The 114,147-nt window shown below is 69.5% G+C and carries 112 protein-coding genes and 5 pseudogenes (2 of these 117 cut by a window edge); 58 read left to right on the forward strand and 59 right to left on the reverse strand.

Going from position 1 to position 114,147, the window contains the following annotated elements:
- The 7 genes in view from RYH79_RS08170 to hypF are tightly spaced (at most 47 nt apart) and all read left to right on the forward strand, a layout consistent with a single transcriptional unit that may run on beyond the window.
- Positions 1 to 187, forward strand: partial view of a hydrogenase maturation protease gene (locus RYH79_RS08170; RefSeq protein WP_370897998.1) — the 3' portion only. It extends 509 nt beyond the left edge of the window; 187 of the gene's 696 nt are visible here — the last part of the coding sequence; its start codon lies beyond the left edge, outside the window; its stop codon occupies positions 185 to 187.
- Entirely contained in the window at positions 187 to 423 is a 237-nt protein-coding gene (locus RYH79_RS08175; RefSeq protein WP_370898000.1) for a HypC/HybG/HupF family hydrogenase formation chaperone, read from the forward strand. Before RYH79_RS08170 ends, RYH79_RS08175 begins: the two co-directional genes overlap by 1 nt.
- Positions 420 to 1,505: a hydrogenase formation protein HypD gene (gene hypD, locus RYH79_RS08180; RefSeq protein WP_370898002.1), complete on the forward strand. Its 1,086-nt coding sequence runs from the start codon at positions 420 to 422 to the stop codon at positions 1,503 to 1,505. The genes RYH79_RS08175 and hypD overlap by 4 nt, the downstream gene beginning before the upstream one ends.
- Positions 1,502 to 2,590, forward strand: coding sequence for a hydrogenase expression/formation protein HypE (gene hypE / locus RYH79_RS08185; RefSeq protein WP_370898004.1), 1,089 nt, complete (start codon positions 1,502 to 1,504; stop codon positions 2,588 to 2,590). The genes hypD and hypE overlap by 4 nt, the downstream gene beginning before the upstream one ends.
- Positions 2,590 to 2,973: a hydrogenase maturation nickel metallochaperone HypA/HybF gene (locus RYH79_RS08190; protein ID WP_370898006.1), complete on the forward strand. Its 384-nt coding sequence runs from the start codon at positions 2,590 to 2,592 to the stop codon at positions 2,971 to 2,973. The genes hypE and RYH79_RS08190 overlap by 1 nt, the downstream gene beginning before the upstream one ends.
- A gap of 47 nt (positions 2,974 to 3,020) precedes the next feature.
- Positions 3,021 to 4,082: a hydrogenase nickel incorporation protein HypB gene (gene hypB, locus RYH79_RS08195; protein ID WP_370898008.1), complete on the forward strand. Its 1,062-nt coding sequence runs from the start codon at positions 3,021 to 3,023 to the stop codon at positions 4,080 to 4,082.
- A complete protein-coding gene (gene hypF, locus RYH79_RS08200; protein WP_370898010.1) occupies positions 4,083 to 6,365 on the forward strand; it encodes a carbamoyltransferase HypF in 2,283 nt (760 codons plus the stop codon).
- Positions 6,366 to 6,406: 41 nt separating this feature from the next.
- On the opposite strand, the gene RYH79_RS08205 is transcribed toward hypF, so the two are convergent.
- Positions 6,407 to 6,841, reverse strand: a complete 435-nt coding sequence (locus tag RYH79_RS08205) for a protein-tyrosine phosphatase family protein (RefSeq protein WP_370898012.1) — start codon at positions 6,839 to 6,841, stop codon at positions 6,407 to 6,409.
- 130 nt (positions 6,842 to 6,971) lie between these two features.
- Here RYH79_RS08205 and RYH79_RS08210 point away from each other — a divergent pair, with 130 nt between their 5' ends.
- Complete coding sequence (locus RYH79_RS08210; protein WP_370898014.1) at positions 6,972 to 7,850, forward strand: universal stress protein; 879 nt, start codon at positions 6,972 to 6,974, stop codon at positions 7,848 to 7,850.
- Between the two features lie 141 nt (positions 7,851 to 7,991).
- Here the strand turns inward: RYH79_RS08210 and RYH79_RS08215 are convergent, their stop codons facing one another.
- A complete protein-coding gene (locus RYH79_RS08215) occupies positions 7,992 to 8,255 on the reverse strand; it encodes a winged helix-turn-helix transcriptional regulator (RefSeq protein WP_370898016.1) in 264 nt (87 codons plus the stop codon).
- A 128-nt stretch (positions 8,256 to 8,383) separates the two neighbouring features.
- Between RYH79_RS08215 and pan1 the strand changes: the two genes are divergently transcribed.
- The 3 genes and pseudogenes from pan1 to hepT all read left to right on the forward strand — a co-directional run bounded on the left by pan1 (position 8,384) and on the right by hepT (position 10,516).
- A complete protein-coding gene (pan1, locus tag RYH79_RS08220; RefSeq protein WP_370898018.1) occupies positions 8,384 to 9,604 on the forward strand; it encodes a proteasome-activating nucleotidase Pan1 in 1,221 nt (406 codons plus the stop codon).
- Between the two features lie 61 nt (positions 9,605 to 9,665).
- Positions 9,666 to 10,097: a nucleotidyltransferase domain-containing protein gene (locus RYH79_RS08225; RefSeq protein WP_370898020.1), complete on the forward strand. Its 432-nt coding sequence runs from the start codon at positions 9,666 to 9,668 to the stop codon at positions 10,095 to 10,097.
- A 31-nt stretch (positions 10,098 to 10,128) separates the two neighbouring features.
- Positions 10,129 to 10,516, forward strand: a pseudogene (gene hepT, locus RYH79_RS08230) (type VII toxin-antitoxin system HepT family RNase toxin).
- Positions 10,517 to 10,546: 30 nt separating this feature from the next.
- Here the strand turns inward: hepT and RYH79_RS08235 are convergent.
- From RYH79_RS08235 to RYH79_RS08255, 5 genes and pseudogenes are all read right to left on the reverse strand, one after another.
- Positions 10,547 to 10,675 carry a hypothetical protein gene (locus tag RYH79_RS08235; RefSeq protein ID WP_370898022.1) on the reverse strand — a complete coding sequence of 43 codons (129 nt, stop codon included), beginning with the start codon at positions 10,673 to 10,675 and terminating at the stop codon, positions 10,547 to 10,549.
- 39 nt (positions 10,676 to 10,714) lie between these two features.
- Positions 10,715 to 11,692 (reverse strand): PLP-dependent cysteine synthase family protein, encoded by a 978-nt coding sequence (locus RYH79_RS08240; RefSeq protein WP_370898024.1) that lies wholly within the window; start codon positions 11,690 to 11,692, stop codon positions 10,715 to 10,717.
- An 81-nt stretch (positions 11,693 to 11,773) separates the two neighbouring features.
- On the reverse strand, positions 11,774 to 14,014 hold the full coding sequence (locus tag RYH79_RS08245) for an amino acid permease (protein WP_370898026.1): 2,241 nt from the start codon (positions 14,012 to 14,014) through the stop codon (positions 11,774 to 11,776).
- Between the two features lie 83 nt (positions 14,015 to 14,097).
- Positions 14,098 to 14,532: pseudogene (locus tag RYH79_RS08250) on the reverse strand (universal stress protein); the annotation flags it as partial.
- 90 nt (positions 14,533 to 14,622) lie between these two features.
- Positions 14,623 to 14,871, reverse strand: a complete 249-nt coding sequence (locus RYH79_RS08255; RefSeq protein WP_370898028.1) for a DUF7120 family protein — start codon at positions 14,869 to 14,871, stop codon at positions 14,623 to 14,625.
- Between the two features lie 226 nt (positions 14,872 to 15,097).
- On the opposite strand from RYH79_RS08255, the gene RYH79_RS08260 reads away from it, so the two are divergent.
- The gene (locus RYH79_RS08260; RefSeq protein ID WP_370900819.1) at positions 15,098 to 15,475 is read left to right on the forward strand and encodes a thioredoxin family protein; all 378 of its coding nucleotides are present in this window, start codon (positions 15,098 to 15,100) and stop codon (positions 15,473 to 15,475) included.
- A gap of 55 nt (positions 15,476 to 15,530) precedes the next feature.
- On the opposite strand, the gene RYH79_RS08265 is transcribed toward RYH79_RS08260, so the two are convergent.
- The 5 genes from RYH79_RS08265 to RYH79_RS08285 all read right to left on the reverse strand — a co-directional run bounded on the left by RYH79_RS08265 (position 15,531) and on the right by RYH79_RS08285 (position 21,920).
- The gene (locus tag RYH79_RS08265; RefSeq protein WP_370898030.1) at positions 15,531 to 16,730 is read right to left on the reverse strand and encodes a methionine adenosyltransferase; all 1,200 of its coding nucleotides are present in this window, start codon (positions 16,728 to 16,730) and stop codon (positions 15,531 to 15,533) included.
- A gap of 61 nt (positions 16,731 to 16,791) precedes the next feature.
- A complete protein-coding gene (gene cyaB, locus RYH79_RS08270; RefSeq protein ID WP_370898032.1) occupies positions 16,792 to 17,376 on the reverse strand; it encodes a class IV adenylate cyclase in 585 nt (194 codons plus the stop codon).
- Between the two features lie 136 nt (positions 17,377 to 17,512).
- The gene (gene hflX, locus RYH79_RS08275) at positions 17,513 to 18,802 is read right to left on the reverse strand and encodes a GTPase HflX (protein ID WP_370898034.1); all 1,290 of its coding nucleotides are present in this window, start codon (positions 18,800 to 18,802) and stop codon (positions 17,513 to 17,515) included.
- Between the two features lie 268 nt (positions 18,803 to 19,070).
- On the reverse strand, positions 19,071 to 21,419 hold the full coding sequence (locus RYH79_RS08280) for a DEAD/DEAH box helicase (RefSeq protein WP_370898036.1): 2,349 nt from the start codon (positions 21,417 to 21,419) through the stop codon (positions 19,071 to 19,073).
- Between the two features lie 24 nt (positions 21,420 to 21,443).
- The gene (locus RYH79_RS08285; RefSeq protein ID WP_370898038.1) at positions 21,444 to 21,920 is read right to left on the reverse strand and encodes an SRPBCC family protein; all 477 of its coding nucleotides are present in this window, start codon (positions 21,918 to 21,920) and stop codon (positions 21,444 to 21,446) included.
- A 217-nt stretch (positions 21,921 to 22,137) separates the two neighbouring features.
- Between RYH79_RS08285 and RYH79_RS08290 the strand changes: the two genes are divergently transcribed.
- The 3 genes from RYH79_RS08290 to RYH79_RS08300 all read left to right on the forward strand — a co-directional run bounded on the left by RYH79_RS08290 (position 22,138) and on the right by RYH79_RS08300 (position 24,658).
- Positions 22,138 to 22,674 carry a hypothetical protein gene (locus RYH79_RS08290; protein ID WP_370898040.1) on the forward strand — a complete coding sequence of 179 codons (537 nt, stop codon included), beginning with the start codon at positions 22,138 to 22,140 and terminating at the stop codon, positions 22,672 to 22,674.
- A 148-nt stretch (positions 22,675 to 22,822) separates the two neighbouring features.
- The gene (locus tag RYH79_RS08295) at positions 22,823 to 23,617 is read left to right on the forward strand and encodes a hypothetical protein (RefSeq protein WP_370898042.1); all 795 of its coding nucleotides are present in this window, start codon (positions 22,823 to 22,825) and stop codon (positions 23,615 to 23,617) included.
- Between the two features lie 219 nt (positions 23,618 to 23,836).
- Positions 23,837 to 24,658 (forward strand): hypothetical protein, encoded by an 822-nt coding sequence (locus RYH79_RS08300; protein WP_370898044.1) that lies wholly within the window; start codon positions 23,837 to 23,839, stop codon positions 24,656 to 24,658.
- Positions 24,659 to 25,400: 742 nt separating this feature from the next.
- Here the strand turns inward: RYH79_RS08300 and RYH79_RS08305 are convergent.
- Together RYH79_RS08305 and RYH79_RS08310 are read right to left on the reverse strand one after the other, a co-directional pair.
- Positions 25,401 to 25,820, reverse strand: a complete 420-nt coding sequence (locus RYH79_RS08305) for a pentapeptide repeat-containing protein (protein ID WP_370900821.1) — start codon at positions 25,818 to 25,820, stop codon at positions 25,401 to 25,403.
- A 1,169-nt stretch (positions 25,821 to 26,989) separates the two neighbouring features.
- On the reverse strand, positions 26,990 to 27,763 hold the full coding sequence (locus RYH79_RS08310; RefSeq protein ID WP_370898046.1) for a carbon-nitrogen hydrolase family protein: 774 nt from the start codon (positions 27,761 to 27,763) through the stop codon (positions 26,990 to 26,992).
- Between the two features lie 142 nt (positions 27,764 to 27,905).
- Here RYH79_RS08310 and RYH79_RS08315 point away from each other — a divergent pair, with 142 nt between their 5' ends.
- The 6 genes from RYH79_RS08315 (at position 27,906) to RYH79_RS08340 (ending at position 32,329) form a co-directional block, all read left to right on the forward strand.
- Positions 27,906 to 29,012, forward strand: coding sequence for an SDR family oxidoreductase (locus RYH79_RS08315; RefSeq protein ID WP_370898048.1), 1,107 nt, complete (start codon positions 27,906 to 27,908; stop codon positions 29,010 to 29,012).
- 94 nt (positions 29,013 to 29,106) lie between these two features.
- A complete protein-coding gene (locus RYH79_RS08320; protein WP_370898050.1) occupies positions 29,107 to 29,571 on the forward strand; it encodes a hypothetical protein in 465 nt (154 codons plus the stop codon).
- 142 nt (positions 29,572 to 29,713) lie between these two features.
- Complete coding sequence (locus tag RYH79_RS08325) at positions 29,714 to 29,962, forward strand: hypothetical protein (RefSeq protein WP_370898052.1); 249 nt, start codon at positions 29,714 to 29,716, stop codon at positions 29,960 to 29,962.
- 50 nt (positions 29,963 to 30,012) lie between these two features.
- Entirely contained in the window at positions 30,013 to 30,771 is a 759-nt protein-coding gene (locus RYH79_RS08330) for a hypothetical protein (RefSeq protein WP_370898054.1), read from the forward strand.
- Positions 30,768 to 31,895: an outer membrane protein assembly factor BamB family protein gene (locus RYH79_RS08335; protein WP_370898056.1), complete on the forward strand. Its 1,128-nt coding sequence runs from the start codon at positions 30,768 to 30,770 to the stop codon at positions 31,893 to 31,895. The genes RYH79_RS08330 and RYH79_RS08335 overlap by 4 nt, the downstream gene beginning before the upstream one ends.
- A complete protein-coding gene (locus tag RYH79_RS08340) occupies positions 31,892 to 32,329 on the forward strand; it encodes a hypothetical protein (RefSeq protein WP_370898058.1) in 438 nt (145 codons plus the stop codon). The genes RYH79_RS08335 and RYH79_RS08340 overlap by 4 nt, the downstream gene beginning before the upstream one ends.
- 31 nt (positions 32,330 to 32,360) lie before the next feature.
- Here the strand turns inward: RYH79_RS08340 and gfcR are convergent, their stop codons facing one another.
- From gfcR to RYH79_RS08385, 9 genes and pseudogenes are all read right to left on the reverse strand, one after another.
- Entirely contained in the window at positions 32,361 to 32,999 is a 639-nt protein-coding gene (gene gfcR / locus RYH79_RS08345; protein ID WP_370898060.1) for a transcriptional regulator GfcR, read from the reverse strand.
- Positions 32,996 to 34,057, reverse strand: a complete 1,062-nt coding sequence (locus tag RYH79_RS08350; protein WP_370898062.1) for a glucose 1-dehydrogenase — start codon at positions 34,055 to 34,057, stop codon at positions 32,996 to 32,998. Before RYH79_RS08350 ends, gfcR begins: the two co-directional genes overlap by 4 nt.
- Before the next feature lie 220 nt (positions 34,058 to 34,277).
- Complete coding sequence (psmA, locus tag RYH79_RS08355) at positions 34,278 to 35,045, reverse strand: archaeal proteasome endopeptidase complex subunit alpha (RefSeq protein WP_370898064.1); 768 nt, start codon at positions 35,043 to 35,045, stop codon at positions 34,278 to 34,280.
- Between the two features lie 6 nt (positions 35,046 to 35,051).
- The gene (locus RYH79_RS08360; protein WP_370898066.1) at positions 35,052 to 35,552 is read right to left on the reverse strand and encodes an Rpp14/Pop5 family protein; all 501 of its coding nucleotides are present in this window, start codon (positions 35,550 to 35,552) and stop codon (positions 35,052 to 35,054) included.
- 1 nt (position 35,553) lies between these two features.
- Entirely contained in the window at positions 35,554 to 36,213 is a 660-nt protein-coding gene (locus RYH79_RS08365) for a class I SAM-dependent methyltransferase (protein WP_370898068.1), read from the reverse strand.
- On the reverse strand, positions 36,194 to 36,922 hold the full coding sequence (locus RYH79_RS08370) for an RNase P subunit p30 family protein (RefSeq protein WP_370898070.1): 729 nt from the start codon (positions 36,920 to 36,922) through the stop codon (positions 36,194 to 36,196). The genes RYH79_RS08365 and RYH79_RS08370 overlap by 20 nt, the downstream gene beginning before the upstream one ends.
- The gene (folP, locus tag RYH79_RS08375) at positions 36,919 to 39,585 is read right to left on the reverse strand and encodes a dihydropteroate synthase (RefSeq protein ID WP_370898072.1); all 2,667 of its coding nucleotides are present in this window, start codon (positions 39,583 to 39,585) and stop codon (positions 36,919 to 36,921) included. The genes RYH79_RS08370 and folP overlap by 4 nt, the downstream gene beginning before the upstream one ends.
- A gap of 568 nt (positions 39,586 to 40,153) precedes the next feature.
- Positions 40,154 to 41,110, reverse strand: a pseudogene (locus RYH79_RS08380) (WD40/YVTN/BNR-like repeat-containing protein); the annotation flags it as partial.
- Positions 41,111 to 41,412: 302 nt separating this feature from the next.
- Positions 41,413 to 41,937, reverse strand: a complete 525-nt coding sequence (locus RYH79_RS08385; RefSeq protein ID WP_370898074.1) for a CinA family protein — start codon at positions 41,935 to 41,937, stop codon at positions 41,413 to 41,415.
- An 83-nt stretch (positions 41,938 to 42,020) separates the two neighbouring features.
- Here RYH79_RS08385 and RYH79_RS08390 point away from each other — a divergent pair, with 83 nt between their 5' ends.
- The 5 genes from RYH79_RS08390 to RYH79_RS08410 all read left to right on the forward strand — a co-directional run bounded on the left by RYH79_RS08390 (position 42,021) and on the right by RYH79_RS08410 (position 47,491).
- The gene (locus tag RYH79_RS08390; RefSeq protein ID WP_370898076.1) at positions 42,021 to 43,118 is read left to right on the forward strand and encodes a pyridoxal phosphate-dependent aminotransferase; all 1,098 of its coding nucleotides are present in this window, start codon (positions 42,021 to 42,023) and stop codon (positions 43,116 to 43,118) included.
- Positions 43,119 to 43,309: 191 nt separating this feature from the next.
- Entirely contained in the window at positions 43,310 to 43,918 is a 609-nt protein-coding gene (locus RYH79_RS08395) for a hypothetical protein (RefSeq protein ID WP_370898078.1), read from the forward strand.
- Positions 43,919 to 43,971: 53 nt separating this feature from the next.
- A complete protein-coding gene (locus RYH79_RS08400) occupies positions 43,972 to 45,171 on the forward strand; it encodes an ArsA family ATPase (protein ID WP_370898080.1) in 1,200 nt (399 codons plus the stop codon).
- Positions 45,172 to 45,378: 207 nt separating this feature from the next.
- Positions 45,379 to 46,569, forward strand: coding sequence for a chymotrypsin family serine protease (locus tag RYH79_RS08405; RefSeq protein ID WP_370898082.1), 1,191 nt, complete (start codon positions 45,379 to 45,381; stop codon positions 46,567 to 46,569).
- A gap of 136 nt (positions 46,570 to 46,705) precedes the next feature.
- Positions 46,706 to 47,491 (forward strand): hypothetical protein, encoded by a 786-nt coding sequence (locus RYH79_RS08410; protein WP_370898084.1) that lies wholly within the window; start codon positions 46,706 to 46,708, stop codon positions 47,489 to 47,491.
- Positions 47,492 to 48,643: 1,152 nt separating this feature from the next.
- Here the strand turns inward: RYH79_RS08410 and RYH79_RS08415 are convergent.
- The gene (locus tag RYH79_RS08415) at positions 48,644 to 49,486 is read right to left on the reverse strand and encodes a nucleoside phosphorylase (protein WP_370898086.1); all 843 of its coding nucleotides are present in this window, start codon (positions 49,484 to 49,486) and stop codon (positions 48,644 to 48,646) included.
- 233 nt (positions 49,487 to 49,719) lie between these two features.
- Between RYH79_RS08415 and RYH79_RS08420 the strand changes: the two genes are divergently transcribed.
- From RYH79_RS08420 to RYH79_RS08430, 3 genes are all read left to right on the forward strand, one after another.
- Entirely contained in the window at positions 49,720 to 50,328 is a 609-nt protein-coding gene (locus RYH79_RS08420; RefSeq protein WP_370898088.1) for a hypothetical protein, read from the forward strand.
- Positions 50,223 to 51,113, forward strand: a complete 891-nt coding sequence (locus RYH79_RS08425) for a hypothetical protein (RefSeq protein ID WP_370898090.1) — start codon at positions 50,223 to 50,225, stop codon at positions 51,111 to 51,113. Before RYH79_RS08420 ends, RYH79_RS08425 begins: the two co-directional genes overlap by 106 nt.
- Before the next feature lie 671 nt (positions 51,114 to 51,784).
- Positions 51,785 to 52,132, forward strand: a complete 348-nt coding sequence (locus RYH79_RS08430; RefSeq protein WP_370898092.1) for a hypothetical protein — start codon at positions 51,785 to 51,787, stop codon at positions 52,130 to 52,132.
- A gap of 15 nt (positions 52,133 to 52,147) precedes the next feature.
- On the opposite strand, the gene RYH79_RS08435 is transcribed toward RYH79_RS08430, so the two are convergent.
- Together RYH79_RS08435 and tbsP are read right to left on the reverse strand one after the other, a co-directional pair.
- The gene (locus RYH79_RS08435; protein WP_370898094.1) at positions 52,148 to 53,833 is read right to left on the reverse strand and encodes a YcaO-like family protein; all 1,686 of its coding nucleotides are present in this window, start codon (positions 53,831 to 53,833) and stop codon (positions 52,148 to 52,150) included.
- 96 nt (positions 53,834 to 53,929) lie between these two features.
- Complete coding sequence (gene tbsP, locus RYH79_RS08440; protein WP_370898096.1) at positions 53,930 to 54,748, reverse strand: transcriptional regulator TbsP; 819 nt, start codon at positions 54,746 to 54,748, stop codon at positions 53,930 to 53,932.
- A 238-nt stretch (positions 54,749 to 54,986) separates the two neighbouring features.
- Here tbsP and glyA point away from each other — a divergent pair, with 238 nt between their 5' ends.
- Together glyA and RYH79_RS08450 are read left to right on the forward strand one after the other, a co-directional pair.
- Positions 54,987 to 56,261 (forward strand): serine hydroxymethyltransferase, encoded by a 1,275-nt coding sequence (glyA, locus tag RYH79_RS08445; protein WP_370898098.1) that lies wholly within the window; start codon positions 54,987 to 54,989, stop codon positions 56,259 to 56,261.
- Between the two features lie 118 nt (positions 56,262 to 56,379).
- Positions 56,380 to 57,267 carry a bifunctional 5,10-methylenetetrahydrofolate dehydrogenase/5,10-methenyltetrahydrofolate cyclohydrolase gene (locus tag RYH79_RS08450; protein ID WP_370898100.1) on the forward strand — a complete coding sequence of 296 codons (888 nt, stop codon included), beginning with the start codon at positions 56,380 to 56,382 and terminating at the stop codon, positions 57,265 to 57,267.
- A 43-nt stretch (positions 57,268 to 57,310) separates the two neighbouring features.
- Here the strand turns inward: RYH79_RS08450 and RYH79_RS08455 are convergent, their stop codons facing one another.
- From RYH79_RS08455 to RYH79_RS08470, 4 genes are all read right to left on the reverse strand, one after another.
- Complete coding sequence (locus RYH79_RS08455; protein ID WP_370898102.1) at positions 57,311 to 58,012, reverse strand: DUF7117 family protein; 702 nt, start codon at positions 58,010 to 58,012, stop codon at positions 57,311 to 57,313.
- 49 nt (positions 58,013 to 58,061) lie between these two features.
- Entirely contained in the window at positions 58,062 to 59,141 is a 1,080-nt protein-coding gene (locus tag RYH79_RS08460; RefSeq protein WP_370898104.1) for a hypothetical protein, read from the reverse strand.
- Positions 59,142 to 59,162: 21 nt separating this feature from the next.
- Entirely contained in the window at positions 59,163 to 60,797 is a 1,635-nt protein-coding gene (locus RYH79_RS08465) for a potassium channel family protein (protein ID WP_370898106.1), read from the reverse strand.
- A gap of 70 nt (positions 60,798 to 60,867) precedes the next feature.
- Positions 60,868 to 61,482, reverse strand: a complete 615-nt coding sequence (locus RYH79_RS08470) for a CDP-4-keto-6-deoxy-D-glucose-3-dehydrase (protein ID WP_370898108.1) — start codon at positions 61,480 to 61,482, stop codon at positions 60,868 to 60,870.
- A gap of 196 nt (positions 61,483 to 61,678) precedes the next feature.
- On the opposite strand from RYH79_RS08470, the gene RYH79_RS08475 reads away from it, so the two are divergent.
- Together RYH79_RS08475 and RYH79_RS08480 are read left to right on the forward strand one after the other, a co-directional pair.
- A complete protein-coding gene (locus RYH79_RS08475; RefSeq protein WP_370898110.1) occupies positions 61,679 to 62,968 on the forward strand; it encodes an adenosylhomocysteinase in 1,290 nt (429 codons plus the stop codon).
- 42 nt (positions 62,969 to 63,010) lie between these two features.
- Positions 63,011 to 63,214: a DUF7561 family protein gene (locus tag RYH79_RS08480; protein WP_370898114.1), complete on the forward strand. Its 204-nt coding sequence runs from the start codon at positions 63,011 to 63,013 to the stop codon at positions 63,212 to 63,214.
- Between the two features lie 60 nt (positions 63,215 to 63,274).
- On the opposite strand, the gene dnaK is transcribed toward RYH79_RS08480, so the two are convergent.
- Positions 63,275 to 65,215, reverse strand: a complete 1,941-nt coding sequence (dnaK, locus tag RYH79_RS08485; protein WP_370898116.1) for a molecular chaperone DnaK — start codon at positions 65,213 to 65,215, stop codon at positions 63,275 to 63,277.
- Positions 65,216 to 65,421: 206 nt separating this feature from the next.
- Between dnaK and RYH79_RS08490 the strand changes: the two genes are divergently transcribed.
- Together RYH79_RS08490 and RYH79_RS08495 are read left to right on the forward strand one after the other, a co-directional pair.
- Complete coding sequence (locus RYH79_RS08490) at positions 65,422 to 65,910, forward strand: JAB/MPN domain protein-containing protein (protein ID WP_370898118.1); 489 nt, start codon at positions 65,422 to 65,424, stop codon at positions 65,908 to 65,910.
- Complete coding sequence (locus RYH79_RS08495) at positions 65,907 to 66,377, forward strand: FAD synthase family protein (protein WP_370898119.1); 471 nt, start codon at positions 65,907 to 65,909, stop codon at positions 66,375 to 66,377. The genes RYH79_RS08490 and RYH79_RS08495 overlap by 4 nt, the downstream gene beginning before the upstream one ends.
- Before the next feature lie 45 nt (positions 66,378 to 66,422).
- Here RYH79_RS08495 and RYH79_RS08500 read toward each other — a convergent pair whose 3' ends face one another.
- Complete coding sequence (locus RYH79_RS08500; RefSeq protein ID WP_370898121.1) at positions 66,423 to 67,343, reverse strand: DUF1028 domain-containing protein; 921 nt, start codon at positions 67,341 to 67,343, stop codon at positions 66,423 to 66,425.
- Between the two features lie 160 nt (positions 67,344 to 67,503).
- Positions 67,504 to 68,691 (reverse strand): outer membrane protein assembly factor BamB family protein, encoded by a 1,188-nt coding sequence (locus RYH79_RS08505; RefSeq protein WP_370898123.1) that lies wholly within the window; start codon positions 68,689 to 68,691, stop codon positions 67,504 to 67,506.
- A 295-nt stretch (positions 68,692 to 68,986) separates the two neighbouring features.
- On the opposite strand from RYH79_RS08505, the gene RYH79_RS08510 reads away from it, so the two are divergent.
- On the forward strand, positions 68,987 to 69,331 hold the full coding sequence (locus tag RYH79_RS08510) for a DUF5830 family protein (protein ID WP_370900823.1): 345 nt from the start codon (positions 68,987 to 68,989) through the stop codon (positions 69,329 to 69,331).
- 1 nt (position 69,332) lies between these two features.
- Here the strand turns inward: RYH79_RS08510 and RYH79_RS08515 are convergent, their stop codons facing one another.
- From RYH79_RS08515 to RYH79_RS08535, 5 genes are all read right to left on the reverse strand, one after another.
- Positions 69,333 to 70,388 carry a DUF7115 domain-containing protein gene (locus RYH79_RS08515; protein WP_370898125.1) on the reverse strand — a complete coding sequence of 352 codons (1,056 nt, stop codon included), beginning with the start codon at positions 70,386 to 70,388 and terminating at the stop codon, positions 69,333 to 69,335.
- A gap of 60 nt (positions 70,389 to 70,448) precedes the next feature.
- Complete coding sequence (locus RYH79_RS08520; protein ID WP_370898127.1) at positions 70,449 to 71,039, reverse strand: hypothetical protein; 591 nt, start codon at positions 71,037 to 71,039, stop codon at positions 70,449 to 70,451.
- 44 nt (positions 71,040 to 71,083) lie between these two features.
- Positions 71,084 to 71,275, reverse strand: coding sequence for a hypothetical protein (locus RYH79_RS08525; RefSeq protein WP_370898129.1), 192 nt, complete (start codon positions 71,273 to 71,275; stop codon positions 71,084 to 71,086).
- A gap of 69 nt (positions 71,276 to 71,344) precedes the next feature.
- Entirely contained in the window at positions 71,345 to 72,133 is a 789-nt protein-coding gene (locus RYH79_RS08530) for a DUF6517 family protein (protein ID WP_370898131.1), read from the reverse strand.
- A 91-nt stretch (positions 72,134 to 72,224) separates the two neighbouring features.
- A complete protein-coding gene (locus RYH79_RS08535; protein ID WP_370898133.1) occupies positions 72,225 to 73,466 on the reverse strand; it encodes a DNA double-strand break repair nuclease NurA in 1,242 nt (413 codons plus the stop codon).
- A 135-nt stretch (positions 73,467 to 73,601) separates the two neighbouring features.
- Here RYH79_RS08535 and RYH79_RS08540 point away from each other — a divergent pair, with 135 nt between their 5' ends.
- A complete protein-coding gene (locus tag RYH79_RS08540) occupies positions 73,602 to 74,330 on the forward strand; it encodes a CPBP family intramembrane glutamic endopeptidase (RefSeq protein WP_370898135.1) in 729 nt (242 codons plus the stop codon).
- Between the two features lie 55 nt (positions 74,331 to 74,385).
- On the opposite strand, the gene RYH79_RS08545 is transcribed toward RYH79_RS08540, so the two are convergent.
- Positions 74,386 to 74,844 carry an NOB1 family endonuclease gene (locus RYH79_RS08545; RefSeq protein WP_370898137.1) on the reverse strand — a complete coding sequence of 153 codons (459 nt, stop codon included), beginning with the start codon at positions 74,842 to 74,844 and terminating at the stop codon, positions 74,386 to 74,388.
- Positions 74,845 to 74,849: 5 nt separating this feature from the next.
- Positions 74,850 to 75,095, reverse strand: coding sequence for a PRC-barrel domain-containing protein (locus tag RYH79_RS08550; RefSeq protein WP_370898139.1), 246 nt, complete (start codon positions 75,093 to 75,095; stop codon positions 74,850 to 74,852).
- Between the two features lie 202 nt (positions 75,096 to 75,297).
- On the opposite strand from RYH79_RS08550, the gene RYH79_RS08555 reads away from it, so the two are divergent.
- From RYH79_RS08555 to infB, 3 genes are all read left to right on the forward strand, one after another.
- Entirely contained in the window at positions 75,298 to 75,999 is a 702-nt protein-coding gene (locus tag RYH79_RS08555) for a hypothetical protein (protein ID WP_370898141.1), read from the forward strand.
- A gap of 444 nt (positions 76,000 to 76,443) precedes the next feature.
- Positions 76,444 to 77,193, forward strand: a complete 750-nt coding sequence (locus RYH79_RS08560) for a hypothetical protein (RefSeq protein WP_370898143.1) — start codon at positions 76,444 to 76,446, stop codon at positions 77,191 to 77,193.
- Between the two features lie 88 nt (positions 77,194 to 77,281).
- Entirely contained in the window at positions 77,282 to 79,108 is a 1,827-nt protein-coding gene (gene infB / locus RYH79_RS08565; RefSeq protein ID WP_370898145.1) for a translation initiation factor IF-2, read from the forward strand.
- A 112-nt stretch (positions 79,109 to 79,220) separates the two neighbouring features.
- Here infB and RYH79_RS08570 read toward each other — a convergent pair whose 3' ends face one another.
- Positions 79,221 to 79,409 (reverse strand): hypothetical protein, encoded by a 189-nt coding sequence (locus RYH79_RS08570; RefSeq protein WP_370898147.1) that lies wholly within the window; start codon positions 79,407 to 79,409, stop codon positions 79,221 to 79,223.
- Between the two features lie 197 nt (positions 79,410 to 79,606).
- Between RYH79_RS08570 and RYH79_RS08575 the strand changes: the two genes are divergently transcribed.
- The 5 genes and pseudogenes from RYH79_RS08575 to RYH79_RS18070 all read left to right on the forward strand — a co-directional run.
- Positions 79,607 to 79,843 (forward strand): DUF8015 family protein, encoded by a 237-nt coding sequence (locus tag RYH79_RS08575; RefSeq protein WP_370898149.1) that lies wholly within the window; start codon positions 79,607 to 79,609, stop codon positions 79,841 to 79,843.
- Positions 79,844 to 79,885: 42 nt separating this feature from the next.
- Complete coding sequence (locus RYH79_RS08580) at positions 79,886 to 80,353, forward strand: DUF7283 family protein (protein ID WP_370898151.1); 468 nt, start codon at positions 79,886 to 79,888, stop codon at positions 80,351 to 80,353.
- Complete coding sequence (locus RYH79_RS08585) at positions 80,322 to 80,741, forward strand: DUF7285 family protein (protein WP_370898153.1); 420 nt, start codon at positions 80,322 to 80,324, stop codon at positions 80,739 to 80,741. Before RYH79_RS08580 ends, RYH79_RS08585 begins: the two co-directional genes overlap by 32 nt.
- The gene (locus RYH79_RS08590; protein WP_370898155.1) at positions 80,738 to 81,238 is read left to right on the forward strand and encodes a DUF7284 family protein; all 501 of its coding nucleotides are present in this window, start codon (positions 80,738 to 80,740) and stop codon (positions 81,236 to 81,238) included. The genes RYH79_RS08585 and RYH79_RS08590 overlap by 4 nt, the downstream gene beginning before the upstream one ends.
- Positions 81,190 to 84,201, forward strand: a pseudogene (locus RYH79_RS18070) (DUF7286 family protein); the annotation flags it as partial. The gene RYH79_RS08590 and the pseudogene RYH79_RS18070, both read left to right, overlap by 49 nt.
- A gap of 61 nt (positions 84,202 to 84,262) precedes the next feature.
- Here the strand turns inward: RYH79_RS18070 and gpmI are convergent.
- Positions 84,263 to 85,795, reverse strand: coding sequence for a 2,3-bisphosphoglycerate-independent phosphoglycerate mutase (gpmI, locus tag RYH79_RS08595; RefSeq protein ID WP_370898157.1), 1,533 nt, complete (start codon positions 85,793 to 85,795; stop codon positions 84,263 to 84,265).
- 101 nt (positions 85,796 to 85,896) lie between these two features.
- Between gpmI and RYH79_RS08600 the strand changes: the two genes are divergently transcribed.
- Positions 85,897 to 88,152: a hypothetical protein gene (locus RYH79_RS08600; RefSeq protein ID WP_370898159.1), complete on the forward strand. Its 2,256-nt coding sequence runs from the start codon at positions 85,897 to 85,899 to the stop codon at positions 88,150 to 88,152.
- Here RYH79_RS08600 and RYH79_RS08605 read toward each other — a convergent pair.
- From RYH79_RS08605 to RYH79_RS08615, 3 genes are read right to left on the reverse strand one after another with little or no spacing between them, the layout of a single operon-like run.
- A complete protein-coding gene (locus tag RYH79_RS08605; protein WP_370898161.1) occupies positions 88,143 to 88,805 on the reverse strand; it encodes a translation initiation factor IF-6 in 663 nt (220 codons plus the stop codon). The genes RYH79_RS08600 and RYH79_RS08605 overlap by 10 nt on opposite strands.
- 7 nt (positions 88,806 to 88,812) lie before the next feature.
- Entirely contained in the window at positions 88,813 to 89,088 is a 276-nt protein-coding gene (locus RYH79_RS08610) for a 50S ribosomal protein L31e (protein WP_370898163.1), read from the reverse strand.
- A 3-nt stretch (positions 89,089 to 89,091) separates the two neighbouring features.
- Positions 89,092 to 89,244: a 50S ribosomal protein L39e gene (locus RYH79_RS08615; protein ID WP_370898165.1), complete on the reverse strand. Its 153-nt coding sequence runs from the start codon at positions 89,242 to 89,244 to the stop codon at positions 89,092 to 89,094.
- A gap of 123 nt (positions 89,245 to 89,367) precedes the next feature.
- Here RYH79_RS08615 and RYH79_RS08620 point away from each other — a divergent pair, with 123 nt between their 5' ends.
- Complete coding sequence (locus RYH79_RS08620) at positions 89,368 to 90,861, forward strand: aryl-sulfate sulfotransferase (protein ID WP_370898167.1); 1,494 nt, start codon at positions 89,368 to 89,370, stop codon at positions 90,859 to 90,861.
- A gap of 91 nt (positions 90,862 to 90,952) precedes the next feature.
- A complete protein-coding gene (locus tag RYH79_RS08625) occupies positions 90,953 to 91,114 on the forward strand; it encodes a hypothetical protein (protein ID WP_370898169.1) in 162 nt (53 codons plus the stop codon).
- 683 nt (positions 91,115 to 91,797) lie between these two features.
- Here the strand turns inward: RYH79_RS08625 and RYH79_RS08630 are convergent.
- The 8 genes from RYH79_RS08630 to mvaD form a co-directional block, all read right to left on the reverse strand.
- Positions 91,798 to 92,625 carry an MBL fold metallo-hydrolase gene (locus RYH79_RS08630; RefSeq protein ID WP_370898171.1) on the reverse strand — a complete coding sequence of 276 codons (828 nt, stop codon included), beginning with the start codon at positions 92,623 to 92,625 and terminating at the stop codon, positions 91,798 to 91,800.
- A gap of 3 nt (positions 92,626 to 92,628) precedes the next feature.
- On the reverse strand, positions 92,629 to 93,885 hold the full coding sequence (locus RYH79_RS08635; RefSeq protein WP_370898173.1) for a DHH family phosphoesterase: 1,257 nt from the start codon (positions 93,883 to 93,885) through the stop codon (positions 92,629 to 92,631).
- Between the two features lie 219 nt (positions 93,886 to 94,104).
- A complete protein-coding gene (locus RYH79_RS08640) occupies positions 94,105 to 94,254 on the reverse strand; it encodes a rubrerythrin-like domain-containing protein (RefSeq protein WP_370898175.1) in 150 nt (49 codons plus the stop codon).
- Positions 94,255 to 94,343: 89 nt separating this feature from the next.
- Positions 94,344 to 95,159, reverse strand: a complete 816-nt coding sequence (locus RYH79_RS08645) for an ABC transporter permease subunit (RefSeq protein ID WP_370898177.1) — start codon at positions 95,157 to 95,159, stop codon at positions 94,344 to 94,346.
- Entirely contained in the window at positions 95,156 to 96,052 is an 897-nt protein-coding gene (locus tag RYH79_RS08650) for an ABC transporter ATP-binding protein (RefSeq protein ID WP_370898179.1), read from the reverse strand. Before RYH79_RS08650 ends, RYH79_RS08645 begins: the two co-directional genes overlap by 4 nt.
- Positions 96,053 to 96,088: 36 nt before the next feature.
- A complete protein-coding gene (locus tag RYH79_RS08655) occupies positions 96,089 to 96,733 on the reverse strand; it encodes a hypothetical protein (protein ID WP_370898181.1) in 645 nt (214 codons plus the stop codon).
- Positions 96,734 to 96,798: 65 nt separating this feature from the next.
- Positions 96,799 to 97,932, reverse strand: a complete 1,134-nt coding sequence (locus RYH79_RS08660; protein WP_370898183.1) for an NAD(P)/FAD-dependent oxidoreductase — start codon at positions 97,930 to 97,932, stop codon at positions 96,799 to 96,801.
- Positions 97,933 to 97,981: 49 nt separating this feature from the next.
- Positions 97,982 to 98,986, reverse strand: coding sequence for a phosphomevalonate decarboxylase MvaD (mvaD, locus tag RYH79_RS08665; RefSeq protein ID WP_370898185.1), 1,005 nt, complete (start codon positions 98,984 to 98,986; stop codon positions 97,982 to 97,984).
- Positions 98,987 to 99,293: 307 nt separating this feature from the next.
- Here mvaD and RYH79_RS08670 point away from each other — a divergent pair, with 307 nt between their 5' ends.
- Positions 99,294 to 99,539 carry a glutathione S-transferase N-terminal domain-containing protein gene (locus RYH79_RS08670; protein WP_370898187.1) on the forward strand — a complete coding sequence of 82 codons (246 nt, stop codon included), beginning with the start codon at positions 99,294 to 99,296 and terminating at the stop codon, positions 99,537 to 99,539.
- Positions 99,540 to 99,565: 26 nt separating this feature from the next.
- On the opposite strand, the gene RYH79_RS08675 is transcribed toward RYH79_RS08670, so the two are convergent.
- A complete protein-coding gene (locus RYH79_RS08675) occupies positions 99,566 to 100,813 on the reverse strand; it encodes a methyl-accepting chemotaxis protein (RefSeq protein WP_370898189.1) in 1,248 nt (415 codons plus the stop codon).
- A 100-nt stretch (positions 100,814 to 100,913) separates the two neighbouring features.
- On the opposite strand from RYH79_RS08675, the gene RYH79_RS08680 reads away from it, so the two are divergent.
- Positions 100,914 to 101,294, forward strand: a complete 381-nt coding sequence (locus tag RYH79_RS08680; RefSeq protein ID WP_370898191.1) for a methylglyoxal synthase — start codon at positions 100,914 to 100,916, stop codon at positions 101,292 to 101,294.
- A 35-nt stretch (positions 101,295 to 101,329) separates the two neighbouring features.
- Here the strand turns inward: RYH79_RS08680 and cofG are convergent, their stop codons facing one another.
- A complete protein-coding gene (gene cofG / locus RYH79_RS08685) occupies positions 101,330 to 102,499 on the reverse strand; it encodes a 7,8-didemethyl-8-hydroxy-5-deazariboflavin synthase subunit CofG (RefSeq protein ID WP_370900825.1) in 1,170 nt (389 codons plus the stop codon).
- Positions 102,500 to 102,664: 165 nt separating this feature from the next.
- Between cofG and RYH79_RS08690 the strand changes: the two genes are divergently transcribed.
- The 3 genes from RYH79_RS08690 (at position 102,665) to RYH79_RS08700 (ending at position 105,369) form a co-directional block, all read left to right on the forward strand.
- Positions 102,665 to 103,438 (forward strand): creatininase family protein, encoded by a 774-nt coding sequence (locus RYH79_RS08690; RefSeq protein ID WP_370898193.1) that lies wholly within the window; start codon positions 102,665 to 102,667, stop codon positions 103,436 to 103,438.
- Positions 103,435 to 104,634, forward strand: coding sequence for an NAD(P)/FAD-dependent oxidoreductase (locus tag RYH79_RS08695; protein ID WP_370898195.1), 1,200 nt, complete (start codon positions 103,435 to 103,437; stop codon positions 104,632 to 104,634). Before RYH79_RS08690 ends, RYH79_RS08695 begins: the two co-directional genes overlap by 4 nt.
- Positions 104,635 to 104,727: 93 nt before the next feature.
- The gene (locus tag RYH79_RS08700) at positions 104,728 to 105,369 is read left to right on the forward strand and encodes a hypothetical protein (protein WP_370898197.1); all 642 of its coding nucleotides are present in this window, start codon (positions 104,728 to 104,730) and stop codon (positions 105,367 to 105,369) included.
- Between the two features lie 119 nt (positions 105,370 to 105,488).
- On the opposite strand, the gene purF is transcribed toward RYH79_RS08700, so the two are convergent.
- The gene (gene purF / locus RYH79_RS08705; protein ID WP_370898199.1) at positions 105,489 to 106,976 is read right to left on the reverse strand and encodes an amidophosphoribosyltransferase; all 1,488 of its coding nucleotides are present in this window, start codon (positions 106,974 to 106,976) and stop codon (positions 105,489 to 105,491) included.
- Positions 106,977 to 107,127: 151 nt separating this feature from the next.
- On the opposite strand from purF, the gene RYH79_RS08710 reads away from it, so the two are divergent.
- Together RYH79_RS08710 and RYH79_RS08715 are read left to right on the forward strand one after the other, a co-directional pair.
- Positions 107,128 to 107,772 (forward strand): gluconate 2-dehydrogenase subunit 3 family protein, encoded by a 645-nt coding sequence (locus tag RYH79_RS08710; RefSeq protein WP_370898201.1) that lies wholly within the window; start codon positions 107,128 to 107,130, stop codon positions 107,770 to 107,772.
- Complete coding sequence (locus tag RYH79_RS08715) at positions 107,765 to 109,348, forward strand: GMC family oxidoreductase (protein ID WP_370898203.1); 1,584 nt, start codon at positions 107,765 to 107,767, stop codon at positions 109,346 to 109,348. Before RYH79_RS08710 ends, RYH79_RS08715 begins: the two co-directional genes overlap by 8 nt.
- Positions 109,349 to 109,354: 6 nt before the next feature.
- Here the strand turns inward: RYH79_RS08715 and RYH79_RS08720 are convergent, their stop codons facing one another.
- A complete protein-coding gene (locus RYH79_RS08720) occupies positions 109,355 to 110,326 on the reverse strand; it encodes a transcription initiation factor IIB (RefSeq protein WP_370898205.1) in 972 nt (323 codons plus the stop codon).
- A 232-nt stretch (positions 110,327 to 110,558) separates the two neighbouring features.
- Between RYH79_RS08720 and RYH79_RS08725 the strand changes: the two genes are divergently transcribed.
- Together RYH79_RS08725 and RYH79_RS08730 are read left to right on the forward strand one after the other, a co-directional pair.
- Positions 110,559 to 111,116, forward strand: coding sequence for a DUF84 family protein (locus tag RYH79_RS08725; protein WP_370898207.1), 558 nt, complete (start codon positions 110,559 to 110,561; stop codon positions 111,114 to 111,116).
- Positions 111,007 to 111,417 (forward strand): annotated as a pseudogene (locus tag RYH79_RS08730) (PAC2 family protein); the annotation flags it as partial. The gene RYH79_RS08725 and the pseudogene RYH79_RS08730, both read left to right, overlap by 110 nt.
- 90 nt (positions 111,418 to 111,507) lie before the next feature.
- Here RYH79_RS08730 and RYH79_RS08735 read toward each other — a convergent pair.
- Positions 111,508 to 113,343 (reverse strand): flippase-like domain-containing protein, encoded by a 1,836-nt coding sequence (locus RYH79_RS08735; protein ID WP_370898209.1) that lies wholly within the window; start codon positions 113,341 to 113,343, stop codon positions 111,508 to 111,510.
- A gap of 269 nt (positions 113,344 to 113,612) precedes the next feature.
- On the opposite strand from RYH79_RS08735, the gene RYH79_RS08740 reads away from it, so the two are divergent.
- Positions 113,613 to 113,861 carry a DUF7123 family protein gene (locus RYH79_RS08740; protein ID WP_370898211.1) on the forward strand — a complete coding sequence of 83 codons (249 nt, stop codon included), beginning with the start codon at positions 113,613 to 113,615 and terminating at the stop codon, positions 113,859 to 113,861.
- Positions 113,862 to 113,886: 25 nt separating this feature from the next.
- Here RYH79_RS08740 and pstB read toward each other — a convergent pair whose 3' ends face one another.
- Positions 113,887 to 114,147 carry the end of a phosphate ABC transporter ATP-binding protein PstB gene (pstB, locus tag RYH79_RS08745; protein ID WP_370900827.1) on the reverse strand. Its footprint extends 678 nt past the window's final position, so the window shows 261 of its 939 coding nt (coding positions 679–939); its start codon lies off the right edge, out of view; it ends in the stop codon at positions 113,887 to 113,889.

The raw sequence follows: 114,147 nt of genomic DNA on the forward strand, positions 1-114,147 counted from the left end.
GACCGTGGACACGACCTGGTACTGTCAGGACTGTGAGGAACGGATCGACGCGGGTGCGGTGTCGAACCACGAGGAACGGGGCCACAGCGTCCGTGGGCGGGCGCGCCCGGACCGTCTCCTCTCGGACGACCCCTGGGCGCTCGGGGGCGGAGAGGAGAGCGAAGGCGGTGACGGAGGTGACGACTGATGTGTCTGGGCGTCCCGGGCGAGGTGCAGGAGGTGGACGGCCAGGAGGCGTTGCTGTCGTTCGACGGCGCCGAGAAGTGGGTTCGCGTGGACGTGGTCGGCGACGACGTAGAGGCGGGCGACTACGTCCTGGTCCACGCGGGATTCGCAATCCGGCGCATCCCGGAGGCACAGGTGGAACGCACCCGCGAGCTGTACGCGGAGGCGGCCGCGGCGGGCGCCGGTGGTGTGTCGTGACGACCCTGGAGTTCCGCGACCCGGAGCGAGCCCGCGAGCTCCGGGCGCGGCTGTCGACGCTCGTGGACCGGATCGACGGCGACACCCGGGTGATGCACGTCTGTGGCTCCCACGAGGAGGCCATCGCGGAGTTCGGGCTCCGGTCGGTGCTGCCCGACGGGCTCCGGGTGGCGATGGGACCGGGCTGTCCCGTCTGTGTCACCGACCGGCCGGAGGTGGACGAGGCGGTCGCGCTCGCGGAGGCGGGCCACACGGTCGCCACCTACGGCGACATGGTTCGGGTGCCCGGGACGGAACGGAGCCTGGCAGACGCCCGCGCGGCCGGAGCAGACGTGCGGACGGTGTACGGCGCCGACGAGGCCGTCGAGATCGCCCACGAGACGGACGCGGAGGTGGTGTTCTTCGCCACCGGGTTCGAGACCACCGCGGCGCCGACCGCGACCGTGCTCCGGGCGGACCCGCCGGAGAACTTCTCCGTCCTGTCTGCCCACAAGTACGTCCCGCCGGCCATGGACGTGGTGGCGGGCCACCCGGAGACTCGGATCGACGGGTTCCTGGCGGCCGGTCACGCCGCGACGATCACCGGAGTCGAGCCGTTCGAGGGTGTCGTGGAGCGTCACGGCCTCCCGGTCGTCGTCGCCGGGTTCGAGCCGTTGGACCTGTTGGCCGCGCTCGTGTTCCTGTTGGAGGACGTCGCCGACGGGACGCCGACCGTGACGAACGCCTACCCGCGGTGTGTCGCCGACGACGGCAACCCGGCGGCACGGGCCGCGCTGTCGGAGGCGTTCGTCCGGGTGCCCGGGGAGTGGCGCGGCGTCGCACGCGTGCCGGACGCCAGCTTCGAGATCGCGCCGGCGTACGCCGCCCACGACGCCCGCGAGCGGTTCGACCCGGAGACGCCGGCGCCGGACGGCCGGGCGAACGCCTGTCGCTGCGGAGAGATCATGGCCGGGCGGGCGAGCCCCCGGGACTGTCCGTTGTTCGGCCAGGGGTGTACCCCCGACGACCCCGTCGGGGCGTGTATGGTCGGCGAGGAGGGGCCGTGTCGCATCCAACACGAGTACGGGGGTGAGCGGCCGTGAGCGAGGAGGTCGTCACGGCCGCCCACGGCGCCGGCACGGAGGCGACGGCCGATCTCGTCGACCGACTCCTGGGCGACCGGTTCGGCGGTGGCGAGGGGGGAGACGCCGGCGACGGCGACGCTGGCGGCGCCGGCGGCGCCCTCCCTGCCGGCGCCGTCGGGCTGGCGGCCCGCGACGACGGCGCGGTCGTCCCGGACGCCACGACCGGCGACGAGACGGCGACCGCGACGGTCGTGAGCACGGACAGCCACGTCGTCCAGCCGCCGGTCTTCCCGGGCGGGGACGTGGGGCGACTCGCGGCCGCCGGCACGGTCAACGACCTCGCCGCGATGGGGGCGACGGACGGCGTGACGCTGTCGAGCGCGCTCGTGATCCCGGCCGGCACGCCCGTCGACACCGTCGAGACGGTGACGGCGTCGATGGCGGCGGTGTGTGAGACGGCCGGCTGCACGCTCCGGACGGGCGACACCAAGGTCGTCGGCGCGGACGAACTCGACGGCCTGGTCGTGACGACCACCGGCGTCGCCCGGGTGGACCCGGCGGACACGCTGCCCGCGAGCGGGCTGTCGCCGGGCGACCGGCTCGTGGTCACCGGGCCGGTCGGCGACCACGGTGTCGCCTTACTCGCCGCCCGCGAGGGGTTCGACTTCGAGACAGCCCCCGAGAGCGACGCCGCGCCGACGGCGGGACTGCTGCGGGCCGCCCGCGAGGCCGGGGAGATCACGGCCGCGACCGACCCCACCCGTGGCGGGCTGGCGAACGCCGTCAACGAACTGGCGGCCGCGAGCGACGCCGGCGTCGTGTTGGACGAAGAGACTCCGGTCGCGGACGACACCCGCGGCGCCGCGGAGGTGCTGGGGGTCGACCCGCTGACGGTCGCCTGCGAGGGGCGGCTCGTCGTCGGGGTCGACGCCGACGACGCCGAGACGGTCGTCGACCGGCTCCGCGACACCCCCGGCGGCGAGGGTGCGGCCGTGATCGGCCGGGTCGTCGACGACCACCCCGGCGACGTGGTGTTGGACACCGGAATCGGCCGACGGTACCTCTCCGTGCCGACCGGGGAGCGAGTCCCGCGGATCTGCTGATGCACGAACTCGCCGTCGCCGAACGGCTGGTCGCCCGCGCCCGCGAGGCCGCGGACGACGCCGGCGCCGACCGCGTCACCGGGCTGACGGTCGCGGTCGGCGAGGCCACCCACCTCGCGCCCACACAGCTCCGCTTCTGTCTGGAGGCGGTGACGGACGACCTGCTCGCGGACGCGACAGTGTCGTTCGAACGAGTGCGGGCCCGTGGGACGTGCGACTGCGGCTGGCGGGGCGAACTGGACCGACTCCCGGAGACGGTCGCGGCCGCGCCGGAGCGCCGGTGTCCGGCGTGTGACGGCACCGTGACCGTGACCGCCGGCCGGGAGTGTCGACTGGAGCGGATCACTGTCCCGGACGACGGCTCACCGAACGACACCGACTGACCATGTACGAGACACACACCTCGATCGGAACACCGACGCACAGGCCCGTGTACAGTTCCACGCACAGACCGACGCACAGTCCGAAACACGCCACGCCGGGGTCGCTGGCGGGGGCCGTCGCCGACCGAGCACGGCGGCTGCTCGCCCGAGTCACCGACGGGGTCGACGGCGGGGTCTCCCGGGTCGCCGAGGTGATCGACGGCAGGGTCGCCGACAGCCTCGTCGGCGCGCCCGCACCGGGACCGTCGTCGGCTCACCGGTTCGGCCACGGCGACGACACCGACGGGGAGGCGACGGACACGGAGGCGGACGTGTTGGCGGCCGTCCGGGACCGGGCCCGGGAGAACCACGAACGGCTCGCCCACGACGCGGACGTGTTCGCCGTCGAACTGCTGGGTGCGACCGGCAGCGGCAAGACGGCGCTGATCGAGTGGCTGTTGGAGCACGCCCACGACGGCGACCGCGTCGGGGTCGTCACCGGCGACGTGTCCGGCGAGGACGACGCCGAGCGACTGCGCCGCCACGGTGTCCCGGTCGTGAACGTCACCACGGGGAAGGACTGTCACCTGGACCCACGGCGCGTCGCGGACGCGTTGGACGACGAGCGCCTCGAACTGGACGCCCTGGACGCCCTGTACGTCGAGAACGTCGGCAACGTCGTCTGTCCGGCGGACTTCCCGCTCGGGACGGCCGTGCGGCTCGCCGTCGTCTCGCCCACGGAGGGGACGGACGTGGTCCGGAAACACCCCCACCTGTTCCAGGTCGCCGACGCCGTCGCCATCAACAAGACGGACCTCGCGGAGGCGGTCGGCGCCGACACGGACCGGATGGTCGCGGACGCCCGCCGAATCGCCCCGGACGCGCCGGTCGTGGAGACGAGTGTAGAGACCGAAGCCGGCCTCGGGGACCTCGTCGACAGCCTGGGAGGGTTCCGGGCCGCCGACTACGACGACGGTGGGCACGCACACACCGACGACAGTGACCACGCGCACGCCGACGGCCACACCCACCACGACGACGGTGGGGCGCCCGACCACAGTGACGAGACGCCCGACGACGGCCCGGAGGTGAGACGGGCGGACCACGCGACGGACGGGGGTGAGCGGTAGGTGGCGACCGGCGAGACGGACGCCCGGGAGGCGGTGACGGTCCGGGTGACGGGGACGGTCCAAGGTGTCGGCTTCCGGCCGTTCGTGGCTCGGACGGCGGCGGCTCACGACCTCGCGGGCGTCGTCCGCAACACGGACCGTGGCGTCCAGATCCGGTTCGAGGGCGCTCCCGGAGCCGTCGGCGACGCGGTCGAGACCGTGCGGTCGGACCCGCCGCCGTTGGCGAGCGTAGAGGCGGTGGAGACGGCGACGGCGACGGTGACCGGGGCGACCGACTTCGAGATCGTCGACTCCACCGGCGACGAGGAACGGACGACGCTCGTCCCGCCGGACACGGCAATCTGTCCTGACTGTCTGGCGGACCTCCGGGACCCCGGCTCTCAGTTCCACGACTACTGGGCGACGGGGTGTGTGAACTGCGGCCCGCGGTTCACCGTGACCGCGGGGCTGCCGTACGACCGCGACCGGACGGCGCTCGCGGCGTTCCCGCCGTGTGAGGGCTGTCGGGAGCGCTACGAGACGCGGACGGACCGGCGGTTCCACGCCCAGACGGTGGCGTGTCCGGACTGTGGCCCGCGCGTGTCGTTCGAGCCGGGTGACGACGGCGCGACGGCGACGGGGACGGCCGCGGTCGACGCCGTCGCCGACCGACTGCGCCGCGGCGCGGTCGTCGGCGTCGAAGGCGCCGGCGGCAGTCACCTCGTCTGTACCGCGACGGAGCCGACGGTGGTCGACCGGCTGCGCGAACGGACGGGACGGGCGAGGAAGCCGTTCGCGGTGATGGCGCCGACTGTCGACGCCGTCGAGTCGTTCGCGGCCGTCTCCGCGGAGGAACGGGAGACGCTGACCGACCGCCGGCGCCCCGTCGTCGTCGTCGACCGACTGGAGCGGTCCTGGCTGGAGTCGGTCGCTCCCGGGCTAGACACGGTCGGCGTGATGCTGCCGTACAGCGGGCTCCACCACCTCCTGTTCGACCGGGTGTCGGCGCCGTTGGTCGTCACGAGCGCGAACCGGCCGGGAGAGCCGACGTGTACCGAGACGGAGCGGCTCCGTGGGCTGTCGGCCCCGGACGCGCTCCTGACACACGACCGCGAGATCGTCAACCGCGCCGACGACAGCGTCGTCCGGGTCGTCGACGGCCGTCGACAGTTCCTCCGGCGCTCCCGCGGGTGGGTGCCCGACCCCATCCCTCGGCCGGGCGACGCCGGCGACACGACCGCGCTCGGGGTCGGTGCGCGGTCGGACACGACGGCCGCCGCGGCCGCCGACGACCGACTGCTGGCGAGTCAACACGTCGGGAGAGTGACGGATCCGGCGACGGAGGGGGCCCACCGCGCGGCCGCCGCGACCGTCCGGGAGCTGTTGGACGCCGAGCCGGACGTGGTCGGTCACGATCTCCACCCGGAGTTCCGGACGCGCGACCTCGCCGCGGCGTACGCCGCAGAGGCGGGCGCGGAGACGGTCGGGGTCTGGCACCACCACGCTCACGCGGCGTCGCTGCTGGCGGACCACGGCCGCGAGCGGGCGGTCGTGATCGCGGCAGACGGCGTCGGTCACGGGCCGGACGGCGTCGCCCGCGGCGGGGAGGTGTTGGACGCGACGCTCGCCGAGAGCGACCGGGTCGGCGGGCTGTCGGAGTTCCGGCTGCCGGGCGGCGACCGGGCGGCCGAACGACCCGGGCGGCTGTTGGCGTCGTTGCTGGCGGACCCCGACCGAATCGACCGGCTGCTCGTCGGCCGCGACGCCGCTCCGGACCGGGAGACGGCCGCGACCGTCCGCCGGCAGGCCGACGCCGGCGTCGCCAGCCCGGAGACGACCAGCGCCGGGCGGTTCCTGGACGCCGTCGCCGCACTCCTGGACGTGTGTACGGAGCGACGGTTCCGCGGCGAGCCGGCGATCCGGCTGGAGACGGCCGCGAGCGACGGCAGCCCCGTTCCCGTCGCGCCGCCGGTGGACTGGAGCGGCGAGCCGACGTTCGTCGCCGACGAGGCGTTGGCCCGGCTGGACGAGCTCCGGGACCAGTACCCGACGGCGGACGTGGCCGCGACGGGACAGGCGTTGTTGGCGGACGGGCTCGCCGAGGTTGCCGTCGAGACCGCCCGCGAGCGCGGCCGCGAGGCCGTCGGGCTGACCGGCGGCGTCGCACACAACGCCGCCGTCTCCCGCCGGGTGCGGCGGGCCGTCGAGGACGCCGGAGTGACCTTCCTCGGCCACGAGGCCGTCCCACCGGGTGACGGCGGACTCGCGGTCGGGCAGGCGGTCGCGGCCGCTCGGCGGGTGTGAGCCGACGGACGCCGAGTCGGCGCGTGTGAGGCCGCGGCTGTTCACGCGGCGTCGTCCGCGAGGTCGGCGACGGCTGCCCGAGCGTTCTCGACGACCGCGGGGTGTGGCTGGCTGGGACCGTGTTGCTCCCGGACGGTCGCGAGCGCGTCGTCGAACGCGACGCCGCGGACGAGCGCGAGCGCGCCGGCGGCGACGGCGACGCTACGGGAGGCGCCGGCGGAACAGTGGACGAGCGTCGTCTCGCCGGATTCGACTCGGGCCCGGAGCCGGGAGATCGCCCGGCGCGTCGCCGCGGGGTCGTTCCGTGGGCCGTCGATCAGCGGGACGGCGTCGACGGCCAGCGACTCGGGGTACGGCGTCTCCGGGGGGGAGTGGGTGAGCCGCACCACCGCCTCAACGCCGACCGCGGGCAGTGCGTCGCCGCGGGCGGCGTCGCGCGCGTCGCCGACGAACAGTCGGTCACCGATGGGTGTCACGCCGGAGGGTGGCGGGCCGACGGGGTAACTCTCACGGCGCCGTGGGCCTCGGAGACACGACTCTCCGGGTCTCTCCTCACCGACTGGAACGACGGTCAGCTTCATACGTCTCGGCCAGGGACGTACGAGCGTGTACGACGCCGTTCTGGCGGCGACGGACGGGAGCGACCACGCTCGCGTCGCCGCCGCCCACGCGGTCGTAGCCGGCCGTCGGTTCGACGCCGACGTGCCGGTCGTGAGCGTCGCCGACCGGCGCGCGACAGCGGCGCTGCCGGCGAACGGCGGCGCGGCGGTCGCCGCCGCGGCCGCCGAGACGGCCGCCAACGAGGCGTTGGCGACGGCACCCGACGACGACCGGGTGGAGACGGTGTTGGCCCGCGGCGACCCCGGACAGGTGATCGCGGCACGCGCCGACCGCCGGGGCGCGGGGCTGATCGCCGTCGGCACACACGGCCGGTCCGGCGTGTCGCGGTACCTCGTCGGGAGCGTCGCGGCGCGCGTGATTCGAGCGGGAGTAGCACCGGTGCTCGTCGCTCGCGCGAGTCACGCGGAGCCGCCACGGCGGGGGTACCGAGACGTGGTCGTGGCGACGGACGGCACCGGCCGGGTGGACACGGTGTTGCCGACGGCGTTCGAGTTGGCGTGTGAACACGACGCGACGATCCACGCGATCAGCGTCGTCGACACGGCGACGAACCCGACGTTCACCGGCCTGGCGGGCAGTCGCTCCGTCGACTACCGGGAGCAGTCCGCCGAGGCGGCGACGGAACGGGTGACGACCCGGGCGCGCAAGCGCGACTTCGACGCCCGGACGGTCGTCGAGACCGGCGAGCCGGCGGCGGTCGTGACGGACTACGCCGCGCGGGTGGACGCGGACCTGTTGGCGGTCGCCACGGCCGGCCGGAGCGGGCTCTCCCGGTTGCTCGTCGGTAGCACGACGGAACGGCTGCTCGGATCGGCGCCGGCGCCGGTGCTCGTCGCCCGCGCCGGACCGGTCGGTCCCGACTGACGGCGTGGGCTGTCGGTCTCGCCCGAGCGCGACTCTCTGCCGAGACACCACTGTCCAGCCGCCCGGACGGCGTCGACAACCTAGTAGTAACTCTCCGTGACGTTCACAGGGGGCCGACGCCGGGGCTCGACGTGTCCTCCGTCAGATAGAGAGGGTGTACAGGCGCTTTCGCGCGTCCGAGAAGGAGAATCGAGAGTCGACGACCTCCACCTCCTCCAGCCGCGAGAGGGCGTACCGCACCGTCCGCGGCGGCAGCATCGTCTCTTCGGCGATCTCCGTCTGTGACAGCGTCTCCTCGTACTCCAACACCTTGGCGACGAGCTTCGCACTCGGCGGCAGGTCCGCTACCGCGTCCCAGCCGTCCTCGACCGGCTCCTCTGTCACCGCAGACTCTGAGGCACTCATCCTGTTCGAACGGTGGGTATGCCGAGTGATAATAGTTACTATCCCATTTCATTACCATAGCGTATCACGCGAGGGTGGTGGGGTACGTTACCCGAAACCTCTTGTCCGTCAGTGCCCTACTGATGACAATGACAGACACGGCGGAGGGAGTCGACTTCCCGTACGACGAGGAGAACACCTCGCGTCAGGAGAAGATCGAGGCGCTCCGTGAGCGGCTCGAGGTGCTGGAGTCACAGAACGAGGAGATGCGCGACCGTCTCCTGGACGCCAACGCCGAGAACAACAAGTACCAACAGAAGCTGGAGCGGCTGACTCACGAGAACAAGAAGCTGAAGCAGTCGCCGTTGTTCGTCGCCACGGTGCAGGAGCTGACGGACGACGGAATCGTGATCAAGCAACACGGCAACAACCAGGAGGCGTTGACCGAGGTGACGACGGAGATGCGGGAGGGGCTGGAGCCGGACGACCGCGTGGCCGTCAACAACTCGCTGTCGGTGGTCAAGCGGCTGGACAACGAGACGGACGTTCGGGCTCGGGTGATGCAGGTCGACCACTCCCCGGACGTGACCTACGAGGACATCGGTGGGTTGGACGACCAGATGACCGAGGTGCGCGAGACGGTGGAGATGCCGTTGGAGAGCCCGGACATGTTCGAGGAGATCGGCATCCAGCCGCCCAGCGGCGTGTTGCTCCACGGGCCGCCGGGAACCGGGAAGACGATGCTGGCGAAGGCGGTCGCCAACCAGACGGACGCCACCTTCATCAAGATGGCCGGCTCCGAACTCGTCCACAAGTTCATCGGCGAGGGGGCCAAGCTCGTGCGTGACCTGTTCGAGGTGGCTCGGGAGAACGAGCCGGCGGTGTTGTTCATCGACGAGATCGACGCCATCGCCTCCAAGCGGACGGACTCGAAGACCTCCGGTGACGCCGAGGTCCAACGGACGATGATGCAGCTGCTCTCCGAGATGGACGGGTTCGACGAACGTGGCGAGGTGCGGATCATCGCCGCCACCAACCGGTTCGACATGCTCGACTCCGCCATCCTCCGGCCGGGCCGGTTCGACCGGCTCATCGAGGTGCCCAAGCCGGACGAGACGGGTCGGGAGCTGATCTTCCAGATCCACACCCGCGACATGAAGACCGCAGACGACGTGGACTTCGCCGAACTCGCCGGGATGGCGACGGAGGCGTCCGGCGCGGACATCAAGGCCATCTGCACGGAGGCCGGGATGTTCGCGATCCGGGACGACCGGACGGAGATCCGGATGACCGACTTCCGGGAGGCGTGGGAGAAGATCCAGAGCGGCGACACGGACGCCGAGGCCGGCGACGCCGTCGCGTTCGCCTGAACGGCGGCGGGTCGGCTGCGGGTAGCGTCGGAACTCGTTCTCGAACGGTCGTACTCCGAGTGTGGCCGAATCCGACGGGGAATCGGAGCCAATCGCCGGCTTAGAGCGGTCGATCAGTGCGGACGAGACGGTTCTGTTCGCGGTGGCGTTCGGCTCACAGGTCGACGGCGATCCGACAGAGGGCTCTGATCTCGACCTCGCGGTGAAGTTCGTCGACGAGCTCTCGGCGAGCGAGCGGTTCAGACAGCACTGCCGTCTCTCGGGTGAACTCCAGCGAGACGGTTGGCCGTTCGTCGATGTCGTGGACGTGGAGTCGTTGCCGCTCGACGTGACTCACGACGCGGTCGGCGGTCGTCTCCTCTGTGGAGACAGCGGAGCCTTCGAGTCGTTCGAGCGGTCGGTAGAGACGGAGTTTGCCGAGCGACGCGAGGAGATCCGGACGCGCCGGCGGCGCGTGATCGACCGGATCGCTGAGGAGAGACTGCGCGGCTGACGAGCGCGTCGTCTCGGTCGAACTAGAACAGATCGAGCAGTACCACGGGGAGCTAGCCGAGAGACGGGATACGCTGTCGCACGCGGCGTTCAGTCAGAGCACGACAGAGCAACGGGCCGTCGAACGGGTGTTCGAGAACGTGATTCGGGCGTGTTCTGACCTCGGTCGACGCATCGCTTCGGAAGACCTCGGGTACGACGGGAACTCTTCGAAGGAGGCCGTTCGAACTCTGGGGGACAGGGGGGTTCGGCGAGGAGACGACGGAGACGCTCGTCGCTGCCGTCGGGTTCAGAAACGTTCTGGCCCACGAGGACGGGCACGTCGACACCGACGAGGTCTACGAGACACTCCAGACAGGACTAGCGGTGTACGACGACTACAGCCGGCAGATTGCTCAGTGGGTCCAGTCGCAGCCGTGACTGACTAGCGAGGTAAGGCCCGCCACCGAGCTACAACGACGACACGATCAGGAACGGCACGCCAAACAGCAGCACGGTCATGACGGCGAGGATCAGGCCGTAGCCGCCGACGGTCGCCAGCGCGGTCCGCAGCGACTCGTGGTCCAGCTGCGAGAGCACACCCACAGACGAGCACCCCACTCACTTAGCTCTGTCTCGTCAGCCGTCGTTGGCGTCGAACAGTCCGGTCGACATGTAGCGTTCGCCGGAGTCCCAGTACACCGTGAGCACGAGCGGGTCCGGGCCGGCCGTGCCGGCGTCGGGCCGCGGCTCCCAGCCGTCGACGGCGACCGGACGGTAGCCCGGCGGCTCCCCGTCGACGAACGCCCGGGCGACGCGGCGGGCCGCGAGGTTCGACGCGCCCGACGACTGGCCGACGAGGATCCCCTCCTCACGGGCCAGCCGGCGACACTCCGTCTCGGCGTCCGCCAGGTCGACGCGCAAGACCCCGTCCAACAGGTCCGTGTCCAGATTGGGGCTGACGAACCCCGGCCCCATCCCCTGGAAGGCGTCCTCGCCGGGGTCGTCGCCCGAGAGCACCGCGTTGGCCTCCGGCTCGACGGCGACGACGTCCACGTCCGGGAACGTCTCGCGGAGCCGGCGGCCGACCCCGGTGATCGTCCCGCCGGTGCCGACGCCACAGACGAGCGCGTCCGGCGTCCGGCCGTCCAACTGGTCGAGAATCTCCGGTCCCGTGGTCTCGTAGTGGGCGCCCGGGTTCGCGGGGTTGTCGAACTGGCTGAGCTGGACCATCCCCTGGGCGACCAGCTCGTCGGCGCGTTCGCGGGCCGCGGTGATGTCGCCGTCGACGAGCTCGACGGTGGCGCCGTACGCCCGCAGGAGGCGTCGTCGCTCCGGGCTCTTCGACGCCGGCATCACGATGGTCGCGTCGTACCCCTTCGCCGCCGCGGCGACGGCGATTCCGACGCCGGTGTTGCCGGAGGAGGGCTCGACGAGTTCGTCGCCCGGCTCCAGTTCGCCGGCGTCCTCGGCGGCTGCCACCATCGCGCTGGCCGGGCGGTCCTTCGCCGACCCCCCCGGGTTGCGCGACTCCAGTTTCGCGGCGACGGTCCCCCCGTCCGGCCCGCTCACCCTGACGAGCGGCGAGCCGATCGTCTCCAGCACGGAGTCGTCCATACCGAGGGTATGGCGGGCGGAGGTTTGAACCCGTCCCGACTCCGGCAACGGCTCTGGTGTCGCGGTCGCACGGCCGCAGTGTCAGCCGAACAACCGGTCGCGCAGCGAGCGGTCCGTCGGCCGCTCGGCGAGGACGACAGAGCAGTCCAGTTTCGACGCCACGTCGACGGTGGAGTCGCCGACGAGCCGGGAGACGAGCCCCCGCTCGGTCGCGCCCAGGATCACCATCGAGCAGTTGGCGGCCGCCCGTTGGATGGCCGCCTCCGTGTCGCCCGTCTCCACCCGGAGGTTCACGTCCGTCAGGCCGTGTTCTCGCGCCCAGTCGTCCAAGAACTCGACGCCTCTGTCCTCGTCGTCCGTGACGTGGAGGAGCGTGATCTCGGCGTCGTACTCCGACCGGAGGATCGACGCGAGCTCCGCAGACAGGTCCGACTCCGGTCCCCCGGCGGTCGGGAGGAGCACGTGTTCGGGGTCGAACCCGCGGTCACGCAGGGCGAGGAAGTCACAGGGCAGCCCCGAGCCGAGCTCGGAGACGCGCGACTCCAGGCGTCCGCTGTCGCGGACCGTCGGGTCCCACCCCATCACGACGAGGTCCGCCTCGTGGGTGTTGGCGGCGTCGAAGATCTCCTCGTACCCGCGGTGGGAGACGACGGTGTGAGTGTCGATCCCCACGCCGAACGTCTCGGCGTCTGCGTGCGCCTGGTCCAACACCTCGTGGTAGTCCTCCTCGAACTCCTCCAAGTGGTCTTTGGCGTACTGGAGTGAGGTCTGGTCCGGGACGGTGATGACGTGGACGGCGTCGACGGTGCCGCCACCCTGGCGGGCGGCCGCCGCCGCGAACGTGACGAGGTCCGTCTCCGTCTCCGGGTTCGACAACGGCACCATCACGCGGTACTGGCCGCCGTCCGGCTGGACGGTCGTCGCCGCGGACACGACGGGGTCCGGGAGGTCGTCTTCGCGTTCCAGGATGTACTCCGACAACACCCCCTCGGCGGTGGTGCGCGACCGGGCGTACAGGACGTACCACAGCACCGCCGCGACGACGAGCCCGCCCCCGAGCAGCCGGATAGTCGGGGAGATGTACGCGATCAGCGCGAACGACAGCAGTGTCCCGAGCACCGGCACCGCGGGGTACAACGGGACGGTGTACTCCGGCTCGTACTCCGGCACCTCCGCCTCCCGCATCACGATCAGGGCGACGTTGAGCAGCCCGTAGATCACCAGGTGGAGGAAGCTCCCCAGCGAGGCGAGCTGGTTCACCTCACCGAGGAGGATGAACAGGAGGATCAGCGCCCCCGTGATCCCGATGGCGCGGTACGGCGTCCCGAACCGGGGGTGGACGCGGTTGATCTCCGGCGAGAGGATCTCGTCGCGCCCCATGGCGAAGTTGATCCGCGAGGACGCCAGGATCGAGGCGTTCGCGGAGGAGGCGGTCGCCAACAGCCCGCCGGCCAACATTGCGACGGCGCCGACTGGGCCGAGCAGCCGGCGAGCTACCTCCACGACGGTGATGTTGCCCGCCATCTCCTGTTGTGCGATGAACCCCTGTTCGACCGCGGCAGCCATCGTGACGAGCACGAGCGCGTAGATCGACGTGACGATCACGACACTGCCGATGATCGCCCGCGGGAGGTTGCGGCCAGGCTCCTTGATCTCCTCGGCCACGCTCGTGATCTGGACGAACCCCAGGTAGGAGACGAAGATGATCCCCGTCGTCGTCAGCGTCGGACCGAACCCGGCCGCCGGCGGGAGGTTCGCGGGGTCGGCGCGGAGTGCCCCCACCACCGTGAACACGGCTAGGATCGCGACGAGGATCAGCACGATGACGTTCTGGAGCTTGCCCGTCTCCTTGGCGCCGACGTAGTTGACGAACACGAAGAAGGCGCCGCCGGCGAGCGCCACCGCCTGCACGCTCAGTGGGAACGAGAGTGTCACGCCGAGGCCGGCCAGCGTGACCTGCTCGCCGACGATGGCGACGATGTACTCTCCGAACCCGACCATGTAGAAGGCGGACGCGAACGCGAGCCCGAGCCAGTTGGCCCAGCCGGCGATCGAGCCGAACAACGGTCCGAGCGCCCGGTTGACGTAGAAGTACGCCCCGCCGGAGCGGGGCATCGCCGTCCCCAGCTCCGAGGCGGAGAAGGCTGTCAGCAGCGCGATGCTACCCCCGAGCACGAACGAGGCGATGGCCATCACGCCCGCCTCCCGGATCGCCGTCCCCGGCAGGACGAAGATCCCGGCCCCGATCATCGTCCCGATTCCGATGGTCAGGGCCGCCAGCGGCCCGAGGTCCTTCGCCAGCTCCTCGTCGCCGCTGCTCATCCGTCACCTCCGCCGTCCGTGTCGGACGCAGCCGTCTCGCTGTCGTCGTCCGCTGGGTCGTCACCGCCGTCCCCGTCCGTCGAGTCGTCGTCGGGGGTCCGCGGGAGCGCGACGACGGGGACGGTCCCCTCGGTCACGAGCCGGAGCGACTGGTCGCCGGTGAGGAACTGTAGGATTCGGTTGCCTCCGCGCGACCGGTAGGCGACGGCGGACGCGTCCACCTCGGCGGCGGTGTCGAAGATCGCGTCTACCACGTCCGTCGCGTAGGTGACGTGGTCGTCGGCGTCCGGAAACACCCGACGAACGGCCGCGAACGCCTCCTCGGCCAGTTGTTCGGACTGTTCGACGGGGGTCTTGTCCGGCACGCCGCCGGCCTTCTCCACGACGTGGAGCGTCGTCACCCGTCCTGGGGCGTACGGGGCGAGGGCAGCCGCCGTCGCCGTGGCGTCGTCGGCGTCGGCCACGGGGACGAGGACGTGCTCCAGGAGGTCGGCGTTCGTCTCGCTCGGCGAGACCATGGGTGTAGTCACTCTCGTCGCGGGTTTAATACTCCCGCAACGGCACGCTCGGTGCCCCTCTCGGAGCGACGTCGTCTCGACTGCCGGAGACTAGAACGTGTAGTCGTCGTCGGTGCCCTCGTCCTGGAGAGCGGGGTCCTGTTGTTCGTCGGTCATCTGGTCGAACATGCTCTCGTCCATCTCCGTCGCCGCGTCCTCCTCCGTCGTCTGGTAGGCGGACAGTCCCCGCGAGAGCAGCTTCTCGACCGCCTGGTCCCTGTTGATGAACTCCCCCTGTTCGACGAGCCGTTGCATCTCGCTCTCCGTCTGGTCCGACAGCGAGACTTCGATCTGAGTCACGGGCCCCACTTAGCTCCGTTCCACAAATAATCCTCGGTTCGACCCACCCACGAGAGGTGTCACGCAGCCCCACGCCCCGGGCTGTCGCGGACGACGACGGGTCCACGAGCCGTCGGGAACGGCCGGTCGAGGCTGCAGGCGTGCCCGCGAGCGCAGGGTTGTCGTGTGCGCGCCGCGTAGTCCGGCCGTGAGCGACGCGACACCCACCACGCTGGCGGCGACGGACATGGAGACGCTGCAGCCGACCCCGGAGTTCGACCCGACGGCCCACGCCGACACGGTACAGGCGTTGGGCGCAGACGGGCTCCAGTTTCACGTCTGGACGGCAGACTGGTGTCCGGACTGTCGAGGGCAGGTGCCGGCGTTCGCGGCCGTGCTGGAGGCCGCGGGCGTCGACGACGACGCCGTGACCGTCTACCCCGTCGAACGCGGTGACGACGGCAAGGTCGGCCCGGGAGTGGCCGAGTACGACGTAGACCTGATCCCGACGGTCGTCGTCTGCCGTGACGGCGAGGAGCTCACTCGTTTCGAGGAGTCGGGCCCGTTGTCCATCGCGGCGACGCTCGCGCGTGACATCGGCGAGAACGGAGACGGCGAGGCGTGAGGTGGGGACGGACGGGGATGAGACGGCCGGAGCGCTGGAGCCGCGCGACCGGCGACTAGAACGTCGTCAGTTCGCCGTGGACGGCCCGCTCGGTCACGTCCGTCACCTCGGCCAGCTTCCGGTCGGCGATGGCCGCGACCTCCTCGCGCACGTCGTCGACGGCGACGCCCTCGTCCGTGACGACCCGGGCGTCGGCGACGTGGGGCTCGTCGATGGGACGGCCGATCTGGCTGAGGATCCGAACTTGGAGGTCGCGGATGCCGTCCACCTCGGCGACGACCGCCTCGGCCACCTCCGTCGACAGCAGGTTGTAGATCTTCCCGATGTGGTTGACTGGGTTCTTGCCGGAGGTGGCCTCCATGCTCATCGGCCGGTTGGGCGTGATGAGCCCGTTGGCACGGTTGCCGCGACCGACGGAGCCGTCGTCTCCCTGTTCTGCCGACAGCCCGGTCGTCGTGAGGTAGATCGACCCCTCCTCGACGTCGTCTGCGGTGTTGACCTCGACGGAGACGGACCGGTCGGTGTGGGTCTCGGCGACCGCCCGGGTGCGCTCGCGGACGCCCGCGACAGCGTCGAGGTAGTCGTCGAGGTCGTCGACGTGTCGGTCGACGATCGCCGCCGCGACGGTCACGTCCAGGTGGTCGCCCTCGCGTTTCCCCATGATCTTCACGTCCGGCCCGAGCGCCGGGTTGTCGTCGGCGTACGAGCCGTTCAGCTCCCGTTCGGCCTCCAGGACGACCCGTTCGGTCTCCGTCAGCGGGGCGTGACCGACGCCGTAGGAGGTGTCGTTGGCCATCGGCACCTGGACGCCGTCCTCGGAGAAGACGCTCTGGAGGTCGCCCGACCCCTCGCCCAGCTTCACGTCGATCACGACATCCGTGCCCAAGTCGAGCTCCGGGGCCGTCTCTCGCAGGTACTCCCGAGCCGCATCCAACGCCGTCGACTCGACGGGGAACTGCCGGCCGTCGTACTGTTTCGTCGCCCGGCCGACAATCAGGAGGTAGATCGGCTCCAACACCTCGCCGCCGCCGAACGCCGGCGCCGCCCGCCCGGCGACCAACTGCGTCTCGTCGGTGTTGTAGTGGAGCACCTCACCCACCCGGTCGAGGTACAGCTGCGACAGCGCCCGCGACACTGCCTCCGCGACCCCGTCACAGATGGAGTCCGGGTGACCGATCCCCTTCCGCTCGACGATCTCCACGTCCTGGTCCTCGACCGCACCACGATCCAGCTCGGAGACGCGCACGTTCCTCATTACTCACAGGGTGAGCCGGCCCGGTTGCTATAACTTGCGAAAAGTAACGCCGCTCTTCGTATTACTCTGAAGAATTACCGGTGAGCAGGAGCCCGAGGTAGGAGGTGCGAATCTGTTCCGTCGGGTCGAGTCCGAGGTTCGACAGGAGGCCGCGGGCGCCGTCGCGGACGCGTTCGACGCCGGTCTCGTTCGTCTCGGCTTCCACCTCGACGAACTCGCCCAGGTCCGTCACGCGGTCTAAGGTGACAGTGTAGCCGTCGAGGTCGAAGCGGTCGCGGCGCTTCTCGACGGTCGCGGCCGGCTCGTACCCCAGCCCCGCCAGGATCCCCGTCAATTCACCGTCGTCGTCGACGACCGTCTCGTGTTCCACGCGGGTCTTCGAGCCGGCGTCGACGAGCGGACCCTTGTACGTCAGTTTCGTCCGAGTGGTCGCGTCCCCGTCGGGGTCGACCGTCTCCCGGCGGATCCGCAGCGCCTCGTCCGTCTCCGCGAAGTCGCGGTCCGGGGCGTCGTAGTACGTGTCCGTCTGCTCGACGGTCCCCAGCGCCGACGCCCCGCGGTCGGCCAGCGCCTCGCGGACCGTCTCGTGTGTGGCCCGCACCTTCACTTCGACCTCGTAGCGCCCGTGTGTCTCGTCGTCTGGCACGCCTGTCTGTCGCACAGGAGGTGTGAAAACGGTTGTCTCTCCCGCGTCCGCGCCGGCAACGCCGCGGATGGCGCCACGGGCGACGCAACCGACGACATCACAGGCGACGCGACCGACGACGCCACGGGCGACCCCGTCAGTCGTCGGTCGTCTCTTCGGCCCGCCGTCTGGCCTCGCGGACCACGTCCGGCCGGCCCACGAACGTCACCGCGACTCGGTCGCCGTCGTAGTCGACGTCGGCCGTCCCGTGGTCGTGGAGCCACGACAGAACCGCCTGTGTCTCGCCCGTGTTCGGGAGCTCGAGCCGCGTCGTCTCCGTCGGCAACAACGCCCGGAGCCGGTCGCGCAGTTGCGCGAGTCCGTCCCCCTCCGTGGCGCTGACGGCGACCGGTTGCTCGGCGTCGGGCGCCAGCCGCGCGAGCGTCTCCGCCCGTCGAGCGACGGTCGCGTCGTCGACCAAGTCGGCCTTGTTGACCACCGGGAGCACCCGGTCGGCCTCGCTCGCGAGCACGTCCAGCGTGGTCTCGGCCCGGCGCCGGAACGCCTCGTCGTCGACGGCGGCGTCCACCACCGCAACCACGGCGTCGCTGTCGCCAATCTCTCCCAGCGTCGCCGAGAACGACTCCACGAGGTCGTGCGGGAGGTCGTCGATCAGCCCGACCGTGTCCGTGACGAGCAGCCGCCGACCGTCCACCGTCGCACGCCGGGTCGTCGTCTCCAGCGTCTCGAACAGTCGATCCTCCGTGTTCGCCGTCACCGTCTCGTCGCCGTGGTTCTCCGCCAACGCCGACAGCGACAGGTCGTCGGCCAGCCGGTGGAGCAGCGTCGACTTCCCGGCGTTCGTGTAGCCCGCGAGCGCGACCAGGTCGAACCCCTGTTCGCGCCGCTCGGCCCGGCGTTCCGCCGCCGACGCCGACAGCGACTGGATCTCCGTCCGCAGCCGGTCGATCCGGTCGTCCACGTCGTAGACGATCGACCCCTTCTCCGTCCGGGAGCTCATCGACTGTACCTCCGTCGTCTGTCTGAGCCGGGGGTACTCGTACTCCAGGGTGGCCAACTCCACCTGTTTCTTCGCCCGTTCGTCGCCCGCGCCGTCCGCGAAGATCTCCAAGACGAGTCGGTAGCGGTCGATCAGCTCCGTCCCGTCCGGCAACAGACCCCGGAGGTCACCGTGCTGGCCGGGAGTGAGCTGTCCGTCGAAGATCACTGCGTCCGCATCCGTCTCGGCGACCCGTTCCGCCAGCGTCTCCGCTCGGCCGCGCCCGAGGTTGTACGTTCGGTCTTCGCGGCGCCGCTGAGTCACTGTCGTCACTGTCTCGAACCCCGCCGCCGCGGCGAGGCGTTCGATCTCGTCCGTGTCCGGTCGTTCGTCCGCGTCGCGGGCCGCGATCACCGCGCGCCCGCCGTCGAGTCTCTCTCGTTGCATTCGTGTCGTCGCCGCCGCGCCGACCCGGCCCGTCACGGTCGGGGTGACGACCCGGGCGACGGACGACGCGTCGCTCGTCGAACAGTTCGTCCCACGGACGGATACGCCACTCGGCGCGAGAAGAGCCGTCCGTGCCGTCCCGACGAGCGCGTCCCCGTCGACGCGCTCACCGGCGCGTCGCGTGTACGGTCTGCATCTGTCTCCGAACGAGTGTTCCTGTCACAAGAGTGTTGCTGCTCCGTGTGGCTCTTTCACACGGGAGCGAGGGTCAGATTCCGCCGTCCACCTCGACCCCGGCCAACTCGGCCGCGAGCGTCGTCGCCTCCGGCTTCGACAGCGGGTCGTTGGCGTTGCCGCAGTGTGGCGACTGGACACACGCCGGACACCCCTCCTCGCAGTCACAGGCGGCGATGGTACGGGCGGTCTGTGCGAGCAGTTCCTCCACGTCGTCGAAGGCGGTGCGGGTGATCCCGACGCCGCCGGGGTGGCCGTCGTAGACGAACACGGTCGGCGCCTCCAGCTCTGGGTGGTACGGGGTCGACAGCCCGCCCACGTCGGCGCGGTCACACAACAGCCACAGCGGGAGCAACGAGATACTGCCGTGCTCGGCGGCGTGGATGCCGCCGTTGAAGCCGTACTCGCCGCCGTGTTCCCGCATCCGTACCTCCAGGTCCTCGGGGACGGTGTAGTAGAACGCCCGCGTTTCGAGGGAGGTCTCCGGGAGGTCCAACGGCTCGCGCCCCAGCGTCTCTCCGGTGGTGCCGTCCTTCCGTTCGAACCCGGTGATCTGCTCGCGGACGGTGACGGTGCCGAACCGGACGGTCACGTCCGGCCGGGCAGACAGCGTCTTCCGCCGGTGTTCCTCGCCGACGGTCACGTCCTTGTCCGTGAGGACGGACGTGTAGTAGTCGGCCCAGGTGGGCTGGAGCTCGGCGGTGTCGCGGTCCAGATCCAGCTCCGTCACCTCGTAGTCCGTCCCCTGGTGGTGGTAGATCGCGCCCGGGTGGGCGTCGCGCAAGGCGTCGCCGAACGACAGCGAGGCGATCCGTTCGTTCGAGCGGGCGCCACGGAGCGTGATCTCTCTGTCCTCGACGGTCCGGAGGTTCATCGAGTAGTGAGGACTCTCCTCGCCGGCGTGGGTCCACCGAGTGCCGCGGCCGGTCTCGCGGCGCTCCAGGGCCCCGTCGGTCTCCAAGTCGGCGACGACGTCCGGGAACGTCTCCCCGAAGTGGCGGTCGTCGTCCGGGGACAGCCAGTTCTCGGCGGCGGCGGCGGCGACGTGGTCCGGCAGGAGGGTGTCGTTGTCCGGGTCGGAGACGGCGTCTTCCGGTTCGCCGTCGAAGAAGTCGTCCGGATTCGACAGCAGGTACTGGTCCAGTTGGTCCTCCCCGCCCACCATCACGACGAGCGCTGGGTCGTCGCCGCGACCGGCGCGCCCCGCCTGTTGGAACGCCGACATCCGGGTGCCGGGGTAGCCGTCCAACAGGACGGCGTCCAGCCCGCCCACGTCGACGCCGAGCTCGAGCGCGTTCGTCGACCAGACGCCGCGTACGTCGCCGGCGTGGAGCCCGTCTTCGATCTCCCGGCGGCGGTCGTGTGTGAGCGCCGCCTGGTACGCCTCCACGCTGCCCGCGAGGTCGTTCCGGCCCCGTTCACGGAGTTCGTCGGCGCTGTCGGTGGCGTACCGCTCTGCGGTCTGGCGGGCGCGGGTGAACGCCAACGTCTGGTGGCCCTGAGACAACAGGTCGACGAACAGCTGTTTCGCCTCCGTGTGACTCGACTTCCGGCGGCCGCTCTGGCGCTCCTGCTGGCGGTCGGTGTACTCCGGAGGGTTCCACAGCACCCAGTGGCGCGGACCGCGCCCGGAGGTGTCCTCGTCGACGAGCGTGAACGACGACTCCGGGGCGCCGACCGTCCGGGCGGCGTGGTCCACCGGGTTGCCGATCGTGGCGGAACAACAGACGAACTGCGGGTCGGCGTCGTACCGCTCGCAGAGCCGGCGGAGCCGGCGGAGCGTCAGCGCCACCTGGCTGCCGAACACGCCGCGGTAGCTGTGAACCTCGTCGATCACGACCAGTTCCAGCGACGAGAAGAACCACTCCCACAGGCGGTAGGCGTGTGGCAACAGCGCGTAGTGGACCATGTCCGGGTTCGACAGGACGACCGTCGGCTGGCGGTCCCGCACGTCGCGTTTCTCGCCGTCGCTCATCCGGCCGGTGTACTGGTCGACGGACACACGAGAGCCGAACCCCAGGTCGTGGGCTAGTTCCGACAGGGTCTCCTCCTGGTCTTCGATCAGAGCGTTCTGCGGGCCGAGGTACAGCGTCCGACCGCCGTGGTCCATCGCCCGTTCGAACGCCGGGACGGTGTACGCGAGGCTCTTGCCGCTCGCGGTTCGGGTGGCCAACACGACGTTGTCGCCGTCGCGGACGGCGTCGATCGCGTCCGCTTGGTGGTCGTACAGCGCGTCGATTCCGCGGTCCGCGAGGGCGTCGGCCAGCCGCGACTCCAGCTCGACGTCGGTGAACGACGGCTCACGACCCGGGAGTACGCGGCTGTCCGCGATCTGCCCCCGGTAGTACGGTCGGTTCCGGAGCCAGTCGACGATGTCTTCCACAGCAACTGGAGGGCCGCGGCGCGCTTACCGGTTGTGGTCGGCGTGGTCCGGCACCCCGTCGGCGTACGCCCCCGACTCGACGCGGCGGGTCAGCGCCTCGTTCATCTCGTCGAAGCCGTCGGCGAGGAAGCCGACGAGCGACGACGGCACCGCCGCGCCGACCGGACCGTCGAGCCGCTCGAGTTGGGTGAACTCCGTCCGGTCGCCCCCCGCCAGCGGCCGCAGTTGGAAGGCGTGACTCACCCGCACGAGCCCGCCGCCGGGGACCGCCGCCTCCCAGGCGAGTTCTCGCTCCGGGTCGACGCGGGTGATCTCCGCCCGGATCGGCACCGGAGGGAATCGTGGCTGAGCGATCACGGCCCGCACCGACTCTCCCTCGACTGGCTCCCCCTCGACACGCGGGAGCAACGGGTTCCAGGCGCCGTACCGCTCGAAGGCGGTCAGGGCCTCCCACACCGCCGCCGGCGGGGCGTCGATCTCGACTGCCGCGGTGACACTCACTACGGTGTCGTAACGGCGCGGCGCGTATCAACGACGCGGTCGGAGTGGTGGCCAGGTTCGGACGCCGACCCAGAGCCGAAGTCGGAGTCACGTTCGAACTTCGACTCGGACCCCGAGCCGGGTTCCGACCCGGAGTCGTGGAGATCGGCACGCTCGTCGCGTTTGGCTCGCTAGCTCGTAGGAAGATACTAATACAGTTAGTTCGAACAATAGTCGTATGCCAGCGTACGACCCCGACTCCGAGGGTGACGGCCGGTACGTCGCCTCGTTCGTGGCGGCGGCGGCAGACGTGTCACCAGTGTTCGAGCGCCGAGTGGAGACGGTGTTCGACGAGGTGCTGGGCGGCGCCGACGCCGACGAGTGGTACCGGACCGGCGACATCGTCGCCGCGTTCGACCGACTGGAGGCGGAGGCCGGCGAGAAGACGATGGAGAAGGGTGGTCGCGCCGCCTCGAAGGCCGTCCCGTGGCCCGACGGGGTCGAGGGTGTCGAGGAACGACTCGCGTTCCTGGACGACGCCCACCGAGACGCGTACAGAGACAGCGAGATGGACGCGCCCGGCGGGGGGTACACGTTCGAGTCCACCGGGGACCGTAGCGCTCGCGTCGGTCTCACCGACGCGTACCCGTACCCGGACTCGTTCGGCCGCGGTGCGTTCAAAGGGGTCGTCGACACCACCGTCGGGACGATGCCGGTGTTGGAGCAGGTGCCCTCGCGTGACGGGGAACGGACGGCCTGGGAGATGGAGTGGTGAGTCCGGGCGGTTCGTGTCTGCTCGCGGCCGTCGCTCCTCGTCTTGTCCCGGCTTGTCGAAACAATCATCTCTGACGGCCAGGTACGTCCGTGCGCCAACAGAAATGGACGCCGGGCAGACTGATTTTGGAGTACTCGCGGTCCCAGTAGTGCTCGTCGTAGTCACGTATCTCGTGTTCGATCTCACGACCACCGTGGTCGGGATCTGGATCTTCGTCGAACTCGTGACAGTGTGGCTGTTGTACGGTGGTCTGGCGATGGTCACACGACCGGAGACAGACATCCGAGAGCGTGGGGCTCTCTTCTTTCCGGGGCCGGTCGACTGGATCGACGAGCGGTTCGACGCCGACAGACAGGTGTCGCTCCCGGGTGTCCCGCCGGTCTACCCGAAGAACCTCCGGTTCGCCGTCCCGACAGCGCTCCTCATGGCGATCGGTGTGCTCGGTGTCGGGGCCGGACTCGCCACCGACGGCGGGATCGGGTGGAGAAGCGGCGGGAGTACCTCGGAGCTGATCGCCGCCTTCACCATGTTCGATCGACCGGTCGTCGCCGCCGTCGGTGCGATTGTCGTCGTCGCACAGATCGTTCGGTTCTACCGGTGTCACGTCGCCACCGGCCGGTACGAACGACTGACGGCGTACATGGTGCTCGATATGCAGGCAACCTACATGTTGATCTACATCTTCGGGCTGTTCCCGTCGGCCGTCTACCTGCTCGTGACGTTGGTCACGAGCGAATTTCTCTTCTCCCCGGTTCTCGGCGAGTCGACGGCACAAACTGTGTGGCCCGTTGTCGCTGCTGGCGGTCTCGGGGCCGGCAAGCTCCTGCTCGAACGGTACCGTACCCGCGGGGAACGACGGTCGGGACTCGATGGTGACGACTCCACGACGAGACTCACACCGACCCCCCGCCGGGATCTGACTCAACACGCGCCGACGAGCTGACGGGACGACCCGGCCGTTCGGACGGCAAGTGAGCAGCATGGCGCTCCCCACTCACCCCGTAGTAGATACGACGATATCGTTGCTAGCTTTTCTTGTCCTAAATGTATCTATTTCTTATCTATCAGACGGTATACTATTTTGCAATAGATACTGCCTGTTGCGATGCAAGATAACGGTGGAAGGGAACCACAAGAGCGTAGAGATACGACCAGACGGGAAGTGCTCGCGGCGTCGGGCGGGTTCGGCGGTGCGGTGATCGGTCTGGGTGGCATCACCGGACAGGCTGCGGCCGAAGACGGCCGGCTGACCGAAGACGAACTGGTGAACTCGGTGCGCGAGTCGCGTCACGTCGGCCGCCGCCGCAAGTACAACGACCGTCGAGCGGAACTGCTCGGTGGAGCCGACTCGCTCCGCGAGGTCGACGAGTCCGTGACGATGGGTGAAGACCACCCGGACACCTACTTCGGCGAGTTCGAGAACGCGCGACCGCCGTCGGGCGAGTACGACGCGATCACCGAGCCCGGTGCACACCGCGAGCGGGACGCCCCCATCACCGTCGACCGAGAGTTCCAGAGCCAGTACCTCGACACCTTCACCGTCGGCGGAGACCTCGGTTGCGCCACTATCGAGGGAGTCGAACTGTGTTCTTCTGTCAGCGCCGGGTTCAAGATCACCGGGACGAGTGTTGTCGAAGTCAGCGGTTCGTCGTTCGTGGACGTGGTTCTCTCGGGTGGAAACACCGAGATCACGCTGAGGCTGGCGGGGCCGAGCTTCGGTATCGGACCCGGGAAGTACGACGGCTTCTGCATCGATGCCGGGACGAAACTCCCCGGGAAGCTCCCCGCTGGTTCCGTCGAGATCTGTGGGGAGGTCGGCTTCGAGACGAGGAACGGCGGCGAAGAGGCCCGAATTTCACTCGGAATCGGCGGGGGCGACGTCTGCGTCAACGTCTGTTCACCGATCGACCGTTCCGTCTGTGCCACCATCGTCAAGATCGGTGCCACGTACGAGACGGACTGGTTCGACAACCCGCTCCAGTGACGTGAACCGCCGGAACGGCCAGAGTCGGCGTCACGAGAGGCCCGTACCCGGCGTCTGTTCCCGTCTCCAGTTTTCGTTCGGTCGGGCACAGATAGCGTGGTCGTTCTCGGTGGGTGTCGGAGTATCTTTCTACGTCACGCTCGTTCATCCGTCTCGACGGAGGGAGAAGTGCTAGACTGCGGCCGATAAATGCGAAGATCTAACCCTGTGTGATTTCTTACCACAGACCGTGTGCGTCTCGTATCGACACGCCGACCACGCAGCGGGCAACGAGTCGTTACGACGGCACCGGCCGGCGACTCCCGCCGTGGGTGGACGGCAGCTACGCCGTCGGTGGGAGCCGGACGCCCGCAGTCGCCGTGGCCGACACGACCGACGTCGCCCCCCCCCCCCGCCCGAAACTGGACGGGAGGGGGAGACGGAGCCGACGGCGAGGGGATTCGACGCCGGGCGACTCGTCGACCCGTTACACCACCGGCAGAGACGCACGACCGACACCGCGTCGCCGACCGTCGACCGGGAGACGGCGAGTGACGCCGGAACCACCGGAGACGACGCCAGGCGGCGAGTAGTGGCAGCGCGCCGGCGACGAACGACACACAGGAGACAATGTCAGACAACGAGGACACGACCGACGGGGACCCGGGTCGACCGGCGCCGGATGGCCCGATCAGGACCACTGGCGCGACGGACGACATCGAGCCGGACCCCCAGGCGCAGGCGCTGCTCGACGAGGTCGGACTCACGCCGGAGGAGGCGGCGGAGTTGGCGGCCGAACAGCGCGCTGCCGTCGCCGAAGGCTCGACCGACTCGGGGAGCGAGACCAACGAAGCCGAGAGCAGCGAAGCCGAGACCAACGAAGCCGAGAGCAGCGAAGCCGAGACCAACGAAGCCGAGAGCAGCGAAGCCGAGACCAACGAAGCCGAGAGCAGCGAAGCCGAGACCAACGAAGCCGAGAGCAGCGAAGCCGAGACCAACGAAGCCGAGAGCAGCGAAGCCGAGACCAACGAAGCCGAGAGCAGCGAAGCCGAGACCAACGAAGCCGAGAGCAGCGAAGCCGAGACCAACGGAGCCGAGAGCAGCGAAGCCGAGAGTAGCGAAGCCGAGACCAACGAAGCCGAGACCAACGGAGCCGAGAGCAGCGAAGACGGGGCGGATCCAACGGACGACCCGCCCGGACTGGACGAGACTGACGACACCGCGGGGGCGGGCACGGCGTCTGTCGAGACGGCGAGCGGCGACGACGCGCTCACGGGACCGTCGGACAACGACGGCGAGGCGCCAGACGGCGCAGACACTCCTTCCACAGACGGTGAGACCGCGGGCGGCAACGAACGGGCGGGCGGTGAGCCGAAGAGTGACTTCGGCGACGCCGTCGAGACGGGCGACGAGCCCGGAGCCGGAGCGGCCGATAGTGACGACGAGACGATCGACGACGACGAGACGGGCGACAACGACAACAAGACGACCGACGACGAGACGGGCGACAACGACAACAAGACAACCGACGACGAGACGGGCGACAACGACAACAAGACGACCGAAGACGACGAGACGATCGACAACGACAACAAGACGACCGAAAACGACGAGACGACCAGAGCGAACGGGTCGGGCGACGGAGCCGTCGGCGACGCCGCAGTAGCCGACAACAGCGACACCACGGCAGTCGATCCGACCGACAGCGACGACAGTCTGACCGACAGCGACGACGAGACGGCCGACAACGACACACCGACCGCCGAAACGGCCCCCGACGACGAGACGACTGGAACGACCGACGCCGGGGCCGGAGAGGTTGACGACGCGACCGGGCCGACGGTGAGTCCGTTGGCGCTGGTGTTGGCGCCGCAAGCGACCGGGGAGTCGGAGCCGGAGGCCGCGGTGACGACGGCGGTGGACGACTACTTGGTCGCGCTGCTGTCGGGGGAGGCGACGGGCGACGAGCGGGAGGCGCTGTCGGTCGACCTCCAGACCCACCCGGCGGTGGAGACGGCGCTGTCGTCGGCCACGGCGGCGAACGACAGCTACGAGACGGATCGAGCGCTCGTCCGCGCCGGGCTCGCGGCGGCACTCGCGTCGGAGGAGTCGGCGACGGCGGACGCGCCGGGCGCGACAGGTGCGACGGACGGCCGGCTCCCGGCGAGGCGGTCCGTGCCGGCGTTGTCGCGACACGTCGACGAGCTCCGGGCGGTCGTCGACAACGAGGCGTACGCCTTCGAGACGGCGACAGCCGTCGTCGACGCCGCGGTGGCGTGGGCGCTGGCCGACGGGGACGCGGAGTGAGCCGGCGGGGCCAGCGCGATCACGGGACGGGCCCGCCGACAGCGGTCACTCCTCGTCGAACACGCCGACGAGCGAACGCTGATCCGCCAACAACGCCGGGTCCAGTTCGGTGACGAGGTCGCGTTCGCCGCGGTCGAGCTCTCGGTGGACGCCGCCGTCCGGGCGGGCGACGAGCGACCGGCCGGCGTACTGCGCCGGGTCGGCGTCGGCCAGCCGTCGGCGCCCTGTGCGGCCGGCACCGACGACCCACCGGACGCCGTCCAGTGCCCGTGCTCGGAGGAGGAGTCGCCAGTTCTCGCTGTGGGCGGCCGGCCAGGCGCCGCCGACGAGCAGGAGTTCGACCGCCGGGCGGGCCAACTCCGCGCTCCGATCGACGAAGTTGAGGTCGTAACACGTCACCAGCCCGGCCCGGCCGGCGGGAGTGTCGACGACGACCGACTCCGTTCCGGGCGTCAGCCACTCGCTCTCGGCCGCCCAGAGGTGTCGCTTCCGGTACACCGCGGTCTCCCCGTCGGCCCCGACGTAGACGGTCGCGTTGTGGTAGCCCTCTGGGCCGTCCTCGACGAGACCGACGGTGACGGCGACGCCCGCCTCGCGAGCCCGCTCGCCGATGGCCGTCACCGCCGGGCCGTCGCGGGCGACGGCGGCGTCGTAGACTCGGTCGTCGGCGACGAACCCCGTGAGAGCGTACTCCGGGAACACCGCGAGGTCGACACGGTCCGGGAGCCCGGCGATCCGGTCGGCGATCACGCGACGATTTTGGGCAGGGTCGAGGTCCGCGACGGCCATCTGGCAGGCTGCGACTGTGGGCACACCCACGTTCGGACGGCACCGCTGATGAAGCCCGTGGAGGGCGCGCGAACGGCACCGACTCGGGTCGCGGCGGGCGGCGCCAGGGGGTCGGGGCCGGGGCGCCGCCGGGGTCGTAAGCTTCAGGCCGCCGGCCACGGTGGTCGAGACGATGACAGCCACAGACGCCGACGTGTTGGTGACCGGGTTCCCGGGGTTCCTGGGTTCGGCGCTGATCCCGCGGCTGCTGGCCCGCGGCGAGGGGCCCACCGTCTGTCTTGTTCAGTCACACCACCGCGAGGCTGCCGAGGCGCGCGTGCCGGAGCTCCTCGCGGCGGCGGCCCGACGCGGCGGCAGCGACGACCCCGACCAGCTCCGACTCGTCGAGGGGGACATCACGGAGCCGGATCTCGGGCTCGGTGACGAACGAGAGCGGCTCCAGTCCGTCTCGACCGTCTACCACTTCGCGGCCGTCTACGACCTGGCGGTGAGCCGCGAGCTCGGGGAGGCTGTCAACGTCGACGGTACTCGTCACGTCGTCGACTTCGCCGAAGACGCCGGCGTCTCCCGGCTCCACTACGCCAGCACCTGTTACGTCAGCGGGCGCTACGACGGCGTGTTCACCGAGGATCACCTCCGGGAGGGGCAGTCGTTCAACAACCACTACGAGGCGACGAAGTACCGCGCGGAGGTGCTCGTCCGGGAGGCGATGGAGGCGGGACTGCCAGCCACGGTGTACCGTCCGGCGATCGTCGTCGGTGACAGCGACACGGGCGCGACCGAGAAGTTCGACGGACCGTACTACTTCCTCCGACTGTTGGACGCTCAGCCGTCGGCGCTGTCCGTGCTGCCGGCGCTGCCGGGCGCCGCTCGGACGGAACTGAACGTCGTCCCGCGGGACTTCGTCGTGGACGCGATCACGGAGCTGTCCGGACGGGCGGACACGGTCGGCGAGACGTTCCAGCTGTGTGACCCGGCGCCGCCGACCGTCTCGCAGTTCGTCCAGACACTCGCAGGGGCGCTCGGCCACCGTGCCGTCACCCTCCCGGCGCCGAAGTCGGCGGTCGTCCGTGGCGTGCGGGCGCTGGCAGACCGTGGCGTCACCGCCGAGCCGGCGACGGTGGACTACTTCGACCACCCGACGCGGTACGCCAACCCCGCGACACAACGCGCGCTGGCGGACACGGGTGTCACCTGTCCCCGGTTCGAGTCGTACGTGGACGCCCTCGTCGAGTTCTACCGGGCGAACCCGGACGTGCGGGTGGAGGCGATGACGTAGTCTGGGTCGCCGCCAGGCGTTTCTAGTCTGGGCCGCCGTCGGGCGCCTCCCCCGGCGACGGGCTCTTTCCCGTTCGCCACGGAGTGTCGGACGGATGTCAGCCGGGCCCCTCCGCCGTCTCGCCGCCGCCGTCGTCTTCCCGCACGAACTCGCACACGCGCTGCCGGCGGTCGCTGCCGGGCTGTCGATCACCGTCACGCCGCTGCCGGAGTGGGACGGCCCCGTCTCCCCGCTGTGGCAGTTCGACGCGGAACTCGACGGGGAGAGCCCGCTGTGGCTGATCCGGCTCGTCGCGGTCGCGCCGCTCGTCGTGTTCTTGGGCGTCGCCGCCGGACTACGGGCCGTCGACGCCGTCTCCGGTACCGCGGCGCTGCCGGTCGCCGGGACGTGTGCGCTGTGGGGATCACTGTCGGCCGGCGACCTCGGCGTGGCGCTGTCGCCGGACGAGGCGCGGGAGGCCGGTCAGTTCCTGGCGACCGTCGACCGTCGGGTACAGCTGGCCGCGGACCTGTTGGCGGTCGTGACGACAGTCGCCGTCGCGGCGTTGCTGCTGGCCTGAGACGGCGTCGACCCCGTCTCCTGTCGATCCGACCGTCTCCTGTCGATCTGACCCCGATCACCGCGAGACGGTCGAGACACGTCGTTTCCCGACCGACGCCCGAACGCCGGAGTTTTGTCCCGCGACGCCGGAACACGGTGTCGTGAGACTCCGCGACACGCTGTTGTACACGAGCGTCCTCTGTGTCGGCTCCGGGCTCGTCCACCTCTTCGCTCCCGGGCAGCTGTTGGCGACGGCCGCGTGGGCGTACGACCGGCTGTTGGCGGTCGACTTCCAGCCGCGGCCGGCTGCTCGCACCCGCGTCCGACTCGTCGGCGTGGCCGTCCTGTTGGTCGGTCTCCTCGCCGACCGCGCTCGCCGCGGGATCGACCGGGTGCGCGACCGAGCGTGAGCGTGAAACTCGTGGCGGGATTTTTGGACGCGGACACTACAGTAGCCACCGTGACCGACAGGCAGCACCCGCACTGGGTGGTTGGAACGACCGCCGGACTCCTCGCCGCCGTCGCCGGCTGGACCGCCGCGACCGTCGGTGGAGACGCCGTGTTCGTCGCCGTGGGCGTCGCCCTGGCGGCCGGTGGCCTCCTGGCTACCCTCCCGAGACTGTCCGACCGGCTCGTCGACCGTCGCGGCCACCTCGTCGTCGGTGGGGGCGCCGTCGCCGTCGTGGCCGCGGCGACGTGGTGGGCGGCGCAGACGCCCGCGAGTCTCCCCGGCGAGTTGTACGCTCTCGTCACGGCGTTGTTCGGTGTCCTCCTCTGTACCGCCGGCGAGGGGGCGCTCGCCGACCGACGGGTGCGCGACGGGACGGTCCTCGCGCGGGCGGACACGACGGTGCCGCGGTACCGCCGGGCCGCCGTCCAGGTTCCGTTGTCGGCGGGCGCGATCTGGCTCGTCGGCGTCGTGCTGGGCTCTCCCCCCGGTCCGGCGGTCGTCGCCGCGGGCGTGATCCCGACGGTGTTGTTGAGTGACGGTGACGGCGAGTTGGTCGTCGTCGAGGAGGGTGTCGTGCTCGGCCGCTCGGACGACTTCGGCGGCTACCTCCTGCCGTGGTGGGCACTGTCCGGAGTCGACCACGACGACGACGCGACCGTCTCCGTCACACAGTCGTTGCCGGTGCCGCTCCCCCGGCGACGCGTGACCGACGACGCGGCGACGGCCCGGAGTGTCGCCGACGCCGCTCGCCGTGCCCGACGGCGGTGACGACCGACCGCCGCGCCGCCCGTCGTGGACTACTCACCGCCGTCGGTGCCGCGGCCGTCGGACTGTGGCTCCCGGCCGACCGGTTCCGAGCGCCGGCGTCGTGGACGCCAGCGAACACGAACTGGCCGCTCCCGCGGCGTGATCCCGCACGGACCGCGGCCACCCCGACGCCCGGCCCGACGGCGAGTCTCGACCTCGTCTGGGAGACTCGGGTCGCCGACCGGCAGCTCGTCGGGTCGTTGCTCGTCGGTGACCGCGGGGTCGTCGCCGCCACGCACGATGGGGTCACCGTTCTCGCGCGCGACGGCGACCTCCGTCGGCGCGTCCGGTCGCTGGGCCCGTTCGAGGCACCGTTGTGGGTGAACGCACTCCTGGGTGTCGACGACGGGCCGCTCGTCCGGGTAGACGGAGGGGTGTACGCGCTCGACCGACGGGGCGGGGTTCGCTGGCGGCTGTCGCCGTCGAGCGCGGTCGACGGGTCGGTGTTCGTCGGCAACACGCTCCTCGCGGGCGTCGGCGACAGTGTGGTCGCGGTCGACACGGACACCGGGCTGGAACGGTGGCGTGCCCCCGGTCCGTTGCCGGCCGCGTGGGCCGACGGCCGGCTCGTCGGCCCGGACCCGGACGGCGCGGGGCTGGTCGCGCTCGACACGACCACCCGTCGCCGCGACTGGCACACCCGGGAGGCCGACCCCGTCGGGGGCGTGATCGCCGCCGACCGGTTCGTCGCCGTCGGCGAGACGCTCGCGGCCTACGGGCTCGCCGACGGACGGCGACACTGGCGTCGGGACACCGAACTGACGGGTCCCCCCGCGACCGACGGGGACCGGTTGTTCTGTGTCGTCGACGACCGACTCCTCGCGGTGTCGGTCGCGGACGGGACGACGGCGTGGACCTGTCGGGTACCCGGGCTGGCTCTCGCGGGACCGGTCGTCGCCGACGACACGGTGTACGCACAGACGGACCGGGGTGTGGTCGCGGTCGACCGAGAGACCGGCACCGTCCTGACACGGTTCGTCGTTCGGTCGTCGTCCGGGAGCCCGGCAGCCGGGCCGGTCGTCGCCGACGGCCGACTGTACCTGGCGTTCGACGAGACAGTGTACGCCGTCGGAGGGGAGTCGTGAGCGACCGCACCGCCGGACTCCGTCGAGCGGTCGGAGCCCTGTTCGCGGCCGGCGGACTGAACCTCGGGCTCGTCGGCGTCCACCGGACGGCGACCGCCGCGTTCGCGTGGCCGGCCGCCGAGGTCGGCAGAGCGGCCGCGTACGCGATCGCGATCTTCGCCGCCGACCGGCTCCGCGCCCGCGGGGTGAGTACCGCCCAACTGTGGGCGTTCGGCTTCGTCACAGCCGCGACGTTCCTCCCCTCGTCCGCGCTGGCCGGCGACGGGGTGACGGCCGGCAGTCTCTACCCGACGCTCCGGACGGCCGCGTTCACGGTCGCGTCGCTGGCGACCGGGTACACCTACCTCGCCGTCGGCGGCGTTCGCGGGCTCGTGTGGTCGGTCGCCGGAGCGAACGACAGCGTCGACGAGAGGGACGGACGGACGGAGCGATGAGAGCCGCAGCGGGTCGTCTGTCGCCGAGCGGTCACTCCGGACCGACGCCGAGGACGGTCACGAGCGAGTAGACCGGGACGCCGTCCACGTCGTCTAACCCCTGTTTGTCCACGATGACGACACACGCGACGGGGTTTCCCCCCTCCTCGCGGATCGCCTGGACGGTCTCGCGCATCGTCGTTCCGGAGGTGATCGTGTCGTCGACGACGTAGCAGTCGCGGCCCCGGATCGTGGCGAAGTTGCGGGAGAAGCCGCCGCCACGGTCGTCGATGTCACCCTCGTTCCACTGGTGTTTCGCCGGGGCGTAGGCGGCCATGTCCGTACCGAGGCCGTTGGCGATGGTGGTCGCCAACGGGGTGCCGGCCTTCTCGATGCCGACGGTGAGGTCGACCGCTTCGCCCTGTTTCTCCAACAGGTCGGCCATCGCCGTCCCGACGTGTGCGAGTCGGTCGCTGTCGCGGCCGATGGTGGACCAGTCGACGTGAATGTCCTGTGGCCCGCCCGCCGAGTCGTCCGGCTCGGCCGTCTCGCCGGCCGCCGCGCCGGAGCGCTCGACGAGCCAGGAGGCGGTCTCGCGGGAGACGTTCAGTTCGTCTGCGATCTCCCCTCTCGACAGCCCTCGGTCGGCGAGCGTCTCCGCGTCCCCGATCAGGTCGTCGACGTTCTTCATCGAGTCGAGAGTTCGACCGCCGTCTTGATAGTGCTGTCGTCGTCTTCGAACGCGCGCTCGAACTCGGAGAGGTCGTACACCCCGGTGACGAGGTCGTCGGTGAACCACTCCGGCAGTGCCGACAGCGAGTCGATCGCTCGCCGGAAGTGTCGGACGTTGCCGTTGACGGAGCCGACGAGCGCACGATTTCCGAGCACGAGCTGTTCGTGGAAGGCGCCGCCGTCGATCTCGAAGTTCCACGACCGCGGGACGCCCAGCAGTGCGGCCACGCCGTTGTGTGCGAGCGCGTGGACGCTCCCGACGCCGTGTTTCGCGTAGCCCGTCGCCTCGTACACCAGGTCCATCCCCTCGTGGACGGACGTGATCTCCGCCACCGGCGTCTCCCGGCTGTCGACGTACGTCGCCCCCAGCCGCTCGATGATGTCGACGGTCGGGTCCGGCCGGTCGCGCCGGCCCAGACAGTAGATCCGGTCGATCTCGTCGTCTAGCATCGCCAGCGTCGTCAGCCCCAGACTGCCGTTGCCCAACACGAGCGCCGACGACGGCGACCACTCGAACGACGACCGCGAGGTTCGCGCCAACTCCAACGCCTTCTCGGTGATGGAGATTGGCTCCACGAGGTAGCCCAGCTCCGCCAGCTCCGACGGGATCTCTACGAGGAACTCCGCCGCCGACGTGAAGTACTCCGCCGCGAACCCGTGGGCGCCGTCGATCCCCCGCTCGTGGTACGCCGACGGCGGCGCCATGTCCGGCTCACCCCGCCGGAAGTAGTCGTTGTCGCCGTTCGGCGGCCGCCGCACCGTCGGCACGACCACGTCCCCCTCCGACAGCGACGTTCCGTTCGACTCCGCCACGACGCCGACCGCCTCGTGACCGATCACGAGGTGGTCGTCCCCCTCCGGAAAGCCGCCGTGTTCCCCGGCGACGATCTCGTGGTCCGTCCCGTCGATCCCGACCCGGAGCGTCCGGACGAGCGCCTCCCCCTCCGACGGCACTGGCCGTGGCTTCTCCAGTACGGTCGCCGTCTCCACCCCCCGGCGGAGTGCGAGTGTTCGCATACCTCGCCCGTCTGCGCCGGGCGGTCAAAAGGTTTATTCTACCGCGAGTAAAAGACTGAATCGCGGAGACCCCCCGGTGGCACGGCGGACGACGGACCCCTCGTCGGACAGGTTTCCGTCGTCGCTGCCACACTGTCCACCCCGCCCCGGGCGGGTCACGCCGGACCAGTCGCTGTCGACGACTCTGGCGAGCCGCGCACACGAGAAGGCGAGAAGGCGACTACTCCTCGGGCTCGTCTTCGTCCGACTCCTCGGCCGCGAGGTAGTCGAACTCCGACAGGTAGCCCTCGATCGTCTCCGCGTCGTGGTCCGTGTACGTCGGGTCCTCCGTCGGGACCGTCGCCAGACCGACGCCCTCGGGAGAGAGCCCTTCGTCGTCGTCGTTCATCGCGTCGAGCGCGCCGAAGGCGAGGTCGATCCCCTCCTCCAGCGTCAGCTCCTCGGTGAACCGTTCTTCGAGGTAGTCGCGGATCTCCGAGCGGTCCTCGCCGACCGACAGCGCCATCCACTCGTACGGCGTGCCGGACGGGTCCGTCTCGAACAGTCGCGGCTCGCCGTCCTCCACCCCGGCGACGATCAGGGCGACGCCGAACGGCCGCGCACCGCCGACCTGGGTGTACTGTTGGATGTGGTCGGTCACCCGCTTCGTTAGCGTCTCGACGCCGATTGCCTCGCCGTAGCGGAGCCGTTCGACCTGGGCCTGCTGGCGCGCGAAGTCGATCAGCTTCCGGGCGTCCGCGACGTGGCCGGCGCTGGCGATGCCGAGGTGGTCGTCCACCTTGTGGAGCTTCTCCACCGACGACGGCTCCATCAGCTCCGACCGAGAGCGCTTGTCCGCCGCGAGCACGACGCCTTCCGTCGTCCGGACGCCGACACTCGCCGTTCCTCGCTTGACCGCCTCGCGTGCGTACTCCACCTGGTAGAGGCGGCCGTCCGGCGAGAAGATCGTAATCCCGCGGTCGTACGCCTGCTGTTGTTGTCCTTGCATAGTTTGTCAGTCCGTGGTCGACTCGGAGACCAGATCCGAGACCTCGGTCTCGGTGGCCCCGACGTAGCCGCCGTCCGCCTCCACGTCCACCGGGCGGCGAGAGCGTGGCGACGAACCGTCGGGCGGCAGGGTCTCCCGTTCACCTGTGACTCCGCCGTCTGCGTGTAAATAGCTTTCTTCACACGCCCGGATCGTCCCCGATACCCCCCGGACGACCACCCCGACCGGCGTCCCGCCGACGGCGTCGACACAGGCCAGCGCCGCTCGCCCGGCCGAGGTCGCCTCCCGACGCACCCGGACGACCGCCTCCCCGACACCGTCGGCGAACCGGAACCGGACGACCGAGAGGTCCGCGTCCGCGCTGCCGGGGTCGCCCAGCAGATTCTGGGCCGCGTACCACAGCGCTCGTTGGAAGCCGTCTCGGTCGACGGCTCCGTCCGGCCACGTCCGGAGCTCGGCGGCGAGGTAGCGCCACCGCGGCCGGGCGTGTTTCGGGAGGTGTCGCACGCTACGACTCCCGGCCGCCCGTGACGACCCGCTCTGCCGTGAGCACGCCCACCTGGTCGTGGACCCGGTCGGCCTGTGTCACCGCGTAGCCGGCGTCCGTGAGCGCGTCTACGAGCGTCCCGACCGTCGCCGGGTCGTCGACGGAGGGGTCGTAGAACGGCTCGTCGGGGTTCGGCTCGCCGAAGAACATCACGTCGCCGATCACGATCCGACGGGGCCCGACCGTGTCCGTCCGCGACGGGGTGCCGCCGCCGTCCAGGTCCGCGATCGTCCGGATCGCCGCCCGTTTCTCCGCGTCGCTCAGGTGGTGGAGCGCGAAGTTCGTCGTCACGACCTGTGTCTCGCCGTCGTACTCGGGGTCCCGGAACTCCCCGTAGCCGAACGCGACGTCGTCGACCCCGCGGTCGGCCGCCTTCTCGCGGGCCTGCGCCAGCATCCCGTCGCTGATGTCTCGACCGACGACGCGGTCGGCGTCGTCCGCGAGCGCGAGCGCGATGGCGCCCGTTCCCGTGCCCAGGTCCAACACCGTGTCCGAGGCCGCCGGCGCGGCACGCTGGATCACGAGCCCAGCGCACGCCTCGTACTCCTCGCTGTTTCGGTCGTCGTACGACTCGGCCGTCTGCGAGAACCGCTCTGCGTGTTCACTGATCGTCTTCTTCACACTCCACTCTCTGGACCCCCGGGGAGATGAACGAATCGGAGCGTCGCCGCCGACTCTCCGCCGCGATCACCCCCCACTCCGCCAGCCCCGCCCGGACCGTCGCCGGCTCGAACCCGACCGTCTCGCCGACCGCGACGAGTTCGCGAGGCGCCCGGAGCTGGAGGTGACTCGCCGGTCGAGCGGACACGACCACCGGCGCGTCGTAGTAGTCGACCAGCTCCCGGAGTTTCCGGAGGCGTTGGAGCCGGCGGACGCGCTCGCCGCCGGCCGTCCGGAGCACCGGCCCGAGGTTCACCTCGATCCGGGTGTCGTGGTCGCGGGCCGCTCGCACGAGGACGTGGTTGAGGTCGCCGTCGGCCCGCATCGGCGCCGCCAACACGTCCACGCGGTCGCTCTCGACGGCGAAGCGGTTGCGATCGGGGCTCCCGCCCAACACCGTGACGACATCGAACTGCTCGCGCGCCCGGCCGACGAGCCCGCTCGCCTCCTCCGGGTCGGCGTCGATCTCGACACCCGTCGCCACGTCGATCTCAAGGTCGTCCGCGAGCGCGTCCGCCTCGTCCGACGCCGCCCGGGTGCGGACCACCACCCCGTCGAAGCCGTAGTCGGCCGCGACGGCGGCGTACCGCGCGGCCGTCGTCTGTCCGTCCGGGTGGGCGGCGACCGCCTCGTACGGCGCCTCAGGGGCGCCGTCGCGGTCGGCGGTCACTGTCCCGGGTCGAACCGCTCGGCGAACCCTGCCGGGTCGGCCGCCGCGGCCGCCACCCGTACGGCCTGGACGTTCTCGCGGGCGTCGTGAACTCGAACCAGGTCCGCACCCGCTCTGGCGGCCAGCGCCGTCGCCGCCACCGTCTCCGACAGTGCGTCGCCCGTCTCCCCGTCGACGAACTCGAACATCGACTTGTGGGAGTGCCCGACCAACACCGGACAGCCCAGCGCCGCGAACTCGTCCAGTCGGCCCAACAGCTCGAAGCTCTCTGCGGCCGTCTTCCCGAAGCCGAGCCCGGGGTCGACGATCACCCGTTCGCGGTCGACGCCCGCCTCCTCGGCCAGCAACACCTTCTCGCGCAGTTCCGCGATTACGTCGTCGACCACGTCGTCGTACGGCACCTCCTTGTCCGGGACGACCGGGGCGTCGATGCTGTGCATCACGATCACCGGTACGTCTCGTTCGGCTGCCAGCGCCCGCATCTCCGGATCCTCCAGCCCGGTCACGTCGTTGAGCACGTCCGCGCCGGCGTCCAGCGCCGCCGCCGCCACCGCCGGCTTCCGGGTGTCGACGGAGACGAGCGCGTCCGGTTCGGCGTCCGTCACCGCCTCGATCACCGGGACGATCCGGTCGATCTCCTCGTCTGCCGGCACCGGCTCTGCCCCCGGACGGGTACTCTCGCCGCCCACGTCGATCACGTCGACACCCGCCGCGACCAGTTCCTCCGCCCCCGCGACCGCGTCCGTGAGATCGTAGTGTTCACCCCCGTCGTGGAAGGAGTCGGGCGTGACGTTCAACACGCCCATCACCGCCGTTCCCGTCTCCCAGGGGTACGCGTCCGTCGCGTCGGTCGCGCCGGTCGTGTCCATCTCGTCGGTCGCGCCGGTCGCGCCAGTCGTGTCCATCTCGTCCGTCCCGTCGGTCGCGCCGGTCGTGTCCATCTCGTCCGTCGCGTCGGTCGCGCTGGCCGTGCCCATCTCGTCCGTCCCGTCGGTCGTCGACGGTGCAGTCCCGTCGTCGTCCGGCAGCGCCGCCGCCAAGTCGTCGGCGACGCCGTAGAACGCCCGCCCACGCTCCCGGAGCCCGTCGATCAGTCGGCGGAAGTCACCCACAGATCCGGAGAGGAGCACCTGTCGGTGGCGGCCACGGTCGTCGAACCCGCTCTCGGCGGTCGTCACGCCCGCGGTCGCGGCCGCCTGTCGGACCGTCGTCGCGCGATCACCCGGGAGTGTCGTCTCCAGGGTGCGGTGGACCGTCTCGGCCGCGGTCCGAGCCGTCTCCGCCGGTGGGACGTGTGCCGCCCGGAGCGTCGCCGTTGCGTCGGCGACGCTCTCGGGACGCCGCGGCGTCACCGTCCGTGTCCACTCCGTTCGGGCGGCCGCAACGCAGTACAACGACCCCGTCAACAGGACCAGATCCTCCGGCTCGGCGGCCGCTCGGGCTGCCGACAGCGCCGCGACGACACCGTCGTCCGGACGGTCGCTCGGACCGTCGCCGACCGTGACGGTCGCGCCCGTCTCCGACTCGAACGTTCGGGCCAGCGCCGCCGGGTCGGCGGCTCGGTCGGAGTCGGGCGCACACGTCCGGACGGTGGCTGCCGACGGCAGCGCCCGTACCATCTCGCGGTGGTCCTTGTCCGTCATCGCACCGAACACGAGGTGGAGTCGGTCGTGGTCGAAGGCGTCGACCGTCTCCCGCAGCGCCCGACACGCTGCCGGGTTGTGCGCGCCGTCTAACACGACCGCCGGCTCCGTCTCGACCACCTCGAATCGACCGGGCCAGGTCGCCGCCCTGAGCCCCCGTCGGATCGCCGTCTCGTCGTCGACACCCAACTGTCGGACGAGCGCGACCGCGACGCCGGCGTTCGTCGCCTGGTAGGCCCCGACGAGCGGGAGCGTCGCGGACAGCGTCCGACCGTCGACGGTCAGCCGGATCGCCGACTCCTGGCCGCCGGTCGCGCCGTCGTACGCCGCCGTCACGACCGGGTCCGTCGGCTCGTCGGCCGTCGTCGGACCGGCGACGGCCGCGAGTTCGCCCGCCGCCGCGGCCAGTGTCTCGCGCGCGTCCCCGTCGGCAGCGGTGACGAGCGGCCGATCCGTCGGCGCAACCGGCGCGAACGTCTCCGCGATCTCCGTCCGGGTCTCGCCCAGCACGGAGGTGTGTTCTAAGGCGACGTTCGTCACCGCCGCCGCCGCCGGCTCGACCACGCTCGTCGCGTCCAGTTCACCGCCCATGCCGGCCTCTAAGACGGCCACGTCCACGTCCGCCTCGCCGAACCGCCACAGCGCCAGCGCCGTCACCACCTCGAAGAAGGTCAGTGGCTCGCCGACGGCCGCGCGGTCGACGAGCCACGGTCTGACCGTCTCCACGAACTCCGTCACCGCCGACTCCGGCACCTTCCGACCGTCGACGCGCACCCGTTCGCGGAGGTCCTCGAAGTGAGGGGAGGTGCACGCCCCGACCGTCCGGTCCGTCTGGCGCAACACGCTCGCGGCCATCCGCGTGACACTCCCCTTGCCGTTCGAGCCGGCCACCTGGACGAACGTCACGTCCTCGTGTGGGTCGCCGAGGTGTGACAGCAACGCCCGGACGGCGTCCGTCCCGGGGTCCACCTGGAAGCGACGGAGGTCGAAGAGGAAGTTCGTCGCCTCGTCGTAGTTCATGCCGACCGCTTCGGCGGGCGCCGGTAAAAAGTGACCCGTCGGCGACCGTGGTGGGTGCCGTTCGCTCACCCCGCGTTCCGTCACTCCGTCACGAGTTGACGTTCGTGACCTCCCAGTAGAAGCTCTCCGTCGTGCCGTCGGCGTACTCGAAGGTGGCGGAGAGGTAGTCGCCACTCGGGCGATCCGTGGCCTCCTGAAGCGTCAGAGCGACGTTACCGGCGTCGTACTGGCCGAGGTCGAACGACACCTGCTCGCCGGCCGCGACGGTCGGGGAGGTGTCGAACGAGCGGAGCGTGGCGTCGACCGGGTAGCCGTCCTCCGAGTCGGCGACGGCGGTGCCGTCGGCGGTGACCTCCGCACCCGACCGTCGGATCGACTCCACCTGGACGGTCGTCTCCAACGCCCACCGGTCGACGGTCACGTCCCGACTGCCGACGTTCTCGACGGTGAACACGAGCGTCTTCGAGCCGCTGGTCTGGCTGCTCACACGGCCGATCTGGCCGGCGTCGCCGGACTCCCCACCGCCGCCGCTGCCGGGGTCTGCCTCGGCGTCCGGATCGGTTGCGACGATCGTGCCAGAGGCACCGACCGCGATGTCGTTCGTCTGGTCGACGACCGCCTTCAGCCCCTGTCCGTTGGGGGTGGTGTCTCTCGACCACGAGCCGTTCGCGCGGTCGAACACGGCGCCTGCGTTGCCGACGGCGTAGCCGTCGCCGTCGTCCACCTCGATGTCGCGCAGCCCGGCCTCGCCCACCTTCGTGGAGAACCACTTCGGCGTCCCCTCGGCGTCCGGGGTGTAGTGGTGCACCGTCCCGCTGCCGGCCGCGACCCACACGTCGTCTGCGGCGTTGGAGTCGACGCCGTACAGCGACACGTCCGCGTCCGCGACGCCGATTCTGTTCCAGGTCGTCCCGTCGCCCGTGCCGAACACGTTGGCGTTGCCGTTGACGAGGTGACCCGACTTGACATCGTGGAAGTCGATCGCGCTGATCCCGGCGCCCTGGCCGACGGTGACGTAGTTCCAGGTGCCCGAAGCGCCGTTCTCGAAGGAGTAGTAGACGCTCCCGGAGTCGCCGGCGACGTAGACGTTCGCCTCGCCGGCGTCGCCGGTCACGGCCACGTCGTTGAAGTTGTTCGTCACGTCGTCGGGTGCGGAGTGGTCGACGAGAGTGCCCGTCTCCACGTCGTACTCCCCGATCGCGCCAGAGGCACCGACGAACCACAGCCGCTCGCCGTCGTCCGTCACGTCGGCACCGTACAGCCCACTCCCGTTGCCAGTCGGACCGCCGTCGACGACCTTCGTCCAGCCCTCGGTCGTCCGCTCGGCCACGATGCCTCCGCCGCCGACCGCGAAGTCGTTGCGCCCCGTCGTCTCCACGTCGTGTAGCGTCACGTCGACCGGGCTCGACACCGACTCCCAGGTCGTCGACTCGGCAGCGCCGACACCCCCCAGAAGTGTCGCGCCGACTGCGGCTCCAGTCAGCCTCAGTACGTCCCGCCGTGTCGTCGAGTCACGTCCCTGCATGCACTCGTCCGTTCTGGCGCCAACGGCGTATGCCCCAGAGCTAACATGTTAGTCTCGGTGAGGTCCTCGGACACCTCACAGTTTAGACCGACGGACGTGTGTAATCCACACTATCCTAGGTGAACCGCCTCGGGGTCAAGTGGTTCGAGACGCTCCGCGTCTCGTCATCACGGAAATCTCCGATTTCCGTACGACCCCGAGGCACTCGCCTTGGTTCTCTGTAGAACGCCGACGGCACAGAGCCAGCGGTTCGTCGGTCGTCGGTGTGTGAGGCGTCCGCGAGCCGAGTTCTCGCGCCGGAGTCACGACTCGTCGCGGTCTGCCACCGCGCGACGGAGGTCACGGAGGGCGCGGCGAGCGATCCGTTCGCGCACCTGGCCGCGGTCGCCGTCGAACTCGTAGCGAGCGACGCGAGCGCCGGAGTCGCCGGTGCCCCAGTCGCCTCGCCGGGCGACGCCGACGTACACCGTCCCGACGGGTGTCTCCGCGGAGCCGCCGCCCGGGCCGGCGACCCCCGTGGTCGACACTCCCCAGTTCGTGCCGGCGACGTCCCTGACGCCGCGAGCCATCGCCCGCGCGACCGGCTCCGACACCGCGCCGTGGTCGTCCAACAGCTCCCGCGGGACGGCCAGCGTCTCCAGCTTCGAGTCGTACGAGTACGTCACCACGCCACGGTCGAAGTAGTCACTGGAACCGGGGACGGCCGTCAGCAGCGTCCCGACGAGACCACCCGTACACGACTCCGCGACCGCGACCGTCTCCTCGGCCGCGCGCAGCGTCTCGCCGACTCGTCGTTCCTCGGGCGGATCGTCCGCGAACTCCTCCATGCCCGGAGGGTGGGCGGCGCCGGAGAAGTGACTGACGGCCGGCGAACGCCGGAGTGAAGCCCCGGCGGCGCCACGGTGACCGCATGGAGTACGAACGGCCGCAGTTCGCCCGGCTGAGTCGCTACGCGGACGAGGCCGACCGGGACGTGATCGACACCGTCTCCGGCAACCCGGACTGGGAGCCGCCGGCGGCGCTGCGTGACGGGCTCCGAGCGTCTGCCGACGGTGATCCGGAGTCGTTCCAGTACCCACCCAGTGAGGGGTTGGACGCGCTCCGGGCGGAGATCGCCACCCGGCGGAACGTCCCCCGCGAGCGCGTGATCGTGACGAACGGCGCCGGCGAGGCCAACCACCTCGCGCTCGCGGCCGCACTGACCGAAGCCGACGGCGACGAGGTGTTGCTCACGGACCCGGTGTACCCCTACTACCCCGCGAAGACGGAGCTGTTGGGCGGGACGCCGCGGCTGCTCCCGACGGAACCGGACGGGAGTCTCGACCTGTCTCGGTTCCGTGCGGCCGCCGGCGACGACACCACCGCGATCCTGCTCAACAGCCCCAACAACCCCACGGGAGCGGTGTACCCGCCGGAGACGATCAAGGCGACCGCGGAGCTGGCCGACGACGTCGGCGCCACACTGATCGTCGACGAGGTGTACGACCACTTCGACTACACGGGTCGGTTCGAGAGCGCACTGACGTTGGATCGGGACGACGTCGTCGTCACGACGGCGTTCTCGAAGTCGATGGCGATCACCGGGCTCCGGGTGGGGTACGCCGTGTTGCCGGAGCCGTTGCTGTCGCACGCCCGTACCCGACACATGCTCGTCAACGTCACCACGTCGCGGCCGGCACAGGCTGCGGTGCTCCGGGCACTCCGGGAGACGGAGCCGGGCTACTACGCCCACAACCGCGAGTTGCTGCGCGACCGGATCGGCGCGTTCGCGGACGCCTTGGACGACGCCGGCGCCGAGTACACCACCCCAGAGGGTGCGTTCTACGTCCTCGCGCGCTTCGACGACTTCCCCGGGACGACGGAGAACGCAGAGCGGCTGATCGACGAGGCGGGCGTCGCCGCGATGCCGGGCGCGACGTTCGGCGACGCGCGCGCCGACTGGTTCCGGTTCGCGCTCGTCACCCCGCGGGCGACGGAGGCGGCCGAACGGCTGGCGGCGTTCTTCTAGCTCGGCCTCTCGGCGTAGCCGGACTGTCGGTCCGCCCCGGTGACGGACCCCGAGCGTCCGGGGGCTCTGGTCCCGGCACCACACTTGAACTCTGGGCCGGGCGCCGGCGACCAGTCCGGGAGTCGTTCGTCGATTCGCTCCCGCGTTTCGGGAGCGAAACGCTTCTGACCGTAGACAGTGACCGCAACTCCGTGAGACGCGCTCGCTCGACTGCCGTCGTCGCCGTGTTAGTCACCCTCGCGGGGTGTGGCGCCGTCCCCGGGCTCGGCGGTGCACCGGACCGGACCCCCGGAGCGGGCGCTGCGAGTTCTCACTCCGGACCGGGGTGTCTGATCGACGTGGCGCAACGTAGCGCCGGGACGGTCACGGTGATCCCCGACGAGACGGACGCCGGGCTGATCGTCGAGACGACGATCGCGCACGACAGAGGCGAACGGCCGGACTTCACCCTCACGCGGACGTCCCCGGGAGTGTACACCCTGTTCGTCACGGTCGTGGGCGAGGAGACTCCACACTCCGGCGAGACGGCGACGCCGCAGCGTGTCCGCGACGGCTGTCGGATCGGGAACCGGGTCGAGAGTCGGGGTCGGATGGGCCAGAGCCTCGACAGGGTCAGAGTCGTCGTCGGCGGCGAGACAGTTCTGAACCGGACGGCACCCGAGAGCCGGACGACGTGGGAGATTCCGCGCGTGATCGACATCGACAGCGGTGAAGCAGTCGAGGTATCGACCGAGACAGACGCGACCGACGCCCCGACCGACACCTCGACCGAGCCGAACGCGACTGCGACAGTCGGGTGAACGGCGCGACCGACACCGACGAACAGACAAGCGCCGCGCGCCAAGCGGCGCACATGGACGATATCGACGTCGAGCCGGTCGACGAGATCGACGACGAGGACGACGGACCGGAGCCGGCCTCGCGCGTCGGCGCGGCGATCAAGATGTCCGGCGGCGACGACGACGACGACGGCGCACTCGAACCGGTCGACAGCGACGCGCTCGTCGCAGCGGACACCCCGGAGTACGTGCTGTACGGCGGGAAAGGCGGCGTCGGCAAGACGACGTGTTCGGCCGCGACGGGGTTGGCGAGTGCCGCCGGCGGGACGCCGACGCTCGTCGTCTCCACGGACCCCGCACACTCGCTGTCGGACACGCTGGACACGGAGATTCCGTCGGAGCCGAGCCGGATCCGCGAGGACGTGCCGCTGTACGCCGCCGAGATCGACCCCGACGAGGCCGTCTCCGAGGGGATGCTCGGCGCGGGCGTCACGGGCGACGGCGCGGGCGCGGGTGACACCGACGCGGCCGCCGACAGCCCCCTCGGCGGGCTCGGCGACTTGGGCGAGGTGGCCGGCGACGGACCGCTCGGGGGGATGCTCGGCGGCGAGATGCCCGGGGCCGACGAGGCGGCGGCGATGCGACAGCTCCTGGAGCACTTAGACGACCCGCGCTTCGACCGGGTCGTCGTCGACACGGCGCCGACGGGCCACACCCTCCGTCTGCTCCAGCTCCCCGAGCTGCTGGACTCGATGGTCGGCCGATTCCTGAAGATGCGCGAGCGTTTCTCCGGGATGGTCGACGGGCTGAAGGGCACCCTCGGGCTCGGCGAAGACGGGGAGCCGGGGCCGGAGCTGGAGGAGCTGCGCGACCGGATCGAACGCCTCCGCGCGACGCTCCAGGACCCCGAGAAGACGGACTTCCGGGTCGTGATGGTGCCCGAGGAGATGAGCGTCGTCGAGTCCGAACGCCTGATCGACCGCCTGGACGAGTTCGGTATCCCCGCGAACACGCTCGTCGTCAACCGGGTCATGGAAGACCCCGAGGACGTTGCCGGCACGGAGACGACCGACGTGGAGTTAGACGACGAGTGGGTCGTGACGCCGTCGTTGGACTCTTGTGAGTTCTGTCAGCGCCGTTGGGAGGTCCAACGGAACTCCTTGGAGCGCGCGAGTGATCTCTACCGCGGCCGCGACGTGAAGCGGGTGCCGTTACTGGCCGAGGAGGTCCGCGGCGAGACGGCGCTGGGTGTCGTGGCCGCGTGTCTGGCGTGAGACAGGGGACTGAAGTGGACAAGCGTGTCGAGCCGTCGTCTGCGCTGGAACTGCTTTCTCGACTGTGTGTCACTAGCGGTACGGTGCAACGTGCTAGCTCTGTATGTTTCAAATTTTCTAATAAAATAGTTATTTCTGTTTTACTACTAAATAGGTATAAAGACGAGAAATAAGTCTTATATACGCCGTACTAGACGAGCCTTACGCATGTTTGACCGGAACTACTCGGGGAGAGAGGTTTCACGACGGCAGACACTGGCGGCAGTGACGGGTGCGACGGTGTCCGGACTCGCAGGCGTGCCGACGACCGTCGTCGGCGACAGCGGGCGGGAGAAACGGGTCACGATCCTGGCGAGCGGCGACGAGAGTCGTGAGACCGTGACGGTCAGCAAGCGGTGGTATCGACACAAACAACAGGCGATCAAGGTGAAGGAAGCGATGAGCCGGCAGTTCCTCGGTGAGGGGAGCATCCACTCCGTCGGAATCGAGTCCAGTGACACCGTGGTGGGTGACCTCCGCGGGAAGCGTGTTCGTGTGACCGCCGATCCAGAGGGAGACGTGTCGGCGCTAGACGCGGTGCCGAGTGCTGTCGAAGGAATCCCAGTGCGGACTGTAGAGGAGGAACGGCCCAGGCAGACGGCGTGTTACAACGACCGGCGTGACGACGTGGACGGCGACGGCGAGAACGAGTTCCTCGGGGGGATGGCGTTCGAGGGCATGAAGAACATCGACGACGGTGGCGACGCGGTCGAAGCAGGAACGCTCTGCTGTCCCGTGCAGTACAACGGCGGAACGTACATGCTCACCGCTCGTCACGTTATCAGCGGTGACGTGTGTAAGACTCCAGGGATCACCGAGAGTGACTACGGCTGGGGGAGGACTGGAAACAACGAAGACAGTGTGACACCCTTCGGCTTCGTCGAGGCGGCACTCCCCGACTACGATGCTGCACTTCTCACGCTCGAGTCGTCGGATCTTCAGGACTTCAGTGGCCGCATTACCGACGAGCCAGACGCGGAGGTCGTCGGCCGGGTGACTGGCGACGGCATCGACACGCTGGCGTCGTACCCAGCCACGACAGTCTGCAAGCGAAGTCGGAAGACGTGCGCGACATCTGGGACTATCGTGAGTTCGAGATTGACCTTTAAATACGACTGTGGCCCGTTCGGCGACGAACAGAAGGAGTACGGGCAAGTCCGTACGTCGGCGACACAGGAGAAGGGTGACTCTGGGGGACCGGTGTACCTCCCGATCAACGACTCGTCTGGCACAGACGAGCTCTACCTCTTGAACGTGGCGACCAGAAACTACGGGAGTGACGACTACGCGCAGGGCTCCTCGGCAGACATCCTACACGATCAGGAGGATATCAGTTTCGGCAGTGAGAAGTACTATTAGCGAACAGATGAATATCCGTAGCATCGCCTCTCGGTTCGCTGGAACGTTCGCACTCGGGGCTGCGACACTCGCTGGACTGCTGATCGTAATCAGCGAAGTTCATCTATCCTTGAACGCGTACTACAGAGGAGGATCGATGAGTTGGGCGGAGATCTACTCTGCTTTTGTTGCTGGGGAGAGAAGTCTGAGTTTGCTCACCCTCATGGCCGACCTTCGAATTCTGGTCGCAGTAGCGTTCGTCCACGCAGTCTGGCAGAGAAGTCTCACGGTCGCCACACTCTCCGGGTTCCTCGCGGCAGCGGAGTCTGGAATAACGGCATCTCTTCCTCCAGCTTTCACACCAGTTGTGAGAGAACTCTGTCCGTCCTGTACGACCTCTAGCTTCGGTACCGAAGTCCCAGTGTGGATACTGGTCGTCGTTGCTGCGATGCTGTGCAACGCAGTTGCACTACTGGATCAGAACAGTGACACCAGTCTCGGGGGGGACGGGCATCACGGTGTAGATGAGTCAACTGACGCCTTGCTGCCCACCACGGAGCGACAATTGGGGTACCTTCTAGCTACTCTCTCCGGGTACACGCTCGTTATCACGTTCTTATCTATTGGTATTGTATCCTCGCCGTTCGTCGAGGCCTTACCAAACATCAACTGGAGGACTGCAGGTGGACTCGGCCTTTGCGCGTTGGTATTCTACGAGTTCGTCACGACGAAGGCGGGCTTCAGCCTCGCCGCACTCGCGGCCGTCGTGTGGCACACTAGCTTCGCCGCACTCCAGTACGACACAGCACTGTCTGAGTTCCTCGTTCCGACGGCTACTCTGCTCACGATCTCTGCAGTCGGCTTCATGTACTCCAAGTCGATAGAGTTCACACGGCAGAGACGACGAAGTACACACGGCTCGCAGCCGCGCGATGGAGCCTGATCCGAGGAGGCTCGCCACAGTCCACGGAGACGGACAGACCACCCCGTCCAATCGCAGTTCGAACACGACGGTTACGCCTGACGGGTCCGAACCCCAGTTGCAGAAACCGGTTACGTCGCTCGGAGACTGCGTGACCTCTCCCGAGCCGTCGCCGAACGTGAACTGACAGCCAAAGTCGAGCGGGCTAGAGATGTGGCTGCTGACGTGACCGACTACGGACGCTCGGTGCCGGACGGTTACGTCGAGCGAACTACGGACGGTTCTGACGGCGCCGAACGACGATGAGACAGAACCGACACGGAGACAGTCGGCAGGGTGATCGAATAGTTGAGTTGGACGGTGACGAGGTGATCGTAGCGGAGACGATGGACGGTGAACGGACGGTGGTACTCTCCGACGAGTTTGTCTGCCGACCCGTGGCGTGGGGAGACCGATCGAGTCACGATGTCGTTGCCGAGGGCGACGGGGTAACACGAACGGCTAGACAGGTGCACACGGCGAGAGCCACCCTCTGAGGCCAACACACATCGCCGGCGCAAACGACACCACACCAGCAACATCTCCGAGCAGTCCCCTCCTGTTCTCGGTAGTATCGTGGTAGAGAGGTGATTCGGAGGCGGGAAGACGGGATTAGTGGAAGACGACGTTACACACTCGTCGTCGACTCACGTCTGTCTGCCCTATCGAGCCGACGACTCGCTGCCACCGTTGACAACCGCCCGTCGGTGACCGATGCGACCGACCGATATGACGCAGGCAGTGGCTGGTACGGCCGCGAACACTGCCCGCTGCAGTCGTCGACGCCGGTGGTGCCGACGGGCACAGACGCTCGCAACCACCTGCCGGGGTGCCCGGGGCTGCGCGATCTCCCGACCGGCGAAGTTCAGGGTCGAGTCTCGCCGAGGTCCCGCCGGCCCACGGAAGCCCGTGTCGAGAGTACTGGCCGTCGCTGGACGCCACGCGAGCCACGCACACTCCAGGTGCGGTCGTCGTCGCGACTCGCGACGTGGTTTCTCGACAGTCGTGAAGTCGTCGCCCGAACCGGGCTGGCACGCCGGCCGGACGCCGAGCCGGTCGTCGACGACGAGCTGCGTGCGGTCGCCCGGGCGGCGCTGGTGGTGTCGGACGAGCACACCGCGACCGACGGCGGCCTCACTTCACCGTGGCTGCTACCCCCTCGATCACGGGGTCCAGGAGCTCCGGTAGTGACCGCCGTCCGGTCCCCTCCGGGCGCCACTCCTCGGACGTGAGACAGTCGTCCACGAGGTGGACCGTCGCCGTCGCCACGTCTCGGTAGCGACACACCGCCCACACGGCCGCGGTCTCCATCCCGACCGAGACCACCCCCGCCTCCGTGTATCGCTCGACCTCGGCGACCGTCTCGCGGTAGAGCGCGCTCGTAGTCCACGTCGGCCCCCGCGCGGTGTCGAACCCCGCGTCGTGGAGTGCCGACGCGACGCTGGCTACCACCGACTCCGTAGGCGTCAGCTCCGCCGTCGGCGGGAGGTAGTGGTGTGAGACTCCCTCGTCTCGGATCGCACGAGTCGGGAGGACGACCGTATCGGGGTCGAGCGACGCCTGCAGCGTCCCCGAGCCGGCGACCACCAGCACCACCTCCGCGCCCGCGGCTACGAGGTTCTCGGCCACGATGGCCGCCACCGGAGCACTGATACCGGCCTCTTGCACCGGGACGAAGCCGACGGTCTCCGACAGGCGGTACAGCGACTGTGACCGAACGATGCTGACCTCTTCCGTCGCTCGCTCCTCGACCGCCTCGTGTAACGCCTCCTGGAACCCGAGGAGGACGACAGGCGGAACGTCGGGCAGCCCGTCCCCGTGGGCCGTCACCGCGTCGGTCGGGTCGAACAGTGCCTCCGAGTGGTATTTGTCGGTGTAGTTCGGTAACGTTGGCTTCGGTCGGTCGTCGTCGTCGTCACTCCTCGCCGGGTCGTGCTGTGACGAACCGGTCTCACCCCTCTGATTGAGCGTCGACACTGCCGGTGGACTCCCCTCGTTCGTTTCGCCCGTTTCAGTCGTTTCAGTCGTTTCAGTTGTTTCAGTCGTTGCCGTCACGTGCCGCAACGGACGAAACGAGAAGAGATAAATCTCCGGCGAGTGGTGCCGACACGCTGCTCACGTGGGTGGCCTGAAGCGACGAAACCCGGCCACGATGCGCCGGTTGCTCGTCACCGACGGTAGTCTCGGTGGGTGGCTCGTGGCAGCCACGGGTGTTTCGTCGGATCGACTATCTCGACGATTCTTTCGGACCCGAGACCGCCGTCGGCGTCGGCCTGTCGGAGTTGTTCGATTCGTCCGGTCGGCACCGCGGTCGTGTCACCGCGGAGCTTCACGTACAGTCGCACGGCGTCGTCGAGCAACTGGCCAACGAGGGAGAACGGCTCCGTCGGGAGAACGAGGAGTTACGTGGGGAGTTAGAGTCGGTTCGAGATTGTGCCGGAGGTGACCGGGCAGAGCTGTTCTCTCGTGTGACGAAACTGGGTGAGTCCGACGAGGGGAACTCTGTGCGACTCGGTTCCAGCGACTCAACCCTGGGCCACTCCCACGGCCGCGACGTGAAGCGCGTCGCCCTGCTCGCCGAGGAGGTTCGCGGCGAGACGACGTTAGTCGTCTCGACTACGTGTCTGGCCCGAACGAGGAGGGTAGTGGATCGGATTGACGCGGAGAGACAGCATCAAAGTTTATTGACAGCGGCTACCACCGACACAGTCAGATGTTACTTCGCCGTTTCGGTCCCCGAGCTGTCAGGGCCCTCGCAGTCGGGAGTGCAGCAGCGGCGGGGGTCCCGGCGGTCGTCAGCCAGATTCACCTTCACCTGACCGCCCAGTACGGCAACACGGCCGGAAGCTGGGCCGACGGCTACCGTTCGTTCCTCGCTGGAACGGAGAGCCTGACACTGCTCACGCTCCTCCAGCCGGCGACCGTTCTGCTAGCGGTGACGTTCGTCCACGCCGTCTGGCAGCGGAGCCTCACCGTCGTCACGCTGTTCGGTGTCGCCGCTGCGACGGGGTCAGGGCTGACGGTTACCCTCCCACCGTCTCTGACGCCCCTTGCAACACAGCTCTGTCCCGTTTGTGTGGTCTCCACCGGTGTCGAAGTTCCGGCTGGCGCGCTGGTCGTCACTGCCGCGGTACTGTGTAATCTGAGCGAACTGCTGAGGCAGGGCGTAGACACTCGCCATGCGGGCAGACGGGGGCGTGACACCGACGAATCGCTCTACGTTTCGCTCCTGGCGACGAGACGACAGTCAGGGCGACTGTTATCGAAGCTGTCCGGGTACGCGCTCGCCGTCTCGTTCCTCGCAGTCGGTGTCGGATCACTCCCGTCAATCGAGATTCTCCAGAACATCGGCGGAGTCACCGCGGGAGGACTCGTCATCTGTGCCCTGGTGGTCTACGAACTCGTTGCGACGGGGGCGGCGTACAGTCTCGGTGTGCTCGCGGCGCTCGCGTGGCTCACGGGGATCGCCGCACTCCAGTACGACACGGCGCTGTCGGGTGTCCTCCTCCCGACGGCTGTTCTGCTCACCGTCTCCGCGACGACATCGTTCTACGCCGAGCGGATCGCACCTGCGGCGTTGAGTTCGAACCCAGCGGGTCCGTGAACGGCTACGGGACGGGTGGAGCACCCGTTTCAGTCGCGGTTCGAACACGACGGTGACCGTACTGCGGCCGCGACGTGAAGCGTGTCCCCTTGCTCGCCGAAGAGGTTCGCGGCGAGACGGCGCTGGGTGTCGTGGCGGCGTGTCTGGCCCGAGACACGTCGGAGACACACGACACGAGACGGTGGGAAACTGCTATCCGTCGGCCGTTTGGACGCCTCCAGTATGTCCGAAGAGAGACGGCTCACGCGACGCGCTGCCGGAGCCTGCGTGCTCGCCGCGGCGGGCGTCGGTGGGGCCGTCGTCTGCGGGAGCAGTCGGCCGTCGTCACTCGCGGCGGCACGCGAAGCCTTCCACGCCGGGCGCGCACTCCGGGAACGAGCGGGACGGGAGGCGATGCGCCGGCGCTGGGAGGCGGGTGGACTGGAGCCGGCCGCGAGCGGGAACGTCTCCCGGACTCTACGGCCCCCGGCGGGGCTGTCCGGTCACGCAGAGGCGACAGACTGCGACCTGGCATGCGACGTGGTTCAGGTGTACGGGTTCGATCAGCTGTTCGCGGACGCGCGAGTCGAGATGACGAAGAACCTCGACAGCCCGCTCGGCAGCGACAGCGGGGCGCCGCCGGCGGACGTGTTCTCGATGGGCTGGGAGTACACGACTACGATCGGTACACCGTGGGAGACGCCGAGCCGGGGAATCCGGAGTGGGGGGGTGCGGTGGCGGACGTTGGCCGCAACACCGCGTCCGGAATTACCTGGACCGTCACGGACGCCGGTGAGGGGGGCGTCGACGCCGGAGAAGTGGTCTGGAGTGGGACAGTATCGTGTGAACTCTGTCCCGAGGACGGCACCGACATCGACGAGCGAGGCATTCGGGCCGAGTACCTACACACCTGGGGTGGGGGGAGTGACGGCGAGCCCTCCGTGACCGTCGAGCCGACGGGGGCACTGTCCGTCGAACGGACGCCCGACGACGACTTCCACGGGTGGTCGTCACCGGTGGTAGCGTGGGCACGGGAGTGAGATCGGACTCCGTCGCTACGGGAACGGGTGGAACTCCCGTTCCAGTCGCGGCTCGAACCCCAGTTCCGCGGGCACGATCTCGGCGCGCTCGCCGAAGAACGGCTCGGCGGTGAACAACGGCTGTGCGCCGGGAGCGACGACCCGGACGGCCTCGAAGCCGAGTTCGGCCAGATCGACCGTGGTCAGTCCGGCCGCGTACGCTCCCAGGTCGGCGTCGGCCAGCCGCGCGACGAGTTCGTCGACTCGTTCGTCGGCGGGGACGGACTCCGTCACGTCGCCGGCGTCGACCGTCGCGGGGGCGTCGACGAACTCCCGGACACTCCCGGGAAACTCCGCGTAGCGACCGACGGCGGCCTCCTGGTCTGTGGCGCGTTCCGGCCCCATCGACTCCAGTTCCGTCCAGTTCTGGAGCGCTTCGGCGCAGGCGGCGGTCGCGGCCGCGCTGGCGTCGAACCCCGCGGCGGAGCCGAGCGCGAACCGGGGCCACTCACCGTCGCGGTGGACCGCGACGGCGACGACCGGCACGTCCACGTCCTGGGTGCAGAGCAACGGCGTGACGGTCAACGACTCCGCTCGGGCGCGTTTCCGGAGCGTCTGGAACGCCGGCGTGTCGACGACCAACTCCACCGGCTCGAACGTGGAGTACCACGCGAGCATCGTCGCGTCGCGTTCGATCACCTCCGCGAGCCCGGCCGCGAGCGCCTCGTCCGTGCTGTTGCCCAGCCCGAGCCCGGTGGTGATCTGCGGCGCGAACTGCCGGCCGGGGGCGGGGAAGTTGACGAACGACGCCGGGAGCGCGGCGTAGCTCTCGTCTCGGAGGTCGACCCCGTCCGTCCAAGCGACGCGGTCGTCCGAGTCGGGCGCGGCGCCGTCGGGCGTGACGAACGCGGAGACGGGGACGGCGTCGATCACGCCGGCGGTAGGGGCGTGTCGGAACGACGACTCCCGGTAGACGCCGGCGGCGTACCGTTCCAGCGCCTCGCCGACCGCCTTCGCGTAGGCGGCGTTCCAGTCGCCGGCGACGCCGGCGCCGAACTCCCCGCAGCGTGCGTCCGCGAACCCGGTCGTGTCGGCGGTCGCGGCGACGTAGTACGGCACCGGGAACGAGGACTGCTCGCCCACCTCGCGGACGGGGCCGAGCCGGTCGTCGACGACCCGTTCCATCCGGGCGACGGCGTCCGACAGCGAGACCTCGCGGTGGCCCCGCGACAGCCCGTCCGGCGACGACCGACAGCCACACCCCGGGACGGGGAGGAACTCCCGTTCTCGACCGGACACCTCGACTACTGTGCCGCCGAGCGACTCGCCGCCCAGGAGCCGGGCGAGCCGGTGACCGGCGACGGCGCCGGCGAGCCGGGCGGTGCTGTGTGGCGGCGTCGGATCGCCGTCACGCTCTGCTCCGTCCGTGCCGGCGGCCACGCGGGCACGGAGACAGTCCGGGCAGGCGCTCGTCTCGGAGAAGACGCTGACTGCGGCGTCGAGGTCGAGCCGACGGCCGCCGAGCCCGCCGAACTCGACGGTGACGAGTGTGGCGGGTGTCGCGGCGTCGAACCGGTCGGCGCCGACCGGGCCGGCGACGACGGCCGCGGAGAACCGTTCGAGCGCCGTCGGCTCCGCCGTGACCGTCGTCGCGTCCGTCTCGGAGAGGGCCGCGGCGACGGGCTCCGTCACGGTCGCCGGACCGACGAGGGCGACTTCCATACCGGACCGGGTGGGCCGCGACGGGAAAAGACACCGACTCTCCGTGGTCGACACCACACCGGTCGACTGTGCGACGACCCGTGGCGCGTCGCCGGACTACTCCACGATCGACTGGACGACCCCCGCGAGCTCCTCGCTGGAGGCCTCCTTCAGCCGGTCGTCACCGAACTTCAGGCGGAGCCGCGGGCGACCGACGTCGATGGGCACCTTCTCCGTGTCGATGATCCCGACGTCTTCGAGCCGGGTCTTCGTGCGGGAGAAGGTGGCCTTGCTGGCGATGCCGACGTCCTCGCCCCACTTCGAGATGTCGTACAACAGCGCCTCGTTCTTCGCAGCGACGAGCAACGAGATCGTCACCTCGTCTAACCCCTCCCCGTCGCCACGGGCGGTCTCCAGCGACGACAGGACGGTGTCGAAGTCCGCCCGCACCGCGTCGCCGATCTGTTCGTCCATCGTCTCTCGGATGCGCGAGAGCGGGGGGGTCCGGAGGTTGAACTCCGGCGACCGCTCCCAGAGGTCGGAGTAGGTGCCGTAGGCGTCACCGAGGAAGTCGTCCTCGTCGGCCGCGAGCGCGCCCACCGTCTCCGTCGCGGTGACGATGGCGTACATGGACTCGTCGGAGACGAGCAGCGTGTTGTCCACGTCCTCCTCCAGCTCGTGGAGGGTGAGCCGCCCGTCCGCGACGAGGTCGGCGGCGTCGGCGGCGACGAGGAAGTCGTCCATCACGTCCTTCAGCAGCCGGTTGTCGGCGACGACGTTGACGGTCGGGAAGTCCGTGTCTGGCCGTGCCCCCAGCGCGATCAACGCCTCCAACACGCCCGCAGACGGACTGATCAGATACGCCTCCCCGTCCACGTCCGCCAAGGCATCCCGGAACAGTTCCTCTGTCTGCGTCTCCAGTAAATTCGACGGCATTGAGCTAACTACGGAAACGGAAGGGCCGTATTTAATACTAACGAAAAAATAGGAATCTAACGGTTCTACCGCCACATTTCGATCAGCTCGCGCTAGTATCCGCGCCACGCACGTAGTACCGCCGCGTACCGAGCCTCAGGTCGGCTCTCGTGCCGGCGCTCGCCCGTCGCCGGTCGAGGCGATCGGCCAGAACGGCCGGTCCCGGGGGTATTTTGCCTGTCGACCCCCGACTGTCGGTATGGACTACCCGCACGTCCGGGAGACCGACCCCGCCGTCGCCGAGGCGCTGACCGACGAGGTAGACAGACAACGCGACACGCTGTCGATGATCGCCTCGGAGAACCACGTCTCGCCCGCGGTGATGGAGGCCCAGGGGAGCGCTCTCACGAACAAGTACGCGGAGGGCTACCCCGGGGCGCGTTACTACGCCGGCTGTGAGAACGCAGACGAGGTAGAGGAGTTGGCCATCTCGCGCGCGAAGAAGCTGTGGGGCGCAGACCACGTCAACGTCCAGCCTCACTCCGGCACGCAGGCGAACCAGGCGGTGTACTTCACCATCCTGGAGCCGGGCGACAAGATCCTCTCGCTGGACCTCAATCACGGCGGCCACCTGAGCCACGGCCACAAGGCCAACTTCACCGGACAGCTGTACGATGTCCAGCAGTACGAGGTCGACCCGGAGACGGGCTACCTGGACTACGACGGGCTGCGAGACCACGCCGAGTCGTTCGACCCGGACGTGATCGTCTCCGGCTACTCCGCGTACCCCCGCGAGGTGGAGTTCGGCCGGATCCAGACGGTCGCGGACGCCGTCGACGCGTACCACCTCGCCGACATGGCCCACATCACCGGGCTCGTCGCCGCCGGCGTCCACGAGTCGCCCGTGGGTGAGGCGGACTTCGTCACCGGCTCCACACACAAGACGATCCGAGCCGGCCGCGGCGGGATCGTCATGTGCGACGAGGAGCACGCCGACGACATCGACGCCGCGGTGTTCCCCGGCGGCCAGGGTGGCCCGTTGATGCACAACGTCGCCGGCAAGGCCGTCGGGTTCCGGGAGGCGCTCGAGCCGGAGTTCCGCTCGTACGCCGAGCAGGTGGTCGACAACGCCCGGACGCTGGCCGACAGCTTCGCCGACCAGGGGCTGTCCGTGGTCTCCGGCGGGACGGACACCCACCTCGTCCTCGTGGACCTCCGGGAGTCACACCCGGACGTCACCGGCGGCGACGCCGAAGACGCCCTCACGGACGCCGGAATCGTCCTCAACGCCAACACGGTGCCCGGGGAGACCCGATCACCGTTCGATCCGTCCGGCATCCGCGCCGGCACCGCCGCGCTCACCACTCGTGGGTTCGGCGAGGCGGAACTCCGCGAGGTCGGCGAGCTGATCGCCCGTGTCGTCGACGCCCACGACGACGAGAGCGTGATCGCCGACGTGCGCGACCGCGTCGACGAACTCACAGACGAGTTCCCGCTGTACGAGGACGGCGAGAACTTCCCGACGCCGGAGTGACGACGGTCACCACGCTGTCGCCGCCTCTGTTGGAAGATCGTGCCCAAACACCCGTCTCTCGTCTCTATTCTGTACACGTATCCGCAGATTTATGCGGCCCGCGAGAGGAGACACGCCCGTGACACAGATCATCGACGGCGAGGCGCTGGCGGGAGAGATCCGCGAGGGGGTCGCCGACGCGGTCGCGGCGTTCGAGTCCGAGGGGGTCACGCCGGGGCTGGCGACCGTCCTGATGGAGGCGGACCCGGCCTCCGAGACGTACGTGAACATGAAGCAACGCGACTGCGAGGAGGTGGGGATCGACGGGATCCACGTCGAGGTGGACGCGGACGCTCCCGAGGCGGCGCTGTTCGATCGGATCGACGAGCTGAACGACGACGACGGCGTCCACGGGATCCTCGTCCAGATGCCGGTGCCGGACCACGTCGACGAACGGGCGGCCCAGGCGGCCGTCGACCCGGCGAAAGACGTCGACGGGTTCAACCCGGAGAACGTCGGTCGGCTGGTGGCCGGCGAGCCACGGTTCCGGCCGTGTACGCCGTTCGGCATCCAACGGCTGCTGGCGGACGCCGGCGTCGAGACGGCCGGTGCGGACGTGGTCGTCGTCGGGCGGTCGAACATCGTCGGCCGGCCGTTGGCGAACCTGCTCACGCGGCGGGCCGACGACGGCAACGCGACCGTGACGATCTGTCACTCGAAGACGGCGGACCTGGCGGCACACACGCGACGCGCAGATGTCGTGGTCGCGGCGGCGGGGGTCCCGGAGCTGATCGGCCGCGAGGAGGTCACTCCGGAGACGACCGTCGTCGACGTGGGGATCAACCGGGTGGAGCGGGACGGGGAGTCGACGCTCGTCGGCGACGCCGACTTCGAGGCGTTGGACGGCTACGTCGACGCGATCACGCCCGTCCCGGGCGGCGTCGGCCCGATGACCCGCGCGATGCTGCTGTACAACACCGTACTCGCGGCCCGTCGCCAGACCGGCCTGGACGTGCCGCTGCCGTAGGCGACGGCCTCCGACGCGCCACCGCGCCCGCGAGACGACGGCCTCACTTCGTCGTCAACTGCTCGCGCGCTCGATCCAACGCCTCGTCGTCGTCGCCGGCGACGTGGCGCCACACCTCGCGGGCGGCCGCGACGAGCGCGTCCGCCTCCGTCGGCTCCACGTCCCCCTGGAGCGCCTCGGCTCGTTTCGCGCGGTCCCGCACCGTCGACAGCACGGCCGCCAACGCCCCCGTCGGCTCGGTCACTGTCGTCACCTCCGAGCGGTACTGGAGGACCGCCCGAGCGGCCGCGAGTCCGCGGGCCGGCCGGAGCCGCCGGGGGACCTCCGCCGCCGACGGTCGCTCGCCGGTGTCTGCGGCCCGCAGCAACGAGACGACGTACAGCCGCTCCGGGTCCGTCGGCTCCCGCAGCCGCGAGAAGATGTCCGCGGCCTGACGCAGTTCCGCCGCCACGAGGTAGGCTTCGTCCAACGCCCGTAGCTCCCCACCACGCAGGAACCCCCGGGTTGCGAGGTACGAGCGACAGCGTTCCTCCAGGTCGTCCGTCAGCTCCGACAACGGCGTCTCGTCCACCTCGACGAGCAGGTCCGTCAGCTCCAGGTCCTCGTGGCCGTCCGTGTGGTGCTCCCGGTCGCCGCTCCCGACGCTCTCCAGGCTGCCACACTCCGGACACTCGATCGACCCCGTCTCGAAGTACGACCACCGGTTGTCACACGACTTACACTCGCGTCGACCCCGGATCTCCATACGGCCCCGTTGGTGCGCCCGCCTCAAATGCACCGAGGTTCTCGGCGTCTCACCGCAGGGTCGGGTCGTACTCCGGGTCGTAGTCGGCGTCGGCGTCGTCCAGCGTCTGCACCACGTCGTCGTGGTCGAAGTCGACCGTGCCCCCGGCAGAGAACGTGTCCGTCCGGGTGGCGGTGTCCTCGCGTAGGGCGCCGCCGTACACCCCGGAGGAGAACGGGGCGACAGCGTTGCCGAACGCGTCCAGCACGTCCGCGAAGAAGTGTGCCCGTGCGGCTTCCACCTCCTCGCGGTAGTCGTCCGGGTCGTCGGCGATCGGCTCGTCTGCGTTCCCCTTCCGGACGGCCCAGAGGTGTCTGGCGTAGTCGTACCGTGCCCGGGCGGTGCGGCGGATGACCCCTCCCATCTGTCGGTCCAGGTCGTCGCCCGGCACCGCCTCGTGGCCGTAGTTGACGAACAACCCGTCGCCGGCGAGCCGTCGGAGCGGCCCGGGCGCCAACAGGTCCACCCGGATCACCCGGTCGCCGTCCGGGACGACCGCCGTCGGCTCGTCGTCGTCGCCGACGGCCACCCCTCGGCTGGGGTCTTCGGCCAGCCTGTTGGCCGCCCGGAGCGCGAGGAGGTGGAGCGACTCCATGGCACCTCCCTCTTCGAGTGGCCCAGACAACGGCGGCTCGTAGCTGTCGGCGTCGAACGTCACGACGGGGTCGGCGTCCGCCCGCGGGACGCCGTCGTCGTCGCAGTCCGTGGCGTCGTAGATCCGGAGCCTGACGGCCGCCGACAGCGCCGGCAACACGTCCACCGCCACCGGCACGGCCAGGAACGGGTGGAGCTCTCGGTTCGTGACGGCGAACAGGTGGTAGGTGGTGAACTGTCGGAACCGCTCGCCCATCTTCCCCAGCGTCGCCTCCGTCAGCGGGCCGGCCGTCTCCAGCCAGTGAGGGGTGTGGACCTCCTGTGGGAACCGGTTGCGTCGGAGGTACTTCTCGAACCGCTCGTGGAGCCGACCCACGGGGAGAAACTCCGTCGTTCGGTACACTTTGAACCGGCGGCTCCCGGTCCCCCGTGTCGTCTGCTGGAACAGCATCAGCGCTTCCGACTCCATCGCGTCTGTCTCTCGTCGGGCTGTCACGGACTAAACCGTTTCCACTGCTCACCCGAGCAGTCGATTGAACTCGTTCGTCCCCTCGTCCGTGCCGGCGATTATCAGGTCGTCGTCCGTCTCGACGCGGAACGTCGGGCCCACGTTCGTCACCACCTCGCCGGCCCGTTCGACGGCGACGACCGTACAGCCGGTCCGGGCACGCACGTCGGCGTCACCCAGCGTCCGGCCGACGAGCCCCGGCGCCTTCGTCCGGATCACGTCCACCTGCGTGTCCGGCGACAGCACGTCCTCGTCGTCGAGCACGGCCGAGGCGATCATCCGCCCCGTGACGGACGCCAGCGACAGGACGTAGTCCGCGCCGGCCCGGTACACCTTCCCCGTCGCCTCCGGCCGCTCCACCCGGGCGACCACCTCCGTCTCGTCCGTCAGGTCCCGGACGACGAGCGTCGTGAACTCCGCGGTCGTGTCCTCCGGCAGCGCCAACACGACCGAGCGGGCGTCGGCGACCCCGGCTTCCCTGATCACGTCCTGGTCCGTCGCGTCGCCGACCACGTCCACGCCCGGCCGTTCGACCACGTCGACGACCGTGTGGTCGATATCTGCCTCCGCGAGCGCGGCCGCCACTCGTTGGCCCACCTCGCCGTAGCCGAGCACCACCGTCTCTCCGGGCGTGAACTGGCGCATCTCCGACACTGCCACCTCCCGGAGCTCCCGTAGTTGGTCGCGGCGTCCAGTGACGAGCAACACGGTCGATCCGTCCAACGGGACGGACGGCGGCGGCGGACTCTTGAAGTCGCCTCTGAGCCACGCACCGACGACGTTCACGCCCGTCTGTTCCCGGATGCCGCTCTCGGCCAGCGTCTGACCGATCATCTCGCTCTCCCGCGACAAGGGGAGCTCTGCGATGTCGAAGTCCTCGCCTAACTCCACGGTGTCACCCAGGTCCGTCGTCACGCCGGTCGTCAGCTTCCGGGCGAGACTCTCACCCAACAGTCGCCGCGGGGACAGCACCTCGTCTGCGCCCGCGAGTCGGTGGTAACGGGCCCGGTCGGGCTCCTCGACGACGCTGACGATCTGGACGTCCTCCGCCAGTTCCTTGGCCGTGAGGACGATGCTCGTGTCGACCGTGTCGGACACGTCCGCGACGACCGCACGGGCCGCGTCGATCCGCGCCCCCTCCAGCCCCGCCACCGTGTTCGGCTCCGCGTGGATCACGCGGTAGCCGTCCTCGTACAGCTCCGTCGCCCGCTCGCGGTCCGGCTCCACCAGAACGTACGGCTGTTCGACCGCGTCCAACTCCGAGATCAGCGTGTCCGACCGCGGGTTGTGTGTGCAGATGACGACGTGGTCGGACACGTCCCCGTCCAGGGCCGTCGGGACGGACGTGGCGATGGCCGACTCCAACAACGGGAACACGAGCGCCGGCAGTGCCAGGAAGATCAACACGACCCCGGTGACGTTCATGCTGATCACGAGCAGTCGCATCGCGTCCGTCGTCCACGGCGCGTCCGAGCCGTAGCCGGTCGTGCTGAACGTCTCCACCACCACCCGGGCCGCGTGGAGGAACGGCACCGGCTCCCCGTCGAACGCGGACATCCCGTAGTCGTACAACAGGGTGTACCCCAGCATGACGGCCACGACGGCGGCGACGTACCACGCCGTCCGTCGCTGCCAAGAATCCATGTTCGAACCCTCGCCGCCGTCGTGTAAAACGGTTCTGTGACGACCTCGCCGCCCGCTCCGAGTCGGCGGCTCACGCGACCGACTCGACGGCCGTCGCCAGCCGCTCGTAGGCGTCGGCGACCCGGTCGCGCGCCAACACCGGCGGCTCTGCCGACGGCACCGCCGTCGCCGGCGCGTCGAACCGGGTGGCCACCGGCGACGGCACCCGCGCCGCTCGCGTCACGGCGACTGCGACCACCGGTGTCCCGACGGCCGCCGCGATCGCCGCCGACTTCTCTGCACCTCGGATCGCTGGCGCGCAGGCGGTCGTCGTCACGACCACCCCGTCCGCGACCCGGATCGGCAGGACGGCCGGCGGGCCGACACCGGAGGGCGTGTCGACGGCGGTCGGCGACGGGCGGGCGGCGAGCCGCCGCAGCACGGCTCCACGGTCGCGCTCGCCCGGCGCCGGCGGCGCCGGGACCACGACCGGCGGGGGGCCGACCGATCGGAGGTCCCGGTCGTCTGCCCGCCGCTCCGGGAGCCCGTCGTCGGGCCACGACCGTCCGACCCGGGCGAGCGCGTGCAGGTTCGGCAGCGTCCAGTCGGCGTCGGCCGCCGCCGCGTCGCTCCCCAGTGCCGCCGCTAGCCCCAGCGTCGTCACTGTCGTGCCTGTGCCACCTTTCCCGCCCGTGACTGCGAGCACGGGGCGAGTGGTCGCGTTCCCGTACTTCAAACGTCGGGTGCCACGGTCACCGTTCGGTCACACCGAGGAACCCGAGCCCGGCGAGCGCCGCGAGCACTGGGAACACGACTCCCGACACCACGGCGGCGGAGCCGGGCGCACACCGGGGTGAGGCGGGTCCGGCGTGTTCAAGTCCCTCCCGCTACGAGTACGTCTCGTGAGCACACACGCATACGCGCCCGTCGACCGACACCTCGACGACCCCGCGTCGGCCGTCGAGTCGGGCGACCAGAAGATCGAGTGGGCCCGCCAACACATGCCGATTCTCGCGGAACTACGCGAACAGTTCCGGGAGACGGAGCCGTTCGCGGGCGAGACCGTCGGCATGGCGATGCACGTCGAGGCGACGACCGCGAACCTCGTCACCCTCCTCGCGGACGGGGGCGCCGAAGTCGCGATCACCGGCTGCAACCCCCTCTCTACCCACGACGACGTGAGCGCCGCGCTGAACGCCCGCGACGCGATCACCTCCTACGCCGTCCGTGGCGTCGAAGACGACGACTACTACGCCGCCATCGAGTCGGTGATCGACCACGAGCCGACCGTCACCGTCGACGACGGGATGGACATGGTCGCGGCCATCCACGAGGACTACCCGGAGCTGATCGACACCATCGTCGGCGGCTGTGAGGAGACCACCACCGGGGTCCACCGTCTGCGCGCGATGGACGACGACGGCGAACTCGACTACCCCGTGTTCGCCGTCAACGACACGCCGATGAAGCGGTTGTTCGACAACGTCCACGGCACCGGGGAGTCCGCGCTGTCCACCATCGTCCAGACGACGAACCTCTCGCTGGCCTCGAAGAACGTCGTCGTCGCCGGCTACGGCGACTGCGGTCGCGGCGTCGCGAGCAAGGCCGCCGGCCAGAACGCGAACGTGATCGTCTGTGAGGTCGACCCCCGGAAGGCGCTGGAGGCGCACATGGAGGGGTACGACGTACTGCCGATGAGCGAGGCCGCCGAGGTCGGCGACGTGTTCGTCACGACGACCGGCAACCGCGACGTGATCACCCGCGAACACTTCGAGGCGATGGACGACGGTGTCCTCCTCGCCAACGCCGGCCACTTCGACGTGGAGGTGAACGTCGAGGAGCTCGCCGACTACGCCGTCGACAGCTACGAGATCCGCGACGGCGTCGAGGCGTTCGAGACCCCGGACGGCCGCCGGCTCAACCTCCTCGCGGAGGGACGACTCGTCAACCTCGCCGCACCGCTCGGCCAGGGCCACCCCGTCGAGGTGATGGACCAGAGCTTCGGCGTCCAGGCCGTCTGTGTCCGCGAACTCGTCGAGGCGGGCGACGACTACGCGGCCGGCGTCCACGACGTGCCAGACGAACTCGACCGCGAGGTCGCCGAGGTGAAACTCGCCGCCGAGGGTGTCGCCCACGACGAGCTCACCGACGACCAGCGCGAGTACATGGGCTCGTGGCAACACGGGACCTGACGAGCCACAACACACACGACTGCCGGGCGCGTACCGCCGAGGATGGCAAGCCAGCCCTGTGACGGCTGTGACGAACAGGTCTCCGTCGCCGGCGGAATCGCCAACCTCTGGACGTTAGAGAAGGAGACCACCGGCGGGATCGAACTGGAACTCGTCGACGGCACCGAGACGTTCCTCTGTTACGACTGTATCGAACGACTGCCCGACGACAAAGAGATCACCGCCGATCACGTCGAGCGGTTGTGAGCATCGTCGGCCGCGAACTCGCGCAGACTGTTCCGTGACGGGTCGACCGCCGCTCGGACTCTACGAGTCCTTGTCGTCGTCGTCCACGTCCTCGAAGTCGGCGTCGACGTAGTCGTCGTCGTCGTCACCCGCAGCACCGGCACCACCCATGCCGCCAGGGCCGGCTGCGCCGCCCATGCCGCCGGCGCCGCCCGGACCGGCACCGCCCGGACCAGCGCCACCCGGACCGGCACCGGCGCCGCCAGCTTCGGCCTCGGCTTGCTGCTGGTACATCTGCTTGCCGATCTCCTGGAGCGCGGTCGACAGCGTCTCCGTCGCCTCTTCCAGATCCTCCGTCTCGGCGTCCTCGTCTTCCAGGACGGCCTCGACGTTGTCGATCTCCTCGCGGATGTCGTCGGCCAGCTCCTCGTCGATCTCCTCTTCGTTCTCTTCGAGGAGCTTCTCGGCGCGCTGGACCGCACCCTCGGCCTCGTTGCGGGCCTCGATCCGTTCGCGGCGGCGCTGGTCTTCTTCCTCGTGGGCCTCGGCCTCCTCCTGCATCTGGTCGATCTCCTCGTCGGAGAGGCCGACGCCGCCTTCGATGGTGATGTCCTCGGCGTTGCCGGAGCCTTGGTCCTCGGCGGAGACGTTGACGATGCCGTTCTCGTCGATGTCGAACGACACCTCGATCTGCGGGGTGCCCGCCGGCGCCGGCGGGATGCCGGTGAGCTGGAACGCGCCCAGCATCTCGTTCTCCTCTGCGATCTCCCGTTCACCCTGGAACACCCGCACCTGGACCGAGGTCTGGTTGTCCGCCGCGGTGGTGAAGATCTTCGACTCCTCCGTCGGGATCGTCGTGTTCTTCTCGATCAGCCGCTCGAACAGCCCGCCTTTCACCTCGATCCCGAGCGACAACGGCGTCACGTCCAGCAGGACGAGGTCGTCCACGTCGCCCGAGAGGACACCGCCCTGGATCGCGGCGCCCAGGCCGACCGCCTCGTCCGGGTTGACGTTCGCCTGCGGCTCCGTCTCCAGCACCTCCTCTACCTGTTGTTTCACCTGGGGCATCCGGGTGGAGCCACCCACGAGGATCGCCTCGTCGATGTCGGACTCGTCGTAGCCGGCGTCGTCCAGCGCCTGCTTCGTCGGCCCGACGGTCCGTTCGATCAGGTCCTCCGTCAGCGCCTCGAACTTCGCACGCGTGATGGACTGCTCGAGGTTGAGCGCGCCGTCGTCCGTCGTGGCGATGAAGGGGAGATTGACCGTCGTCTCCTTCCGGCTGGACAGCTCCACCTTCGCCTCCTCGGCGGCGTCCTTCAGCCGTTGGAGCGCCTGGCGGTCCTCGCGGAGGTCGATCCCGTGTTCCGCCTCGAACTCGTCGGCGAGGTAGTCGATGATCGCCTCGTCCCAGTCGTCGCCGCCGAGGTCGTTGTCCCCGTTCGTGGCGACGACCTCGTACACGCCGCCGCCCAGGTCGAGGATGGACACGTCGAACGTCCCGCCGCCGAGGTCGTACACGAGGACAGTCTGGTCGGACTCGTCGTCCAGTCCGTACGCCATCGCCGCGGCCGTCGGCTCGTTGACGATCCGTTCGACCTCGAAGCCGGCGATCTCGCCAGCGTCTTTCGTCGCCTGGCGCTGCCGGTCGCTGAAGTACGCCGGCACCGTGATGACGGCCCGCTCCACCTCGTCACCCAGGTACTCCTCGGCGTCTCGTTTGATCTTCTGGAGGATCATCGCCGAGATCTGCTCGGGGGTGTACTCCTCACCGTCGACGGAGACGGTGTAGTCGCCGTCCCCCATGTGCCGCTTGATCGACTGGATCGTGCGGTCCGGGTTCTGGACGGCCTGGTTCTTCGCCGGCTTGCCGACGAGTCGCTCGTCGTCGTCGAACGCCACGACCGACGGCGTCGTCCGATCACCCTCGGCGTTGACGATGATCTCCGGGTCCTCACCCTCCATCACCGCGAACGCGGAGTTCGTCGTCCCGAGGTCGATCCCGAGAATCTTGTCGCTCGCCATTGTTGCCTGCCACTACCAGCCTCCGCCGGTTAAACGTTACTGGATCGACCGGAGACCCTCGCAACCCGGACCCGCTGCCGTCTTGCGATTCGGTGAGTCACCCCGGATCGACGGTGAGAACATTTATCACGAACCTCTCGGGCACTCGCGGGCCGCCGACCGGGCCCATCGACACCCTTACCAATCGGTCGCCCGGAGCCTCGGACATGGGCCTGTTCCGGTCGAGCGAGCTACTGGGTATCGCTCGGGAGACCCTGGATTTCGTGTTGGAGGCGTCCAACGACGCCCACCCGAACGAGTACATGGGGTTCTTCGCCGACACGCCCGCGAGCGACCTCGGGCTCGACCGGCGCGGCACCGTCATCACGGACGTGATCGTCGTCCCGGGGACGGAGTCGAACCCCTACTCGGCGACGGTCAAGGAGAACCAGATCCCCGCCGGCGGCAAGGCCGTCGGCTCCGTCCACTCACACCCCAACGGCGTGTTGCAACCCAGCGACGCCGATCTCGGCACGTTCCACGCCGGCAAGGTCCACGTCATCGTCGGCCACCCGTACGGTCGCCGGGACTGGCGCGCGTTCGACCGCGAGGGGGAGCCGACGACACTCGACGTGATCGACGTGGAGCTGCCGGACGACGACGCCTTCTTCGACTTCGACCAGACGGACATCGACGCGGAACTCCACGACGAATGACTGACGACACCGACACCGACGAGGCGGCGGCGACGAACCGTGTCGTCCTCGCGCAGGGGACGTTCGATCTGATCCACCCGGGACACCTCCACTACCTCTCCGAGGCGGCCGATCACGGCGACGAACTCCACGTCGTCGTCGCCCGCCGCGAGAACGTCTCTCACAAGCCCACCCCGGTGTGTCCCGACCGACAGCGCCGCGACGTGTTGGACGCGCTGGCGGTCGTCGACGAGGCACACGTCGGCGACCCGGACGACTACTTCGTCCCCGTCGAACGGATCGACCCGGACGTGATCGTCCTCGGGTTCGACCAACACCACGACGGCGACGCGATCAGCGAACAGCTCCGCGACCGTGGACTCGACTGTGAAGTCACTCGTGCCACCGGCCGCGAGCCCGACTACGACGGCGAGATTCTCTCGAGCAACGAGATCGTCGACCGGCTCGTCGAACGGGAGAGCGAGTAGGACACGAGCGGGAACGCGAGTGGGACGCGAGTCGGACGCAGGCCGTTACTTCCGATCGTACTGCGAGAGCCCGTGCCAGATGGCGTCCACCATCCGCGCTTCCCCGTCGCCGTCGGCGTCGTCCCAGCCGTCCGCGAGCGCGTCCTCGATCACCGGCAACGGGTGGTTCTCGAAGTTGTTCATCCCGCGGAACGCCTCCAGCGCCTCGCGTTCGGACTCGCCGAACGCCGTCGTCGGCTCCCCGTCGTAGAAGCCCAGATCCGCCAGCGTCTCGGCGACCGCGCGGGCCGTCTGGCCGTCCAGCTCTCGGGTCTCCTCGGGCTCTTCGCGCTCCAGCAGCGTCACGTCGTACAGCTTGAACACTCGCTCCAGCTCCGCGATCGGTTCCTCGTGGTCGTCCACCCGCACGTCCACCCAGCGGTCGTTGTTGCCGTCGTAGCCGCCCTCCGGCTTGGCGACGTACAGCGCCGCCCCCTGTTGGCCACGTTGGTCGCCGCCGGCCTCGTTGCCGGCGTGCAGCGCCGCGAGCATCGCCTCCGGCAGTCCGGCGTCGTCGGCCCGCTCCGTCTCGAACGTCTCTGCCATCGCGTCGACGGTCGCCTCGTTCTCCAGGATGTTGCCCTGAACCGTGTACGTCTCCCCCTGGCGGTCGCCGGCGTAGTCGAAACAGTCGTCGCCGGTGAACGCCGCGACGGAGCCGTCCTGGCCGACGACGCCCACCTGGCGCTGGGGGGCCTCCTCGTCTTCCTCGGTGAGTCGGTCGATCACGGTCGCGGCGTCGTGGCCCTCCCGGAGGAGGTCCAGGCCCTCCGGGCCGTACGCCACGTTGGCGAAGCTCTGTGTGGCGACGGCACCGGCGTCGGCCGCGGCGAACGGCACCACGCTGCCGACGCCGACGAACTTCGACTGGACGGCCACGCCGACCGCCTCCGTCTCCGGGTCGCGTGCGACGATGGAGAACGTCATGGACGTCCCTGCGAGCGCCCGGCTCAAGAGCGTGGCGAGTCGCTGTGAGACGAGAGGCACAGTGGGTCGCCCGGGGGTCACCGACACCCTCGCGTGAACCCGGAGTCTCGTCGGGTCCGTCGCCGCGAAGGCGACCGCCCCCGCGGCCGTCTGCGACTGACTACGCCAGGACGGTGAGGCTCCCGTCCCAGTCAGTGAGGTACAGTCTGTCGTCGACGGCCACCGGGGCCGTCGGGCCGGCGCCGTCGTGGTCGTACTGCCACGACACCTCGCCGGTCTCGGGGTCGAGCGCGAACACAGTGCCGTCGCGCCGCTGTGCGTAACACCGCCCGTCGGCGACGACCGGCGGCGTGTCGACGGTGACGCCGAGGCTCGTCCGCCACTGCTCGGTCCCGTCTGTCCCGACGCCGACTAGGTCGCCGGCGGCCGTCGGGACGACCAGGCGGTCGGCGCCGACGGCGGGCGCCGCGCGAACCGGTGCGGCCGTCGACAGCGACCAGACCACCGCCCCAGTCTCCGACGACAACGCCGTCACGCCCGCGTCTGTGGCGACGACCACCCGGCCGTCGCGGGCGACGACGGCCGGTCGAATCCGGGCGTCGAAGCCGTGCGACCACACCGGCTCCCGGGTAACGGCCGCGACACCCGCGGCCGTCCCTGCGGCGTCTGGGACGCGACTCGCGTCGACGGCGTACACCCGTCGCCCGGCGGCGACGAACAACCGGTCGTCGGCGACCGCGAACGACGACAACACCGCCTCCGGCAGCCGTAGCTCCCAGTGAGTCGTCCCGGTGGCGCAGTCGAACCCGTGGACGAGTCCGTCTGCGCCGCCGGTGTACACGAGGCCGTTGGCCAGTGTCGGCGCACAGGCACCGCCGCCGCGAGCGATGTCGCCGACACCCCACTGCCGGCTGCCGTTCGCCGCCGCGAGCGACTGCACCTCGCGGTTCTCGTTCGCCAGGAGGAGCCCGGCAGTCGACAGCGCCGGCGTCGTCACCAGCCCACCGGGGACGGACGCCCGCCAGCGAGGCGTGCCGTCGGCGGCCGACAGCGCGACGAGCCGACCGTCGACGGTGGGCTGGAACACTGTCTCTCGACCCACCGCCGGCGGGGCGAACGTCGGGTGACGGAACTGCCGGCGCCAGACGACCGACGGCTGGTCGGTCGGGCCGGTCGCCGTCGTCGTCCCGGTGTTGCCGGCGTCGTAGCGGTAGGTCGGCGACCCGGCCGCCGGCTCCGCCGGCGCCCGGCTCCGAGCGTCGCCGACCTCGGCCGTCGCGGTCCCGCCGACGCCACTCCCGACCAGTCCCGCGGCGATACCGCGGACGACCGCACGCCGACTCGGCATACCCTCTGGAAGTCGGCTGTGTCACTTCAATCTGTCCCGACACCGCCGAGGAGGTTAAGCCGCCGGGGGCGGAACGTCCGGCGTGACACCGGACCCGGACGCCACGGACGACGAGACGCCGCCGCTGTCGTCGTTCTCGTCGTCGACGGGCGACGACGCGAGCGACGAGCGGTCGGGAGCGTCCACGGACGGCGACGGTGGCGGCGAGCGGTCGGGAGCGTCCACGGACGGCGACACGGCCGTCGCCGACACCCCGTCGTTCGTCGCTCCGGCCGAGCGTCCTCGCGAGGAGACGGTGGAGCTGGGCGTCCAACTGCTGGCGGCCGCCGCCGAGGAGTCGCTGCCGCTGCCGGAGGCGGTCGACCGCGTCGAGACCGTCACGTCCGACCCGACGGTCGTCCGGGAGGTTCTCGACACCGCCGAGACCCGCGGCGTGATCGAGCGCGACGGCGCGTCCGTCCGGTCACGGGTGCGCGGCCAGACGATCGAACTGGACCGGAACGTCGTCCGGCGAGACGGCGACTACGACTGCCGGCGCTGCGGGAAGTCGTTGTCCACGGGCCACTTCGTCCAGTTCGAGACGGGGGAGGTCGGCCCGTTCGGCTCCTCGTGCGTCAGGAAGGTGACCGGGCGGGAGTGAACTACCGCCCGCGCCGGAGCTCTTCGATCAACTGTTCGATCAGGTCGCCCTGGCGCTCTAACTCCTCGCGCTGGCGTTGGACGGTCTCCCGGAGGAGGGCCACCTCCTCGGCGATGTCGTCTTCCGGCGCCGCCGGCTCGAACCCCGACTCCGCGAAGGCGTCGTCGCCCTCGACGGCCTCCGCCGCGGCGGTCGCCGACTCCACCGCCGACTGACCGCCGGTGTCGCCCGCGCCGGCGACGGCCGCCGGCCCGTCGGCACTCCCGTTCGGTGCCGACCCGTCCCCCTGGCGGGTGGCGTTGTCCGGCTCGTCGACCTCGGCCGGGTCCGTCGACAACGGGTCCGGTCCGCTGCCGAAGTTGACCCCGTCGCCGTCGCCGGCCGGAGACGCCGGCTCCGACGCCTCGGGCTCCGGCTCGGGTGCGGCCGCCTCGCGGAACTCCGACAGCGTCCGCACGTCGTAGTAGTCCAACACCGCCTGTGTCAGCGTCTCCCGCACCGCCCGAGTCTCCTCGGACGGGGTCTTGAACCGTTCCTGACGCTCGTCGACGGTGAGGACAATCGACGTCGAGACGGAGCCCTCCTCGAAGTCCACGTCCGTCACGTCGTCGTAGTGGTACTCCTCGTACTCGTCGTCCCAGGCGGCCGCACCGACGTGTTTCACCAGCCGCTCGCTCGTCACGACGAGCGTCAGCTCCGAGAACCGGAACGTCCGTTCGACCGTCTCGCCCGGCTCCGTGATCGACGCCGCCGACAACACTCCCGCCAAGACGGGGTGGAGCACTTCGTCCAGGGAGCCACGAGGGAGACTGAACGACTGTTCCCCGTCGAGGCCGTAGTCCAGTGTCACCTTGGCCTTCCGTCGTTTCTCCGTCACGGAGAGCCGTTCCGCGTCGTGGGGGTACGACTCGACGGACTCGTCGGACAACAACCCCTCCGCCCGGTAGATCAGTGTCTGGGTCGACGTGACGAACAGTTCGTCGTCACCCCCGAGCCCGACGCGCGCGACGGGGTCCTCCTCCCCCAGCTCCCGCTGGAGTACCTCCGGCAGGCTCATACTACTCCGTGGACAGCCGCAGGGTATAAACCCCCCGACCGACGGAGCCGCCTGGTCGGCTCACGACCCGTCGGCGACCCCATCTGCGGCCGCCAGCGCGTCTGCCAGCCGGGAGTCGTCCGGGACGGCCCGACGGAACGCCGTCGACGCCAGTCCCGCACCGTCGTTGACCGAGAGGAATCGGACCCCGCCGGCCGGCGCCTCCGACAGCCCGACCAGGAACGCCACCTTCCGCGCCGCGTCGACCGCCTCCACCCGTGTCTCCGGTTCGACGGCTTCGTACAGCGTCGCGTGCTCGGCGACGTGCTCGACGCACGCGACCGTCGGCGCGAACAGTAACAGGAGCCGTACACCCGGCTCCGTCCGGCCGAGTCGCCGCCGGACGCCTCGGTCGCTCCCGGGGTAGAAGTACTGTTCCGCCCGTCTGAACTGCCGCAACACCTCGTTCGCGCCGGTCGCCCGCCGCACCGCCGCGTCCGCCTTCAGCTCGATCAGGTGGTCGACGCGCGGACTGTCCCGCACCCGAACGTACACGTCCAACTGCCCTCGATTGCCGTAGTGGTCGTACGGCTCCTCCAACGCCACCGTGACGGCGTCGTGGCTCGCACGGAAGTGGGTGACGACCGGGGCGGCGAGTTCGTCCTCGCGCATCGAGTCGGGCGAGGGGGGCGCGAGAGAAGAGCCTACCGAGACGACTACTCTCTGTGGAGTTCGACGACCGCGTCGTCCACGTCCGTGTCGACGACCGTTCCGAGTGTCTCGCGCCCGTCGACTTCGATCAGGAGCCTGTCTCCCTCCGTGATTCCGTCTCTCTGCCCCTCCGAGACGACGGCGGTGTAACTGTTGATCCGTCGCGTGGATGTCGCAGGTCGGGGTGTGTGGCTCACGCCCGACGTCGTGCCCGGCGAAAGTTACAATTCCTGTCTTCGTCGACGAGACGGGGACTGCGGCCGTGGCTACCCCGACGGCGTCGCCTCGACGTGTTCCGTCGCCGACAGCAACGCCTCGACGGCGTCGTCCTGCGGCAACAGCTTCGGGTACGCGCCGACGGCGACGACGAAGTCCGCACCCGCCCGCACCGGCTCCGTGACGTGGAGGACGATCTCCAGGTCCACTCCTTCGACGAGCGTGGCGTCAGTCTCGAACAGGCCGACGGTCGTCTCCGTGCCGAGGAACTGCGTCGTCGTCTCGCCGGTCTCCGTCGGCGACTCCAACGACTCCACCCGCGAGAGCGCGCGGTCGGCGATCTCGGCGGCGGTCGCGTCGCCGACGGGGTTGAACGTCTGGCCCAGCACCGCCACCGCAGGCGTCGTGAAGGCGGTGTACAGCGCCGCTCGGTAACGCCCGAGCCCGGGCACCTCCAGCGCGCGGTCGTACTCCGCGAGCGTGTTGACTGCCTCGACGGTCCGACTCTGCCCCGCCGCCGAGAACTCCCGTTCCGTGGTGACCGTCTCCACGCGGTACTCCTCGAACCCGGTCTCCGACAACGCCGCCTCCGGAACCGTCGTGGCGCCGGCGGTGAACCGTGCCTGTTCGGAGCCGGTCAGCACCCCCAGACACCCACTCGTCGCCGCCAGCGCGGCGGTCCCCAGCCCGCCGGCGGCCGCGAGCAGTCGCCGTCGCTCGGTCGAGACGGCTCCGTCCGTTCGCTCGTCAGAGGCGGCTCCGTCCGTCCGGTCGTCAGAGACGGCTCCGTCCGTCCGGTCGTTCGTCCCTCCCAGGTCGGAGTCGTTGTCCTCGGCCATCAGTGTCCTCACACCCCAAGCGCGTATCAGCCTTCTGTCCGGCTGGGGTCGGGCGGCGTTGTGGGGCGGCGACGCGCCGCGTGTCGCCGCGTCAGGCGTCGGCCCACCGCACGTCGTCGTACGTCCGCTCGAACTCGGCGTCGAACTGTTCTTCGAACTTCCGGCGGAGCGACTCCTTCTCGGCCCGACCGATGCCGGCGAGGTCGTCCGCCTTGCCGACGGCCGCCGGCGGCCCCTCGCGGTCGGCTACCTCCGCCAACAACTGTCGAGTGATCCGGTCGCGGGTCGTCTCGTCCCGAGTGACGGCGTACGGCGCCTCGATCTTGAACAGGACGTCCGTCCGCGGATCGTACAGCAGTTGGAACGTCACCTCGTACAGCTCGGGGTCGAGTTCGCGTTCGACGCCAAGCGCGTCGCCGCCGGCCGACATCGGCTCGTCCGGGCCGCCGGTCGACCGGAACCAGTTGGTGAGGGTGAGGTGGTCGGTGAGCCGACGGCCGTCCTCGCGGCGCTCCAACAACCGGCCGAACAGGGCGGTGTCGTCCGGCCACGGCGTCTCCACGCCCGCCCGCGACAGTGTCCGGGTGACGTAGCCGGAGGTGGGGTTCTTCACGAACCCGACGAGCGGCACGTCACGCTCGATCAGTGTCTCGGTCAGTCGGACGTAGTTGCGGACCGCCTCCCGCACCTCCTCGCGGTGGGCGAGTTCCCGTCGTTCGCTGTCACGGGTCCCCCAGTTGAGCAGTCGCTTGGGGTACAACGGCCCGTCGAGCACCAGGAGCTCCTCGATCGCGTCGGCGTGTGCCAGCGCGTGTCTGGACTCCGCCAGCGACAGGGCGAGCTCGTGGACGGTCTCGTCGGCGTACCGACGCGACCGGGGCACCTGGAGCACCCGCCGCTCGCCGTGACCGTCGTCGTAGCGGTGCCAGCCGTCGCCGACGGCCGGCGCGAACGTCGCGTCCGTCGTGTGGACCGTGACGAGCACCGTCCGGTCGCGGTGGATGTCCAGGTCGGAGGGGTCGGCCGCCATCGCCGCCTGCGCCACGTCGAGGACGAGCCCGTTCTTGAACGCGGTGGGGTTCATCGTTCCCGAGTCGACGCCGTGGGTCGTCTCGAACGGCCGGTCGTCCAACACGGCGTCTTCCGTCGCAACGGCGTACAGCGCCTGCTCGCCCATCGGCTCCAACACGACACGTCCCTCCGCCCGCAACGGGTCCAGGAACTCGTCCCAGACCCGTCGGGTCACGTCCTCGTTGTCCTCGTCGTCGACGCCGGCCGCGATGGCCGACGCCAGCCGCGCGACCGTGTCGACGTGGATCCGGTCGAGTGTCACACGGGTCTCTCGGCGGCCGGCGGGATTGAGGATTGTGGTGGCGGGGGTGGCGTGTGCGACCAACAGTCGTGGTGGCGCGGGCACGGCCACCCGGAGCCGTAGCCGTTTACACCGTCGCGGCCGTACGAACCGGTGATGAGCCTGTCCGAGGCGGAGCCGGACGAGCTGTTACTCCGAGTGACACAGTCGTTGTTCGTGGTGCTGGGCGCAGTGTTCGGCGCGAGTCTGGTCGTGTCGCCGGCGGCCACGCTCGCGCGGACCGCCGGGGTGGCGGCCGACAGCGCCGAGCTCGCCGTCGTCCGGACGGTCGCGCAGTTCCTCGGGTTCGGGCTGGCGTGTGCCGTGTTCGTCTACTACGCCGACGCCCGCGACCTGATCGGCGCCCGGGTGCCCTCGCTCCGCGAGGCGGTGCTCGTCGTCGCCGGCGTCGTGACGCTGTTGGCCCTCCAGTTCGCGCTCCTGATCGGGCTGTCGCAGCTGGGGCTGGAGACGGGCCAGAACCGAGCGATCACGACCGACGGCCGCCAGCCGGTGTACTTCCTGTACATGATCGCCGTGTCGATTCTGTTCGTGGGGCCGGCCGAGGAGCTCCTCTTTCGCGGGGTCGTCCAGGGACAGGTCCGACGGGTGGCCGGCCCGGTTGCGGCCGTCGCGTTCGCGTCGCTCGTGTTCGGCGCGATCCACTTCGCCAGCGTCACCGGCGGCGTGGGCGGTCAGGCAGCGTACATTCTAGTGGCGGCGTTGTTGGGTGTCCTCCTCGGCGTCCTGTACGAGGCCACCGGGAACGTCGTCGTCCCGGCGCTGACACACGGGCTGTACAACGCCGTCCTGTTCGGACTCCAGTACACCCAGGTCGTCGGGTGAGGCGAGACGGGAGAGTCACCGTCGTCACGCGGCCGCGAGACGGTGGCGGCGTGGCTCAGTTCGGGTTCTTGCGCGTGAGGTCGCTGCCACACACCGGACAGCGGTCGCGGTCGTCGTCGAACTCCCGGCCGCAGCCGACACACTGGAACAGCCAGTCGCGTTGCTCCGTGATCCCGTCGCGGGCGATCACGACGGTGTCGATCTCCAGTCTGTCGGCGACGTTCTGGACGGCGTAGTCGTCCGTCACGAGCTGCGCGTCGAGTTCGAGCGCGGCCGCGAGCAGCCGGCGGTCCGTCTCCGACAGCTCACCGTCGTCACCCGTGCCGGCGGCGGCACGCCGGACCTGGTCGACCGCCGCGGCGTCCGGGACGTGGACCCGCATCCCGCCGCCCTCCTCGGCGTCGAACCGGAGGGCGTGTTCCCCCTCCAACTCCGCCTGGACCGCCGGAATCGAGGCAGTCTGGTCGTCCGTGTCGTAGCCGTGGATGAACGCGGATGCGTCGAGTACCTGCATCGGCGCTACGCCGGCCGTACGTCGATGTAGTCTTCCACGCGCTGGACCCGCTCGACCGGTACCTGGAGGTGGCCGTCGTCGTCCGTCTCGAACGGGAGACTCTCCGGGTCGCGCGCGTCGTGTGGCGTGACCAGCAGATCGACCAGCCGCCCCGTCTTCAGATCCATCGTGATGTTGTAGAGCACCCCGAGTTCCGTTCCCCCCATGATGATTCCCTTGCCGGAGAGGTCCTCGGCGAGGATGTCGACCATACGACGACGGTTCGCGCCGAACTGTATAAACGCCACGGCGAGCGCCGGACGGGTAGAGGACGGAAGATGTACGCGGAGGGAGATCAGCGGCGCCTGTTGTGTGCTTCGACCCCAAATTTGATAATGAAATTGATATCTGACCGTGTGTCACTTTCCAGTCTACTTAGAAAGGATTAATAAAGAAGATTCCATCCGGAGTAACGTGACACTAGCCCACGATCCAGACGGTGACGACGACGACAGTCCAACTCGCCGAGCAGTGTTGCGCGGCGGGATTACCGCAATTGGAACGACGTTAGCCGTGTCCAGCGGGGCAGCGGCGGGCTCTGAAGTTCCGCAAGGGGTTCGTGAACTGCACGAAGAGTATCGAGACGCCGAAACGGTGGAGAGCACTGTCGAGCGATTCAGTCAGTCGACCGCGGCGGTGTTCGCCGACACGGACCCCGGAGTCGCCGAGGCAGTCTCCAGCGTGGACATCGAGGCTGTCCGCCTGTCTGAGAGCCCTGGCGCCGCCGACGCGGACGAGGGGACGTATCTCACTGTAATCGAGCGAAGCGGGACACTCTCCGCGCATATCACTCGTCTGAAACGGCAGGCAGGCGTCGTCGTCAAGCACGTAGTTCAGCCGGAAGTCGGACGTAGCTACGTCCTGCTCAAGACACCGGACGACGAGTTGATCGACGTCGTCGACCAGGACACTGAACTCACCGCGTCGGTTCTCGACACGGAGTCGGTCGAGGCGTCTAGCTGCGAGTCGCAAGGGTACAGTTGCGGCCCAGATTGCTGTAATCTGTACCCGTGCGATTTCTACGTGAAATTCGAGAAGTTCTGCTGTAGGGGGGTCGCAGACGGGTGCTACGAGGAAGACACTGGGAGCTGCTGTTACCCGGTGACCTGCTGTTGATCGATGGACAGTCGCCTCGCTGGTGCGATGGCAGTCTGTCTAATCGTCGCTGTCGGGGTCGTACTGGCCGTCTCGGGACCGCAGGCTCACGACTCGTTCGGCGTCGATGCCCGGCCGAGTGACTCCGAGTTGCAGCGTGAAGACGAAGTCGTCGTCTCCGAGCGACTCGGCGACATCGAGTCGGAGCTACGTCTCGTGACACACAGGGTCGATTCGATCCGGGGCGGCGACGACGTTCGGCACCGCGTTCAGTTTCGACTCAAGACGGAGAGTCTGTCGTCGACACAGGGAACGTCACGTCTCGTCCGACTGAGAGAACGCGAACTCGAGACGGTAGGCCTCAGAGGGGACGCCGAAGCGCTTCCGGACGCAGAAGCGCTCGCGTACACCGATGCCGGCACCGAGGACGGAGCGGTCACCGTCTATCTCCCGAGACCGTCACGTGTGGCCGAGATCGACGGAATGTCGTACTCGTTCCTGGTCGCCCACGAGCTCGGAGGGGCCTCTCTGCGAGCCAGAACAGACGAACCGGGAGGGCGTGAGGCACCTTCGGAAGTGACGACGGACTACGTCCTCGCAAGACGGGGTATCAGCGAGGGAATGGCGTCGTACGTCGGGTACGAGTACGTCGAACGGTACGGCGGGACGTTCGATCCGCGCGTTCTCCGACCGGAACGGACCGACCACCCACACGACAGGGTTGCCCAGTGGATGTACTACGAGGGGTACGAGTTCGCCAAAGCGAGGAGTGGCCCCTCGAAGCACGACCCGATCGACGTCCGGTCGACTCACAGGCTCCTGTTCCCGGGTGTCGACTCCGGGCCCGAAGCGCTTCCAAACAGCTCGTTCGCCGAACAGCTCGACGGCGCGAGTGACCCGGTACTCACCGATCGGCCGGGCGCACTCGTCGTCAGAACGGCGCTAGTCTCTCGCGGTGTCGGTCTCGACCGTGCCGAGGAGACCGTCGCCGGCTGGCGCAACGGGCGGGTCGACCGTTACCTCGCCGAGGGAACGATCGTCTCCGTCTGGACGACGGTCTGGGCGAACGAGACGGCGGCGACGACGTTCGCTCGCGTCTACGAGACGAACGTCCCGGTGACGCGCGCCGACTCGTTCGACTCCGACGAGTGCCAGTCGACAGAACGCCTGTTGCTCGTCGACGACCGGCGGGTGACCGTCGTCAGGTGTTCCTGACCCCGTCGAGCCCCCGGCGGAGTCGAAGCGCTTACGACGGTACCCCGACCACACACGACAACGACCGTTCTACGGAGTGATCTCGGCTATGTCAGACGCACACGAGGAAGACGCGGCCGACGGAGCCACGGACGCGACGGCGGGTGGGCTCCGGACGCCCATCGTCGCAGTCCTGGGCCACGTCGACCACGGGAAGACCAGCCTGCTAGACAAGATTCGCGGTTCGGCAGTCAGCGAGGGTGAGTCGGGGGCGATCACACAGCACATCGGCGCGACGGCGGTGCCCCTGGACACCATCTCGGGAATCGCCGGCGAGTTGGTCGATCCGGACGACTTCGACCTCCCGGGGCTGTTGTTCATCGACACGCCCGGCCACCACTCGTTCACCACGCTGCGGTCGCGGGGCGGCGCGCTCGCGGACATCGCCGTGCTCGTGATCGACGTGAACGACGGGTTCCAGCCGCAGACGGAGGAGGCCGTCGAGATTCTCAAGCGGACGGGGACGCCGTTCGTCGTCGCCGCCAACAAGGTGGACACGGTACCGGGGTGGAACCCACAGCCGGGGACGCCGATCCAGGCGTCGATGCAGGCTCAGTCCGATCGGGCGCGGTCGGACCTGGAGTCGAACGTGTACGAGCTGATCGGCGACCTCTCGGACGCCGACTTCTCCGCGGACTTCTACTGGCGGGTCCAGAACTTCCAGCGCAACATCGGTGTCGTTCCGGTGTCGGCCGAGACCGGCGAGGGGGTCGCGGACCTGCTCACCGTGATGATGGGCCTGTCCCAGCGGTACATGAAAGAGGAGATGGAGATCGACGTGGCCGGGCCGGGCGCCGGGACGGTGTTGGAGGTGAAGGAGGAACGCGGCTTCGGCGCGACGCTGGACGTCGTGTTGTACGACGGGACCGTCCACGAGGGCGACCGGGTCGTCGTCGGCGGGGAGAACGGCGCCATCGTGACCGAGGTGCGGGCGTTGCTGCGACCCCGCCCGCTGGCGGAGATCCGGACGGAGAAGGAGTTCGAGCAGGTGTCGGAGCTGTCGGCCGCGGCGGGGATCAAGATCGCGGCGCCGGATCTGGACGAGGCGATGGCGGGCGCACCGATCCGGGTCGCCCGCGAGGGTGAACTGGAGCGGGTGATCGCCGACGTGGAACAGGAGATCGCCGAGATCGAGGTGGACACCGCAGACGAGGGGGTCGTCGTCAAAGCCGACACGCTCGGCAGTCTGGAGGCCATCGCCTCCGCGCTGAAGGAGGCGGAGGTCCCCATCCTCCGCGCCGAAGTCGGTGACGTGGCGCCCCGTGACGTGGCGATCGCCGAGACCGCCCACGAGGACACCAATCAGGTGATCCTCGGCTTCAACGTCGACGTGTTGTCCGACACCGAAGACGAACTCGACGAGGCGGACGTACGGCTGTTCTCTCACGACGTGATCTACCAGCTCGTCGAGGACTACGAGGAGTACGTCGAGGCGGTCGAACGCGAGCAACAGGAGACGGTGCTCGACCGGATCGTCCGGCCCGCACGGTTCCGTATCCTCCAGGACCACACGTTCCGGCAGAACGACCCCGCCGTCGTCGGCGTCGAGGTGGTGTCGGGGACGGTCCAGAACAACCGCAACGTCGTGAAGTTCGACGGCAGCGAGCCCGAACGGGTCGGTGAGCTGTCCGGCATCCAGGAACAGGGTGAAGACGTCGACGAGGCCCGCACCGGCAAGCGCGTGTCGGTCGCCATCGACGGGCCGACGGTCGGCCGCGGGATCGAGGAGGGTGACGAACTCTGGATCGAACTGCCGGAGAAACACGCGAAGATCTTAGAACAGGAGCTGACCGAGGAGATCACCGCCGACGAACGCGAGGCGCTGAAGGCGTATCTGGACACGCGGCGGAATCAGAACCCCTTCTGGGGGAAGTGAGGCTCCGCTGTCGCTCGTGTCGACAGTCCGACAGCCCGTCCGCGCTCGTTCTCGGACCGAGCACGAGTGGGTCTACCGTTCGAACCAGAGTAGACACGGGCGAGCCCCTCACTCACGGCAACGGCTCCACGATCAGTTCCCGGTCATCGTAGCCGAGCACCTGGTACTGGAACTCCGTCTCCCGGTAGAACCGTCGCCGTGGGCCGTCGTGCGTGAGCGTGATGCGGTACGCCGCCTCGTCGTCCTCGACGCTCGACGCCCCCTCCAGCGACCGAACGTCTTCCACGAACGCGTCCCACATCGTGCGTCACGCTCACCGCCTCGTCGTACACTCTCTTCGCCCGTCTTGCGCGACGCGGATCGATCTCCGACGGCGTCGTAAGTTACGAGTTACTTCTCGGACCGAGTCACACGGCTCACACACAACCACGAAAATTGTTTCTACGGCGTTCCAGCGAAATACGAAGGAATCTATTAGTCGTCGGGCGCGTTAGGACAGTGTGGGTGTGGAGTATGGGGACGCGAAATCCATCTAGCGACGGCACTGTACAGCAGACAGACGAGTCGCTCTCCCGGTACGACCTGATGCTGGCCGCGGTGCCGCTGCCGATGGTCGTCGGGGCCGCTGCCGGGGCGGCGGGCTCACTCCCCCCAGCCGGCGGGCTCGGTGTCGGCGCTCTGTTGTCCGCGACGGTCGTCGCCTACGGCCTGTTCTGTGATCCGCCGGCGGCGTGAGCCGCGCGAAGGTTTATCCGCGGTGCCGGGACCACCAGTCCCGTGTTCGACACACCGACGGAAGACTGGTACGTCTGGCTCGGACTCGCCGCGGTCGCGGCGGCGACGGTCGTGATCGCGGCCGGGCTCCCCGTGCGGCCGCCGCCGGACGCCGGCGGGCTCGCGGCGACCGTAGACACCGTCGCCGGCAGCGACGGCCCCGCGGCGGCGACACACGCCGTCGCCGGCGCTGCCGTCCGGCTGGGACCGCGGTCCGTCGCCATCCGGGCCGGCGGCGCGACCGGGACGGCGTCGTTCGTCTACGGGCCGGTGGTGCCGGCGGGCGCGGGGCGGCTCGGTCGGGTGGCGGCCGGCGCCCCGCCGACGGCCGTGTTCGCGGCCCCGGCGGCGTTCCGGGCGGCCGCCGCGGCCGCTCGCGAGCGGGCGCTCGGCTGGCAACGTGCGGAGACTGTCCACGTCCGGCGAGTCTCGTGGGGGGATGTCAGTGTCACAGTCGTCGCGGCCCAGTAGGGGTCAGAACTCGCCGGTGGTCGGGCTCGTCGCCGCCGTCGTGGTGACGGCGGCCGTCGGCAGCTACGCGCTCGTCGTCGCCGACGATGGCGTCTCGGATCGAGAGCGCGACCGTCGGGAGACGCTGGCGGCGACGACGCTGTCTCGGGTCCACGCCGTCGTCACGAGCGGCGGCGTCGCCGTCCCGGACAGGCTCGTCACCGCCGGAACGGAGCGACCGCCGGGCTACCGGCTCCACGCGACGCTGTCTGCGGCGGGCCGGACCTGGCGAGTCGGCTCGCCGCCGCCGGCGGACGCCGAGACGGCGACGCGCAGCCGTCGGGTCGGCGTCGCGCTCACCCCCGGGCGGATCAGACCCGGTCGTCTCCGGGTGGAGGTGTGGAAGTGACGAGCGCCGTCTTGGACGTGGCGGTGTGTCTGTTGCTCGTCGCCGCGGCGGTCGTGACCGTGACGGACGCTCGTCGGCGAGCCACGGAGCGTGTCGACCGTCCGGACGACCACGCCGCAGACGGGACGCTCGCGGTGTTGACGACCGCGACACTGACGCTGTCGCCGACCGAAGAGCCGGGGCGCCCCGAGACGACCGGTCGGACCAGACGAGGGACGGCCGCGGAACTGCTGTCGGTCGCGCTCGTCGCCGACGACCGGCGCCTCCGCCGACGGGTGGCGGCGACGGTCGGCGGTCTGTTGCCGCCACGGACGGCCGTCCGTGTCTACCGAGTCGGCGGAGAGACGGCAGACAGGTCTCGACGCTACAGAGAACGAGAACGCGGGCTCCGGGTCGGGCCGCGACCCCCGCCGGGGCCCGTCCACGCCGCGACGGCGCGCCTCCCGGCATGGGGGGCGCGTGGACGGGTCGGACTCGTCGTCCGGTGGTGGCCGTGAGCCGTGCCGACGGGGACCGCGGGCGGGTCCCGTTCGCGGTCGTCGGGGTCGTCTTACTCGTCGGGGCCGCAGTGTACGCCGGCACACTGGGCACTCGAGGGCCGACGGAGACCGACCGCGCGACCGACGAGGCGTTGGACCGCGCGACCGACGAGGCGTTGGACCGCGCGGAGGCGATCGCTCGAACGACACTCCGGGTCGCCGGCCGACGAGCGGTGCAGGCGACCGCCCGCCACCCGGTCGTCGTCCCGGCGAACACGACCGCCGGCGACGCGATCGCGGGCGACGACACACTGGAGGCGACCGTCGCGCTCCGGACTGCCGCCGAACTCCGGACGACACTAGAGGAGACGAGGACCGGCCGAGTCGCCGTCGAGACGCGGCTCGCCGGAGTCGGCGAGCGACCGACCGCCGCGACGGCCGTCGAGAGCGTCGCCGTCACGCCGACGGACGGCGGCGCCGGAGTGGCGGTCGCAGTCGAGTTCGACCACACTGCACGCCGCGACGGCCGTGTCGTCGCCGAACGGACGACCCGGGTTCGGGTCGATCTCCGCCTCCCGTTGTGGGCCGTCTCGCGGCGTGTCGAGCGGTACGAGCGACGGCTGAATCGTGGGCCGACGGCCGGACCGGGGCTGGGGCGACAGTTGGGGGCGCGGCTGACGGCGCTGGCCGAGGCCCGAGGGCTGGCACAGTACGCCGGCGCGGGCGTCCAGAACGTCGTCGCCACGCGTCACGTCGCGGTCACGACGAACGGAGCGATGCTCCGGCTCCAACGGTCGGCGTTCGGGCGAGCGGACCCGGCCGGCCGCGGGGCCGTCGCCAGAGCGGTCGCCCGGACGGCGGTGAGCGACGCGCTCGCGGCCGCCGAGAACAGTGTGCCGCCGTACTCCCGACGACGGGCCATCCTCTTCGGTGCACGGAAGACACACGGCAGCCAGCCCAGGCTGGCCGAGTGCCGGCGCGGCCCGCCGGTGACGGTCGGAAGCGTCGCCGACACCGCCTACCTCGACACCCTCGCCGCGCTCGACAGCCTGACACGACGGGCATACCGAGCGACCGCGACACGTCGCGTGACCGTCACGCGACGCGACGGGTCGCCGCCGCCGGCCCCGACGGCGCCCGGGCCGAACTGGACGGCAGTCGACACCGAACGGACGACGGAGACCGTCGTGCGAGACGAGACGCGACGGACGGGTGACGACCCGCTCCTCGTCGCCCGGCGGACGGTCGTCGTCCGGCAGACGACGGCCCGCGAGTTCCGGCGTGGCAATCAGACACGCGAGCGCCGAGAGCAGTCCAGCCTGCGGTACCGGGTCCGACTCCGACTGACCGGGAGCTACGACCCCGACCTCCCGGGACCGAGCGGTGAGACGGAGCCGGTGTTCACGCAGGGTGGGACCAGAGGCGGACAGAATCTCGCACCGGCGGCGGACGCCCGCCCGTCGCCGGCGACGGTCGACAGGCTCGCTCGGGAGGCCGTCGCCGGCGGAGACGCGACAGAACGGATTCGAGTCGCCAGGGAGCCGCCGCCCGGGCTGCGGGCGTGGCTGATTCGAGACCTGACCGCGCTCCACGACCGGGTGCGCGACTACGCCGTCCGGCCGTCACCCGGCCGGGTCGTCGCCGGCGAAGCGTCGCCGTCGGCTCGGCTCCGGACGGGACTGCGCGCGAACCGAACGCGACTGCGCGACGCCACCCCGCCGTACGGTGGAGTCGCCGCCAGGCTCCGGGCGGCGGTGCGGGCACACTACCTCGACCGGGTCGACAGTCGACTGGCCGAGCGGAGCGGCGCCGACGTGACGGCCGAGGGCGTCCGGCGAGCGTTGTTGGATCGGCTCCCGGTGAACGGGAGTCAGGTACGGGCTGCCGCCCGCGAGGCGACGACACGGCCGCCGCGGCGTGGGGTCGTCTCCGGCCCCGGCGGGGAGTTCCTCCTCGTCCCGGACGCGGAGCCGTCGTACCTCACAGTCGGCCCGGTGCCCGGGCGGGTGACGCCCGCCGTCGACAACGGCACGCAGGTGACGCCGTTGGCGACGCGTAACGTCGTCGCCGTCGCGGTGCCGTACGCGGACGCGGCGGACGTGGTGACGGGCTGGCTGGCCCCGGAGACCGACACGGTCTCGCTGGGCACGGCCGGGCGCGCGCTCGCCGCCGCGAACCAGACACTGTCGAGCCGGCGGGTCCCGTCGGCGGTGAACGAGTCGTCGCTCCGACACGACCGCGACCGGCTCCTCGACAGCCTCCAGCCGGCGGTTCGGACGGTCGGGCGCCGACTCCGACGGCTACTCGTCGACCGACTGGGAGTCTCTCGTTCGACCGCCGCCGGAGTCGTCGACGCCACGACAGACGGGCGGGCGCTGGGTGACTGGGCACGAGCGGCGGCCGACGGGAGTCTGGCTCCACGTGTCGCCGGCGTCGCCGCCGACCGGCTCGGGCTGGCGCCGGCCGCCCGCGCAGAGCTGACCGTCAGGCTCCGGGTTCGACTCCGCGAGGCGGCCGCGGGTGACGTCGCCGTCCCGGCGGACACGGTGACGACGACCGTCGACGCCCGGCGGCGGCTCCGCGACCGGGTCGTGAGCTACGTCGGGAGCCGAGGCACGGAGGCGGCAGCCGACCGGCTGCGTCGGCGGCTCCTGCCGGACGCCTTCGACGGTGTCCTCGCCGGGCTCCCGGTGGCGCCGGTGCCGGGGTCGTGGTACGCGACAATCAACCTCTGGCACGTCACCGTCCGCGGCCAACACCCACGATTCAGCGTCGCCGTCCGGCGTCCGGCGGCGGGCGGCACACGGCTACGCTACGTCCGCGAGGACGCTCCGGTCCGGCTGGACACGGACGCGGACGGCCGAGGAGAGCTGCTGGGGGACAACCGTGCGATCCGGTTCCGGACGACGACCGCCGCGGTCGCCGCCGTCCCCGCTGGAAAGAGTGGTGTCGGCGACGTGGACGGCAACGTAGACGAGCGGTCGTCGGCGTGGGCCTGCCCGGACGGTGCCGCCTGTGGAGCCGACAACCGGAGCCGCGTCGTCACTCCTCGGAGACGAGCAGCGACGAACCGGTCATCTCCGAGGGTCGATCGACGCCGAGCACGTCGAGCAGCGTCGGCGCTACGTCCGGTAGACTCCCGCCCGACCGCACGCGGAGTCCACCGTCGTCGCCGGCGGGCGTCAGAGAGACGAACGGCACCGGATTGAACGTGTGTGCGGTGTGCGGGTCGTCCGCCGTGCCCATGTCGTCGGCGTTGCCGTGATCGGCGGTGACGAGCGCGTGCCCGCCGGCGTCGGCGACGGCCGTCAGCAGCCGGTCGAGCTGTTCGTCGACCGCCTCCACGGCCGCGATTGCGGCCTCGTAGTCCCCGGTGTGACCGACCATGTCCGGGTTGGCGTAGTTCAACACGAGCACGTCCGGGTCGTCGTCGGTAATCTCCGACAGCGCCGTGTCCGTCACTGTCGGAGCGCTCATCGCCGGCGTCTCCTCGTAGGTCGGCACGTCCGGCGAGTCGACGATCCGACGGGTCTCGCCGTCGAACGCCACCTCCCGACCGCCGTTGAGGAAGTACGTGACGTGGGCGTACTTCTCCGACTCCGCGAGCCGGAGCTGTGTGAGCCCCGCGTCCGCCACCACCTCGCCCAGCGTCGCCGTCGGCTCTTCCGGCGGGAACGCGGCCGGGAGGTCGAACGTCTCGTCGTACTCCGTCATCGTCACGAACTCCACGTTCGGCGGGGCGGTGTCGATCCCTTCGTCGTGCCAGTCGCTCGGTCCGATGTCGGCCAGCATCCGGGTGAGCTGTCTCGCCCGGTCGGCCCGGAAGTTACAGAACACGACCGCGTCCCCGTCGGCGAGCCCGTCGTGGTCGCCGACGAGCGTCGGCTCGACGAACTCGTCCGTCTCTCCGCGGTCGTAGGCGGCCGTGACGGCGTCGACGGCCGTGTCGGCAGTCTGTGCCGCCGTCCGGTCGACGATGGCGTCGTAGGCGCTCGCCGTCCGCTCCCAGTTCTCGTCGCGGTCCATCGCGTGGTAGCGTCCGGCGACCGTCGCGACCGCGCCCGTGCCGGCGTCGTCGACGACGGACTCCAGGTCTGCGAGGTAGCTCCGGCCGGACTGTGGCGGCGTGTCTCGTCCGTCGGTGAAGGCGTGAGTGACGGCGTCGACACCCTGGGCGGCGGCAGTCTCGATCAGCGCGTGGAGGTGCGACTGGGCGGCGTGGACGCCGCCGTCGCTGACGAGCCCCAGGAGGTGGAGCCGGCCGTCGTCCGCGACGGCGTCCAACGCCCGTCGGATCGCCGCGACGCCGTCGAAGCCGTCGTCCGCGACGGCGTCGTCGATCCGGGTGTACGCCTGAGAGACGACGCGGCCAGCACCGATGTTCTGGTGGCCCACCTCGCTGTTGCCCATCTGTCCTTCGGGCAGTCCGACGGCCCGGCCGTGGGTCTGGAGTGTACCGAACGCTCCGACCTCGCCGATCCGGTCGAACGTCGGCGTGTCCGCCGCCCGGACCGCGTCCCGCCGCCCGTGGTCTCCCAGTGCCCACCCGTCGAGGATGACAAGCGCCGCACGCATACCCGAGGGGTCACGGCGCGGCTGTTTCGGTCTGTCGATCGGTCTGGGTGCCGTCTCCCGACCCCCAAAGACTTACCCCCCCGTGACGCCTGCCGTCGTAGATGGAAGACGAACGCCGCCCGCGGCTGACGCGACGACGGCTCGTCGGCGCCGGAGTCGGGACGGCGGCCGTCGGGATCGGCGCCGGGGCCCTCCTGACGGACGACGGCCGACCGGACACGACGGCCGTCGGGTCGGCGACGGGCGAGCGGCTCGCACGCCAGTTCGCGCCGACGCTCCACTTCGGCGCCGCAGAGCGGTGGTTCCCGACGGACCCGCGACGGTACGCGGCCGACCGCGACGGTCGGACGGTCGTCGACGGCTTCGACGCCCTCTCCGGGTACGCGGCCGACGCGGACGCCGCCGACGGTCCGCCGGCGCCGACCGTGTTCTGGCGGGTCCGCCGCTACGAAGGGACCGGCCTGCTGGCGGTACAGTACTGGCTGTACAGTGCCTTCGATCAGTTCAGCGTCAACTTCCACTGGCACGACTGGGAACTGCTCCAGGTGTTCGTCGACGCCGACACGGAGACCCCGGTGTTGTTCGCGGCCAGTGCCCACTCTCGCCGGGTCCCCAACAACGAGTACCTCGACCCCGCGGCGACGACGCCCAGTGTCGTCAGCGAGGTGGGCAGCCACTCGTCTGCGCTGGCGGTCGTCGGCCGCGCGGACACCTTCCAGCGACTGCCGGCCGCCGCTGCCGACGTGACGAACGACCTCGTGGGTGGCCTGGCGTTTCCGTTCGCGTACGGGCTCCCGCGCGACGAAGGGACACGGCTGCCGTACGTCGTCCCGGAGCTCGACGGCGTCCCGTTGTTCGATCACCCGGAGCTCCCCGACGTGGAGCGACGCCACTTCGTCCCGCCGGCACTCACCGTGCGGGAAGGCGAGCCGCCGGGGGAGCTGCCCGCCCGGGAACCGGGGCTGCGGCTCGAACCGAGCGAGCGGGCGACGGGCGAGAGCGTCGGCTACACGCTGGAGCCGATAGCTGCCGTCGAGATCGACGCCTACGAGGGCCCACGGCTCGGCTTCGAGTTCCCGGTGCCGGGGTTCGCCGAGGACGCCGTCGCCAGTCACGTCACGAGCGTCGGCACGCCGCAAGAACAGCCCCGGTTCGACGACCCGATCGCGGACGTGACAGACACGACCCACCGACGGGCGCTCGCCGACCGCTACGATGTCGGCGACCCCGGGCCGCTGGCGACGGCCGGCGCCGTGGTGACCCGACTCCGCGAGGCAGTTCCGGATCAGACGGCACCCGGCGACAACGGCGTCCAGACCCGCGAGCCCCGGACGGAGGCCCGAGCGTTGTTGGAGTCCGATCCCGTCGCCGTCCCCTCGTTCCGTGGGGTGGTCGGAGTGATCGGACCGTCGCCCGGCGACCACCGCCTCGTCGTCGACGCGCCCGACACCGCACCCTACGCCGAACGCTTCACGCACGAGCCGAGCGGAGCGGGAGCCGAACCCGACGACGAGGCGACGATCACAGAACGTAGCGAGACAGCGACGGCGACTGCCACCAGCGACGGGGCGACGGTAGACACCGACGACACGGGGACAGAGCAACGGGTGACGGCCGTCGGCGCCGACGGCGAGGCGGTGCTCGTCCCGTCGGCGGCGGCAGTGAAGCTCCGGGCGGACGCGAGCACCGACGAGACCCCGGATCTGGACCGGGTGACGGTCACGGACGACTTCGGCGGCACCGTCTACCGGAGCCGACCGGATCCGGACGGTCGGGCGGCAGTGTACGTCCACCGCGCCGGGGCGTACACGGCGGAGGTGCGCGACGCCGACGGCGGCGTCGGCGCCTACCGCGTGAACCCCGGCCGCGAGCAGACCAGCGCGACAGTCGACCGGGTCCGGACCGGGCGTCGCTCGTTGGTCGACTTCCTGGAGACGTTCCTCGTCGAGACCCGCGCGCAGGTCGCCGCGCTCCGGGACGGGGAGTCGGTCGACGACGCCGTCCCGGCGGCCGCGCGTGATCCGGCCGCCGGGAGGCCGGCCAGCGACGACAGTGGAGACGACGACAGCGACGACGACAGACGAGGAGGAGGCGACGGCCAGCCGGACGCGGTCGAGATCGTGCTCCAGCGGCTCGACCGGGCGCTCCGAGCGGCACGGCAGTCGCTGTCGGCGATCGACGACGGCGACGACGACCGTTCGGTCGGTCGACTCCGCGGGCTCGGGCGGCAGCTGACCGCTATCCAGGAGACACTCGACGCCGGGCGGTCGTTACCGGACGGGGTCGCAGCGCTCCTCTCGGCCCGACTGGACCGGTTGGACCGCCGCGTACGACAGGCGATGGCGGCTCAGATGTAGCCCAGCGTGTCCTCGATCCGGCCCAGTTCTGGGCCGGTCGTCTCCTCGCCCGCGACGTAGTCTGCGTCGTTGGCGATCAGCCCGGAGCCGACCAACGGCCCACCGTAGTTGACGGTGCCGAGGTCGGCGTACACGTCGAGGTGTTCCTCGACGGCGACGAGCTGGTCTTCGGTGGCCTGCGGGTGACAGATCACTCCCTCGTCGTTGGCGACGGCGGCGGTGCCGACCGTCTGGGAGTCGGCGAGTCGCCCGGTCTCGACCGGGACGGCCAGCGTCTCCTCGACGACGGAGACGGCCTCCGCGGACAGCTCCGGGTGGACGATCGCCCCGGTGTCGTTGGCCAAGACGACGTTGCCGGCGGCGTTCAGCCGACCGGGGATCCGGGCGACGCTGCCGTCGACGGCGTCGTCGATCCGGTCGACCTCGTCGTCGGTCGCCTGGTCGGAGACGACGACACCCGCGTCGTTGCCGACGGCCAGCGAGCCGACGGTGCCGGAGCCGCCGACGGTCGTCTCGACGAGCGACACCGACAGCTCCTCGGCCAGCGAGGCGGCGAGTTCGTCGTCGACGCTCGGATCGATCAACAACACGCCGTCGGTGGCGCGGGCGTACACGCCCACGTACGACGACCCAGTGAACGATGCGGTGAACACGTTTCGGCTACGCCGGCTCCGCCTCGACGACGACTTCACCGTCCTCGTCGAAGCGAGCGGCGCGTACGCGGATCGAACTCGGCGGCTTGCTGCGGCCGCCCTCCCAGATTGCCTCGTTGAGCGAGGGGTCCAGCCGGACCGCGTCCTCGTCGACCGAGAACTGCTTGCTCAGGTGGCCGCGGATCAGCGACATCGCGCGGTCGGCGCGCTCTCCGCTCGGTGCCTGCTTCGCGTCGCGCAGCGGGACGGTGACGACCCGCTCCTCGAAGTCCGTGGCACTCATCGTTTACTCGTCCGTGTCACTGCGCCGCCAGTGGCGTCGCTTCGGGTTCTGCGTCGTCTCCATGTCAGTCTTCATCATGACCCACGCCGGGACCCGGCTGTTCTGTCGCTCGAGCTTCCCCAGTCGCTTCTTCTTCGCCTTCGAATTGCCACTCATTGTGAACTGAGCCTTCGCCTGCGGCACATATATTCTTGTTCATCCCACGGGACTGCGACGCCGTCGTCCCGCCCCCGCCGGCAGAGAAGAAGACACTTGTCCACCCCGGGAACAGTCGTGTGCGTGCGAGAGATTCGTCGAAGCTCCGTCCGACTGACGCTCCTGGTCGTCTTGGTCGCCGTCGCGCCCGCGACGGCCGCGGTCTCGGCTGGCGCGGCGGCAACCGTCGACGCGAGCGCCGAGGCCACGACCGCCGACCCTGGCGTGTGTGTCGGCCACCAGGCCGCGCCGGCCGACGGCGTCACGGTCGTCAGCGTCCAGGGGGCGCGATTCGGCGAGAACGGGGGCAAAGAGCCCGCCAGACTCGTCGCGTTCGGGCCCCGCGGCGAGGTGTTGTGGGTCCACGACAGCAGCGACAGCCCCGGTGTCGTCTGGTCGTACGACGTGGACCCGTTGGGCAACGGCAACCTGTTCGTCACCGCGACGCGCCGTGGGACGACCCTGTTGTACGAGCTGAACACCACCACCGGCGACACTGTCTGGACCGAGGAACTACCGTACACGGACACGCACGACGCCGACCCGTTGAACGAGAGCCACGTCGTGATCGCCAACATGCGCAACTACGACGAGGCCGACGAGACCAACGAGGACCGGCTCGTCGTCTACGACCGCGTCGACGACGAAGTGACCTGGACCTGGCAGTTCGACGACCACTTCGACCGCGACGTCGGTGGGTCGTACACGGACGACTGGACCCACTTCAACGACGTCGACCGCGTCGGCGACGACTTCCTGTTGTCGCCGCGCAACTTCGACCAGGTGTTGCTCGTCGACCGCGCGACCGGGGAGATCGAACGACAGCTCGGCAGCGACGGCAACTACGACGTGCTCTACGAGCAACACAACCCGGACTACCTCCAGAGCGACGCGGGCACCGACACGTTCCTGGTCGCCGACTCCGAGAACGACCGGATCGTGGAGTACGAACACACCGACGGCGACTGGGAGCGCACCTGGCGACTGGGCACCAGCGACACGCTGTCGTGGCCCCGGGACGCCGACCGACTCCGCAACGGCCACACCCTCGTCGGCGACTCGAAGAACCACCGCGTGGTGGAGGTGACACCCCGCGGCGAGGTCGTCTGGGAGGTGTACTCCCCGTGGCTCGTGTACGACGTCGAACGGATCCCGGCCGGCGGCTTCGAGAGCGACGCGTACGCCGACCTCGGCGGTTCGCGCGGGCCGACGACCACGGACCTCGGGGCCGACGGCAGCTACGAACTGTCCGGGTCCGGCGCAACGCCCCCCTCCGAGTCCGAACTGACCGACTGCGCCGACGCGCTGGACGACCACGAGGGCGGGTTCGGGAGCGTCGACCTCGACGCGACCGCGTCGCCGACGGGTGACGGGACGGACGGCGGCGCGACAGCCGACGGGACGACCGACAGCGAGCGCACCGCGGCGACGACCGTCCCGCCCCGGACGGACGTGACGACCGTCGGCGGCAGCGGCGAGTCGACGAGCGGCGTCGTCACGCCCGGGCTAGGCGTCGTCGTCGCTGCCGTCGCGCTCGCCGTGCTCGCGGCCGTCGGGCTGGCCCGGCGGCGAGACTGAACTCGACGACAGGATAGTTCACTGTTCCTTCAGTCAGGATACGTCTCTTCTGCGATAGTTTTATGTTCCCGTGTGTCGTCTGTAGTCACGTATGCGTGTGACAGACACACTCACGAAGTTCGCGTCGAGTCCGAGAGCGACCCGCGTCCTGCTGACGTTGTTCGTCGTCGGGACACTGGCACTGGTGGCCGACCCGGCGGCCGCCACCGAGTGCGGTTACCCGCCACACGACGAACCGGCCTGTCTGTACTGAACGACAGGGCGTTCGGTTGTCCCGTGTGGTGAGAACATTATACTGTGTATATAGTATATGTCCCAGGTCCTGTCAGTGTGCAGTTTTTATCTCGGTATGACAGATTCGAAAAGTTTTCAGTAGTTTTATCTATACAGCTGATACTTCTCTAGTGTATGCGTGTAAGTAGCGCACTTGCAACGCTCGCATCGAAGCCGAGAGTAACCCGCGTGCTGCTGACCCTGGCGCTCGTCGCACTGTTCACACTTGCGACCGACCCCGCCGCAGCGAACAGGGTTATCTGCCAGGACCCACGGAAACTCCAGCCCTGCAAGGCCTGACGGTCGCCGTCAGTCGGGGGTCTGGCACACACCAGACCGACCCACCTGGGTCAAGACGACCCCCGTAGTGGGTGTGAGTGGGTTGTAAGTCGTAGGGTAGGGAGGTGTTGTCGACCGAGTTTCAGGCTGGTAGCGACTTCGGGGACGGCCCGTGTGCTGCTAGTCTGGTCGGCTGTGATACTGTTTAGGCTCGCCGCAGGTAGAGACACCCGTATTTTGGGTTAAATTATAGTAATAAAATTGACTCTGCTCGTAGTCGTCAGTCACCTCAATCGCTGTGGCTCCGAGCAGTACTCGGGCGGCGCGGAGTCACGGACCACGGAGGCGCCTCGGTGAAATCAACGAGGGTGCCCGTGGCTGCCGTCAACTCAACTCGTACGTCTCCCCGTCGACGGCCAGCGGCTCCGCGAACGCCTCGTCGGCGGGGTAGTAGTGCGCGAGGTGGACGAGCCGCGTCTCCGCGGCGTCCAACTCCGCCGCCAGATCCAGGGCCCCCTCGCGGGTCATGTGTTTCGTGCCGAACGTTCGCGGCGTCCCGTCCGGGCGGTGGTGGCTGCCGCCGACAGGGTGGTACTCACACAGGCTCGCCGGGACGATGGCGTCCGCGAGCAACAGGTCCGGCTCCGACAGCACCTCGCGCACTCGGTCGCTCACGTCGTAGCTCGTGTCGCCCGTCAGCGACAGCTTCGCGCCCGTCTCCGGGTCTTCCACCGTCAGTCCGTAACACAGCATCGGCGGGTGGTCGACGGGGACGAGCGTCACCTCCAGCCCGCAGACGGTCGTCGACGCAAACGGACTCGTCGGCTCTACGCGCACGCGGTCGAGATAGTCGTACTTCGAGCGGACGGTCTCGGCGACGGACTCGCCGGTGACCGGGTCCGTCTCGTCTGCGGCGTACACCGGAAGGTCGTCCAACAGTCGGTAGACGTTGCCCAGGCCGTCGAGGTGGTCGAAGTGGACGTGCGAGACGACCGCCGCGTCCGGGAGCGACACGTCGTTGTCGAGGAACTGCGCACGGAAGTCGGGCGAACAGTCGACGAGCAACGACTCCCCGGTGCGTTCGTTCTCGACGTGGACGGAGAACCGCGACCGTTCGACGCCGCGCTCCCGGGCCGCCTCGCAGGTGTCACACTCACACCCGACGGTGGGAGTGCCGGTCGTGTCGCCGGTCCCGAGCAGCGTCACCCGCATCCGTCAGTCGTCCGCCGTCGCGGCGGTCTCTGTGCCGTCCGCCTCGATGTCGTCGGCGACCCGTTCGAACGCCGCGAGGATCACTCGTTTCGCGGCCTCACCCTCCGTCGTCCAGTGACGGGCCACGTCCAGCATGTCGTCGTAGATGTCGGGCTTGCAGCCGGCGGCCTTCGGGTGACCGCCGCCGTTGACCTGCCCGGCCACCTCGTGGGCCCGTTCGAACGTCTCGCTGCCGCGGATCGACGCGCTGCCGGCCGGCTTGACGATCACGGCCGCGTCGGCGCCTCGCTCGCGGAGCGTCTCCGCAACCTCGTTCTGTGAACACCGGCCGTACGTCACGCCGACCGTCCACGGGCCGATCTCGTGTGTCTCCGCCCGACGGACGGCTGCGTCGATCAACGCCTCCTTCTCCTCGCGGCGAGCGTCGACGTACCCCCGGATCGGCTCCGGGAGGTCGACGCCGTACGCGCCGACGACGGCCGCGTACTCCGCGGGTGAGCTCCAGAAGGAGTAGTCCGCCAGGTCGTCGCTCCGTTCGTCCTCCTTCAGCCAGAGGTCGTGGTCGCGGGTGACGGCCGCCAGCGTCTCGAACCGCTCGGGGAACTCGTGGTCCAACGACCGCAGTGTCACGTCCGCGGAACACTCCTCGTCGCTGTCGCCGACGACTAGCTCGATCCCGTGCTCGCGGATCGCCGCCGCCGTCTCGTCGTCCCACTGGTGGTGGTCGTACCAGGCGACCGACGACGCCCGCTCGACGAGGTTCGACAGCGCCGGCTCCACGCTGCCGGCGTCGTCCGGACAGATGTCACAGACGAACACATCGACGCCCGGCTCGGCGTGTTCGGCCGCGCGCCCCAACTGCTCTCGCAGGCTGTGTGGCCCGGCCGGCAGTAGCGCGACCGTCGAGTCGGCCAACAGTCCGCCGTCGTCGTCGACGGTGACGTTGTCGGCGTCGGCCGCCAGCGCCGCCGTGTCCAGTTCGTCGGTCGTCCGGTCGTCGTCGATCCGTGCGTCACGGTACGCCTCGAACGGCGCCGGGTCGACGACGGCGTCGTACGCCTCCCGGACGAGCGCGACACACGCCAGCCCGTCGGCGTCGGAGTCCGTCACGACCACCACGTCCGCGCCCGCCACTGCCGACGCCGCCCGTTCGTCGACTCGCTCGTCGTCCAAGGAGTCGGGATAGAAGAACCCCGTCCCGGGGAGTCGTGACTTCCGGTCGAGTGAGAGTGTCGCGTCGTCGATCAGATCTTCGTCCATGCACGGTGTTGGCGCCGTGGCGTGAAAAACGACTGCGGTCCCGATCGCGGGTGAACGCCCGCGACGGAGACTGGTGTCGAGGGTGCCGCTCGTGGCCGACGGGGCCGGACGCGAGGGTGACACAGTCCTCGCGCCCGACCGCGGCGGCCGGCGGCGAGGCGCCGCGGGGGACGCGCCGTCCGTCCGCGACACGAGTGGACCCGCGTGGGCCCGAACTGTCTACTCCTGGTGGACTGCGAGGTTGCGCACGTCACCTCCACAGTCGTCACACCGGCCTGGGTTGGAGTTGGCCTCCGTCCGACCGGCACACTCGACACACTCGAACAGTCCGCCCGACGACTCGTACGGGTCGATATTCACTACTGGCATCGTACTCAGACCTTTATCGAGATGTGTGTTAAGGATTGCCCATATACGCACTCTGACTGTATCAGGTGATTATACACATGGAAGGTAGGCTACGAGAGTTCTAGTGACTCTGCTATCCTGACTGCGGCGATTAACGGAAGAAGGCACCACATGACCAGGACGACAGGGGCGATCCAGCCGGCAGGAACTGGAGCTCCAAAAAACGAAACGACGAGGGTGAGGTAGCTTTTCCCCCCGAGGTACTGGAGCCCGACGAGGAACGCATTTCCGGGCGCGAGAAACAACACACCTCGCCGGAGTTCAAGTGGAAACGACAGTTCTAGGCGGCTTGCCAGCGCCACGGCGACTACATCGGGTGACACCGGAAACAGTGTATTCCAACACACGACGCCTACCACGTATAAAACGATAGCAGCGAGAAACGCGCGTCGCTGTGTATTAGCGAAGACAGAGACAGCGGTCCCTACAGCGAGCCAACTCACGGTCAACATCATGATCAAACCGAACAGCACTGCTGGCCGTCCGGCCGGGGCACTGTACACTGTCGCAAGCCCTGTGGTCACGGCAGTGAGTAGTCCAAACCCGACGCCGAGTACACCACACCGCGTCACGAACGATCCAAGAACTACATCTCTGCGTCTCCCTGGAAGAGTGAACAACAGTCGAAGCGTTCCCGACTCTCTGTGCCCGGCAATTGACGAGACGCCAAGCAGTAGTCCGACAGCCGGGAAGAGAAGCTGTCCAACGAATAAAACGAGCCCGTAGATGCTCGAGAGCGAGAATCCAGCAATTCGGGCACCAGTCACGCCAATCAAGCATCCGCCGAACAGTCCCAGAACGAGGAGTCCAGCGCGAGAGCGCCACAACTCAACGAGGTCACGGCGGGCATACGGACGGATGTTCACGACTCGCCTCCGTGAACAGTCCTGTCGAACAGTGCGTCGAGTGACGCACCGTCGGTACTGAGGTCTTCAACTTCGACTTCGTTGAGAGCAGTCTCGACGGCCGTGATCCTATCGCCCGCTGTCTCACACGTCACCGTGACCCACTGTCCATCTATCTCAACCGACTGGACGCCGTCTTGTGGTGCCAGCACTGCACTGAGTGCCTCAGGACGGTTCAAAACTCGGAATCCGACGCTCAAACTGAGTGCCCCAAGAGAGCCGTCTGCAACTGACACTGTCCTCTCGATCTGTCCATCGTGAAGAATCCCCACACGGTCGCACATCGTCTCGACTTCTTCGAGACGGTGGCTCGATAGGAAAACGGACGTTCCGTCGTTCCTTAGCTCTGTGACGAGTTGCCGAATTTCTCTGATTCCGTCTGGGTCGAGTCCACTCGTCGGCTCGTCGAGAACCACGAGTTCCGGATCACCGACAAGTGCCATCGCTAGCCAGAGTCGCTGTTGCATCCCGGTTGAGTACTCCGATGCCGGACGGTCGTGTGCTTCTGAATCGAGACCGACGTGCGAGAGTCGTTCAATCGGGTCGACAGCTACTCCTCGTGTTCGGGCCACAAACTCGACATGTTCGGTACCAGTGAGGTTCGGGAATGGTGTCACTCCCTCCGGAAGCACCCCGACACGTTGGTGTATCTCGTTACGGTGTGTCTCGACATCGTACCCAAGCACTCGTGCTGTCCCACTCGTTGGTGATCGGAGTCCAAGAAGAACGTTGATCGTGGTCGACTTTCCTGCCCCATTCGGACCGAGAAAGCCGAACACCGTTCCCGACTCAACTTCGAGGTCGAGTCCGTCAAGAACGACTGTGCCGCCGAACGATTTAGAGAGATCGTTCAATTCTAGTGCAGAGGATGACATTAGTAAGGGAGGGGGCTAGCAGTACGAGCTACAGAGGAAGCCACAGTCACAACAGACGCAACTACAGTCACACTGGTTACAGTACTGGAGACAGTCGCCTGTGTACGGATCCTCGGTACAGCAGACCGTGTTGCAGTCGCAGTCCTGACAGTGCCCTGGGTCGAGACAGCCTTGTGGTTCCACATCCGGCATACTGCCGTACGTCTTGAGGCTTCCCTCCCCCAGAGGTTCACCGTCTTCGGTAGGATTCAACACAGCGTGTGCTGCGTCCATCTCTGGGAACACCGACACGGAGAGATAGCCTCGTTCAACCTTCCGGAACACCTTGATCCTCGGCGTGAACTGAGTGTTGAACTGAGCCACCGTGACGAGTTCTCCTTCACCGTCAGCGGGTTCACTCAGTTCCGTCAGGTTGTTGACTCGGCCGTTGGGTAGGACTCCATCGTCAGCGAGTTCGTTCAGTAGTTCCGTCTGTTCGTGTACAGCACGACTCACACGTCTTGGGTCCCTGAACTCTGCAGTGAGTTCTCGTTTCCGAGCGTCGGTCGGTTCTGTGTCTGACTTCTTTGCTGCTGCAGTGCCGAGTCCAGCCACACCGACAGCCGCCGCAGCGCCCTGTAGTACTGCTCTTCTCCTCGGACCGTCTTCCGTTTCTGACATCGATTTACACGACAACGAGAAGATTGTTAACTTTTTTGTTTATTTTTGTCTAGAACTTTTGCTGGTTATGACAAGATCTCGTTCTCAGTCAGCTCCACCGCCTTCTGTGCGGCGCCGACGCTCGTGAGGTAGCCCGCGCCGACGGTCGTCTTGGCCGCCTTCGCGGCCGCCCCGGTGAGCACGGTCGGCCCCAGCTGTGCGACGGCACCGTCGCCGACGGAGACGAGCCAGCCGGGTACGTCGAAGCGGTAGCGGGCGAGTCGTGGGCTGAACCCGTCCGTGCCGCCGTCGACGAGCCGTTCGAGGTTCGTCGCCGCCGTCTTCGCCTCTCGAATCGCCGCCGAGGCGCTGGCGGGCACCGCCTCCCCGTCGGCGCCGACCACGCGAGCGGCGTCACCCACCGCCAGTGTGCGATCCGTCAGGCGGAGGTCCGCCTGCACGACCGGGCGGTCGCCGTCGGCGGCCGGTTGGCCGGCGATTCCACCGGTCCACACGAGCGTGTCGGCCGAGAGGTCGCGCCCGTCCGTGACCACCTCCCCGTCGCCGACGGCGGTGACGGTCGTGTCCGTCCGGATCTCGATCCCACGGTCTACGAGCGCCTCCCGCACGGCCCGGCGGAAGTTCGCGGGGAAGTTCGGCGCGACCGTCTCCAGCTGCTCGACGAGCGTCACCGACACGTCCTCCGGGACGGTGGCTCCCTCCTCGCGGGCGAGCGCGGCGATCTCGCCGGCGACCTGGACCCCCGAGAGGCCGGCGCCGCCGACCACTACGTCGCCGCCGTCGGCGATCGTGTCGAGCGCGTCCTCGCGGATCGCCGCCGCGTCTTCGAGCGTCTTCAACGGGTGGGCGTGTTCGCGGAGTCCGTCGATCCCGTAGTAGGCCGTGTCGGAGCCGAACGCGACGGCGCCGTAGTCGTACTGGAGCGTGTCGCCGGACGCGAGCTCGACGTGGCCCGTCTCCGGGTCGAAGGAGTCGACGGGGTCGGTGACGATCTCCGCGCGGTCCAGCACGTCCGCGAGCGGCACCCGGACGGCCTCGGCGACCGCCGGGCGACGGACCGCACGGTGGATCTCGTGTGTCAGGACGTGGTCGGGCCCGTCGTCGACGACGGTCAGGTCCACGTCCGGCGGGAGCGACCGTTCGAGTCTCCGCGCGACGCCGAGCCCGGCGTAGCCGGCACCCAGGACGGCAACGTGCATACTCGCTCTCGGAGCCCGACGCGAAAGAGCGTAGTGGTCTGCCCGGCGGTCAGAACAACGCGTCGTCGACGGTTCGCGCGGGACCACCGACCTCCCAGACGTCCGTCTCCACACCCACCTCGCCGATCCGGTCGGCCACCCGGTCGGCGTGGTCGGCCGTCGTGTTGACGTAGACGCTCGCGCCCGTGTCCGTCGAGAAGTACACCGGCACGTCCTCGTCGGTCCGGAGCTCTCGGACGGCGTTGAACACCGCGATCGTCTCCGGCTGCCAGTACACCCACCCCGCCGGCCCGGTCATCGTCGTCGCCGCCAGCGACAGCGAGTCGTGTTCCGCGATCTCGAACGTCCGGTGGAACTCGCCGTCCCGGAGCGCGTCGCGCGCCTCGGCGAGTTGGTCCTGAACGTGCGCCCGTCTGGCGTCGAACATGTGGCTGTCCGCGGCCTCGCGGTGGGCCGCCTCCGTCTCTTTGTACGACGGAACGAGCGCCGTGACGATCCGGAGATCCTCCTCCAGGTCGAACGGCTCCCCGTCCAGTTCGCCGGTGCCGGCCTCGATCCGCTCCGAGCGGCTGTCGTGGTCGTTCAGTCCCGTGTGGAGGTCCGAGTACGCACCCGTCACCGCCCGGGCGGCCGACGACGACCCGCGGCGGGCGAACGCCGACACCTCCGGTCGGGTCAGATCCAAGCCAGCCGCCTCGCAGGCGGCGTACGCCAGCGCCGCGAAGCCGGAGGCCGACGACCCGAAGCCGACGTTCGACGGGAAGGAGTTCGCCGACTCCACCCGGACGGCGTGGTCGAACCCCGCGTGTTCGCGGATCGCGTCGACGACGTTGTCGATCCGCTCTGCGCCGCGCCCCTCGGCCGGCTCCCCGTCGATCAGGTAGGTGTCCTCGCTCGCGTCCGGCTCCCACGCCACCGTGGTCGTCGTGTTCGACGGCGCCGTGCAGACGCTGATCGAGTCGTGGTACGGGTGGCGCCCCTCCGTCTCCCGGAGCCCGTGGTACTTCACGAGCCCCTGAATCGGGTGGGCCCTGGCAGTCGCCTTGCCTGTCATACCTCGGGAAGGTGCCGGTGTCGGGTTATGCGTTCCGACTCCGGTCGTTGCCCGAGGTGTCGTGGCGGGTACTCCTCGTCCTCGAACTCGGGATCAGTCGCCGCCCGTGTCTCTGGGGCTGGGTCCGTCTCGTCGGCGAGTCCGGTCCGGAGGCCGACGCCGTGCTCGGGGAGACGTCTCGTGTCGTCCACCGGTCGAGGTCTGCGAGTCGCGCCGTCTCGGCCAGTCGTTTAACGATACTGGGGTCTGTCGCTCTGTGGCCCACAACCGACTGTGGTTTTTGTCTCGACACTGGTTACGGTGTGGTGTGCCAGAGCTCGAACTGTACGACCGCGAGGACTGTCCGTACTCGAAGCGTGTCCGCGACACGCTCGACGAACTGGGACTAGAGTACGACGAGACACTCGTCCCGAACGCACACAAGAATCGGACGGAGGTAGAGGAGCTGACCGATCAGACCGGTGTCCCAGTGTTGTTCGACAGTAACGCCGACGGTGGGTTCCTCGCAGACACCGACGAGATCGTCTCACACCTGGAGCGACAGTACGCCTGACACCGTTGTCTCGTCGTGTGGCTCGGCTACCTCGACTCCTCTCGGAGTTGGACGTCACCGGAGCCGAGCGCGCGGATCTGTGTCTGGTTCGCGGCCGCGATGTCGGCAATCTCCTCCGAGATACGTTCGGCCTTCCGATCCGTCTCCTCGATCATCATCGTCAACTCCTCCGTGCTGTCGGCCTGTCGATCCGTACTGGTCTCCACCTCGGCCAACGAGCTCGAAATCCCCGTGACGAGCTCGCGGATCTCGTCGAACGTGTCGAGCGCGGACGTGCTCACGTCGAGACTCTCGGCGGTCGTGTCGGCCAGTTCGTCGAGTGTGTCGGTCGTCTTGCGGGCGTCACGTCGGATGTTCTCGACCCGGCCTTCGATCCGTTCTGCCTGCGACTTGCTCTCTTCGGCGAGTGACTTCACCTCGTCGGCGACGACCGCGAACCCCGCGCCGTCCGCGTCCGCGCGAGCCGCCTCGATCGAAGCGTTCAGCGCCAACATGTTCGTCTGCTCGGCAATGTCGTCGATGATCTCAACCACCTCGTCGATCGCCTCCGTGTGTGAGCGGAGCGTCTCCACCTGCTCGCGCACGTCGTCTACCCCTTCGCCGACGAGTTCGATCTGGTCGACCAGGTCTGCGCCGCGTTCGTAGCCGTCGGCCGCCAACGACTCTGCCTCGTCGCTCCGTTCGTTCACCGCCGTCGTCGAACTGGCGATCGCCTCGCTGGCCCCGCTGATCTCGTCGATCTCCGTCTTGAGGTTGCGCGTGTTGTCCGACTGCTGTGCGGCGAGTCGTTCGATCTCCTCCATGTCCTCTCGCATCGTCTCCGCGCGTTCGACGAGCGACTCTACGGTGAACCCGCCGTCCGTCACCGCAGCCGGCGACTCGCTCGCGTCCGCGTCTGCGACTGCGGCCCGAACGACACCGGTGTCGTGTGCGATCACGCGAGCGTGTGCGGCGATGGCCGTCTCGCCGCGACGCTCCTCGAACAACCGCGACTGGACCGCCGTGACGGCCGCCGCGAACCTCCCCGGGTCGATCTCGTCGGCACGGAGTCGTTCGACGAACGCGTCGAGTGACCGCTCGCCGGGCAACACCGCGTCGTAGTACACCGTACAGTAGCCCGCGAGCGACCGGTCGTCGAGCACGTCTGCGACGAGCGCCGCCGTCCCCCGTGACACCGACCACAACGCTGCGGCCGTCGGTCGGAGCGTCTCGACGTCCATCGAAGGCCGTGCCGCGGGCCGTTCGGTGTCGTCACCAGAGCTTACTGTCGTCACTGTTTCACGTAGCCGCAGGACCGAACATAAACGGTTCGCCGCCGTCCGGTGGCCCCGTAGACCCCGGTGGCTTTTTGCCGTGTCGCACGTCGCCCCAGCCGTGACACGCCTCGCGCTCGTCGCCCACGACGACGAGAAGCCGGAGATGATCGACTTCGTCGAGAGTCACGAGGAGACACTCGCCGCGTTCGACCTCGTCGGGACCGGAACGACCGGGCGACGGATCACCGAGGAGACGAACCTGACCGTCGAGCGCAAGGAGAGCGGGCCACACGGCGGGGACCTCCAGTTGGGATCCGAGATCGCCGCCGGGACGCTGGACGCGGTGATCTTCCTCCGAGATCCGATGACTGCCCAGCCACACGAGCCGGACATCAGCGCACTGTTGCGGATCTGTGACCTGAACGACGTGCCGCTGGCGACGACACGCCAGTCGGCGGAGTACGTACTCGACGGGCTGGCGCGCGACGCCGGCGTCTGATCGGCTCGGTCACGACCGCGGACGAACTCGGGAGCTCAGTCGTCGCCGGGCACGCCCGGCTCCGGGGTCGACAACGGCCCCTCTCGCCGGGCGACGCCGCGGAACCGTCGACCGTGAACGTCACGCGCCACCAGCGCGTCCGGAATCTCCCCGGTCAGCCACGCGCCGGTCGGCGACTCCCCGGCGGGCGTGCCGTCGAACCCCTGTCGTCGGACACGCGGCGGGAGGTAGCGATCGTAGACGGGTAGCCGTTCGTGGAGCGGGACGCCGCCGTGGGCCGCGATCTCCGAGAGCTCCCGCAGCGCCGGCCACTCGTAGTCCGGGTTGATGTAGTCGTCCGTCACGGGAGAGACACCACCCAGGTCGTCGATTCCGCAGTCCAACAGCTCCCGGACGGGCGCGAGGTTCGGGGGCGCCTGGACGGACACCGTCTCCGGCAGCAGTCGGCGGGCCATCGCGGTGACACGCCGCATCGTCGTCACCGACGGCGACGAGAAGTCCGAGCGGTCGTTCTCGACGACCGGTTGGACGATCACCTCTTGGACGTGGCCGTACCGCTCGTGGAGCCGGCGGATCGCCGCAAGCGACTCCGCGCGGTCGCGCGGCTCCTCGCCGATCCCGACCAGGATCCCGGTGGTGAACGGGACGCCGGCCTCGCCCGCGGCGCGGATCGTCTCCAGCCGGTCGCCCGGCTCCTTCTGGCGGGCACCGGAGTGAGCCTGCACGTCCGCGGTCGTCTCCAACATCACGCCCATCGAGGCGTTGACGGGCTTGAGGCGCTCGAACCCGGCGCGGTCCAGGTCACCCGGGTTTGAGTGAGGGAGCAGCCCCTCCTCCAGGGCGATCTCACAGGCGCGGACGTGGTAGGCCCGCAGAGAGTCGTACCCCCAGTCGGCCAACTGCTCGTGAATCCGGGTGTAGCGGTCGTCCGGCTCGTCGCCGAACGTGAACAGTGCCTCCGTGCAGCCGGCGTCGGCGCCGACCCGACACCGCTCGCGCACCTCCGACTCCGACAGGAGTGAGGCCTCCCCCGGCGGGTCGTAGTAGGTGCAGTACGTACAGGTGTACCGACAAGCGGTCGTCAGGGGGACGAACACGTTGCGGGCGAACGTCAGCTCGTCGGCCGGCGACACGTCCTCGGGGCCGGTCGACAACGCCGTCTGGACCGACGACTCTGGCACCGACAGCTCGAACGGGAGACCCAGCCGTGCGGCGAGATCGACCGTCGACACGCGCCCGAATCAGCGGCCGACGGTCATAAATCCACCACTACCGGCACACACTGGAGCACTCGCAGGTCCGGCGAGCGCGTCGGCCGCCGCCCCGCGCCGTCCCCGGCGGATAAGTGCGAGCCCCCCCGAGCACCCGACGTGACACTGCTGCACGAAGAGACGACAGTCACCGCCCGCGAGACGTTCGAGACGGCCGAGGTCGCTCTGCTGCCGACCGGCGCCGTCGAGCAACACGGCCCCGCGCTCCCGCTGGGGACGGATCTCCTGGCGGCCGAGGCGGTCGCCCGCGCCGTCGACGACGAAGACGACGTCGAGACGGTGACACTCCCCACGGTCCCGGTCGGGGTGTCGGACCACCACCGCCAGTTCCACGGCACGCTGTCGACGACGCCGGAGACGTTCGCGGCCTACGTCGGGGACGTGACCGAGAGCCTGGCCGCCCACGGGGTCCGGAAGGTCGTCGCCGTCAACGGTCACGGCGGCAACGACGACGCGCTCCGCCGGGTCGCCCGCGAGCTACGGGGCGACGGCACTGCCTTCCTCGCACCCTGGAACTGGTTCTCGGACCTGGGCGGGTTAGACGAGGAGCTGTTCGATCAGTCCGGAATCGGCCACGCGGACGCCGCGGAGTCGAGCATGGTGTACGCCGTCGCCGCCGACCTCGTTCGGGAGGCGGCGCTCGCGGACGCCGAGGCCGACGGCGCCGACTCCTGGGGTCGGGCGATCCACGGGGCGGAGCTGGGGTTCGACACCGCGGACTTCTCCGCGTCCGGCGCAGTCGGTCGGCCGACGGACGCGTCCCGGGAGAAGGGCCGACGGTTGTTCGAGCACGCGACGAACGAACTCGGGGCGCTGACGGAGTGGCTCGCCGACCGCGAGTTCGAGGCGTTGCTGCCGGAGCCACACCGATGACGGTCGGCCGCGTCGCCGTCGTCGGTGCCGGCGCGGTCGGCGCGACGACCGCCCGCGACCTGGCGGACCACGGGTTGGACGTGACGCTGTTCGAACGCGACCGGATCGACTGGGACGGGGACCGCGCCCGGCGGACGCCGTCGGAGGCCGCCTCGGCCCGCGCCGCCGGCGTCGTCTACGACGCCTACGCCGAGGACATCGACGCCGCGCTCGCCGCCCGGGCAGTCGAACGGTTCCGGGCGTTCGACGGCGCTCGGGGGTTCCAGTTCCACGACTGTCCGTACGCGATTCTCGTCCACGAGGGAGACGACGAACGGATCGAGGCGACACGCCGGGCCGCAGCGCGGATGCGCGAGCACGGGCGTGCCGTCGAGACGCTCGCGCCGGCGGCGTTCGGCGACCGGTTCCCGAGCGTCGCCGTCGACGACCTGGCGGTCGCGGCGGTCGCGGCCGACGCCGGCTGGACGGACACGCGGCGCTACGTCGCCGCGGCGCTGGGAGCCGCCCGCGCGGCCGACGTGACCGTCCGCGACGCGACGCCGGTGACGCTCGAGACAGCGACACGGCTCTCGCTCCCCGACGGTACGGTGTCGTTCGACGCGGTCGTCGTCGCTGCCGGCGCCCACACCCCGCAACTGGCCGCCGGAGTCGGCGTCGACCTCGCGGCCGTCCCGTACCGGGTCCAGGCGCTCACCGTCGGCACCGACGACTCGCCACACGGTGGTCCGATGTGGTACGACGCCACCGAGGGGGTGTACGCCCGCCCACACCCGGACGGGTTGTTGGTGGGCGACGGCACTGTCCCGGAGGCGACGGCACCGGACGGCTGGGACCGCACCGCAGACGACTGGTTCCGCGCAGACGCGCTGGCCGTCGCCCGCGAACGGACCACGGGACTGGACGTCCCGACAGACGCCTGGGCCGGGGTCTGTACCGCGACACCCGACGGCGACCCGTTGCTCGGTCGGGCAGACGAGGGGTTGTACGTCGCGACCGGCTGGCAGGGACACGGGTTCATGCGGGCGCCAGCCCACGCGGAGCTGCTCGCGGCACGCGTGGCCGCCGACCTCGGCGCCGACGCCGACCCCACGACCGTGCCGGGCGGGGCGACGGCACTCGCGGCGTTCGACCCGGCGCGATTCCCCGCCGGCACGGAGTTCGAAGTGCGTGAAGGGATGCTCGTCGAGGAACGCTGACATCTCGATCGGGGGGACGCCCCCGCTCTGGGGCACTAGTGTCACTGAATTTCAGAAAGTCTTATCCAATCAGCACGGATATTACCTGGTACGATGCCAGAAGAAGACTCACGGCACGTGGAACGGCGTACAGTAGTGAAGTCACTGGCGGGTGTCGGTGCCACCGGCCTGGCGACACAGACGGCGGCCGCAGCCTCGGGAGACCGCGAGGAGTACAAGCTCGGTCCGCTCGCAGACGCTCCGGCGTCGGAGAAGCTGAGCTTCGAAGAGTACCGCCGAGCGCTCGAGAGCGGTGACAACGGCTCCGTGGACCTCGTCCGCGGTGACGTCGTCAGTCAGGGGACGTACGTCGGCGACAGCCCCGACGTGTCGGTCGCGGAGACCGAGGATCGCTTCGACGGTGGCCTCACGGCCGACGAGACGTTCAACTACTGTCTCGAGACGCCGTGGTACGCGCCGACGGTGTGCGCGGACCTCACGGTGAACGTGACGGACGCCGGCATCGAGGTCACGCTCGTCGTCGCCGGCTACCCGATCGTCGACGTCACGCTGCCGAAGAGCGCCAGCGCGACGTACAACTTCGAGGTGCCGGTGCTGCCGGTCACGGGGACGCTGACGGTCTCCGGCGAGCTGACGGGCTTCTGCAGCGCCGAGGTGTCGGCGGCGCTCACGCTGGAGGGCTTCGACGCGCAGCTGGGCCCCGTCGAGGAGACCAGAGAGTTCAACTACTGCTGAACACGGGTAGCGACGGACGGAGCCCCGTCCGTCCGCCACACCGAGCCGTCACACCTTCTTTGCAGCGCAGTGTCGAGAGGCGCGAATCGGGTACTACTCCCGAGTGCGCGACCGAGCGGTCAGTCGTCCGCCTCGGCGGGTTCGCCGACGGTCGGTCGGCTCACGTCGCGGTCCGTCGCTTCCCCGTCCACGTCGTACGGGTACTCCCCGGTGACACAGCCGAGACAGAGGTCGTCGCGGGTCTCGTCGAGCGCGTCGGCGACGGCGTCGACGGAGAGGTACGACAACGAGTCGGCGCCGACCGTCTCGCGGATCTCCTCGGTCGTGCGGTCGGCCGCGATCAGCTCCTCGCGGGTGGCCATGTCGATCCCGAAGTAACACGGCGCGACGATGGCGGGCGCGCCGATCCGGACGTGGACGGACTCCGCGCCGGCGTCGCGCAACAGCTCCACGAGCTGCGTCGAGGTGGTGCCGCGGACGATGGAGTCGTCGATCAGTGTGACGGTCCGCCCCTCCACCGTCGACCGGATCGGGTTGAGCTTCAGCCGGACGGCCCGCTCCCGTTCGTCCTGGGTGGGCATGATGAACGTCCGGCCGACGTAGCGGTTCTTCATCAGTCCCTCGGCGAACTCCACGTCGGCACCCGTCTCGCTCGCGGCGTCGGCGTAGCCGGACGCGAACGCCCGCCCGGAGTCCGGCACGGGCATCACCACGTCCGTGTCGATGCCGGACTCACGCCACAGCGCCCGTCCGAGTTCGCGGCGGGCCTCGTACACGAGCGTCCCGTCGATCACGGAGTCCGGCCGGGCGAAGTAGACGTGCTCGAAGAAGCAGTGGGCGGTCGTCTCCAGGTCGAACAACCGAACCGACTCGTACCCCTGGCCGTCGGCGTCCAGGACGATCGCCTCTCCCGGACGCACGTCCCGGACGAGTTCACCGTCCAACACGTCGACGGCGGCCGACTCCGACGCGAGCACGTAGCCGTCGTCCAGCTCGCCGAGCACGAGCGGCCGGTTCCCCCGCGGGTCCCGCACCCCGAGGACGCGGTCGTCGTACATCACGGTCAGCGAGTAGGAACCGTGGAGCCGACGCATCGTCTGCTCGACGGCCGACGACAGGTCGGCGTCGAGGAGGTTGCGCGCGAGGCTGTGGGCGATCACCTCCGTGTCGCCGTCGGAGGTGAACGCGTGGCCCAGCCGCGCGAGCTCGTCTCTGAGCCCGGCGGCGTTGACGAGGTTGCCGTTGTGTGACAGCCCCAGCGAGCCGGAGTTGAACGAGACGGAGAACGGCTGGGCACACGACTTGTCGACGCTGCCGGCGGTGGGGTACCGGACGTGGCCGATCCCGGTCGACCCCGCCAGCTCCGCCAGGTCGCCCTCGTCGAAGGCGTCGCCGACGAGCCCCATCTCGACGTGGTCGTGTTGTTGGAACCCGTCGTGGGTGACGATCCCCGCGGAGTCCTGACCGCGGTGCTGGAGCGCGTACAGCGCGTAGTAGACGGGACGGGCGGCGTCGCGGTCCGACAGCGACACCCCGACGACCCCACACTTCTCGCGGGGTTCGTCGTCTGACCGCGTCGCCTCCCCGTCCACGTTGCCGGCCTGCATACGACACCCTCCGTTCGTCCCCAAGCTAAAACCTTCGACATCGTGAACAGCCGCCCGACCGCTCCGCCGGATCTGTACACGAACGCGTACAGACGGCGTTCGTCCGGTCGGAGCCGAAACCCACTTGATTAGGCTCACCTAAACCGGCGGCGTGAAACTGACGAGACGCGACGCGCTGGCGGCGCTGTCGTTCGCCGGGGCCGCCGTCGGCGGTGGGGTCGCCGCCGACCGGCTCGCGGAGGGTGGTGAGGCGACGCTGGGAGAGGACCTGTTGGGGGCGGACGCCGATCCGCCGCCGGTCTCCCGGTCGGAGCTGACGACGGTCGTCGCCGTCGCCGAGGTGGTGTACCCGGACCGGCTGGACGGGGTCGCCGAGTTCGTGGAGACGTACACCCGTGGCCGGCTGTTGGCCGACGAGGATCGCCGGGAGGGGTTGTCGACCGTGCTCGCGGAGTTAGACGAGGTGTGTCGGGAGTGGGAAGGGTCGACGGTCGCCGACCTCGCTCCGGCCGACCGGGACGCCTTCCTCCGGGAGCTGTCCGTCGACGACGCCGACCCGGCGCCAGACGGGCTGCTCCCCGGACAGGTGCGGTACTACCTCGTCAACGACCTCCTGTACGCGCTGTACGCCTCGCCGACCGGCGGGGAGATGGTCGGTACCCCCAACCCCATCGGCCACCCCGGAGGGTACCGGACACAGCTGTCACCGGAGTACGAGCGGGCGAGCCCGGCGGCGACGCACGACCCGACGGCGACACGCGACTCGACGACCGACGGGGGTGGTGACGGTGGGTGACCGGACGCCGTCGCCGCGGGCGGACGTGTGTATCGTCGGCTCCGGTCCTGCGGGTGCCATCGTCGCCGCCAGGCTGGCCCGGGCTGACCACGACGTGGTCGTGTTGGAGGCTGGCCCCCGGTTCGACGAGGACGACCGGACCGAGCAGTTGGACGCCCACCTCCGGCCGGGTGAGGGGAACCCCTGGGAGATGGGCGGCGAGCGCGACGCCTACACGGACGCCGGCGACCGCGACTACCCTCTGAACGCCGCCCGGGTGAAGGGGGTCGGCGGCTCCACCCTCCACTGGCAGGGGATGGTGATGCGGCTCCACGAACGCGACTTCGAGATGGAGACGCGCCACGGCGTCGGCACGGACTGGCCCATCGACTACGACGACCTCCGGCCGTACTACACGGCCGCCGAGTCGGAGTTGGGTGTCGCCGGCGCCGACGACAACCCGTACGCTCCACCCCGCGAGGAGCCGTTCCCGTTGCCGGCGTTCCCCCCCTCGCGGTCGGATTCCGTGTTCGCGGAGGCGTGTGAGTCGCTGGGGCTGGACATGCACAGCGTCCCGAACGCTCGCAACTCCGAGGCGACCGACGACGCGCCGGCGTGTGTCGGCTACGGCACCTGCAAGCCCGTCTGCCCTTCCGGCGCGAAGTACACCGCCGAGCGGCACGTCCGCGCCGCAGAGGCCGCTGGCGCCCGGGTGATCGACCGTGCCCCCGTCCAACGGCTCGAACACGACCGTGCCGGCGACGCCGTCACCCGCGCCGTCTACGCCACGCCCGACGGCGCGACACACACCCAGACCGCCCGTCAGTTCGTCGTCGCCTGCGGCGGGGTCGAGACCCCACGGCTGTTACTCCTCTCTCGATCGGAGACGTACCCAGACGGGCTCGCCAACTCCTCCGGGGCCGTCGGGCGTTACTTCTTCGACCACCTGTTCGCCGGCGCCGGTGGCCGGCTCGACCGCCAGACGGACCAGAACCACGTCGGGTTCAACACGAGCGAGTGTCACCAGTTCTACGACGACGCCGAGCCGGTCGTCGGCACCAAGCTGGAGTTCCTCAACTACGCCGGTCCGTCGCCGGTGACGGCCGCGTTGGACGCCGACACCTGGGGTGACGACCTGCTCGCCGATCTCCAGCGCTCGTACGGCACCCACGCCGCCATGGGCGCGCTCGTCGAACAGCTCCCGCGCCGCGACAACCGGATCGAACTGGACTCCTCTCGCACGGACGACCACGGCAACCCCGTCCCGGAGGTCCACTGGTCGCTGGACGACCGGACCCGCGCCGGGCTCCGGAAGGCCAACGAGGTCCAACGAGCGGTGTTGTCGGAGTTGGGCGTCGAGCCCGACTGGGTCGTCGGCCCGGCGGACACCGGTCCGGCGTACCACCACATGGGGACGACCCGGATGGGGGCGGACCCGGACGAGAGCGTGGTGAACCCACAGCTCCGGACCCACGACCTGGACAACTGTTGGATCGTCGGCTCCAGCCCGTTCCCGACCGGCGGGGCGATGAATCCCACCCTCACTATCGCCGCTCTGGCCGTCAGGGCTGCCGACCGACTGGACGCAGAACTGTAGTCGAAGTCAGGCCGCGAGACCGCTCTCGGCCTCCAGCAGTTCGTGATAGCGGTTCCGGATCGTCACCTCGGAGATGTCCGCCACCTCCGACACCGCCGCCTGCGTGGTCTTCTCGTTCGTCAGCAGTGCAGCCGCGTACACCGCCGCCGCGGCCAGCCCGACCGGGGACTTGCCGGAGTGGATCCCCTTCTCTTTCGCGTTCGTCAACAGCTCCTTGGCCCGCAGTTCCGTCTCGTCGGACAGTTCGAGGTCGGAGGCGAACCGGGGGACGTAGCTCTCCGGATCCGCCGGCTTCACCTCGAGCTTCAGCTCCCGGACGACGTAACGGTACGTCCGAGCGACTTCGTCTTTGCCGACCCGCGAGACCTCGCTGATCTCGTCCAACGAGCGGGGGACGTCTGCCATCCGCGCGGCGGCGTACGTACACGCCGTCGACACACCCTCGATAGAGCGGCCGGGCAGCAGGTCCTCGTCTAAGGCGCGTCGGTAGATGACGGAGGCCGTCTCCCGGACGTTCTCCGGGAGCCCCAGGGCCGACGCCATCCGGTCGATCTCCCCCAGCGCCTGCTTCAGGTTCCGTTCCTTCGAGTCGCGGGTGCGGAACCGCTCGTTCCACTTCCGCAGCCGACGCATCTTCTGGCGCTGCCGGGAGTCCAGCGACCGCCCGTAGGCGTCCTGGTCGCGCCAGTCGATGTTCGTCGACAGCCCCTTGTCGTGCATCGTGTTCGTCGTCGGGGCACCGACACGGGACTTCTCGTCTTTCTCTTGGGCGTCGAACGCGCGCCACTCCGGCCCACGGTCGATGTCGTCTTCCTCCACGACGAGCCCACAGTCTGCACACACGCTCTCGCCGTGTGCCTCGTCGGTGATGACCTGCCCGCTACACTCCGGGCAGACGAGGCCGTCGTCCTGTTCGTTCTCTTCCGTCGTCGTCTCTTGATCCCGCCGCCGGGACCGAGTCGTTCGTCTCTCGCTCATGAGTGAATCGCGGCGCCGGGGCGAAACCCACGAGACCCCCCCGGGGCCTTCTCCGTGTCTACGGTTGTACACTCACCCTGTAGTTAAATCGGTCGGAGTCGGCCGGCGACACCGCGGTGGTACTACTGTGAGAAGCCTCCAGTGCTACTCTACTCGTATTCAGAGAATACCCGCCGGTGTCGGGCCGCCTCGATTCGGTGGGTTCTCCAGGGTCGCGTTCCTCCTCGTGGGTGTGCTCGTCGCTGTTGGCTCCGGCAACCCGGTGAAGCGTGACGCCACGGCGGCCGCCCTCTCCGACCCGGCCGCCGACGACCGATTCGTGGACGCGACCGTCGTCCGGGAGCCGGTCGACTCCGGCGTCGCAGAGCAGCCTCGCGGCGCCGCCGAGACCCGGCGTGGTGCCGTGAGACGGGCCGTCGCCGCCCGCGAGGCCACCGACGCCGCCGTCGGCGTCGGAATCGAGGGCGGCGTCGGCTCGTACGACCCCGTGGAGACGGCCGCCGGACCGGTCGGCGGTGAACTGTGTCTGCTCGTCTGGGCCGCCGTGACGGACGGGACGGAGATGGGTGTCGCCGCGGGCCCGTCGATGCCGTTGCCTGCGCCCGTCGCCGAGCGGGTCGCGGACGGCGAGGAACTCGGTCCGGTCGTCGACGACCTCCTGGACGAGTCCGGGGTCGCTCGTGGCCGCGGCACGTCCGGCGTCGTCACCGGCGGGCGCGTCGAGCGAGAAGCTGCCCTCCGGACGGCCGTCGCCGGCGCGCTCGCTCCGTTCCGGTCACCAGTCGAGTGAGGTAGCCGGAACGACCACCACGACCGGTGTCGTACCGCGAGGCACGACCGACGCGGTGCGGGCGGACCTGGAGGACGCCGGGGCGGAGCTGGGTGCCGAGCCCGGGCTCGTCGGCGGCGTCACCGGCGGGCTCGTCCGGGAGTGTCGCCGACGCGACGTGCCCCCTGCACTCCTGATCGTGGACGCACACCCGTACTTGCCGGACCCAACAGCCGCCGCAGCCGTCGTCGACGAGGCGCTAGGGCCGTTGCTCGGCTCCGACGCCGACACGACGCCGCTGGCGGAGCGCGCAGAACGGATCGAACGCGAGATGGGTGGCACGACGGTCCCGCGCCGCCGAAGCACGACGCGAGGAACAGTCCGTCGACACCCGGATGTCCCGGTAGGCGGCTCAGTCGTCCGTCGGCGTCGTCTCCTCGAGCTCCTCTTCGTCGGCCTCTGCGACGGCGGTCGTGAGCGAGACGTTCAGCGACAGCATCGACCCGACGCCGCCGACGACGGTGACGAGATTCTTCACCGCGTGGTCCAACACGGCCGCCGCGAACGCCGTCGCCGCCGGGACGCCTCCCAAGCCGACGACGAACGCGGTGAAGGCGGCCTCGTACAGCCCGATTCCACCAGGCGACAACGGGAGCACCTTCGCCAGGTTGCCGACGGAGACGGCGAAGAAGCCGACCGCCAACAACGTCGGCACGGACAGGTCCACCGCCGGGAACGCGATCAACACCAGCAGTGCCGTCACTACGTCCAGCGTCCAGACGACGACGCTGGAGGCGCCGATCCGGACGACCGACCGACGGCTGCCGGCGACCCGTTGGACGCCGGCGGCGAACTCCTCGATCACGCCGGCGACGTAGTCGGCGTACGAGTCCGACGACAGTCGACCCACGGCCGCCCGGGCGAAGTTACGCTCCGACCGGGCGGTGAACACGGTGACGAGCAACACCGCGACGGCGGCGACCCCGACGACGGCCGCTACCTGGACGGCTCGCTGGACTGCCGTCGGGGTCAACACGTCGCCGCCGACGTTGCCGGAGATGGCGGTCGCCAGGTCGGCAGTGCCACCGGTCGCCAACAGCCCCACGAGCACACCGCCGGCCATCGCGGTGATCGTCAGCAGGTCGAACACCCGTTCTGCCGCCAGCGACGCGCCGCCGGTCGGGTACGGGATCGACCGTCGGGTCTTCACCACGTACGCTCGGACGGCGTCGCCCGCCCGCGCCGGGAACACGAGGTTACCCGTCTGGCTGATGAACACGGCGCCAGTGAGGAACCCCAGCCGTTCTCGGTAGTCCAGCTCCGCGAGGATGTCGCGGTACCGGAGCCCACGGAGCGGCCACGAGGCGGCGTACACGACCGCGGCGGCGACGACCGGCGCCGGGTCCGCGCTCGTGAACGCGCGCTGCACCTCGCCCAACGGGATGTACACCGTCATCAGCCCGAGCGCGGCGACGGTGAACAGTAGTCCGACGAGGAACGTCACCCGGCGTGTCACCCGCGGGGCGACCGACAGCTGCCAGAACAGCCGGAGTACCTGGCTCCCCATGCCGAACACGTCCCGGACGAGATCAACCTTCGAGTCACCCTTCGGCTCCCAGTCGACTGGGAACTCCGCGACCGCCAGCCCCTCGCGTTGGGCCCTGACGAGCAGTTCCGTGTCCCAGAACCAGTGGTCGTCTTCCACGTCCGCTCGGAGCCGTTCGAACGCCGGCCGGGACACGGCCTTGAACCCACACTGGTGGTCCCGCAGCTCCGACCGCAACAGGAGTCGGACGATTCCGTTGAACCCGCGGCTCGGCACGCCTCGCTTCGGCGGCCGGTCGGCCTCCTCGCCCGGCATCCACCGCGAACCCGTCGCCACGTCCGCCTCGCCCGAGCGAACCCGTTCGACGAGCTCCTCCAGGTGGCGCATGTCGGTCGCCAGGTCCGTGTCGAAGTAGACGAGGGTGTCGCCGGCCGCGTGGTCGAAGGCGAACTCCAGGGCGCCGCCGCGACCCAGCCGCTCGTCGCTGTGGAGGTGACGGACTCGGTCGTCTTCGGCCGCGAGCCGGTCGGCGATCTCCGGGGTTCGGTCCTCACAGCCGTCTTCGGCGACGATCACCTCGAACGTCCCCGCCGGCAGGAACGACGCCAGCGTGTCCAGACTCACCTGGACCGTCTCCGCGATCGTCTCCGCCTCGTTGTACGCTGGGAGGACGACACTCACTTCGACGGCCCGTCCGGTCATCGTCTCCCGTTCGTCCGGCGCCGAGTAAGTACTTTCCGACCCCGCGCGACGTGTGTCTCGACGACTGACCGAGCGGCGAGCCGGGGGCACGCGAGGTCGGTGTGAACCCCACACGGAGTCGGGAACCGTTAACGGGCCGTACCGAGACGGACAGTCACGCCGGCTCGCCGCCGGTCGTGTGGCGGTCGCGTGGGGAACAATCACGAGACGGCGTGGTGTTAACCCGTCGTACCAAACGCCCTTTTTCGGTGGCGTTCGTGTGAAACAGTATGAGCGCCACCACGGCCGCGACGGCAGAGACGGAGACGAGCCTCAACCAGAAGCAACGGCAGATCCTGTCGTACCTCCGCGATCACGCCGACGACCAGACCTACTTCAAGTCGCGGCTGATCGCGGAGGACCTGGGGCTCACTGCGAAGGAGGTCGGCGCCAACATGACCGCGATCCGTGACGGCGAGTTCGACGTGGACGTCGAGAAGTGGGGCTACTCCTCCGGGACGACCTGGATGGTGACCTGACACGACGTGCCGCGACCCGACGGAGCTACCCGAACTTCCCGGTGATGTAGTCTTCCACCCGTTGGCTCTCCGGATTCTCGAAGATCTTCTCCGTGTCGTCGTACTCCACCAGCTGTCCGCCCGTGAGGAACACGGCCGTCTGGTCGGAGATCCGCGCCGCCTGCTGCATGTTGTGGGTGACGATCACGACCGTGTACTCCTCGGCGAGATCCTCGATCAGGTCCTCGATCTTCGAGGTGGCGATGGGGTCCAGTGCCGACGCCGGCTCGTCCATCAGGATCACCTC

Origin of the sequence: Halobaculum sp. MBLA0143 (assembly GCF_041361465.1) — an archaeon.
In the GTDB taxonomy this organism is placed as follows: domain Archaea; phylum Halobacteriota; class Halobacteria; order Halobacteriales; family Haloferacaceae; genus JAHENP01.

Coding starts and splice junctions, on each gene's coding strand:
- RYH79_RS08175 (WP_370898000.1), top strand. CDS start 187: ATGTGTCTGGGCGTCCCGGGCGAGGTGCAGGAGGTGGACGGCCAGGAG.
- RYH79_RS08190 (WP_370898006.1), top strand. CDS start 2,590: ATGCACGAACTCGCCGTCGCCGAACGGCTGGTCGCCCGCGCCCGCGAG.
- RYH79_RS08215 (WP_370898016.1), bottom strand. CDS start 8,255: ATGAGTGCCTCAGAGTCTGCGGTGACAGAGGAGCCGGTCGAGGACGGC.
- pan1 (WP_370898018.1), top strand. CDS start 8,384: ATGACAGACACGGCGGAGGGAGTCGACTTCCCGTACGACGAGGAGAAC.
- RYH79_RS08240 (WP_370898024.1), bottom strand. CDS start 11,692: ATGGACGACTCCGTGCTGGAGACGATCGGCTCGCCGCTCGTCAGGGTG.
- RYH79_RS08245 (WP_370898026.1), bottom strand. CDS start 14,014: ATGAGCAGCGGCGACGAGGAGCTGGCGAAGGACCTCGGGCCGCTGGCG.
- RYH79_RS08260 (WP_370900819.1), top strand. CDS start 15,098: ATGGAGACGCTGCAGCCGACCCCGGAGTTCGACCCGACGGCCCACGCC.
- RYH79_RS08265 (WP_370898030.1), bottom strand. CDS start 16,730: ATGAGGAACGTGCGCGTCTCCGAGCTGGATCGTGGTGCGGTCGAGGAC.
- hflX (WP_370898034.1), bottom strand. CDS start 18,802: ATGCAACGAGAGAGACTCGACGGCGGGCGCGCGGTGATCGCGGCCCGC.
- RYH79_RS08290 (WP_370898040.1), top strand. CDS start 22,138: ATGCCAGCGTACGACCCCGACTCCGAGGGTGACGGCCGGTACGTCGCC.
- RYH79_RS08315 (WP_370898048.1), top strand. CDS start 27,906: ATGACAGCCACAGACGCCGACGTGTTGGTGACCGGGTTCCCGGGGTTC.
- RYH79_RS08320 (WP_370898050.1), top strand. CDS start 29,107: ATGTCAGCCGGGCCCCTCCGCCGTCTCGCCGCCGCCGTCGTCTTCCCG.
- gfcR (WP_370898060.1), bottom strand. CDS start 32,999: ATGAAGAACGTCGACGACCTGATCGGGGACGCGGAGACGCTCGCCGAC.
- RYH79_RS08350 (WP_370898062.1), bottom strand. CDS start 34,057: ATGCGAACACTCGCACTCCGCCGGGGGGTGGAGACGGCGACCGTACTG.
- psmA (WP_370898064.1), bottom strand. CDS start 35,045: ATGCAAGGACAACAACAGCAGGCGTACGACCGCGGGATTACGATCTTC.
- folP (WP_370898072.1), bottom strand. CDS start 39,585: ATGAACTACGACGAGGCGACGAACTTCCTCTTCGACCTCCGTCGCTTC.
- RYH79_RS08385 (WP_370898074.1), bottom strand. CDS start 41,937: ATGGAGGAGTTCGCGGACGATCCGCCCGAGGAACGACGAGTCGGCGAG.
- RYH79_RS08390 (WP_370898076.1), top strand. CDS start 42,021: ATGGAGTACGAACGGCCGCAGTTCGCCCGGCTGAGTCGCTACGCGGAC.
- RYH79_RS08400 (WP_370898080.1), top strand. CDS start 43,972: ATGGACGATATCGACGTCGAGCCGGTCGACGAGATCGACGACGAGGAC.
- RYH79_RS08405 (WP_370898082.1), top strand. CDS start 45,379: ATGTTTGACCGGAACTACTCGGGGAGAGAGGTTTCACGACGGCAGACA.
- RYH79_RS08410 (WP_370898084.1), top strand. CDS start 46,706: ATGAGTTGGGCGGAGATCTACTCTGCTTTTGTTGCTGGGGAGAGAAGT.
- RYH79_RS08425 (WP_370898090.1), top strand. CDS start 50,223: ATGTTACTTCGCCGTTTCGGTCCCCGAGCTGTCAGGGCCCTCGCAGTC.
- RYH79_RS08435 (WP_370898094.1), bottom strand. CDS start 53,833: ATGGAAGTCGCCCTCGTCGGTCCGGCGACCGTGACGGAGCCCGTCGCC.
- tbsP (WP_370898096.1), bottom strand. CDS start 54,748: ATGCCGTCGAATTTACTGGAGACGCAGACAGAGGAACTGTTCCGGGAT.
- glyA (WP_370898098.1), top strand. CDS start 54,987: ATGGACTACCCGCACGTCCGGGAGACCGACCCCGCCGTCGCCGAGGCG.
- RYH79_RS08455 (WP_370898102.1), bottom strand. CDS start 58,012: ATGGAGATCCGGGGTCGACGCGAGTGTAAGTCGTGTGACAACCGGTGG.
- RYH79_RS08465 (WP_370898106.1), bottom strand. CDS start 60,797: ATGGATTCTTGGCAGCGACGGACGGCGTGGTACGTCGCCGCCGTCGTG.
- RYH79_RS08480 (WP_370898114.1), top strand. CDS start 63,011: ATGGCAAGCCAGCCCTGTGACGGCTGTGACGAACAGGTCTCCGTCGCC.
- dnaK (WP_370898116.1), bottom strand. CDS start 65,215: ATGGCGAGCGACAAGATTCTCGGGATCGACCTCGGGACGACGAACTCC.
- RYH79_RS08490 (WP_370898118.1), top strand. CDS start 65,422: ATGGGCCTGTTCCGGTCGAGCGAGCTACTGGGTATCGCTCGGGAGACC.
- RYH79_RS08495 (WP_370898119.1), top strand. CDS start 65,907: ATGACTGACGACACCGACACCGACGAGGCGGCGGCGACGAACCGTGTC.
- RYH79_RS08500 (WP_370898121.1), bottom strand. CDS start 67,343: ATGACGTTCTCCATCGTCGCACGCGACCCGGAGACGGAGGCGGTCGGC.
- RYH79_RS08505 (WP_370898123.1), bottom strand. CDS start 68,691: ATGCCGAGTCGGCGTGCGGTCGTCCGCGGTATCGCCGCGGGACTGGTC.
- RYH79_RS08515 (WP_370898125.1), bottom strand. CDS start 70,388: ATGAGCCTGCCGGAGGTACTCCAGCGGGAGCTGGGGGAGGAGGACCCC.
- RYH79_RS08520 (WP_370898127.1), bottom strand. CDS start 71,039: ATGCGCGAGGACGAACTCGCCGCCCCGGTCGTCACCCACTTCCGTGCG.
- RYH79_RS08530 (WP_370898131.1), bottom strand. CDS start 72,133: ATGGCCGAGGACAACGACTCCGACCTGGGAGGGACGAACGACCGGACG.
- RYH79_RS08540 (WP_370898135.1), top strand. CDS start 73,602: ATGAGCCTGTCCGAGGCGGAGCCGGACGAGCTGTTACTCCGAGTGACA.
- RYH79_RS08545 (WP_370898137.1), bottom strand. CDS start 74,844: ATGCAGGTACTCGACGCATCCGCGTTCATCCACGGCTACGACACGGAC.
- RYH79_RS08550 (WP_370898139.1), bottom strand. CDS start 75,095: ATGGTCGACATCCTCGCCGAGGACCTCTCCGGCAAGGGAATCATCATG.
- infB (WP_370898145.1), top strand. CDS start 77,282: ATGTCAGACGCACACGAGGAAGACGCGGCCGACGGAGCCACGGACGCG.
- RYH79_RS08570 (WP_370898147.1), bottom strand. CDS start 79,409: ATGTGGGACGCGTTCGTGGAAGACGTTCGGTCGCTGGAGGGGGCGTCG.
- RYH79_RS08585 (WP_370898153.1), top strand. CDS start 80,322: ATGTCAGTGTCACAGTCGTCGCGGCCCAGTAGGGGTCAGAACTCGCCG.
- gpmI (WP_370898157.1), bottom strand. CDS start 85,795: ATGCGTGCGGCGCTTGTCATCCTCGACGGGTGGGCACTGGGAGACCAC.
- RYH79_RS08600 (WP_370898159.1), top strand. CDS start 85,897: ATGGAAGACGAACGCCGCCCGCGGCTGACGCGACGACGGCTCGTCGGC.
- RYH79_RS08610 (WP_370898163.1), bottom strand. CDS start 89,088: ATGAGTGCCACGGACTTCGAGGAGCGGGTCGTCACCGTCCCGCTGCGC.
- RYH79_RS08615 (WP_370898165.1), bottom strand. CDS start 89,244: ATGAGTGGCAATTCGAAGGCGAAGAAGAAGCGACTGGGGAAGCTCGAG.
- RYH79_RS08625 (WP_370898169.1), top strand. CDS start 90,953: ATGCGTGTGACAGACACACTCACGAAGTTCGCGTCGAGTCCGAGAGCG.
- RYH79_RS08630 (WP_370898171.1), bottom strand. CDS start 92,625: ATGCGGGTGACGCTGCTCGGGACCGGCGACACGACCGGCACTCCCACC.
- RYH79_RS08635 (WP_370898173.1), bottom strand. CDS start 93,885: ATGGACGAAGATCTGATCGACGACGCGACACTCTCACTCGACCGGAAG.
- RYH79_RS08640 (WP_370898175.1), bottom strand. CDS start 94,254: ATGCCAGTAGTGAATATCGACCCGTACGAGTCGTCGGGCGGACTGTTC.
- RYH79_RS08655 (WP_370898181.1), bottom strand. CDS start 96,733: ATGTCAGAAACGGAAGACGGTCCGAGGAGAAGAGCAGTACTACAGGGC.
- RYH79_RS08660 (WP_370898183.1), bottom strand. CDS start 97,932: ATGCACGTTGCCGTCCTGGGTGCCGGCTACGCCGGGCTCGGCGTCGCG.
- mvaD (WP_370898185.1), bottom strand. CDS start 98,986: ATGACAGGCAAGGCGACTGCCAGGGCCCACCCGATTCAGGGGCTCGTG.
- RYH79_RS08695 (WP_370898195.1), top strand. CDS start 103,435: ATGACGGTCGGCCGCGTCGCCGTCGTCGGTGCCGGCGCGGTCGGCGCG.
- RYH79_RS08700 (WP_370898197.1), top strand. CDS start 104,728: ATGCCAGAAGAAGACTCACGGCACGTGGAACGGCGTACAGTAGTGAAG.
- purF (WP_370898199.1), bottom strand. CDS start 106,976: ATGCAGGCCGGCAACGTGGACGGGGAGGCGACGCGGTCAGACGACGAA.
- RYH79_RS08720 (WP_370898205.1), bottom strand. CDS start 110,326: ATGAGCGAGAGACGAACGACTCGGTCCCGGCGGCGGGATCAAGAGACG.
- RYH79_RS08735 (WP_370898209.1), bottom strand. CDS start 113,343: ATGACCGGACGGGCCGTCGAAGTGAGTGTCGTCCTCCCAGCGTACAAC.
- RYH79_RS08740 (WP_370898211.1), top strand. CDS start 113,613: ATGAGCGCCACCACGGCCGCGACGGCAGAGACGGAGACGAGCCTCAAC.